Annotated in this window: 105 protein-coding genes, 1 pseudogene and 1 riboswitch (1 of these 107 only partly in view); of the genes and pseudogenes, 56 read left to right on the plus strand and 50 right to left on the minus strand. The window is 72.0% G+C overall.

Annotated elements, in window-relative coordinates:
• Positions 1-84: 84 nt before the first annotated feature.
• The 7 genes from IEZ11_RS03075 to IEZ11_RS03105 all read right to left on the minus strand — a co-directional run bounded on the left by IEZ11_RS03075 (position 85) and on the right by IEZ11_RS03105 (position 7,372).
• Positions 85-1,254: a TerD family protein gene (locus IEZ11_RS03075; RefSeq protein ID WP_189260946.1), complete on the minus strand. Its 1,170-nt coding sequence runs from the start codon at positions 1,252-1,254 to the stop codon at positions 85-87.
• Between the two features lie 52 nt (positions 1,255-1,306).
• On the minus strand, positions 1,307-2,296 hold the full coding sequence (locus IEZ11_RS03080) for a zinc-dependent alcohol dehydrogenase family protein (protein ID WP_189260947.1): 990 nt from the start codon (positions 2,294-2,296) through the stop codon (positions 1,307-1,309).
• Entirely contained in the window at positions 2,293-3,120 is an 828-nt protein-coding gene (locus IEZ11_RS03085; protein WP_189260948.1) for a carbohydrate ABC transporter permease, read from the minus strand. Before IEZ11_RS03085 ends, IEZ11_RS03080 begins: the two co-directional genes overlap by 4 nt.
• Complete coding sequence (locus IEZ11_RS03090; protein ID WP_189260949.1) at positions 3,117-4,058, minus strand: carbohydrate ABC transporter permease; 942 nt, start codon at positions 4,056-4,058, stop codon at positions 3,117-3,119. Before IEZ11_RS03090 ends, IEZ11_RS03085 begins: the two co-directional genes overlap by 4 nt.
• On the minus strand, positions 4,055-5,425 hold the full coding sequence (locus tag IEZ11_RS03095; protein ID WP_189260950.1) for an ABC transporter substrate-binding protein: 1,371 nt from the start codon (positions 5,423-5,425) through the stop codon (positions 4,055-4,057). The genes IEZ11_RS03090 and IEZ11_RS03095 overlap by 4 nt, the downstream gene beginning before the upstream one ends.
• Positions 5,426-5,530: 105 nt before the next feature.
• Positions 5,531-6,301: a DeoR/GlpR family DNA-binding transcription regulator gene (locus tag IEZ11_RS03100; RefSeq protein WP_189260951.1), complete on the minus strand. Its 771-nt coding sequence runs from the start codon at positions 6,299-6,301 to the stop codon at positions 5,531-5,533.
• Positions 6,302-6,547: 246 nt separating this feature from the next.
• A complete protein-coding gene (locus IEZ11_RS03105) occupies positions 6,548-7,372 on the minus strand; it encodes an NAD-dependent epimerase/dehydratase family protein (protein ID WP_189260952.1) in 825 nt (274 codons plus the stop codon).
• A gap of 224 nt (positions 7,373-7,596) precedes the next feature.
• Between IEZ11_RS03105 and IEZ11_RS03110 the strand changes: the two genes are divergently transcribed.
• Both IEZ11_RS03110 and IEZ11_RS03115 read left to right on the plus strand, forming a co-directional pair.
• Positions 7,597-8,538, plus strand: coding sequence for a 5-dehydro-4-deoxyglucarate dehydratase (locus IEZ11_RS03110; protein ID WP_189260953.1), 942 nt, complete (start codon positions 7,597-7,599; stop codon positions 8,536-8,538).
• A gap of 68 nt (positions 8,539-8,606) precedes the next feature.
• On the plus strand, positions 8,607-9,764 hold the full coding sequence (locus IEZ11_RS03115) for a hypothetical protein (RefSeq protein WP_189261114.1): 1,158 nt from the start codon (positions 8,607-8,609) through the stop codon (positions 9,762-9,764).
• On the opposite strand, the gene IEZ11_RS03120 is transcribed toward IEZ11_RS03115, so the two are convergent.
• Entirely contained in the window at positions 9,707-10,936 is a 1,230-nt protein-coding gene (locus IEZ11_RS03120; RefSeq protein ID WP_189260954.1) for an MFS transporter, read from the minus strand. The two genes, IEZ11_RS03115 and IEZ11_RS03120, sit on opposite strands and share 58 nt — an antisense overlap.
• Before the next feature lie 241 nt (positions 10,937-11,177).
• Between IEZ11_RS03120 and IEZ11_RS03125 the strand changes: the two genes are divergently transcribed.
• The 16 genes from IEZ11_RS03125 to IEZ11_RS03200 all read left to right on the plus strand — a co-directional run bounded on the left by IEZ11_RS03125 (position 11,178) and on the right by IEZ11_RS03200 (position 29,263).
• Positions 11,178-11,930 (plus strand): MBL fold metallo-hydrolase, encoded by a 753-nt coding sequence (locus IEZ11_RS03125; protein ID WP_189260955.1) that lies wholly within the window; start codon positions 11,178-11,180, stop codon positions 11,928-11,930.
• A gap of 170 nt (positions 11,931-12,100) precedes the next feature.
• Positions 12,101-12,757 carry a GntR family transcriptional regulator gene (locus IEZ11_RS03130; protein WP_189260956.1) on the plus strand — a complete coding sequence of 219 codons (657 nt, stop codon included), beginning with the start codon at positions 12,101-12,103 and terminating at the stop codon, positions 12,755-12,757.
• The gene (locus IEZ11_RS03135) at positions 12,754-13,665 is read left to right on the plus strand and encodes a dihydrodipicolinate synthase family protein (protein ID WP_189260957.1); all 912 of its coding nucleotides are present in this window, start codon (positions 12,754-12,756) and stop codon (positions 13,663-13,665) included. The genes IEZ11_RS03130 and IEZ11_RS03135 overlap by 4 nt, the downstream gene beginning before the upstream one ends.
• Positions 13,662-15,407: an L-arabinonate dehydratase gene (gene araD / locus IEZ11_RS03140; RefSeq protein ID WP_189260958.1), complete on the plus strand. Its 1,746-nt coding sequence runs from the start codon at positions 13,662-13,664 to the stop codon at positions 15,405-15,407. Before IEZ11_RS03135 ends, araD begins: the two co-directional genes overlap by 4 nt.
• Positions 15,408-15,510: 103 nt before the next feature.
• Positions 15,511-16,446 (plus strand): carbohydrate ABC transporter permease, encoded by a 936-nt coding sequence (locus IEZ11_RS03145; protein WP_189260959.1) that lies wholly within the window; start codon positions 15,511-15,513, stop codon positions 16,444-16,446.
• On the plus strand, positions 16,443-17,327 hold the full coding sequence (locus IEZ11_RS03150) for a carbohydrate ABC transporter permease (protein WP_189260960.1): 885 nt from the start codon (positions 16,443-16,445) through the stop codon (positions 17,325-17,327). Before IEZ11_RS03145 ends, IEZ11_RS03150 begins: the two co-directional genes overlap by 4 nt.
• 70 nt (positions 17,328-17,397) lie before the next feature.
• Positions 17,398-18,546 (plus strand): Gfo/Idh/MocA family protein, encoded by a 1,149-nt coding sequence (locus IEZ11_RS03155; RefSeq protein ID WP_189260961.1) that lies wholly within the window; start codon positions 17,398-17,400, stop codon positions 18,544-18,546.
• Positions 18,543-20,057: a glycoside hydrolase family 43 protein gene (locus IEZ11_RS03160; RefSeq protein WP_189260962.1), complete on the plus strand. Its 1,515-nt coding sequence runs from the start codon at positions 18,543-18,545 to the stop codon at positions 20,055-20,057. Before IEZ11_RS03155 ends, IEZ11_RS03160 begins: the two co-directional genes overlap by 4 nt.
• 24 nt (positions 20,058-20,081) lie before the next feature.
• Positions 20,082-21,428: an ABC transporter substrate-binding protein gene (locus IEZ11_RS03165; protein WP_189260963.1), complete on the plus strand. Its 1,347-nt coding sequence runs from the start codon at positions 20,082-20,084 to the stop codon at positions 21,426-21,428.
• A 112-nt stretch (positions 21,429-21,540) separates the two neighbouring features.
• Complete coding sequence (locus tag IEZ11_RS03170; protein WP_189260964.1) at positions 21,541-22,314, plus strand: rhamnogalacturonan acetylesterase; 774 nt, start codon at positions 21,541-21,543, stop codon at positions 22,312-22,314.
• A 17-nt stretch (positions 22,315-22,331) separates the two neighbouring features.
• On the plus strand, positions 22,332-23,648 hold the full coding sequence (locus tag IEZ11_RS03175) for a pectate lyase family protein (RefSeq protein WP_189260965.1): 1,317 nt from the start codon (positions 22,332-22,334) through the stop codon (positions 23,646-23,648).
• 101 nt (positions 23,649-23,749) lie between these two features.
• A complete protein-coding gene (locus IEZ11_RS03180; RefSeq protein WP_189260966.1) occupies positions 23,750-24,865 on the plus strand; it encodes a pectinesterase family protein in 1,116 nt (371 codons plus the stop codon).
• A gap of 46 nt (positions 24,866-24,911) precedes the next feature.
• Positions 24,912-25,895, plus strand: a complete 984-nt coding sequence (locus IEZ11_RS03185) for a pectinesterase family protein (protein ID WP_189261115.1) — start codon at positions 24,912-24,914, stop codon at positions 25,893-25,895.
• Positions 25,896-25,926: 31 nt separating this feature from the next.
• A complete protein-coding gene (locus IEZ11_RS03190; RefSeq protein ID WP_444544929.1) occupies positions 25,927-27,030 on the plus strand; it encodes a right-handed parallel beta-helix repeat-containing protein in 1,104 nt (367 codons plus the stop codon).
• A 123-nt stretch (positions 27,031-27,153) separates the two neighbouring features.
• Positions 27,154-27,951: an HAD family acid phosphatase gene (locus IEZ11_RS03195; RefSeq protein ID WP_189260968.1), complete on the plus strand. Its 798-nt coding sequence runs from the start codon at positions 27,154-27,156 to the stop codon at positions 27,949-27,951.
• Between the two features lie 157 nt (positions 27,952-28,108).
• Positions 28,109-29,263: a right-handed parallel beta-helix repeat-containing protein gene (locus IEZ11_RS03200; RefSeq protein ID WP_189260969.1), complete on the plus strand. Its 1,155-nt coding sequence runs from the start codon at positions 28,109-28,111 to the stop codon at positions 29,261-29,263.
• Positions 29,264-29,503: 240 nt separating this feature from the next.
• Here IEZ11_RS03200 and IEZ11_RS03205 read toward each other — a convergent pair whose 3' ends face one another.
• The gene (locus tag IEZ11_RS03205) at positions 29,504-30,355 is read right to left on the minus strand and encodes a hypothetical protein (protein WP_189260970.1); all 852 of its coding nucleotides are present in this window, start codon (positions 30,353-30,355) and stop codon (positions 29,504-29,506) included.
• The gene (locus IEZ11_RS03210) at positions 30,352-30,924 is read right to left on the minus strand and encodes a SigE family RNA polymerase sigma factor (protein ID WP_189260971.1); all 573 of its coding nucleotides are present in this window, start codon (positions 30,922-30,924) and stop codon (positions 30,352-30,354) included. Before IEZ11_RS03210 ends, IEZ11_RS03205 begins: the two co-directional genes overlap by 4 nt.
• Positions 30,925-31,207: 283 nt before the next feature.
• On the opposite strand from IEZ11_RS03210, the gene IEZ11_RS03215 reads away from it, so the two are divergent.
• Positions 31,208-32,659 (plus strand): NCS2 family permease, encoded by a 1,452-nt coding sequence (locus IEZ11_RS03215; protein WP_189260972.1) that lies wholly within the window; start codon positions 31,208-31,210, stop codon positions 32,657-32,659.
• A gap of 75 nt (positions 32,660-32,734) precedes the next feature.
• Here the strand turns inward: IEZ11_RS03215 and IEZ11_RS03220 are convergent, their stop codons facing one another.
• Both IEZ11_RS03220 and IEZ11_RS03225 read right to left on the minus strand, forming a co-directional pair.
• Positions 32,735-34,195: a peptidoglycan D,D-transpeptidase FtsI family protein gene (locus IEZ11_RS03220; RefSeq protein WP_189260973.1), complete on the minus strand. Its 1,461-nt coding sequence runs from the start codon at positions 34,193-34,195 to the stop codon at positions 32,735-32,737.
• Positions 34,196-34,279: 84 nt separating this feature from the next.
• Positions 34,280-35,053, minus strand: a complete 774-nt coding sequence (locus IEZ11_RS03225) for an IclR family transcriptional regulator (RefSeq protein ID WP_189260974.1) — start codon at positions 35,051-35,053, stop codon at positions 34,280-34,282.
• A 156-nt stretch (positions 35,054-35,209) separates the two neighbouring features.
• Between IEZ11_RS03225 and IEZ11_RS03230 the strand changes: the two genes are divergently transcribed.
• The 5 genes from IEZ11_RS03230 (at position 35,210) to IEZ11_RS03250 (ending at position 39,984) form a co-directional block, all read left to right on the plus strand.
• Positions 35,210-36,739 (plus strand): aldehyde dehydrogenase (NADP(+)), encoded by a 1,530-nt coding sequence (locus tag IEZ11_RS03230; RefSeq protein ID WP_189260975.1) that lies wholly within the window; start codon positions 35,210-35,212, stop codon positions 36,737-36,739.
• 126 nt (positions 36,740-36,865) lie between these two features.
• Positions 36,866-37,474 (plus strand): DUF1349 domain-containing protein, encoded by a 609-nt coding sequence (locus IEZ11_RS03235; protein ID WP_189260976.1) that lies wholly within the window; start codon positions 36,866-36,868, stop codon positions 37,472-37,474.
• A gap of 57 nt (positions 37,475-37,531) precedes the next feature.
• Entirely contained in the window at positions 37,532-38,044 is a 513-nt protein-coding gene (locus IEZ11_RS03240; protein ID WP_189260977.1) for a GNAT family N-acetyltransferase, read from the plus strand.
• Positions 38,045-38,108: 64 nt separating this feature from the next.
• Positions 38,109-38,825 carry a DsbA family oxidoreductase gene (locus IEZ11_RS03245; RefSeq protein WP_189260978.1) on the plus strand — a complete coding sequence of 239 codons (717 nt, stop codon included), beginning with the start codon at positions 38,109-38,111 and terminating at the stop codon, positions 38,823-38,825.
• A 97-nt stretch (positions 38,826-38,922) separates the two neighbouring features.
• Entirely contained in the window at positions 38,923-39,984 is a 1,062-nt protein-coding gene (locus IEZ11_RS03250) for an aminotransferase class V-fold PLP-dependent enzyme (protein WP_189260979.1), read from the plus strand.
• A 71-nt stretch (positions 39,985-40,055) separates the two neighbouring features.
• Here the strand turns inward: IEZ11_RS03250 and thpD are convergent, their stop codons facing one another.
• From thpD to IEZ11_RS03275, 5 genes are all read right to left on the minus strand, one after another.
• A complete protein-coding gene (gene thpD, locus IEZ11_RS03255) occupies positions 40,056-40,943 on the minus strand; it encodes an ectoine hydroxylase (RefSeq protein WP_189260980.1) in 888 nt (295 codons plus the stop codon).
• A 2-nt stretch (positions 40,944-40,945) separates the two neighbouring features.
• Positions 40,946-41,344, minus strand: a complete 399-nt coding sequence (locus IEZ11_RS03260; RefSeq protein WP_189260981.1) for an ectoine synthase — start codon at positions 41,342-41,344, stop codon at positions 40,946-40,948.
• 28 nt (positions 41,345-41,372) lie between these two features.
• On the minus strand, positions 41,373-42,644 hold the full coding sequence (gene ectB / locus IEZ11_RS03265; protein ID WP_189260982.1) for a diaminobutyrate--2-oxoglutarate transaminase: 1,272 nt from the start codon (positions 42,642-42,644) through the stop codon (positions 41,373-41,375).
• 11 nt (positions 42,645-42,655) lie between these two features.
• Positions 42,656-43,171 carry a diaminobutyrate acetyltransferase gene (gene ectA, locus IEZ11_RS03270; protein ID WP_189260983.1) on the minus strand — a complete coding sequence of 172 codons (516 nt, stop codon included), beginning with the start codon at positions 43,169-43,171 and terminating at the stop codon, positions 42,656-42,658.
• Positions 43,172-43,475: 304 nt separating this feature from the next.
• On the minus strand, positions 43,476-44,576 hold the full coding sequence (locus IEZ11_RS03275; RefSeq protein ID WP_189261116.1) for a pyridoxal-phosphate-dependent aminotransferase family protein: 1,101 nt from the start codon (positions 44,574-44,576) through the stop codon (positions 43,476-43,478).
• Between the two features lie 198 nt (positions 44,577-44,774).
• Here IEZ11_RS03275 and IEZ11_RS03280 point away from each other — a divergent pair, with 198 nt between their 5' ends.
• From IEZ11_RS03280 to IEZ11_RS03305, 6 genes are all read left to right on the plus strand, one after another.
• Positions 44,775-45,629, plus strand: coding sequence for a transporter substrate-binding domain-containing protein (locus IEZ11_RS03280; protein WP_189260984.1), 855 nt, complete (start codon positions 44,775-44,777; stop codon positions 45,627-45,629).
• Positions 45,626-46,459 (plus strand): amino acid ABC transporter permease, encoded by an 834-nt coding sequence (locus IEZ11_RS03285; RefSeq protein WP_189260985.1) that lies wholly within the window; start codon positions 45,626-45,628, stop codon positions 46,457-46,459. Before IEZ11_RS03280 ends, IEZ11_RS03285 begins: the two co-directional genes overlap by 4 nt.
• On the plus strand, positions 46,456-47,229 hold the full coding sequence (locus IEZ11_RS03290; RefSeq protein WP_189260986.1) for an amino acid ABC transporter ATP-binding protein: 774 nt from the start codon (positions 46,456-46,458) through the stop codon (positions 47,227-47,229). Before IEZ11_RS03285 ends, IEZ11_RS03290 begins: the two co-directional genes overlap by 4 nt.
• Positions 47,230-47,276: 47 nt before the next feature.
• Positions 47,277-47,909 carry a hypothetical protein gene (locus tag IEZ11_RS03295; RefSeq protein WP_189260987.1) on the plus strand — a complete coding sequence of 211 codons (633 nt, stop codon included), beginning with the start codon at positions 47,277-47,279 and terminating at the stop codon, positions 47,907-47,909.
• A 5-nt stretch (positions 47,910-47,914) separates the two neighbouring features.
• A complete protein-coding gene (locus IEZ11_RS03300; protein WP_189260988.1) occupies positions 47,915-49,006 on the plus strand; it encodes an amidohydrolase family protein in 1,092 nt (363 codons plus the stop codon).
• A 143-nt stretch (positions 49,007-49,149) separates the two neighbouring features.
• The gene (locus tag IEZ11_RS03305) at positions 49,150-50,097 is read left to right on the plus strand and encodes an SCO1860 family LAETG-anchored protein (protein ID WP_189260989.1); all 948 of its coding nucleotides are present in this window, start codon (positions 49,150-49,152) and stop codon (positions 50,095-50,097) included.
• Positions 50,098-50,226: 129 nt separating this feature from the next.
• Here IEZ11_RS03305 and cobC read toward each other — a convergent pair whose 3' ends face one another.
• Genes cobC through cobM form a run of 6 tightly spaced genes read right to left on the minus strand, consistent with a single transcriptional unit; the run spans position 50,227 to position 56,625 of the window.
• A complete protein-coding gene (cobC, locus tag IEZ11_RS03310; RefSeq protein WP_189260990.1) occupies positions 50,227-51,339 on the minus strand; it encodes an Rv2231c family histidinol phosphate aminotransferase CobC in 1,113 nt (370 codons plus the stop codon).
• Entirely contained in the window at positions 51,329-52,258 is a 930-nt protein-coding gene (locus IEZ11_RS03315) for a sirohydrochlorin chelatase (protein ID WP_189260991.1), read from the minus strand. The genes cobC and IEZ11_RS03315 overlap by 11 nt, the downstream gene beginning before the upstream one ends.
• On the minus strand, positions 52,255-52,839 hold the full coding sequence (locus IEZ11_RS03320) for a precorrin-8X methylmutase (RefSeq protein ID WP_189260992.1): 585 nt from the start codon (positions 52,837-52,839) through the stop codon (positions 52,255-52,257). Before IEZ11_RS03320 ends, IEZ11_RS03315 begins: the two co-directional genes overlap by 4 nt.
• Entirely contained in the window at positions 52,836-54,539 is a 1,704-nt protein-coding gene (cobJ, locus tag IEZ11_RS03325) for a precorrin-3B C(17)-methyltransferase (protein WP_189260993.1), read from the minus strand. The genes IEZ11_RS03320 and cobJ overlap by 4 nt, the downstream gene beginning before the upstream one ends.
• Positions 54,536-55,780: a precorrin-6y C5,15-methyltransferase (decarboxylating) subunit CbiE gene (cbiE, locus tag IEZ11_RS03330; RefSeq protein ID WP_189260994.1), complete on the minus strand. Its 1,245-nt coding sequence runs from the start codon at positions 55,778-55,780 to the stop codon at positions 54,536-54,538. The genes cobJ and cbiE overlap by 4 nt, the downstream gene beginning before the upstream one ends.
• Positions 55,777-56,625, minus strand: a complete 849-nt coding sequence (gene cobM, locus IEZ11_RS03335; protein ID WP_189260995.1) for a precorrin-4 C(11)-methyltransferase — start codon at positions 56,623-56,625, stop codon at positions 55,777-55,779. The genes cbiE and cobM overlap by 4 nt, the downstream gene beginning before the upstream one ends.
• An 84-nt stretch (positions 56,626-56,709) precedes the next feature.
• Between cobM and IEZ11_RS03340 the strand changes: the two genes are divergently transcribed.
• Complete coding sequence (locus IEZ11_RS03340; protein ID WP_189260996.1) at positions 56,710-57,438, plus strand: ZIP family metal transporter; 729 nt, start codon at positions 56,710-56,712, stop codon at positions 57,436-57,438.
• 11 nt (positions 57,439-57,449) lie between these two features.
• Here IEZ11_RS03340 and cobI read toward each other — a convergent pair whose 3' ends face one another.
• From cobI to IEZ11_RS03390, 10 genes are all read right to left on the minus strand, one after another.
• Positions 57,450-58,196, minus strand: coding sequence for a precorrin-2 C(20)-methyltransferase (gene cobI / locus IEZ11_RS03345; RefSeq protein ID WP_189260997.1), 747 nt, complete (start codon positions 58,194-58,196; stop codon positions 57,450-57,452).
• Complete coding sequence (locus IEZ11_RS03350; RefSeq protein WP_189260998.1) at positions 58,181-59,668, minus strand: cobyrinic acid a,c-diamide synthase CobB; 1,488 nt, start codon at positions 59,666-59,668, stop codon at positions 58,181-58,183. The genes cobI and IEZ11_RS03350 overlap by 16 nt, the downstream gene beginning before the upstream one ends.
• Positions 59,668-60,267, minus strand: coding sequence for a cob(I)yrinic acid a,c-diamide adenosyltransferase (cobO, locus tag IEZ11_RS03355; RefSeq protein ID WP_189260999.1), 600 nt, complete (start codon positions 60,265-60,267; stop codon positions 59,668-59,670). Before cobO ends, IEZ11_RS03350 begins: the two co-directional genes overlap by 1 nt.
• Positions 60,267-62,267, minus strand: coding sequence for a putative cobaltochelatase (locus tag IEZ11_RS03360; protein ID WP_189261000.1), 2,001 nt, complete (start codon positions 62,265-62,267; stop codon positions 60,267-60,269). Before IEZ11_RS03360 ends, cobO begins: the two co-directional genes overlap by 1 nt.
• Positions 62,264-65,920 carry a cobaltochelatase subunit CobN gene (gene cobN, locus IEZ11_RS03365; protein WP_189261001.1) on the minus strand — a complete coding sequence of 1,219 codons (3,657 nt, stop codon included), beginning with the start codon at positions 65,918-65,920 and terminating at the stop codon, positions 62,264-62,266. The genes IEZ11_RS03360 and cobN overlap by 4 nt, the downstream gene beginning before the upstream one ends.
• On the minus strand, positions 65,917-67,428 hold the full coding sequence (locus IEZ11_RS03370) for a cobyric acid synthase (RefSeq protein ID WP_189261002.1): 1,512 nt from the start codon (positions 67,426-67,428) through the stop codon (positions 65,917-65,919). Before IEZ11_RS03370 ends, cobN begins: the two co-directional genes overlap by 4 nt.
• Positions 67,425-68,375: a cobalamin biosynthesis protein gene (locus IEZ11_RS03375; protein ID WP_189261003.1), complete on the minus strand. Its 951-nt coding sequence runs from the start codon at positions 68,373-68,375 to the stop codon at positions 67,425-67,427. Before IEZ11_RS03375 ends, IEZ11_RS03370 begins: the two co-directional genes overlap by 4 nt.
• Before the next feature lie 107 nt (positions 68,376-68,482).
• A riboswitch (cobalamin riboswitch) is annotated at positions 68,483-68,621 on the minus strand.
• Positions 68,622-68,761: 140 nt separating this feature from the next.
• Positions 68,762-68,989: a hypothetical protein gene (locus IEZ11_RS03380; protein WP_189261004.1), complete on the minus strand. Its 228-nt coding sequence runs from the start codon at positions 68,987-68,989 to the stop codon at positions 68,762-68,764.
• An 18-nt stretch (positions 68,990-69,007) separates the two neighbouring features.
• Complete coding sequence (locus tag IEZ11_RS03385) at positions 69,008-70,249, minus strand: inorganic phosphate transporter (RefSeq protein WP_189261005.1); 1,242 nt, start codon at positions 70,247-70,249, stop codon at positions 69,008-69,010.
• A 153-nt stretch (positions 70,250-70,402) separates the two neighbouring features.
• Entirely contained in the window at positions 70,403-71,140 is a 738-nt protein-coding gene (locus tag IEZ11_RS03390) for a lysozyme (RefSeq protein WP_189261006.1), read from the minus strand.
• 196 nt (positions 71,141-71,336) lie between these two features.
• Here IEZ11_RS03390 and IEZ11_RS03395 point away from each other — a divergent pair, with 196 nt between their 5' ends.
• The 3 genes from IEZ11_RS03395 (at position 71,337) to IEZ11_RS03405 (ending at position 75,019) form a co-directional block, all read left to right on the plus strand.
• Complete coding sequence (locus IEZ11_RS03395; protein ID WP_189261007.1) at positions 71,337-72,071, plus strand: class II aldolase/adducin family protein; 735 nt, start codon at positions 71,337-71,339, stop codon at positions 72,069-72,071.
• Positions 72,072-72,174: 103 nt separating this feature from the next.
• On the plus strand, positions 72,175-73,302 hold the full coding sequence (locus IEZ11_RS03400) for an alpha/beta hydrolase (protein WP_189261008.1): 1,128 nt from the start codon (positions 72,175-72,177) through the stop codon (positions 73,300-73,302).
• Positions 73,303-73,630: 328 nt separating this feature from the next.
• On the plus strand, positions 73,631-75,019 hold the full coding sequence (locus tag IEZ11_RS03405) for a hypothetical protein (protein ID WP_229712779.1): 1,389 nt from the start codon (positions 73,631-73,633) through the stop codon (positions 75,017-75,019).
• A gap of 21 nt (positions 75,020-75,040) precedes the next feature.
• Here the strand turns inward: IEZ11_RS03405 and IEZ11_RS03410 are convergent, their stop codons facing one another.
• Positions 75,041-75,454: a VOC family protein gene (locus IEZ11_RS03410; protein ID WP_189261010.1), complete on the minus strand. Its 414-nt coding sequence runs from the start codon at positions 75,452-75,454 to the stop codon at positions 75,041-75,043.
• A 116-nt stretch (positions 75,455-75,570) separates the two neighbouring features.
• Complete coding sequence (gene ypfJ / locus IEZ11_RS03415; RefSeq protein WP_189261011.1) at positions 75,571-76,461, minus strand: KPN_02809 family neutral zinc metallopeptidase; 891 nt, start codon at positions 76,459-76,461, stop codon at positions 75,571-75,573.
• Positions 76,462-76,667: 206 nt separating this feature from the next.
• Between ypfJ and IEZ11_RS50535 the strand changes: the two genes are divergently transcribed.
• The 4 genes from IEZ11_RS50535 (at position 76,668) to IEZ11_RS03435 (ending at position 81,053) form a co-directional block, all read left to right on the plus strand.
• Entirely contained in the window at positions 76,668-77,876 is a 1,209-nt protein-coding gene (locus IEZ11_RS50535; RefSeq protein WP_229712780.1) for a hypothetical protein, read from the plus strand.
• A gap of 92 nt (positions 77,877-77,968) precedes the next feature.
• Positions 77,969-79,567: an ABC-F family ATP-binding cassette domain-containing protein gene (locus IEZ11_RS03425; RefSeq protein WP_189261012.1), complete on the plus strand. Its 1,599-nt coding sequence runs from the start codon at positions 77,969-77,971 to the stop codon at positions 79,565-79,567.
• 335 nt (positions 79,568-79,902) lie between these two features.
• Positions 79,903-80,121, plus strand: coding sequence for a helix-turn-helix domain-containing protein (locus IEZ11_RS03430; RefSeq protein WP_189261013.1), 219 nt, complete (start codon positions 79,903-79,905; stop codon positions 80,119-80,121).
• A gap of 128 nt (positions 80,122-80,249) precedes the next feature.
• Positions 80,250-81,053: an enoyl-CoA hydratase/isomerase family protein gene (locus IEZ11_RS03435; RefSeq protein ID WP_189261014.1), complete on the plus strand. Its 804-nt coding sequence runs from the start codon at positions 80,250-80,252 to the stop codon at positions 81,051-81,053.
• 71 nt (positions 81,054-81,124) lie between these two features.
• On the opposite strand, the gene IEZ11_RS03440 is transcribed toward IEZ11_RS03435, so the two are convergent.
• A complete protein-coding gene (locus IEZ11_RS03440) occupies positions 81,125-81,820 on the minus strand; it encodes a nucleopolyhedrovirus P10 family protein (RefSeq protein WP_189261015.1) in 696 nt (231 codons plus the stop codon).
• 87 nt (positions 81,821-81,907) lie between these two features.
• Between IEZ11_RS03440 and IEZ11_RS03445 the strand changes: the two genes are divergently transcribed.
• From IEZ11_RS03445 to amaP, 5 genes are read left to right on the plus strand one after another with little or no spacing between them, the layout of a single operon-like run.
• Positions 81,908-82,372: an Asp23/Gls24 family envelope stress response protein gene (locus IEZ11_RS03445; RefSeq protein ID WP_189261016.1), complete on the plus strand. Its 465-nt coding sequence runs from the start codon at positions 81,908-81,910 to the stop codon at positions 82,370-82,372.
• Between the two features lie 19 nt (positions 82,373-82,391).
• The gene (locus IEZ11_RS03450; protein WP_189261017.1) at positions 82,392-82,586 is read left to right on the plus strand and encodes a hypothetical protein; all 195 of its coding nucleotides are present in this window, start codon (positions 82,392-82,394) and stop codon (positions 82,584-82,586) included.
• Complete coding sequence (locus IEZ11_RS03455; protein ID WP_189261018.1) at positions 82,583-82,942, plus strand: Asp23/Gls24 family envelope stress response protein; 360 nt, start codon at positions 82,583-82,585, stop codon at positions 82,940-82,942. Before IEZ11_RS03450 ends, IEZ11_RS03455 begins: the two co-directional genes overlap by 4 nt.
• Positions 82,942-83,550, plus strand: coding sequence for a DUF6286 domain-containing protein (locus IEZ11_RS03460; RefSeq protein ID WP_189261019.1), 609 nt, complete (start codon positions 82,942-82,944; stop codon positions 83,548-83,550). Before IEZ11_RS03455 ends, IEZ11_RS03460 begins: the two co-directional genes overlap by 1 nt.
• 4 nt (positions 83,551-83,554) lie before the next feature.
• The gene (amaP, locus tag IEZ11_RS03465) at positions 83,555-84,133 is read left to right on the plus strand and encodes an alkaline shock response membrane anchor protein AmaP (protein ID WP_189261020.1); all 579 of its coding nucleotides are present in this window, start codon (positions 83,555-83,557) and stop codon (positions 84,131-84,133) included.
• Between the two features lie 110 nt (positions 84,134-84,243).
• On the opposite strand, the gene IEZ11_RS03470 is transcribed toward amaP, so the two are convergent.
• From IEZ11_RS03470 to IEZ11_RS03490, 5 genes are all read right to left on the minus strand, one after another.
• A complete protein-coding gene (locus IEZ11_RS03470) occupies positions 84,244-84,999 on the minus strand; it encodes an SDR family oxidoreductase (protein ID WP_189261021.1) in 756 nt (251 codons plus the stop codon).
• 5 nt (positions 85,000-85,004) lie between these two features.
• The gene (locus IEZ11_RS03475; RefSeq protein WP_189261022.1) at positions 85,005-86,789 is read right to left on the minus strand and encodes a glycoside hydrolase family 15 protein; all 1,785 of its coding nucleotides are present in this window, start codon (positions 86,787-86,789) and stop codon (positions 85,005-85,007) included.
• A gap of 70 nt (positions 86,790-86,859) precedes the next feature.
• Positions 86,860-87,657, minus strand: coding sequence for an SURF1 family cytochrome oxidase biogenesis protein (locus IEZ11_RS03480; protein WP_189261023.1), 798 nt, complete (start codon positions 87,655-87,657; stop codon positions 86,860-86,862).
• A gap of 49 nt (positions 87,658-87,706) precedes the next feature.
• The gene (locus IEZ11_RS03485; RefSeq protein WP_046727968.1) at positions 87,707-87,940 is read right to left on the minus strand and encodes a metallothionein; all 234 of its coding nucleotides are present in this window, start codon (positions 87,938-87,940) and stop codon (positions 87,707-87,709) included.
• A 155-nt stretch (positions 87,941-88,095) separates the two neighbouring features.
• A complete protein-coding gene (locus IEZ11_RS03490; protein WP_189261024.1) occupies positions 88,096-89,085 on the minus strand; it encodes a DEDDh family exonuclease in 990 nt (329 codons plus the stop codon).
• Positions 89,086-89,287: 202 nt separating this feature from the next.
• Between IEZ11_RS03490 and IEZ11_RS03495 the strand changes: the two genes are divergently transcribed.
• From IEZ11_RS03495 to IEZ11_RS03530, 8 genes are all read left to right on the plus strand, one after another.
• Positions 89,288-90,091, plus strand: coding sequence for an acetoacetate decarboxylase family protein (locus tag IEZ11_RS03495; protein WP_189261025.1), 804 nt, complete (start codon positions 89,288-89,290; stop codon positions 90,089-90,091).
• A complete protein-coding gene (locus IEZ11_RS03500) occupies positions 90,091-90,975 on the plus strand; it encodes an SDR family NAD(P)-dependent oxidoreductase (protein WP_189261026.1) in 885 nt (294 codons plus the stop codon). Before IEZ11_RS03495 ends, IEZ11_RS03500 begins: the two co-directional genes overlap by 1 nt.
• A 25-nt stretch (positions 90,976-91,000) precedes the next feature.
• Complete coding sequence (locus IEZ11_RS03505; RefSeq protein WP_189261027.1) at positions 91,001-92,287, plus strand: amidohydrolase family protein; 1,287 nt, start codon at positions 91,001-91,003, stop codon at positions 92,285-92,287.
• Positions 92,284-93,510 carry an amidohydrolase family protein gene (locus IEZ11_RS03510; RefSeq protein WP_189261028.1) on the plus strand — a complete coding sequence of 409 codons (1,227 nt, stop codon included), beginning with the start codon at positions 92,284-92,286 and terminating at the stop codon, positions 93,508-93,510. The genes IEZ11_RS03505 and IEZ11_RS03510 overlap by 4 nt, the downstream gene beginning before the upstream one ends.
• A gap of 45 nt (positions 93,511-93,555) precedes the next feature.
• Positions 93,556-94,269: a VIT1/CCC1 transporter family protein gene (locus IEZ11_RS03515; protein ID WP_189261029.1), complete on the plus strand. Its 714-nt coding sequence runs from the start codon at positions 93,556-93,558 to the stop codon at positions 94,267-94,269.
• A 100-nt stretch (positions 94,270-94,369) separates the two neighbouring features.
• Positions 94,370-95,236 (plus strand): sterol desaturase family protein, encoded by an 867-nt coding sequence (locus IEZ11_RS03520; RefSeq protein ID WP_189261030.1) that lies wholly within the window; start codon positions 94,370-94,372, stop codon positions 95,234-95,236.
• On the plus strand, positions 95,233-95,907 hold the full coding sequence (locus tag IEZ11_RS03525) for a lysoplasmalogenase (protein ID WP_189261031.1): 675 nt from the start codon (positions 95,233-95,235) through the stop codon (positions 95,905-95,907). The genes IEZ11_RS03520 and IEZ11_RS03525 overlap by 4 nt, the downstream gene beginning before the upstream one ends.
• Positions 95,908-95,943: 36 nt before the next feature.
• A complete protein-coding gene (locus IEZ11_RS03530; RefSeq protein WP_189261032.1) occupies positions 95,944-96,990 on the plus strand; it encodes a zinc-dependent alcohol dehydrogenase family protein in 1,047 nt (348 codons plus the stop codon).
• A gap of 36 nt (positions 96,991-97,026) precedes the next feature.
• Here IEZ11_RS03530 and IEZ11_RS03535 read toward each other — a convergent pair whose 3' ends face one another.
• From IEZ11_RS03535 to IEZ11_RS03550, 4 genes and pseudogenes are all read right to left on the minus strand, one after another.
• Entirely contained in the window at positions 97,027-98,055 is a 1,029-nt protein-coding gene (locus IEZ11_RS03535) for a CopD family protein (protein WP_189261033.1), read from the minus strand.
• A 119-nt stretch (positions 98,056-98,174) separates the two neighbouring features.
• A complete protein-coding gene (locus IEZ11_RS03540) occupies positions 98,175-99,620 on the minus strand; it encodes a CoA transferase (RefSeq protein ID WP_189261034.1) in 1,446 nt (481 codons plus the stop codon).
• 55 nt (positions 99,621-99,675) lie between these two features.
• On the minus strand, positions 99,676-101,217 hold the full coding sequence (locus tag IEZ11_RS03545) for a S8 family peptidase (protein WP_189261035.1): 1,542 nt from the start codon (positions 101,215-101,217) through the stop codon (positions 99,676-99,678).
• Positions 101,218-101,280: 63 nt separating this feature from the next.
• A pseudogene (locus IEZ11_RS03550) lies at positions 101,281-101,541 on the minus strand (S8 family serine peptidase); the annotation flags it as partial.
• A gap of 432 nt (positions 101,542-101,973) precedes the next feature.
• On the opposite strand from IEZ11_RS03550, the gene IEZ11_RS03555 reads away from it, so the two are divergent.
• The 3 genes from IEZ11_RS03555 to moaA all read left to right on the plus strand — a co-directional run bounded on the left by IEZ11_RS03555 (position 101,974) and on the right by moaA (position 105,089).
• Positions 101,974-102,330, plus strand: a complete 357-nt coding sequence (locus IEZ11_RS03555; protein WP_189261036.1) for a DUF485 domain-containing protein — start codon at positions 101,974-101,976, stop codon at positions 102,328-102,330.
• Positions 102,327-103,946, plus strand: a complete 1,620-nt coding sequence (locus IEZ11_RS03560; RefSeq protein WP_189261037.1) for a monocarboxylic acid transporter — start codon at positions 102,327-102,329, stop codon at positions 103,944-103,946. The genes IEZ11_RS03555 and IEZ11_RS03560 overlap by 4 nt, the downstream gene beginning before the upstream one ends.
• Positions 103,947-104,099: 153 nt before the next feature.
• Positions 104,100-105,089, plus strand: a complete 990-nt coding sequence (moaA, locus tag IEZ11_RS03565; RefSeq protein WP_229712782.1) for a GTP 3',8-cyclase MoaA — start codon at positions 104,100-104,102, stop codon at positions 105,087-105,089.
• A 15-nt stretch (positions 105,090-105,104) separates the two neighbouring features.
• Here the strand turns inward: moaA and IEZ11_RS03570 are convergent, their stop codons facing one another.
• Both IEZ11_RS03570 and IEZ11_RS03575 read right to left on the minus strand, forming a co-directional pair.
• Complete coding sequence (locus IEZ11_RS03570) at positions 105,105-105,314, minus strand: hypothetical protein (RefSeq protein WP_189261039.1); 210 nt, start codon at positions 105,312-105,314, stop codon at positions 105,105-105,107.
• A 231-nt stretch (positions 105,315-105,545) separates the two neighbouring features.
• Positions 105,546-105,947 (minus strand): DUF3099 domain-containing protein, encoded by a 402-nt coding sequence (locus IEZ11_RS03575; RefSeq protein WP_189261040.1) that lies wholly within the window; start codon positions 105,945-105,947, stop codon positions 105,546-105,548.
• A gap of 245 nt (positions 105,948-106,192) precedes the next feature.
• Between IEZ11_RS03575 and IEZ11_RS03580 the strand changes: the two genes are divergently transcribed.
• Complete coding sequence (locus IEZ11_RS03580; RefSeq protein ID WP_189261041.1) at positions 106,193-106,471, plus strand: GlsB/YeaQ/YmgE family stress response membrane protein; 279 nt, start codon at positions 106,193-106,195, stop codon at positions 106,469-106,471.
• Between the two features lie 98 nt (positions 106,472-106,569).
• Here the strand turns inward: IEZ11_RS03580 and tyrS are convergent, their stop codons facing one another.
• The 3 genes from tyrS to IEZ11_RS03595 form a co-directional block, all read right to left on the minus strand.
• Positions 106,570-107,838 carry a tyrosine--tRNA ligase gene (gene tyrS, locus IEZ11_RS03585; protein ID WP_189261042.1) on the minus strand — a complete coding sequence of 423 codons (1,269 nt, stop codon included), beginning with the start codon at positions 107,836-107,838 and terminating at the stop codon, positions 106,570-106,572.
• Between the two features lie 79 nt (positions 107,839-107,917).
• Entirely contained in the window at positions 107,918-109,312 is a 1,395-nt protein-coding gene (locus IEZ11_RS03590) for a metallopeptidase TldD-related protein (protein WP_189261043.1), read from the minus strand.
• Positions 109,309-110,832: a TldD/PmbA family protein gene (locus tag IEZ11_RS03595; protein WP_189261044.1), complete on the minus strand. Its 1,524-nt coding sequence runs from the start codon at positions 110,830-110,832 to the stop codon at positions 109,309-109,311. Before IEZ11_RS03595 ends, IEZ11_RS03590 begins: the two co-directional genes overlap by 4 nt.
• 411 nt (positions 110,833-111,243) lie before the next feature.
• On the opposite strand from IEZ11_RS03595, the gene IEZ11_RS03600 reads away from it, so the two are divergent.
• Positions 111,244-114,386, plus strand: the 5' portion of a protein-coding gene (locus tag IEZ11_RS03600) for a hypothetical protein (protein WP_189261045.1). Its footprint extends 2,527 nt past the window's final position; the window shows 3,143 of its 5,670 coding nt (coding positions 1-3,143); it begins with the start codon at positions 111,244-111,246; its stop codon lies beyond the right edge, outside the window.

Genomic DNA, 114,386 nt, shown 5'->3' on the forward strand with positions numbered 1-114,386 from the left:
ACTGCGCGACCAGCCCCCACGCACCCGCAGCCGAAATCGATCGCCTGGGCCCCCTGCCGCCGCGCACCCGTCGCCGCACTCGCGTCAGAGGGCCTCCGCCCCCGGCTTCACCATGTTCCGTACCGTCCGGGCCTTCACGAACGAACCCAGCGCCGTCATGTCCCACTCCCCGGAGAACTGCCGGACGAGCTTCGCCATCATCACGCCGGTCTGCGCCTCGGCGCTGGTCAGGTCGAAGCGGACCAGCTCCTCGCCGGTCGCGGCGTCCAGGAGGCGGCAGTAGGCCTTGGCGACCTCGGTGAACTTCTGGCCGGAGAACGAGTTGACCGTGAAGACCAGGCCGGTGACCTCCTGCGGGATGCGGCCCAGGTCGACCACGATCACCTCGTCGTCACCGCCGCCCTCGCCGGTGAGGTTGTCGCCGGAGTGCTTGATCGCGCCGCCGAGGATGGACAGCTTGCCGAAGTAGCAGCTGTCGACATGGTTGCGCTGCGGACCGTACGCGATGACCGACGCGTCCAGGTCGATGTCCTTGCCGCGGAACGCCGGCTCCCAGCCCAGGCCCATCTTGACCTGGGAGAGCAGCGGGCGGCCGCCCTTGACCAGGGACACGGTCTGGTTCTTCTGGAGGCTGACCCGGCCCTTGTCGAGGTTGATCTTCCCGGTGCCGGGGGCGGGCGGCGCGGGGGCGGCCGGGGGAGCCGCGGGGGGTGCGGGCCGGGCGACCGGGGCCGCAGGCTGGGCCGCCGGCGCGGGCGTCGGTTCCTCCACCGACACGCCGAAGTCCGTCGCGATGCCGGCCAGTCCGTTCGCGTACCCCTGGCCCACCGCGCGGGCCTTCCACGCGCCGCCCCGCAGGTAGATCTCCACGACCACCAGGGCGGTCTCCGTGCCCAGCTGCGGCGGGGTGAAGGTGGCCAGCACCGAGCCGTCGTCCGCGTTGCGGATCGTCGCCGTCGGCTCGATGCCCTGGAAGGTCTGGCCCGCGGCGTCCGGGCTCGCGGTGACCACGATCTTCTCGATGCCCGGCGGCACGGCGGCGGTGTCGACGGTGATCGCGTCCGGGGACGTACCGCCGCCGGAGCGGTACGTCACACCCGGCCCGCTGGGCTGGTTGTAGAAGATGAAGTCGTCGTCCGAGCGCACCTTGCCGTCGCCCGTGAGCAGCAGGCCCGACACGTCCAGCCGCACCGGGGCGGAGACGTCCACCGCCACCCGGGTGACGGGGAGAGGGATGTTCGAGCCAGGGGTCATAGCTGTCATGCCGGGTGAACGAACGACCCCTCTTTACCGTTCCCTTAAACTTCTACGGCACCACCACGATCTTCCGCCCCACGCCCGCCGCGAACTGCTCCAGAGCCTGCGGATAGCTGTCCAGCGGGAGTCGGTCGCTGATGAAGACGTCCGGGTCCAGGACCCCGTTCGCGAACAGCTCCGCCGCCCGCTCGTAGCTGCGCAGCACCGCCATGGAGCCGGTGATGGTGATCTCCTGGTTGTAGATGCGGTACGGGTCGATCGTCACCCGTGTGGCGTAGTCGGCGACGCCGAACTGGAGGAAGGTGCCCGCCTTGGCGACCCGCTCCAGGCCGTCCTGGATCGCCGCCGCGTTGCCGGTCGCGTCGATCACCACGTCCCAGCCCAGCGGGCGGTCCAGTTCGTCGGCGCCGGCCGCGGAGCCGGAGACCCCGAGCCGGCGCGCGGTCTCCAGGCGGGCCGGGTTCAGGTCCACCACGTCCACGCTCGCCGCGCCGGTCCGCTTGGCGAGCTCCAGCATCATCAGGCCCATGGTCCCGGAGCCGTAGATCAGCACGTGCGCGCCGAGGCGGGACTGCAGGATGTCGTAGCCGCGCACCGCGCAGGACAGGGGCTCGATCAGGGCCGCGTCCTGGGTGCGGACGTGCTCGGGGAGCTTCACGCAGTTGGCGACCGGGGCCACCGCGTACTGCGCGGCCCCGCCCGGCACGGTCACGCCGATCGCGGCCCACCGCTCGCAGAGGTTGTTGTGGCCGCTGCGGCACTGCCGGCACTCGTGGCAGTACAGGGACGGGTCGACCGCGACCCGGTCGCCGATCGCCACCTCGGTCACCTGGGAGCCGACGCCGACCACCTCGCCGGCGAACTCGTGGCCCGGCACGATCGGCAGCTTGGGGGCGAACTCGCCCTGGAGGATGTGCAGGTCGGTGCCGCACAGGCCGCACGCGGCCACCTCCACGACGACCTCGCGGGGGCCCGGTGCCGGGTCGGGGACCTCGACGACGACGGCGCGGCCCACGGACTCGATGACGGCGGCCTTCATTTGACGGCTCCCAAGGACAGGCCCTGGACCAGTTTGTCCTGGGCGGCGAACCCCGCGGCGAGCACCGGCAGGGAGACGACGAGCGACGCGGCGCACACCTTCGCCAGGAACAGGCCCTGGCTCGTGATGAAACCGGTCAGGAAGACGGGGGCGGTCTCGGCGACCACGCCCGTCAGGACCCGGGCGAAGAGCAGTTCGTTCCAGCTGAAGATGAAGCAGATCAGCGCGGTCGCGGCGATGCCGGGCAGGGAGATCGGGGCGACCACGCGCGCGAGGATCGTCGGCAGCCGGGCGCCGTCAACCCGCGCGGCCTCGATGACCGCGACCGGGACCTCGGCGAGGAAGGACTGCATCATCCACACCGCGATCGGCAGGTTCATGGAGGTGTAGAGGATGACCAGGAGCCAGATGTTGTCGAGCAGCCCGGCGTTCTTCGCGAACAGGTAGACCGGCAGCAGGCCCGCCACGGCCGGCAGCATCTTCGTGGAGAGGAAGAAGAACAGGACGTCCGTCCACTTGCGCACCCGGCGGATCGACAGCGCGTAGGCCGCCGGGAAGGACAGCAGGAGGACGAGGAGCGTCGAGGCCACCGACGCCATGGTCGAGTTGATCAGCGCGGGCCATGGACTCGCCCCGCCGCCGACGCCGAAGAACTCGCGGTAGCCGTCCAGGGTGAGGGCGGCGGTGAAGGACGGCGGGTTGGTCGCCGCGTCCGACTCGGAGTGGAAGGACGTCAGCGCCATCCAGGCGATGGGCAGGAAGAACACGATCCCGGTCAGCCAGGCCAGCAGGCCGAGGCCGACGCCCTTGAACCGAACAGTCATGCGGGGGACACCTCCTCGCGGAACAGCGACGACACCACGCGCAGGGCGAAGGTCGCGATGATGATCGAGCCGATCACCACCACGACGCCCGCGGCCGAGGCGAGGCCGTTCTCGTGCGCCTGGTAGAAGCTCTGGTAGACGGTGTAGGGGAGGTTGGCGGTGCCCAGGCCGCCGGAGGTGATCGTGAAGACCGCGTCGAAGTTCTGCACGATGTAGATCGAGCCCAGCAGGCCGCCGAGTTCGAGGTACCGGCGCAGGTGCGGGAAGGTCAGGTAGCGGAAGATCTGCCAGTCGCTCGCCCCGTCCACCCGGGCCGCCTCCAGCTGCTGCTGGTCCCGGCTCTGCAGCCCGGCCAGCAGGATCAGCATCATGAACGGCGTCCACTGCCACACCAGGGCGGCCTCGACCGCGAGCAGCGGGTTGTCCGAGATCCAGTCCGGCTGCGGGCCGCCGACGTAGTGCAGCAGGCCGTTGAGCAGGCCGTACTCGGGGTTGTAGAGGACGTGCTTCCACAGCAGCGCCGCCGCCACCGGGACGATCAGGAACGGGGCGATCATCAGCGTGCGGACCACGCCGCGGCCCCGGAACCGCCGGTTGAGCAGCAGCGCCACCACCAGGCCCAGGACCAGGCTGACCAGTACCACGGTGACCGTCAGCAGGACCGTCGTCCACACCGAGTGGCGCAGGTCCGGATCGGTCAGGACCTGGCGGTAGTTGTCGACGCCGGTGAAGTGGCGGTCCTTCGGGTAGAGGGCGTTCCAGTCGAAGAACGAGATCACCACGGTCGCCACGAACGGCAGCTGGGTCACCACGATCATGAAGACCAGTGCGGGCAGCAGCGGGGCCCGGGTGGCCCAGGCCCGCAGCCGGTCGGAGGGCGGCCGGGGCGCCGGCCGCGCGGTGGCGGCGGCGACCCGGGGTGAGGCGGTGGCGGTCATGATCCCTCGTACTTCTTGCCGACGGCCTCGGCGAGCTTCTGGGCCTTCTTCAGCGCGTCGTCCACGGACTGCTGTCCGGCGACCGCGGAGCTGATCTCCTGGGAGACCTTGGTGCCCAGGTCGGTGAACTCGGGGATGTCGACGAACTGGATGCCGGGCGCGGGCCGCGGCTGCACACCCGGGTCGTTCGGCCTGGCACTGGCGATGGCGTCCCGGGTGACGTCCGCGAAGGCGGCCGCCTCCGTGCGGTACTGCGGGATGTCGTACGTGGAGGTGCGCTTGCCGGCCGGCACGTTGGCCCAGCCCGCCTTCTCGCCGACGAGCTTCTCGTAGTCCTTGCTGGACGCCCAGGAGATGAACTTCCAGGCGTCGTCGGGGTTCTTGGACGCCTTCTGGATGCCCCACGCCCAGGTGTAGAGCCAGCCGGAGCTGCTGGTCTTCTCGACCGGCGCCGGGACGTAGCCCATCTTGCCCTTGACCGGGGAGCCGGCGGCCTCCAGCGAACCCGCGCCGGAGGTGGCGTCGTACCACATCGCGGTCTTGCCCTGGGTCGTGTCGTTCAGGCACTCGGCGAAGCCGGACTGGGCGGCGCCGGCCTCGCCGTGCCTGCGGACCAGGTCGACGTAGAACTGCGTGGCCTTCTTGAACTCGGGGGCGTCCAGCCGGGCCTTCCAGTCCTTGTCGAACCAGGTGCCGCCGAAGGTGTTGACGACCGTGGTCAGCGGAGCCAGCATCTCGCCCCAGCCGGGCAGCCCGCGCAGACAGATGCCCTTCATGCCGGGTTCCGCGCCGTCCACCTCGGCGGCCAGGTCGGCGACCTGCTGCCAGGTGGGGTGGGCCGGCATGGTCAGCCCCTTCTTCTGGAAGACGTCCTTGCGGTACATCAGGAACGACGACTCGCCGTAGAAGGGCTCGCCGTAGAGCTTGCCGTCGGCCGCGGTGAGCGCCTCCCGCATCGGCTTGAGGATGTCCTGCTGGTCGAAGGCGGTGTCCTTCTTCACGTACGAGTCCATCGGCTCCAGCCAGTTGTTCTTGGCGTAGATCGGGATCTCGTAGTTCGAGAGGGTGGCGACGTCGTACTGGCCGGCCTGGTTGGCGAAGTCCTGGCTGATCTTGTCGCGGACGTCGTTCTCGGGCAGCACGGTGAAGTTCACCTTGATCCCGGTGTCCTTGGTGAAGTTGGATGCGGTGAGCTTCTGCAGCTCCACCATCTGCGGGTTGTTCACCATCAGGACGTTGACGGAGTGGGCGGAGGAACCGCCGCCCGCGCCGGCGCCCGAGCAGCCGGCGAGCAGCGAGGTGGTCAGCGTTCCTGCGGCGGCCACCGCGAACAGTGCGCGGGGCGTTCGTCGGCTCTGGGTTCGCATGGGGTGCTCCTGGAGAAACCGATGGGGAGATCTGGGGAACTTATGCGGATATAACGGGTCCACGCGGGCGTGGTGCGCCGCGGCTCGGTGACTGTCCTCGGTGGGTCAGACGCGGATGACCTGGGGGCCCTGGAGCGAGTAGCGGTGGGCCTCGGAGGCGGGCAGCAGGGTGCTGGTGACGATGGTCTCCAGCTCGCCGATCTCCGCGAACCGGCAGAAGCTGACCGCCCCGAACTTGGTGTGCACACCGGCGAACACGGTGCGGCGCGCGGCCCGGATCGCCTGCGCCTTCACCTCGCTGACCGCCGGGTCGGGCGTGGTCAGGCCGTGTTCGCGGGTGATGCCGTTGGCGCCGATGTAGGCGAGGTCGACGACGAAGCCGGCGAGCATCTTCGTCGTCCAGTGGTCGACGGTGGCCAGGGTGCCGGATCGGACCCGGCCGCCGAGCAGCAGGACGGAGACGTTCTCGGCCTCCGCGAGCGCGCCCGCCACCGGCAGGGACGCGGTGACCACGGTCAGCGGCCGGTCCCCGGGCAGCGCCTCGGCGATGAGCTGGGGGGTGAAGCCCTCGTCGACGAAGACGGTCTCGGCGTCCCCCAGCAGCTCGGCGGCGGCGGACGCGATCCGGCGCTTCTCGGGGACATGGCTGGTCGAGCGGAACGCGAGCGTGGTCTCGAAACCGGCGCTCTCCACCGGGTAGGCGCCGCCATGGGTGCGCCGCACCAGCCCGTGGTCCTCCAGGGCGCGCAGATCGCGCCGGATGGTCTCCTTGGCCACGCCGAGTTCGGCGGCGAGCGCGGTGACGTCCACGGAACCGGTGGTCCGGGCGGCCCGCACGATCTCGCGCTGGCGCTCTTCCGCCGTTCTGGCCGTCATGCCGTCACCCGCTTCCCTGTGGAGCTGCCCGTTCGGGCCATGGGGGAAGTTGTACCTCCGGCGCACGGCGCCGACCAGGCCTGTTGCCGACCCGATGCTGCCCGTATGCGCCCGGTTGTGCTCGGGTGTGCCCGTCTCGGACCTGGGGCGCTGCTGTGGGGCAGGTGAGAACGGGCATGATCCGTGCCCGAACGCCGGGGCGGGCGGGCCCGTTCGGTGCCCGCCCGCCGTCGTGAGCGCTCGTTCTCAGTACGGCCAGACGGGCGGGTCGTCGACGAAGCGGCCGCCGAGGTGGCTCTGGGCCGGCTTCTCCGGGTCCAGTTCGCCGTGCTCGGCGATCAGCTTCGCGGCGAACTGCTCGGAGTCGTCCCGCGGCGCGTAGCCGAGCGCCCGCGCGGTGGACAGGTCCCACCACAGCCGGGTGTTGGCGGAGGAGCCGTAGACGACCGTGTGGCCGACCTCCTCGGCGGTCAGGGCCGCGTGGAAGAGGCGGGCGCCGTCGGCGGGGCTCATCCACACCGAGAGCATCCGCACGTCGGTCGGCTCCGCGAAGCAGGAGCCGATGCGGACGGAGACCGTCTCCAGGCCGTGCTTGTCCCAGTACAGCTGGGCGAGGTCCTCGCCGAACGACTTGGACAGGCCGTAGAAGGTGTCCGGGCGGTGCGGAGTGTCGACGGGGATCAGGACTCTTGAATCAGGGGGTGTGTCCGCGCGGGGCGCCGGGGTGAAGCCGACGGCGTGGTTGGAGGAGGCGAACACGATCCGCGGCACCCCTGCCTCGCGGGCGGCCTCGTACAGGTTGTAGGTGCCCTCGATGTTCGAGCGGAGGATCTTCTCGAAGGGCGCCTCCAGGGAGATCCCCGCGAGGTGCAGGACCGCGTCCACACCCCGCACGGCCTCGCGCAGCGCGTCCTTGTCACCGAGGTCGGCGGTGATCGCGTCCGGTTCGCCCTCGACCGGGCGTACGTCGAACAGGCGCAGTTCGTAGCCGTACTCAGGGAGCAGGGACCGCATCAGGGTGCCGAGTCCGCCGGCGGCACCGGTGAGCAGTAGCGTGCGGGGCGTGGGCATGCACGGTCTCCTTGGATCGGTGCCGGTCGCGTCCGTGTATGGCATTCACATTCATGGACACGCTAGGGAGCTGTGCCGTGCCCAGTCAAGTGTGCCGTGGGGTGCGGGAATCCGCTCGACAGTTGGTCGTTTGTCGCCTTGACCGGCCCGGACGCGGCCTCGTAACGTGGTCACGTTCATGAATATAGACACCGATCAGAGACATGCATCGCCAGGGAGCGCCCGTGACGCCAGCCCCTCTCGCCGCCCGGCTCCGTGACCCGCGCGGGCCGCTCTTCTTCCCCGTCACCGCCTACGGCCCCGACGGCTCCCTCGACCTCGACGTCTACCGCGAGCACGTCCGCCGGGGCGTCGAGGCCGGCGCCGCCGCCGTCTTCGCCTGCTGCGGCACGGGGGAGTTCCACGCGCTGCTGCCGGAGGAGTTCGAGGCCTGTGTGGGCGCGGCCGTGGCGGCGGCCGACGGGCGGGTACCGGTGGTGGCCGGCGCCGGCTACGGCACCGCGCTCGCCGTGCGCTACGCGCGTCTCGCCGAGGCCGCCGGCGCCGACGGCCTGCTCGCGATGCCGCCCTACCTGGTGGTCGCCGGCCAGGAGGGCCTGCTGCGGCACTACCGGGAGGTGGCGGCGGCCACCGGCCTCCCCGTGATCGTCTACCAGCGGGACAACGCCGTGTTCACCCCGCCCGCGGTCGTCGCACTCGCCCGCACCGAGGGCGTCATCGGCTTCAAGGACGGCCTCGGCGACCTGGACCTCATGCAGCGCATCGTCAGCGCCGTGCGCACCGAGGTCCCCGGCGACTTCCTCTACTTCAACGGCCTGCCCACCGCCGAACAGACCCAGCTCGCCTACCGGGCCATCGGCATCGACCTCTACTCCTCCGCCGTCTTCTGCTTCGTCCCCGAGATCGCCCTCGCCTTCCACGCCGCCCTGCGCGACGGGGACCGGGCGACGGCGGAGCGCCTGCTGGACGGCTTCTACCGGCCGTTCGTCGAACTCCGGGCCCAGGGCCGGGGATACGCCGTCTCGCTCGTCAAGGCGGGGGTACGGCTGCGCGGCCTGGACGTCGGCGAGGTCCGTCCCCCGCTGCACGAACCCACCGAGGACCATGTGAAGCAGCTGGCCCAGCTGATCGAACGCGGGTACGCGCTGCTGGAGGGGGACGCGTGAGCGGGGCCGGAGCAGGCCGGTCACACGCGTCCGGAGCGGACCGGTCGCACGCGTCCGGAGCAGGCCCGCTGAAGGCGTCGGCGTTCGTCTACCCCTGGGACGTGACCGGCGACCCGGAGGCCGCGGACCGCATCGCCGCGCTCGGTGTGCGGCAGGCGACCCTGGCCGCCGCCTACCACTCCACCCGGGCGCTGACCCCCCGCCATCCCCGCCACCGCGTCGTCACCGCCGAACACGCCGCCGTCTACTACCCGTTGGACGACCGCTGGACGGGCCGGGAGCTGCGCCCCTGCCCGGCCGGCGACTGGGCCCCGGGCGACGCCTACGGCGAGGCCGCCGAAGCCCTGCGCGGCGCCGGTCTCGACGTCCACACCTGGGTGATCCTCGCCCACAACTCCCGCCTGGGCGCCGAACATCCGGACACCTCCGTCGTCAACGCCTACGGCGACCGCTACCCCTGGGCACCCTGCATCGCCCAGCCCGCCACGCGCGCGTACCTGACCGACCTGGCCGCCGAGGCCGCCGTACGCCCCGGCGCGGCCGGCACCGAACTGGAGTCCCTCGGCTGGTACGGCCTCCAGCACCTGCACGCCCACGACAAGACCGGCGGGGTGCGTCTCGGGGACGCGGGGCAGTACCTGATGGCGCTCTGCTTCTGCCCCGCCTGCCGGGCCGGGTACGGCACCGAGGGCCTGGACGCCGACGAACTGGCCGCCGCCGTACGGGAGGCCCTGGAGCCGCTCTGGCGGGGCACGGGCGACGACGCCGGCTGGCCGACGGTGGAGAGGCTGCTCGGCGAGCCGGTGGCGGCGGCCACCCGCGCGTGGCGCGACGGACAGGCCCGCACGCTCCAGGAGGCGGCCGTGGCCGCCGTACGCGCCGCGGCCCCCGCCGGCTTCCAGGTCCTCCTGCACGCGGACCCCGTGGCCTACCACTGCGGAGCCAACGCGGGGGTGGACCCGGCGTGGATCCTGTCCGTCGCGGACGGTGTCGTGGTGCCGTGCGCGGGCGGTACCGGCCTGCTGACGCCCTTCGCCGAGCACGCGCGGGACGACACCGTCCTGGCCGCCAACTTCACGGTGGTCTCCGGGATGGGCGGCAGCCCCGCGACCCTCGCGGCCGACGCGGCCCGGGCCCGCGAGCTCGGCGCCACCGAACTGCGGCTGTATCACGCCGGGTTGGCGTCCGACGGCGATCTGGCGGCGGTGCGCGAGGCGTTGCGCTGAGCCAGTGACGCGGCGGTGGCGAGCAGCCCGCCGCCGAAGACCAGCAACAGCAGCCGGTGGTCGACGAGTTCGACGAGGGCGGCGCCGACGGCCAGCCCGAGCACGTTCGGCGTGAACATCAGCGTGTCGGCCGTCGCGGTCGCCCGCCCCAGCGCGGCGGCCGGGACCTCGCGCGGTACGGCGGTGTAGGCGGCGATCAGCACGCAGGGCAGGCCGAGGCCGCCCGCGAGGCTGCACGCGAGCAGGGTCACGTCACTGTCCAGCGCCCGCCCGGCGACCGCCACCCCCGTCAGCGCGATCCCGTACGCCGCGAACCGCCGCTCACCGAGCCGCCGCAGCGCGGGCCCCGAGACCAGCCCGACGACGACCGAGCCGACGCCCTGGACGGCGTACATCACCCCCGTGTAGGCCGGGGAGTGGCCGACGGCGTCCACGACGGCGTAGTTCAGGCTGCTGCCGAGCGAGGCGAGGCACATGGTGGCGCCGCCGGCGCGGACCAGCGGCCGCAGGACCGGGTTCGACCAGAGCAGCCGGGCCCCTTCGGCGATCTCCCGCCGCCGGTTCGCGCGGCGTGGTCCGGGCCGTTCCTCCCGCACCCGGAGCGGTACCCACAGCCCGGCCGCCAGCACGAAGGTGCAGGCGTCCAGCAGCGCCACGCCCGGTCCGCCGTACGCCGTGTACAGCGCGGCGCCGGTCAGCGGGGCGACCAGCTTCATGCCCTCGCGGGCGGTCGTCCGCAGGCCGTTGAAGTCGCCGAGGAGGGCGGGATCGACGGCGGTCGCCACGAGGGCGGAGCCGGCCGCCTCCTCGACGACGCCCGCCGCGCCGTAGAGGAGGAGGACGGCGAACAGCAGGGGGACGGAGGCGGCCGAGCGGACCGTCCAGAGGGGCAGCAGGAGCAGGGCGAGGGCGAGGTTCGTGCGGATCGCCAGGGGCTTGCGACGGACGCGGTCGGCGACGGTGCCGAGGACGGGGCCGAGGAGGGTGGGGGCCCACAGGGCGGCGGTGCACAGGGCGGCGAGGCCGTCGGAGCCGGTGAGGTCCCTGACCCAGACGCCGGACACCAGCCAGAGCGCCGAGGTGCCGAAGCCGGACACCACGACGCCGGTGAGATAGAGCGCCGCGTTGCGGTCGCGGAGCAGCCGGGCCACGGCCCAGGAACTGGTCGTCATGCCTGGTCATCGTGGGTCTAAGGCAGGGGTGAGGGGATCGGGCAGGTGCCTTAGAACGGCGACGGCACGGCGACGGCACGGCGACGGCTCGGCACTCGCACGTAGTGCTTCCTCGGCAGGATGCCGGGACGCCGGAGGGCGCGCGGCCGCCGGACCGGACGGTGGACCGGTCCAGCGGGGCAGGCCGTAAATGGGCTCAAACCATGAGCGGGCGGGGACCCTGATCCGTACGCTCCTCGCCATGCCCTTGAGCCTCACCGTCCTCGGTACCGCCGCTCCCCACCCCCGGCCCGGCCGCCCGTGCTCCGGCTACCTGGTGCGCGGCGGTGGCGCCGAGGTGTGGGTGGACGCGGGCACGGGGACCTTCGCCGAGTTGCAGCGGCACACGGATCCGGCGCGGCTCACGGCGATCTGGATCTCGCACCTGCACGCGGACCACAGCGCGGACCTGCTGGCCGCCGCGTACGCCTACGCCTTCGGCGGACTGGCGCCGGCCGCACCGATCCCGCTCTACGCGCCGCAGGAGTGCGCACAGCGGCTGGCGGGCTTCTTCGGCCGGCCCGATCTGACCTTCCTGAACGGGGTGTTCGACTTCCGTCCGCTGTACGACGGCCACGCCGTCCAGCACTGGAACCTGCGGCTCGCCACCCGGGCGGTGGTCCATGACACGGAGGCCTACGGGCTGCGCGCCGAGTGCCAGGGGAGCGTGCTCGCGTACTCCGGGGACAGCGGGCCGTGTGCCGCCCTGACCGAGCTGGCCGTCCGCGCGGACGTCTTCCTGTGTGAGGCCGACCTCGACCGGCATCGCGATGGCGAACGGTTCCATCTGACCCCCGAGGACGCCGGGCGGATCGCCCGCGACGCCGGCGTGCGGGAGCTTCTCATCACCCACGTGGGGCCGACCCTGACCCGGGAGACGGCGGCGGCCCGGGCGGCGGCGGTGTCGGGCCGGCCGACCGACGTGGCACGGGAGGGTGAAGCAAGGGGTTTCTGAGGCGCCGCACCGCCTTTGTCAGAAGCATTGACGAAACGCGGCCGCCCTCCTAGCTTCATCCGCGTCGTACTTCGTACGTCATATATGAGACGCGATACGCGAGATCAGATACGTCAGATCAGATACGTCAGATCAGGTCCCGTACCTGGTTCGTGACCCGAGAGGCGCGCATGACCTCTGTGCCCATGCCGATTCCGTCCCGTACGCAGTTCGTGCTGGACGCGATCAAACACCGCATCCTCACCGGGCGGCTGACGCCCGGTCAGGCCCTGGTGGAGACCGAGCTCGCCGCGCAGTTCGGGGTGTCCAAGACGCCCGTGCGGGAGGCGCTCAAGACCCTCGCGGGGACCGGCCTGGTCGTGATGAGCCAGTACAAGGGCGTCACGGTGCGCATGGTGGACGCGGACATGGCACGCGAGGTCTACGACGTACGGCTGCTCCTCGAACCCGAGGCGCTCCGGCGGGCGGTGCGCCGCAACGCCTCCCTCGACGCCGCCCGCGACGCCCTCACCCGCGCCGACAACGCGACCGACACCGCCGAACGCTCCCTCGCCAACCGCGACTTCCACCGCGCCCTCTACCTCCCGTGCGGCAACCCGCTGCTCGGCCGGATGCTCGACGAGGTCCGCGACCAGGCCGCCCTCGTCTCCGCCGTCGCCTGGGCCGCCTCCCCCTCCTGGGAGCAGGAGGCCGGGGAGCACCGCGAGATCCTGCGGCTGGCGCTCGCGGGCGACGCCGACGGCGCCGCCCGAACCCTGCACGCGCACATCGCGTCCTTCGTCGACCGGGCGTTCCCCCGGGCGGCCGACCAGGAAGGCCAGGAATGAGCAGCGTGGCGTTCGAGACCCAACGGGCGGCCCTGGCCGACGTGGTGGCCATCCCGGTGACCCCCTTCGCCGCGGACGGCGACGTCGACCGGTCCGCCCACCGGGCCCTGCTGCGCCGGCTCCTGGACGGCGGCGTCCGCACCCTCACGCCCAACGGCAACACCGGTGAGTTCTACGCCCTCACCCCCGAGGAGCGGCGGTTCGTCACCGAGTCGACCCTCGACGAGGCGGGGGCGCGGGCCACGATCCTCGTCGGCGTCGGGCACGACGTCCCCACCGCGGTCGCCTCCGCCCGGCACGCCCGCGAGCACGGCGCGCACATGGTGATGGTCCATCAGCCCGTCCACCCGTACGTCTCGCAGACCGGCTGGGTCGACTACCACCGGGCCATCGCCGCGTCCGTCCCCGAACTCGGCGTCGTCCCGTACCTCCGCAACGCCCAGCTCCCCGGCGCCCGCCTCGCCGAGCTCGCCGACGCCTGCCCCAACGTGATCGGCGTCAAGTACGCCGTCCCGGACGCCGCCAAGTTCGCCGCCTTCGCCCGGGACGCGGGGCTGGACCGCTTCGTCTGGGTCGCCGGGCTCGCCGAGCCCTACGCGCCCTCCTACTTCTCGGCCGGCGCCACCGGCTTCACCTCCGGCCTCGTGAACGTCGCCCCGGCCGTTTCGCTGCAGATGATCGAAGCGCTTCGATCGGGTGACTACCCGGCCGCCATGAAGGTCTGGGAGCAGATCCGCCGCTTCGAGGAACTCCGGGCGGCAGGCGGCTCCGCCGACAACGTCAGCGTCGTCAAGGAGGCCCTGGCCTCCCTCGGCCTGTGCCGCCGCGACGTCCGCCCGCCCAGCAGGCAGCTGCCCGAGGAAGAGCGCGCCGAGGTCGCCGCCATCGCCTCCGGATGGTCCGTATGAGCCTCAGCGAGAACACCCCGCGCAAGCGGCCCGAGGAACTCCGCAGCCACCAGTGGTACGGCACCGAGGGCCTGCGCTCCTTCAGCCACCGCGCCCGCACCCGCCAGCTCGGCTACCTCCCCGAGGAGCACCTCGGCAAGCCGGTCATCGCGGTCCTCAACACCTGGTCGGACATCAATCCCTGTCATGTGCACCTCCGTGAGCGGGCGCAGGCGGTCAAGCGGGGCGTCTGGCAGGCGGGCGGGTTCCCGCTGGAGTTCCCGGTCTCCACCCTCTCGGAGACCTTCCAGAAGCCGACCCCGATGCTCTACCGCAACCTCCTCGCCATGGAGACCGAGGAACTGCTGCGGTCCTACCCGGTCGACGGGGCCGTGCTGATGGGCGGCTGCGACAAGTCCACCCCGGCCCTGCTCATGGGCGCCGCCTCCGTCGACCTGCCCGCCGTCTTCGTGCCCGCGGGCCCCATGCTCCCCGGGCACTGGCGGGGCGAGGTCCTCGGCTCCGGCACCGACATGTGGAAGTACTGGGACGACAAGCGTGCCGGCCTGATCGGCGACTGCGAGATGCAGGAGCTGGAGAGCGGGCTGGCCCGTTCGCCCGGTCACTGCATGACCATGGGTACCGCCTCCACCCTGACCGCCGCCGCCGAGGCGCTCGGTGTGACCGTCCCCGGCGCGTCCAGCATCCCGGCCGTGGACTCCGGGCACGACCGGATGGCGGCCCGCGCCGGGATGCGGATCGTCGAACTCGTCCACCGGGACCGGCGGCTCTCGCAGTTCCTCACCCCCGAGGCCTTCGAGGACGCCGTCACCACCGTCCTCGGGCTCGGCGGCTCCACCAACGCCGTCATCCACCTCATCGCCATGGCCGGACGCGCGGGGGTGCGGCTCACCCTCGACGACTTCGACCGCATCGCCCGCACCGTGCCCGTCCTCGCCAACGTCCGGCCCGGCGGCCAGAAGTACCTGATGGAGGACTTCCACTTCGCGGGCGGCCTGCCCGGCTTCCTCTCCCGCATCCCCGACCTGCTCCACCTGGACCGGCCCACGGTGTCCCACGACACCTACCGTGAACAGCTCGCCGGCGCCCGGGTGCACGACGACGACGTCATCCGGCCCCGCGACAACCCGGTGGCCGCCGAGGGCGGGGTCGCCGTGCTGCGCGGCAACCTCTGCCCGGACGGCGCGGTCATCAAGCACATCGCCGCCGAGCCGCGCCTGCTCAGGCACACCGGTCCCGCCGTCGTCTTCGACGACTACCGCACCATGCAGCGCACCATCGACGATCCCGCCCTCGGGATCACCGCCGAGACCGTGCTCGTGCTGCGCAACGCCGGGCCCAAGGGCGGTCCCGGCATGCCCGAGTACGGCATGCTGCCCATCCCCGAACACCTGCTCAAGCAGGGGGTGCGGGACATGGTGCGGATCTCCGACGCCCGGATGAGCGGCACCAGCTACGGCGCCTGCGTGCTGCACATCGCGCCCGAGTCGTACGTCGGCGGACCGCTCGCCCTGGTCCGCACCGGGGACTCCGTCACCCTCGACGTCGAGGCACGCGTCCTCCGGCTCGACGTGGACGAGGGGGAGCTGGCGAAGCGCCGGGCCGCGTGGACACCGCCGCCGGCGCGGTACGGGCGGGGTTACGGCGCGCTCTACGACCAGCAGATCACCCAGGCCGACACCGGCTGCGACTTCGAGTTCCTGGCCCGGCCGGGAGAAGTCCCGGACCCGTACGCGGGCTGACCGCCCCCCCCTCCCCCCCCGACGATCGTCGAAGCGCTTCAATCACGTGCATCAAGCAAGCGCTTCCTGTACTCGCTGTCACCGATGCGAACGGAGAACAGTCATGGCCCAAGCCGCAGCCGTGGCGGCACCGCCCGCGCCACCCCGGCGGCGCCGTGCCTCCGCGACGCCGCGCAGGCTGCCGTACCTGCTGATCGCCCCGGCGGCCCTGCTGATGCTGGGCTTCATCGCCTACCCGGTGCTCAGCGTCTTCTACTACAGCCTCCAGAACTACAACCCGACCAAGCCCTGGCGGAACGGCTTCGCGGGCCTCGGCAACTTCACGCAGGCCTTCGCCCACGACCCGCAGTTCTGGGACACGCTGACCTTCAGCGCCAAGTGGGTCGTGGTGGAGGTCGGGTTGCAGCTGCTCCTCGGGCTCGCGCTCGCGCTGATCGTCAACCAGACGTTCGCGGGACGCTCGCTCGGACGGGCACTGGTCTTCTCGCCGTGGGCCGTCTCCGGTGTGCTGACCTCCGCGATCTGGGTGCTGCTCTACAACTCCCAGACCGGCATCACGCGTTACCTCGCCGACGCGGGCATCGGGGCGTACGGCACCAGCTGGCTCTCCGACACCTCGACGGTCTTTCCGGCGGCCGTCGTCGCCGACCTGTGGCGGGGCGTGCCCTTCTTCGCGATCCTCATCCTCGCCGACCTGCAGTCCGTGTCCAAGGACCTGTACGAGGCCGCCGAGGTCGACGGGGCCGGCCGCCTCAAGCAGTTCTGGCACATCACGCTGCCGCACCTCAAGGACGCCATCGTGCTGTCCACCCTGCTGCGCGCGGTGTGGGAGTTCAACAACGTCGACCTGCTCTACACCCTGACCGGAGGCGGTCCGGCGGGGGAGACCACGACCCTGCCCCTCTACATCGCCAACACCAGCGTCGACGCCCACAACTTCGGCTACGCCTCGGCGCTGACCACGGTGGCCTTCGTGATCCTGCTCTTCTGCTCGATCGTCTACCTGCGGCTGAGCAAGTTCGGGGGCGAGGCCAGGTGATCACCGAGATCGCCCCCGACACCGCACCCGTGGTGTCCGGGCCCGCCCGGCCGGGGAAGCGGCGCCGCGCCTGGGACGAGGTCCCCCGCTGGCAGATCTACCTCCCTCTCGGGAGCTACCTCCTCTTCACCCTGATCCCCTTCTACTGGATCCTGCTCTTCGCCCTGCGCCCGGCCGGCTCCACCTCGCTGGTCCCCTGGCCGGTCACCTTCGACCACTTCCGGAAGGTGTGGACCGAGCGCAGCTTCGCCACCTACTTCACCAACAGCGTCTACGTCGGAGTCGCCACCCTGGTGCTGACCACGGTGGTCGCGCTGGCCGGCGGCTACGCCCTGGCCCGCTTCGACTTCCGGCTCAAGCGCGGCTTCCTGCTGGCCCTGCTCTGCTCCCAGTTCGTGCCGGGCGCGCTGCTCCTCGTCCCGCTCTTCCAGATCTTCGCCAGGCTCCAGATGATCAACTCCCTGGGCAGTGTGATCATCGCCGAGACGGTCTTCCAGCTTCCGCTGTCGATGATCCTGATCAGCGGCTTCATCAGGAACGTGCCGTACTCCCTGGAGGAGGCCGCCTGGGTCGACGGCTGCAACCGGCTCACCGCCTTCCGGATCGTCGTCCTGCCGCTGCTGCGGCCCGGCCTGATCGCGGTCGGCTCCTTCGCCTTCGTGCACGCCTGGAACCACTTCCTGTTCGCCCTGATGTTCCTCTCCGACCAGAGCAAGCAGACCATCCCGGTCGGCCTCAACACCCTGATGAGCGCCGACAGCGTGGACCTGGGCGCGCTGGCCGCGGGCGGGATCATCGCCGCGGTACCCGTCGTGATCGTCTTCGCCTTCATCCAGAAGTGGCTGATCACCGGCTTCAGCGCGGGGGCGGTGAAGGGATGAGACACCTTTCGGACTGCTCGGGGCAAACGCTTACCCTGCACCCAAAGATCCACTGCGCAGGGAGGATGCTGTGAACTCTTCGACCATCGACCTCGTCCTGGCGGGCGCACGCGGCCACGGCCGCTGGCACCTGGAGAACATCCGCCGGCTCCAGGACAAGGGCGTGGTACGGCTCGCCGGGATCTGCGAGCTGACCCCGCTGGGCGCGGACGAGTTGCCGGAGGGGCTCGGCGAGCCCGCCCAGTCCGCCGACTTCGGCGCGCTGCTCGACGCGACCGGGGCCCGGATCGCCGTGATCTGCACGCCGATCCCCACCCACACGGACCTGGCCCTGGCGGCCGCCGAGCGGGGCGTGCACGTGCTCCTGGAGAAGCCGCCGGCGCCGTCGTACGCCGAGTTCCGGCGGATGGCCGACGGGGTCGCCAAGGCGGGCGTGGCCTGCCAGATCGGCTTCCAGTCGCTGGGCTCGCACGCCGTCCCCGCGATCCGGCGGCTGATCGCGGAGGGCGCGGTCGGAGACGTGGTGGGGGTGGGCGGCGCGGGTGCCTGGGCCCGTCCCGAGTCCTACTACCGGCGGGCGCCCTGGGCCGGCAAGCGGCGGCTGAACGGCGTCGACGTCGTCGACGGGGTCCTCACCAACCCCCTCGCGCACGCCGTCGCCACCGGCCTCGCCCTGCTCGGCACCGACCGCGCCGAGGACGTCACCGGCATCGAGACCGAGCTGCTGCGCGCCAACGACATCGAGTCCGACGACACCTCCTGCGTCCGCGTCAGCACCCCGCGCGGCCCGGTCACGGTCGCCGCCACCCTCTGCGCCGAGGAACCCGGGGACCCGTACGTCGTGGTGCACGGCACCACCGGCCGGATCACCCACTGGTACAAGCAGGACCGGGTGCTGGTGCAGCGGGCGGGCCACGGCCCGGAGGAGACCGAGTACGGCAGCACGGACCTGCTGGAGAACCTCGCCGACCATCTCACCACCGGCGCCGACCTGCTGGTGGAGCCGGACGCGACCGGCGCCTTCATGAAGGTCGTTGAAGCGATTCGACTGGCCGGCGACCCGGCCGCGCTGCCCGCCGACGCCTGGCACTACCTGCCCGAGGCGGAGCGCCGGGTGGTGACCGGCATCGACGCACTGGTCACGGCCAGTGCCGACACCCTCTCCCTCTACTCCGAACTGGGCGTCCCCTGGGCCCCGCCGAACGGGGTGCGCACATGACCGAAGACGGCCCGACGTACACCAACCCCGTCCTGAACGCCGACTGGTCCGACCCGGACGTCGTCTGCGTCGGCGACGACTTCTACCTCACCGCCTCCAGCTTCGGCCGCGCCCCCGGCCTGCCGCTGCTGCACTCCCGCGACCTGGTCGGCTGGACCCTGGTCGGTCACGCCCTCGAACGCCTCGAACCCGAGGAGGAGTTCGCCGCCCCGCGCCATGACCGCGGGGTCTGGGCACCCTCCTTACGCCACCACGACGACCGCTTCTGGATCTTCTGGGGCGACCCCGACCAGGGCATCTTCCAGGTCAACGCCCCCGAGATCAGGGGCCCCTGGAGCGCTCCGCACCTGGTGAAGGAGGGCCGGGGACTCATCGACCCCTGCCCGCTGTGGGACGACGAGACCGGCGAGGCGTACCTCGTCCACGCCTGGGCGAAGTCCCGCTCCGGCGTCGACAACCGCCTGACCGGCCACCGGATGCACCCCGACGGCACCTCGCTGCTCGACGCCGGCAAGGTGATCGTGGACGGGGACCGGATACCGGGGTGGTTCACCCTGGAGGGCCCCAAGCTGCACCGGCACGACGGCTGGTTCTGGATCCTCGCCCCCGCCGGGGGAGTGGCCACCGGCTGGCAGGGCGCCCTGCGCTCCCGCGGCTTCTTCGGGCCGTACGAGGAGCGGATCGTCCTGGAGCAGCGGGACACCGACGTCAACGGACCCCACCAGGGCGGCTGGGTGCGGACCCGGGCCGGCGAGGACTGGTTCCTGCACTTCCAGCAGCGCGGGGCGTACGGCAGGGTCGTCCACCTCCAGCCGATGCGGTGGGGCGCGGACGGCTGGCCGGTGATCGGGGACGGCGGCGCGCCCGTCGCCGTCCACCCGAAGCCCGCTCTGCCGCGGCAGCCGCCCGCCGCGCCCGCCACCGACGACGCCTTCCCCGGCGGGCGGTTCGGCCGGCAGTGGCAGTGGACGGCCAACCCGGGTACGGGCTGGGCCACCCAGCACTCCGGGGACGGCCTGCGGCTCGCGTGCGTGCGCTCGGGGGATGCGCACGACCTGCGACGGCTGCCGCACGTACTGACCCAGCGGCTGCCCGGGACGCCATGCCTGGTCGAGGTCGGTCTGCGGCTGGACAGCGCCGAGCCGGGAGCGCGGGCGGGGCTCGCGGTGCTCGGGGACGCGTTCGGCTGGATCGGGCTGGAACGCGGGCCGGGCGGGGGCGTGCGGCTCGTGCACCGGTTCGCGGAGGCCGCCGCCGACCGGGAACGGGACGCGGGCCCCGCGCGGCCCGCGCCCGGGGGACAGGCCCGGCTGCGGATCGAGATCGGCGCGGGCGCGCGCTGCCGGTTCGCGTACGACGCCGGGGCGGGCCCCGTGCCGTCCGGACCGGTGTTCGCCGCCACGCCCTGGCGCTGGGTCGGCGCCCTGCTCGGGCTCTTCGCCGCCGCGCCCGAGGGACCGGGCGCCGCCGGGGCCGCCACCTTCACACACTTCCGCGTCACTCCCTGCTGACATCCGACAGAAGAGAGCCGATCGATGAAGAGCAGCATCCGCAGAAGCACCCGCAGAAGCAGGCGCGCGGCCGTCGCCGTCGCCCTGGGCTCCGTGCTCGCGCTGACCGCCACCGCCTGCGGTGACAACGGCAGCGGCAGCGCGGGGGGCAAGGGCGGCGAGGGCTCGGGGAAGGGCACGATCACCTTCTGGGACAACAACGGCGGTGTCCGCACCGACGTCTGGAAGGAGATCATCGCCGACTTCGAGAAGGCCAACCCGGACATCAAGGTGAAGTACGTGGGTGTGCCGGCCGCCAGTGTCCAGTCCAAGTACGACACCGCGATCCAGGGCGGCGGACTGCCCGACGTCGGCGGGGTCGGCACCGCGATGCTCGCGGAGATCGCCGCGCAGGGCGCGCTGGAGCCGCTGGACAGCCGGCTCGCGAAGAGCACGCTGAACGGCAAGCTCAACGAGAAGTTCCTGGACAGCGTGAAGTCCGCGGGCGGCGACGGGAAGACGTACTCCGTGCCGACCTCCGCGAACAACGGCACGCTCTGGTACCGGACCGACCTGTTCAGCGCGGCCCAGCTGGACCCGCCGACCACCTGGACGAAGTTCTACGCGGCCGCCGGCAAGCTCACCGACCAGGCGAAGAACAGGTTCGGGTACACCATCCGGGGCGGCGAGGGATCCATCGCCCAGGCACTGGACGCCATGTACGGGCAGAGCGGGATCACCTCCTTCTGGAACGGTGACAAGACCACCGTCGACGACCCGAAGAACGTCGCCGCCCTGGAGAAGTACGTCGGGCTGTACAAGAAGGACACCCCGTCCGCCGACGTCAACAACGACTTCACCAAGATGGTCGCGCAGTGGGATTCCGGCACGATCGGGATGCTGAGCCACAACCTCGGTTCCTACGCGGACCACGAGAAGGCGCTGAGCGGGAAGTTCAAGGGAATCCCGAATCCGACGCTGGACGACGGGACCCGGGTTCAGGTGTCCAATCCGGTGGACGGTCTCGGGCTCTTCAAGGTCGGCAAGAACAAGGCCGCCGCCTGGAAGTTCATCGAGTTCGCCGCTTCCCACGAGGCCAACAGCAAGTGGAACGAGTCGGCGGGGCAGGTGCCGGCGAACAACGAGGCCGCGCAGGACGCGTGGGTGCAGGCGTCGGAGCCGACGAAGCTGGCCGCCGAGGCGCTCAACGGGGCCACGACGAAGATCGTGCAGCTTCCCTACTACCTGCCGGACTGGAACACCATTTCCAAGGCCGACAACGAGCCGAACTTCCAGAAGGTGCTGCTCGGGAAGACGACCGCGAAGGAGTTCCTGGGCACGCTGGCCGACCAGCTCGACAAGGCCCAGGCGGACTGGAAGGCACATCACTGAGATCGGTTGCGGGGAGCTGCGGGTCCGTCGTGGCTGGTCGCGCCCACGCGGCGGACCCGCAAATCGATACAGCCCCGCGCCCCCAGGACAGAGACCTGAAAGGTGCACCCTCGTGTCCCTTACGCGCAGGCAGGTGACTTCCGCGGCCTTGGCCGCCGTTCCTCTCGCCGGACGGTCGCCGGGGAGGAAACCGAGAACCCTCTACATCGCCGGTGATTCCACCGCCGCCCAGAAATACGCCGACGCGGCTCCGGAGACCGGGTGGGGAATGGCGCTCCCCTTCTTCCTCCGGAACGAGACAACCGTCTCCAACCAGGCCGTGAACGGCCGGAGTTCCAAGAGCTTCGTCGACGAGGGACGGCTGGACGCCATCCTCGCCGCCATCCGGCCGCACGATCTGCTCCTCGTCCAGTTCGCGCACAACGACGAGAAGAGCACCGATCCCACCCGGTACACCGAGCCCTGGAGCACCTACCAGGACTATCTGCGGCTCTACATCGAAGGCGCCCGCGCGCACGGGGCCCGGCCGGTCCTCGCCACCCCCGTCGAGCGGCGGCGGTTCGACGCCGACGGCAACGCCGTGCCGACCCATGGCGACTACCCGGCGGCGATGCGTGCGCTGGCCGGGCAGGAGCACGTGGCGCTGCTCGACATAGAGGCGCTGTCGCTCGCGCTGTGGCAGTCGCTCGGGGTCGAGGCGACCAAGACGTACTTCAACTGGACCGACACCGAGCAGGACAACACGCACTTCAACCCGCCGGGGGCCATCGCCGTGGCCCGGCTCGTGGCGCAGGAGCTGCTGCGCACCCGGGTGCTGGCCCGGCACGACGTCGTCCGGCTGCACGAGGACATACCGACGTCCTGGATCACCTGGCCACCCGCATAGCCGAGGAGAACCGCACAGTGCGTACACAGATATGTCATGGACGCGTCATAGGCGCGCTGGCCGGCTGCACGGCTCTCGTCCTGGCCGTGACCGGGACCGCCCAGGCCGCCGCCCCGCACCGGACCGCGCTCGACCGCCAGGTGCTCGCCGCCAACGACGGCTGGGGCTCGGCCGGCACCGGGACCACCGGCGGGGCCGCCGCCGACGCCGCGCACGTCTACACCGTCACCACCTGGGACGATTTCAAGGCCGCCCTCGCCGACGGCGGCAGCGCGCCGAAGATCGTCAGGGTCGTGGGGACCATCGACGCGGACGGGCCGAGCTGCGACTCGTTCGCCGTGCCCGGCTACGACTTCGCCGCCTACCTCGCCACGTACTCACCCGAGGCCTGGGGCCACTCCACCAACCTCGACAACGAGCCCGACGACAGCCCGGAGGGGCTGCGCCGCGCCTCCCAGGCCCAGCAGGACGCCTACATCAAGGCCTACGTCCCGGCCAACACCACCATCGTCGGCATCGGCAAGGACGCCGGCTTCAAGGGCGCCAGCCTGCAGATCAAGGCCGTCGACAACGTCATCGTCCGCAACCTGGCGTTCGAGAGCCCCCTCGACTGCTTCCCGCAGTGGGACCCGACCGACACCGCCGACGGCAACTGGAACTCCGAGTACGACAGCGCGGTGATCTACGGGGCGACCCATGTCTGGATGGACCACGACACGTTCACCGACGGGGACCACCCGGACAGCACGCTGCCGTACTACTTCGGGCGGATCTACGAGCAGCACGACGGCGAACTGGACATCGTCAAGGGCGCCGACTACGTCACCGCCTCCTGGAACGTCTTCGAGGACCACGACAAGACGATCCTGATCGGCAACAGCGACAGCGCGTCCACGGCGGCCGTCGACCGGGGGCACCTCAAGGTCACCTTCCACCACAACCTGTTCGCCAACCTGGTGGAGCGGGCCCCGCGGGTGCGGTTCGGGCAGGTCGACTCCTACAACAACCACTTCGTCGCCGAGGACGGCTACGGCTACAGCTACGGCATCGGCATGGAGTCCCAACTCGTCGCCGAGCACAACGCGTTCACCCTCGCGGACGGGATCGGCGCAGGCACGATCCTGAAGAAGTGGAAGGAGGCGCCGCTCACCGCCGACGACAACTACGTCAACGGTGCACCGACGGACCTCATCGCCGTCCACAACACCGAGGTGCCCGGCGAGATCCTCCAGTCCGGCGCCGGCTGGACCCCGACCCTGCGCACGAGGATCGACCCGGCACAGGCCGTGCCGCGCATCGTCGACTGCGGCGCGGGCGCCGGCCGCCTGCGCTGACACCTCCCGGGGCCGGGGCGGCGCGCGCCCCGGCCCCCACCCCCCACGGCAAAGGACGTACCGCCACCTCCCTTTCCCCGCCACCGTCAAGGAGCACCCGCATGTCCTGGCCCCACCTTCCCCTGTCCAGACGGGGTTTCCTGCTCGCGGGCGCCGGGGCGGGCGCCGCGCTCGGCCTGGCCGCCCTCCCCGCGCACGCCTCGGGCCGCCCCTTCGGCCGCTACGGCTCCCCGGAGCGCCGCCTCACCCCGCAGACCCTCTACGTCGACCCGTACGGGCGCGGCGACTTCACCACCGTCCAGGCCGCCGTCACCGCCGCCACCGGCAGCGGACGGACCCTGGTCCTCGCCCCGGGCGTCTACCGGGAGACGGTGGCCGCCGACACCACCCGTACCGAGGCCACCTGGATCGGCGCCGCCGAGAACCCGCGTGACGTCGTCATCGTCTACGACAAGGCGGCCGGCACCCCCAGGCCGGGCGGCGGGACGTACGGCACCACCGGGTCCGCCACCGTCACCGTGCAGGGCGACGGCTTCACCGCCCGCTGGATCACCTTCGCCAACGACTGGCTGCGCGCCGACCACCCCGACATCAGCGGGACGCAGGCCGTGGCCGTCAAGGTGCAGGGCGACCGCAGCGCCTTCCACCACTGCCGCTTCCTCGGCCACCAGGACACCCTGTACGCCGACTCGACGGCCCTCGGCGTCCTCGCCCGGCAGTACTTCGCGCACTGCTACGTCGAGGGCGACGTCGACTTCGTCTTCGGGCGGGCCACGGCGGTGTACGAGGGCTGCCACTTCCGCACCCTGGACCGCGCCGACCTCGCCGCCGCCCCGTACGGGTTCGTCCTCGCGCCCTCGACGGCGGGCGCCAACCCGCGCGGCTACCTGGTGACCCGCGGCCGGGTGAGCAGTGCGGCCCCGGACGCCTTCTACAAGCTGGCCCGGCCCTGGGTGCCCAGCTCCGACACCACCGCCCGGCCCTCCCTCGTCGTCCGGGACACCGTCCTCGGTCCCGGGATCGACGCCGTCGCCCCCTACACCGACATGTCGGCGAGCTTCCCCTGGCAGTCCATGCGGTTCGCCGAGTACCGCAACACCGGACCGGGCGCGGTCGTCTCCGTCCCCGAGAACCGGCCCCAACTCACCGACGAGCAGGCCGGGTCGGCGACCCGGGAGACCTACCTCGGCGACTGGACCCCGTGGCAGGGGTGCTGACGTGGCGACCCGACGCGCACTCCTCGCCGCCACTGCCGCGCTGGCCATGGGCTCGGCCACCGGCTTCACCCGCGACCGCCGTGTCCTGCACGTCCGCCCCGGTGACTCCGTGCAGGCCGCCGTGGACGCGGTGGCCGGGCCCGGGTGGACGATCGTCGTGCACCCGGGGACGTACCGCGAGGTCGTCGATGTGCCCGCCGAGAAGGCCGAGTTGACGATCCGGGGGGCCGGCCGTGAGCCGCGGGCCGCCGTCATCGTCTTCGACAACGCCAACGGGACGCAGCGGCCCGACGGTTCGGGGACCTACGGCACGGCCGGCTCGGCCACCTTCAGCTCGGCGGCACCCGGGCTCGTCGTCCGCGACCTCACCCTGGCCAACGACTGGCTGCGCGCCGACCACCCGGAGATCACCGGCACCCAGGCCGTCGCCGCCTGCCTGACCGGGGACCGTACGCACGTCGAGAACGTGCGGCTGCTCGCGCACCAGGACACCCTGTTCGCCGACACCACCGAACTCGGCTCCTTCGACCGGCAGTTCTTCCGCCGCTGCCACATCGAGGGCGATGTCGACTTCGTCTTCGGGCGGGCGAGGGCGGTGTACGAGCACTGCCACTTCCGCACCCTGCAACGGGACGTGGCCTTCACCCCCAAGGGCATGGTGTTCGCCCCCTCGACCGCCCGTGCGAACCCGTACGGGTTCCTCGCCGTCCGCTGCCGGTTCTCCTCCGGCGCGGAGGACGGGGCGTACAAGCTGGCGCGGCCCTGGGTGCCGTCCTACGAGACCACCGCCTGGCCCTCGCTGGTCGTGCGGGACAGTCTCATCGGTCCCGGGATCGACCCGGTCGCGCCCTACACGAACATGCGGGACGCCTATCCCTGGCAGTCCATGCGGTTCGCCGAGTACCGCAACTCCGGGCCGGGCGCGGTGATCACCGTCCCCGAGAACCGGCCCCAGCTCACCGACGCCGAGGCCGCGTCGCACACCCCCGCGGCCTACCTCGGCGACTGGAAACCCGTCCGCTCATCCTGATCGACGAAAGGACCCGCACGTCATGCGTCGAATCAGCACCTTCACCGCGCTGGCCGTGACCACGGCATCGCTCGGACTCGCCGTGATCGCCACCCCGGCACACGCGGCCACCGTCGTGGTCAGCACCTCCACCGACCTGTCCAACGCCATCAAGAACGCCACCGCCGGCGAGGTCATCCAGGTCCGCGGCGGCACCTACTACCCGACCGCCACCCTCCAGTCCACGGTCAACGGCACCTCCGCCGCGCCGGTCACGCTCACCGCCTACGGCTCGGAGACGGTCAAGATCGACGGCTCCTCGCTGCCCTCCGGCCAGTGGATCTTCAAGCTGACCGCGGACTACTGGAACGTCTCCGACATCACCTTCCAGAACTCCCCGGACAGCGCGGTCGTCTGCCAGTCCTGCACCGGCACCAACTGGAGCAACATCAAGACCATCGACGGCGGCGACTCCGGCTTCACGCTGACCGGCGACGGCACGGTCAACAACACCGTGAAGAACCTGGACAGTTACGGCAACTACGACGCCGCCACGCACGGCCAGAACGCGGACGGCGTCGCCATCAAGTTCGGCTCCGGCACCGGCAACCTCGTCACCGGCGCCCGGCTGTACAACAACTCGGACGACGGGATCGACCTCTGGTCCTTCTCCTCGCCCGTCACCATCGAGCACACCTGGTCCTTCGGCAACGGCGTCAACCGCTGGGGCGACTCCGCCTTCGAGGGCAACGGCAACGGCTTCAAGCTGGGCGGCAACGGCGTCACCGTCGCGCACGTCGTCAACAACTCGGCCGCCTGGGGCAACTCGGGCAACGGGTTCACGGAGAACTCCAACACCGGCGCGATCGTCATCAACCGCACCACCGCCTACGCCAACAGCGGCTGGGGCTACTACTTCGCCACCAGCGCGGCCCGGCTCGGCAAGAACCTCGCGGTGGGCAACGGCAGCGGGTCGGTCAGCAAGGGCTCCTCGGTGGTGTCCGCCGGCAACAACTGGGACAGCGGCATCAGCACCCCCGCCTTCAGGTCGACGGACGCGACCACCACGTACAACGCCCGCCAGTCGGACGGCTCACTGCCGGCGACCACCTTCCTGACGACGGGGAGCACGACCATCGGGGCCACCATGAACTGAACGACGGAAGGCAACCGGAAGGATTCCCTCCAGGGCGCTTGACCCGCTTTTTGCCCGCCGATGAGATATCGATCAGGCAACGGGTCTCGCGCCCACCCCGGTGACGCGCGTAGAACTCCTGACATGCATAAGTCACTTCGTCTCGCCGCGATCGCCACCGTGTGTGCGGTCGCCGGCGGTGCCCTCTACGGCGCCGGTGCCGCCACGGCCGGCCAGTCGACCGCGAACTCCACCCACGAGCCGTACAACATCGGGCTCCTGGTGAAGGACATCGACACCTACTACGGCACCGCCGCCGACGCCAACGGCGTCTACCAGGCCTCGCCGACCAGCCCCTACGCCAAGGACCTGGCGCGCATCGACGCGGATGCCAAGCGCTACATCGACCGGGCCGCGCGCAAGGCGCACCGCCACGGCAAGAAGCCCGCGGTCGTCTTCGACATCGACGACACGCTGCTGCTCAGCCTCGACTACGAGAAGCGCTACAACTACACGTACAACTCCACCACCTGGGCCGACTACGTCAACAAGGCCGACCGGCCGGGCGTGTTCGGCAGCGCCGAGCTCGTCCAGTACGCGCAGAGCGAGGGCGTCGAGGTCTTCTACAACTCCGGGCTCAGCGAGGCGCAGCGCACCGCCGCCGTGGAGAACCTGAAGAAGATCGGCGCCGACGTCAACCTCGACGCCGCCCACATGTTCCTCAAGGACAAGGCCAACCCGCCGTCCTACCTGAGCTCCTGCGCCACCGCGGGCACCTGGAACTGCACCACCGTGCAGTACAAGTCCGGCACCCGCAAGCACATCGAGCAGGACCTCGGCTACGACGTCGTCGCCAACTTCGGCGACCAGTACTCGGACCTGGACGGCGGTTACGCGGACCGCACGTACAAGCTGCCGAACCCGACGTACTTCGTGTCGTAGTCGAGAAGGACGGCAACCCTTTCCGGCCACTGCGGCGACTGGGAGACAGAAACGGGCCGGGGCGGCCCCTCCGGCCCGTTTCGCTCCCCCTCGTCGAACACGTCCGGCACGTCTAGCTCGTCTAGCACGTCGAGGACGTCAAGGAAAGGAACGGCCAGTGCGCTTCAGCACCGGACGCCACCGCAGGACGCGTACCCTCTCGATCGCCGCGGCGGTGGCCGTCGCCGCGGGAGCGGGCGGCGTCTACCTCGGCCTGTCGAACGGCGGTGCCCAGGCCGCCACCAGCACGGTCACCGTCTCCACCACCGCACAGCTGGAGTCGGCCGTCGCGGGCGCCGCCGCCGGTACCGTCATCGAGGTGCGCGCGGGCACCTACTACCCGACCGCCACCCTCAAGTCGACCGCGAGCGGCACCGCGTCGAACCGCATCACGCTCCAGGCCCGCAGCGGCGAGAAGGTCAGGATCGACGGCTCCAAGCTCCCCGCCGGCCAGTGGCTCACCGGGATCTACGGCAGCTACTGGACCGTCCAGGACCTCACCTTCCAGAACTCCCCGGCCCAGGGCTTCGTCGCCACCTCGTCCACGGGCGGGATCTTCAAGAACCTCGTCACCGCGGACAACGGCGATTCCGGGTTCACCCTGCGCGGCGACAACACGGTGAACAACCTCGTCCAGAACCTGGACAGTTACGGCAACTACGACAAGGCCGGGCACGGCCAGAACGCCGACGGCATCGCCATCAAGTTCGGCTCGGGCACCGGCAACAAGGTGACCGGCGCGCGCCTCTACAACAACTCGGACGACGGGCTGGACCTGTGGCAGTTCTCGTCCCCCGTCCGGATCGAGCACAGCTGGGCCTTCGGCAACGGCAAGAACCGCTGGAACGACTCCGCGTTCGAGGGCAACGGCAACGGGTTCAAGCTGGGCGGCGGGGGCGTCGCCGTCGCGCATGTCGTCAACGACGACGCGGCCTGGGACAACACGCTGAACGGGTTCACCGAGAACTCCAACACCGGGGCGATCGTGCTGAACCGCAACACGGCGTACTCGAACGGCGAGGCCGGGTTCTTCTTCGCGACGAGCAGGTCGCGGCTGGCCCGGAACCTCTCCGTGGCCGACAAGGGCGGACTGGTCACGCGCGGCTCCGCCACCGTCTCCGCCGCGAACAGCTGGGACAGCGGGGTGACCGCGCCGGCCTTCAGGTCGACGGACGCGACGACCGCGTACGGGGCCCGTGCCGCCAACGGCTCCTTGCCCGCGACGACCTTCCTGACCACGGGGTCGAGCACCATCGGGGCGACCATGGACTGAGGCGGCGGCCGCCGCGCGTCGATGCGGTCCCGCGCCCCTGCCGCTTCTTCTGGGGGCGCGGGACCGCATCTGTGCGGACGGCCGTCAGGGCGGCATGTTCCCGGACCTCACCACCGGGGGTCTTGCCGCCGCCCTCGCGGACGCCGGGGCCGAGCCGGTTTCCCGCCGTGCGGCCGGGCTCGCCCGTCGGTTCCTGGTCGCCGCCGACGGGCAAAGGGTTGCCGTGTTCCCGGAACTTCTCTACGAGTCTCCGTCGGATGTCGTGTGGGCGGCGAAGCCGCCGGTCACCGCGTACTGCCCGCCGCCCGCGCCGCCCGTGATCGTGTAGCTGTCGTCCTTGGCGTCGCGGCCGCCGCGCTCGTGGTTGTACTGGCCCGCGAACACCCACTCGCCGACCGCGACCTTGCTGCCCGGCTTGAGCGTCCACGTGTAGACCAGGAAGCCGTCCTGCTCGGTCACGGTCTGCGTGAAGTCGCTCTCCGGCAGCGAGCGCCAGGCCCCGGCGTTGGACACCCCGCCGGTCTGGGCCACCTTCAGCCGCACCGTCAGCGCCGTCAGCTGCCCGGAGACCTTCAGGGTCACGTCGGACTGCGCCCAGAAGTCGTTGCTGTGCGGGTCCACCGAGCCGTCCGACCAGAGCGGGCCGTCCGTCTCGCCCTGTGCGACGGGTGCCGTGGGGGTGGCGGAGGCCCGGGGGGTCGACGAGGGCGCCGTACTCGTCCTGGGGGAGGCGTTCTGCGAGGGCGCGCCGGAGGCCGGCGGGGTGGCCGTGCGGGACGGCGGGCGGCTGGTCGCCTCCGGGGACGACAAGGGCGTCGGCGACACCGCGACCGTCTTCTCGGTGGGCGGGCCCTTGACGGCCGAGGCGACCGCGTAGCCGCCGACCCCGAGGACTGCGGCGACCGCGGCGGTGGCGCTGACCACCCGGACCCAGCCGAACAGGGGCGGAAGGGTGGCGCGATGGTTCGGGCGGTCCTGCGCGGCCATGCCCCGCTCGACCCGGGCCAGGATCCGGGCACGGTCGGGTTCGTGCGCCTCGGCCGCCTCGTGCAGCCGGGCGCGCAGCTCGTCGTGCACGTCCTGCTGCCTCATCGGTTCCTTCCTCCGCTCTCACCCGTCCGCGGCACCATCGCCGCGTGCACCTTCTGCGGAACACCCTGGGACTCGCCGAGCAGCCGCTGCAACTCCGCCATGCCCTTGGACGTCTGGCTCTTAACGGTACCCACCGAGATCCCCAGGGCGAGCGCGGTGTCCTTCTCCGACAGGTCGAACGCGTGCCGCAGCACCACGCACGCCCGCTTGCGGAACGGCAGGCGGCGCAGCGCGCCCTGCACGTCGACCACGCCGGCGACGTCCGGGTTCTCGGCGGTCTCCTCGCGGTGCGACCAGAACAGGGCGATCCGGCGCCGCTCGCGCACGGCGCTGCGGATACGGGTGCGGGCCAGGTTGGCGACGACCCCCCGGGCGTAGGCGACCGGGTGGTCGGCGGCCCGCACCCGGTCCCAGCGGTGCCACAGCGCCAGCAGGGCGTCGGCGGCCAGATCGTCGGCGGCGTCCGCCTCACCGGTCAGCAGCTGGGCGAGACGGGCGAGTTCGGCGTAGTGGCGCTCGAAGAAGGCATGGAACTCCACGGAGGCGGCGTCGTCGACGACTGAGCCCACGGGTGACCTCTTCTGTCAGGGATTCTGTGTCATGTAGATGACATGCGGTGACTTGTGAACATCCGGAGGAACGTTCCGGCGAGATCCGGAGCGTAGCAGTGATCATTTCGTGTGTGCCGTACGGGGGTTCGATGTGCTTTGTGCGAGGGGCCGGACGCGGTGTGGTCCACCGAACCACACCGAGCCTGATTCCGTAACACGGGGAAAACCTGAAACCGGTGTCGCGCGGGAACAATCCAGCCAGCATCCGCGCACGCACGCCCAGGGGACGAGGAGTCCGACCATGTCCGAGACGCAGAAGGTGGACCGGCCGCAGGGGGCCGCGCCACCTGCCGGGAACGGCGTCGACCGGTTCTTCAAGATATCCGAGCGAGGTTCCACCTTCGGCCGGGAGATACGCGGCGGCTTCGCCACGTTCTTCACCATGGCCTACATCCTTGTCCTGAACCCCATCATCCTCGGCAGCGCCAAGGACAAGTTCGGTCACACCCTCGACACCGGCCAACTCGTCACCGCCACCGCGCTGGTGGCCTGCGTCATGACGGTCGTCATGGGCGTGGGCGGCAATCTGCCCCTCGCCATCGCCGCCGGACTCGGCCTCAACGCCGTCGTGGCCTTCCAGCTGGCGCCGCTGATGAGCTGGCCCGACGCGATGGGCCTGGTGGTCCTCGAAGGCCTGCTGATCTGTCTGCTGGTCGTGACCGGGCTGCGCGAGGCGATCATGAACGCCATCCCGCAGCAGCTGAAGCAGGCCATCGGCGTCGGCATCGGCCTGTTCATCGCCTTCATCGGCTTCGTGGACGCCGGCTTCGTCAGCCGCATCCCGGACGCCGCGGAGACCACCGTGCCGGTGCAGCTGGGCGCCGTCGGACGGCTCACCGGCTGGCCCGTGCTCGTCTTCTGTATCGGCGTGCTCCTGACCATCGCGCTGGTCGCGCGGAAGGTGAAGGGCGCGATCCTGATCAGCATCGTCACGATGACGCTGGTGGCGATCGTCATCAACTCGGCCGCCGACATCAAGAGCTGGGGCCTGACCACGCCGAAGGTCCCCGACAAGATCGTGGAAGCGCCCGACTTCGGGCTCATCGGTCACTTCAGCCTGTTCGGCGGCTTCGCCAAGGCCGGTGTCCTCACCGCCGTACTGCTGGTCTTCACCCTGATCCTGTCCGACTTCTTCGACGCCATGGGCACGATCGTCGGCATCAGCGCGGAGGCCGGACTGCTCGACGAGCGGGGGCAGGTGCCGGGCATCGGGCGGGTGCTGTTCATCGACGGCGCGGCGGCGGTGGCCGGCGGCATCGGCTCGGCCTCCTCCAGCACGGCGTACATCGAGTCGGCGGCGGGGGTGGGGGAGGGGGCGCGCACCGGCTTCGCCAACCTGGTCACCGGCGGCCTGTTCGGACTGGCGCTCTTCCTCACGCCGGTGCTGACCATCGTCCCGCTCCAGGCGGCGGCGCCCGCGCTGATCGCCGTGGGCTTCCTGATGATGACCCACGTCAAGCACATCGACTGGGACAAGTACGAGATCGCGATCCCGGCGTTCCTCACCATCGCCGCGATGCCGTTCACGTACTCCATCACGGACGGCATCGGGGCGGGCTTCCTGGCGTACGTCGTGATCAAGGCGGTGCTGGGGAAGGCGAAGGAGGTCAACTGGCTGTTGTGGGCCGTGTCGGCCTTGTTCCTGGTGTACTTCGCGATCGATCCGGTGGAACAGGTGCTGGGCGTGAAGTAGAGCGCCCCGTAAGGGGCGCGGGGAACTGCGCGACCAGCCACGGCGAGACCCGCAGTTGATCGCGCAGAGAACCCTTCAGTTCTTCAGCGCCGCTTCCATCATGGCCTTCGCCACCGGCGCCGCCAGACCGTTGCCGCTGACCTCCGACCTCGCGGCGTCGGACTGTTCGACCATCACCGCCACGGCGACCTCCTTCCCCGTGCTGTCCGACTTGCCGTACGACGTGAACCAGGCGTACGGCGTCTTGCTGTTGTTCTCGCCGTGCTGGGCCGTGCCCGTCTTGCCGCCCACCGTGACGCCGGAGATCCGCGCGTTCGTGCCCGTGCCCTGCTCGATGACCGTCTGCATCGCGGACTGGAGCTGCTCGGCGGTGGAGGAGCTGACGATCTCCTTGGTGCTCGTGTCGTCGTCGTAGTTCTTGAGCACATCGCCGCCGCTGTCGGTGATCTGGGAGACCATGTGCGGGGAGACCAGCTTGCCGCCGTTGGCGATGGCGGCCGACACCAGGGCCATCTGGAGCGGGGTCGCCGTGACGTCGAACTGGCCGATGCCGGAGAGGCCGGTCTGGGCCTTGTCCATGTCCTTCGGGTAGACGCTGGCGTAGGCCCGTACCGGCACGTCCTGCTTGTCGTCGTTGAAGCCGAACTTCTCGGCCATCGCCCGCACCTTGTCCTGGCCCAGGTCGACGGCCATCTTCCCGAAGACGTTGTTGCAGGAGTACTGGAGAGCCACCCGGATCGAGGCGTTCTCGCAGGGTGCCGAGGTGCTCTCGTTCTTCAGCGGGGTCACCGTGCCCGGCAGCGTGTAGGGGATGGGGCTCACGGTCCGGTCGTCGACGTTCTTGTAGAGCCCGTCCTCCAGCGCCGCCGCCGCGACCACCAGCTTGAACGTCGAGCCCGGCGGCAGCGGCTGGCGCAGCGCCCGGTTGGTGAGCGGCTTGTCCGGGTCGGCGTTGAGCTTCTTCCAGGCCGCACCGGCGGTGTTGGCGTCGGTGAGCGAGGAGGGGTCGTACGACGGGGTCGACACCACGGCCAGGATCTTGCCGGTCTTCGGGTCGATCGCGACCGCCGCGCCCTTGTTGCCGCCGAGCGCCTTGTAGGCGGCCTTCTGGACGTCCGGGTCGATCGTCGTGATCACGTTGCCCGGCTCGGCACGCTCGCCGGTGACCGTGTCCATGACCGTCTTCAGCCGGCTGTCGGTGCCGTTGAGCAGGTCCTGGTAGATGCCCTCCAACTGGGTCGGGGCATAACTCTGTGAGGCGTAGCCCGTCACTGCGGCGTACAGCTTGCCGTTCGTGTAGGTGCGTTTGTACTTGAGGTCGCTGTTTCCCCCGGTCTGTGCCGAGCCGGTGATCGAGTCACCGGCCACGACGATGTTCCCGAGCGGCTGCGAGTACGTCTCTATCGCGTTGCGCCGGTTGGCCGTGTCGTCCGCGAGGGCCTGACCGTCGTAGAACTGCACCCATGTCGCCCTGGCCAGCAGGGCGAGCACGAGCAGCAGTGTGAAGACGGACACCCGCCTGATCGTCTTGTTCATTCCGCTCAGACAGACGAGTGAATGGGGGGTGCGCGTTCCCTGCGGACGGATTTCTCATGGCCCGCTCATGCGGATCCCGCCCGGTCAGAGCCTGCGCGTCGCCAGGGTCAGCCGGTCCCGGGCGTCGAACAGGGCGTCCTTGATCATCTGTTCGTGGGCGGGGGTGAGCCGGGCCACCGGGACCGAGCAGCTGATCGCGTCGCGGGCCGGGGTGCGGTAGGGGACCGCCACACCGAAGCAGCGCAGCCCGAGCGTGTTCTCCTCGCGGTCGATCGCGAAGCCCTGCTCGCGGATCTGGTGGAGCTCCTCGATGAGCTTCTCGCGGTCGGTGAGGGTGTGCTCGGTCAGCGCGGGGAGGGTCTCCGGCAGCAGCTTGCGGACCTGCTCGTCGGTGTGGGTGGCGAGCAGTGCCTTGCCGAGCGAGGTGGAGTGCGCGGGGAGGCGGCGGCCCACCCGGGTGAAGGGGCGCAGGTAGTGCTGGGACTGGCGGGTGGCCAGGTAGACCACGTTGGTGCCGTCGAGACGCGCGAGGTGGATGGTCTCCGTGGTGTCGTCGGAGAGCCGGTCCAGGGTCGGGCGGGCGGCCGCGACCACCTCGTCGCCGTCGATGTACGACGTGCCGACCAGCAGGGCCCGCACCCCGATGCCGTACCGGGTGCCGGTCGCGTCCGTCTCCACCCAGCCCAGCTCCACCAGGGTGCGCAGCAGCATGTAGAGGCTGGACTTGGGATATCCGACGGCCTCCTGGACGGCCGCGAGGGAGTGCATACCGGGCCGGCCGGCGAAGTACTCGAGCAATTCCACGGTCCGTACCGCGGACTTGACCTGTGCCCCGCCGCCTGTCTCGCCTGCCGACATCGCCCTTGACCCCTTCGTTGGACGAGAAACCGAGGTTATAGTCTCCAACAGCATATTCATCATCAGAGACAGCGTTCAGTATATCGAACATCCCTGGTGAATGACCCGGATATGACCCGGATATCGCGGCAGGACGTGATCATGGAGGGACCCGCGGTGGCAGCAGCACCAGTCTGGAGTGTCGACCCGCGCACCGGGAAGCAGCGTGAACAGGTTGCGGTGGAGGCCACAGCCGAGGAGGTCGACGCCGTCGTCAAGGCCGCGCACGCCGCCCGGGCCTCGCTCGCCGACCGTACGGTCCGTGCCGCCTTCCTGCGCTCGGCCGCCGCCGGACTCGCCGCGGCCAAGGAGCAGCTGGTCGAGGCCGCCGATGCGGAGACCGCGCTCGGCCCGGTCCGGCTCACCGGTGAACTCGCCCGCACCGGCTACCAGCTGCGGGCCTTCGCCGACATCGTCGACGAGGGCGCCTTCCTCGACGTCATCATCAACCACCCCGACGCCACCGCCACCCCGCCGATCCCGGACCTGCGCCGCTACAAGGTCCCGCTGGGTGTCGTCGCCGTCTACTCGGCCTCCAACTTCCCCTTCGCCTTCTCGGTCGCCGGCGGCGACACCGCGAGCGCGCTGGCCGCCGGCAACCCGGTCGTCGTCAAGGCCCACCCCGACCACCCGGCCCTGTCCGAGCTGGTCGCCAAGGTGCTGCGGCGGGCCGCGGCCGAGCACGGCATCCCGGAGGCCGTCGTCGGTCTCCTGCACGGCTTCCAGGCCGGCATCGAGCTGATCGGGCACCCGCTGGTCGCCGCCGCGGGCTTCACCGGTTCCGTCCGGGGCGGGCGCGCGCTCTTCGACGCGGCCGCCGCACGTCCGGTGCCGATCCCCTTCCACGGCGAACTGGGCTCGCTGAACCCGGTCCTCGTCACCGAGGCCGCGGCCGCCGAGCGGGCCGAGGAGATCGGCAGCGGCCTCGCCGGGTCGATGACGCTGGGCGTCGGGCAGTTCTGCGTGAAGCCGGGCCTGGTGCTGGTGCCGGCCGGTTCCGCCGGTGACGGCCTGGTCAAGTCCCTCACGGACGCGGTCAGCGACACCGACGCGGGTGTGCTGCTCGACCACCGGATGCGGGACAACTTCGTCGCCGGGGTCGCCGAGCGGGCCGGACTGCCCGACGTGGAGAGCCCGGTGACGCCCGGGTCGGGCGGCGAGCACACCGTGAGCGCCGGGTTCCTGACGGTGCCGGCGGCCCGGCTGGCCGAGGAGGGGGTCCATGACCTGCTCATCGAGGAGTGCTTCGGGCCGGTGACCGTGGTGGTCCGCTACGAGGACCGGGCGGAGGCGACGGCGGTGCTGTCGCGGCTGCCGGGGAACCTCACGGCGACGGTGCACGTCTCCGACGCGGAGGCCGCGGGGGAGGGGCTCGGGGCGGAGATCCTCGCGGAGCTGACGCCGCTGGCCGGGCGCGTGCTCGTGAACGGGTGGCCGACCGGGGTCGCGGTGGCCCCGGCCCAGCACCATGGCGGGCCCTACCCGGCCACCACCTCCACGTCGACGTCCGTGGGCGGTACGGCCATCGAGCGGTGGCTGCGGCCGGTGGCGTACCAGGGGGCGCCCGCCGCCCTGTTGCCCGCAGAGCTGCGGGACGAGAATCCGCTGGGGCTTCCTCGCCGGTTCAACGGGGTGCTGGAGCGGTAGCGCCGTCGGGGCGGGGGAGGCGTCGGCGGCTGCGGGTGGTCCGTGACCGCCCGCGCAGTTCCCCGCGCCCCCCTCAGGTCGGCCGCCCGTGCGTACGTCGAATGGTTCTGCTGACACAATCTGCCCATGGACCTGGAACTTCCCGAACTTCCTTTCTCCCTCCGCACCTACGGGCCCGACGGGCACTGGTCCCATGAGGACGGGGTGCTCACCGCGTGGGCCGGGGCCCGGCAGGACCGGTTCGTGTCGCCCACCGGGGAGGCGCTGGATCCCGCTTCGGACGCACCCCGGCTGCTGGGGGCGCCCGAGGGGGACTTCCAGCTGATCGCCCGGGTCACCGTCGGGTTCGGTGCCGCCTTCGACGCCGGTGTGCTGTACGTCCACGTCGGCGACCGGGCCTGGGCCAAGCTCTGCCTGGAGAACTCCCCGGACGTGCCCACCGTCTGCACCGTGGTCACGCGGGGACACTCCGACGACGCCAACTCCTTCACGGTGGAGGGAAGTTCGGTCTGGCTGCGGATCAGCAGGACCGGGCGGGCGTTCGCCTTCCACGCCTCCCGCGACGGCAAGAAGTGGGTCTTCGTACGGCTGTTCACCCTGGGCGGCGAGAAGGAGACGGAGGGCGCCCTGGTCGGTTTCATGACCCAGTCGCCGATGGGGGAGGGGTGCGTGGTGACGTACGACCACATCGAGTTCAGGCCCGACTGGCCGGCCGACCTGCGTGACGGAAGCTGAGTACGCCCGGTCCGGCCGGCACGGAACCGGCGGGGACGCGGTCACGTCCTCCGTTGCATGATCCGTGACAGTGTGAAGGGGCTCCGCGTGATCCGCACGGCCCTGTCGGCCGAGGCGGAGACGATCGCCGCGCTGCACCTCAGGGCCCGGTCGACGTACTACCCGGGCGGTCTCCCGGACGACGGCATCGACTGGACGGCCGCCTGGCGCGGAGCCGTCGAGCGGCCCGACGGACAGGTGCTGTGCGTGGTGGAGGCGGGCGCGGTCATCGGGGTCGCCTCCTTCCGTACCCCGGACGGCGCCGCCGCTGACACGGTCAAGCTGTTCCAGTTCCATGTCGACCCCGGTCACTGGCGTGCCGGTGTCGGCACCGCCCTGCACACCGCCTGTCTGGAGCAGTGGCGGGCCGACGGCAGGCGGACCGCCGTGCTGGACGTGCACGTCGAAAACCTCCGGGCGCGGGCCTTCTACCTCCGCCAGGGCTGGGTGCCGGACCCGGAGAACCCGCCCGCCGACGGCGCCGACCACCTGTACCTGCGGTACGCGGTGACCGGGGAACGAGGGGAATGAAGCGGGCTGGTTGAAGGTTCAGGTAGTTGAGAGTCGTCTTATCACTACCTGGAGAGCCGAAGACATGCGCGTCGAGATCTGGAGCGACATCGCCTGCCCCTGGTGCTACGTGGGCAAGGCCCGCTTCGAGAAGGCCCTGGCGGCCTTCCCGCACCGCGACGACGTCGAGGTCGTGCACCGCTCCTTCGAGCTGGACCCCGGCCGCGCCAAGGACGACGTCCAGCCGGTGCTCGCCATGCTCAGCAAGAAGTACGGCATGAGCGAGGCGCAGGCCCAGGCGGGCGAGGACAACCTGGGCGCGCAGGCCGCCGCCGAGGGACTGGCGTACCGCACCCGGGACCGCGACCACGGCAACACCTTCGACCTGCACCGGCTGCTGCACCTCGCCAAGGAGCAGGGCCGCCAGGACGAGCTGATCCAGATCCTGTACCGGGCGAACTTCGCCGAGGAGCGGTCCCTGTTCAGCGAGGGCACCGAGCGCCTCGTCGAGCTGGCCGTGGAGGCCGGGCTGGACGCGGCGGCCGTGCGCGAGGTGCTCGCCGACCCCGCCCGCTACGCCGACGAGGTCCGCGCCGACGAGCGCGAGGCCGCCGAGCTCGGTGCCAACGGGGTGCCGTTCTTCGTCCTCGACCGGAAGTACGGGGTCTCGGGGGCCCAGCCCGCCGAGGTGTTCACGCAGGCGCTCAGCCAGGCCTGGGGCGCGCGGTCGCCGCTGAAGCTCATCGACGAGGGTGGCGCGCAGGCCTGCGGCCCGGACGGGTGCGCGGTCCCGCAGCACTGAGAAGGGCCAGGTCAGGGCCGTCTTATAAGCGTCGCTTCGGGGATCCGGGTAGAAATGCGCAATGGACGGGGGATTCCCCGGGCCGCAGAGTGGACGCATGGAGACCACGGAGACGTTCGAGAGCCTCGTCCGCGCCGAGTTCACCCCGAAGAGCACCTACCTGAACACCGCCAGCAACGGCCTGCTGCCGGCCCGTACCGTGGCCGCCCTGCACGAGGCGGCGCTGCTGCGGGCCGAGGGCCGGCCCCTGACCTCGCTGTACGAGGACGTGGAGGCGTGCCGGGCGGGCTATGCCCGGCTCGCCGGTGTCCCGGCGAGCCGGGTGGCGGCGGGTGCCTCGGTCGCCGCGCACTCCGGCGTGATCGCCGCCTCGCTGCCGGCCGGCGCCGAAGTCCTCACCGCCGAGGACGACTTCACCTCCGTGCTGAACCCCTTCCACGTCCGCGGCGACCTCAAGGTCCGCGCGGTCCCGCTGGAGCGCGTCGCGGAGTCCGTCCGCCCGGACACCGCCCTCGTCGCGATCAGCGCGGCCCAGTCGGCGGACGGCCGGATCGCCGACCTGCCCGCGCTGCGCGAGGCCGCCCGCGCCCACGGGGCCCGCACCTACGTCGACTTCTCGCAGGCCGCCGGCTGGCTGCCGATGGACGCCGACGCGTACGACTTCACCGCGTCCGTCTCCTTCAAGTGGCTGCTCGGCCCGCACGGCGCGGCCTTCCTGGTGGTCCCCGAGGACTTCGGCGGGCTCACCCCGGTGCTCGCGGGCTGGGTCGCGGGCGAGGCACCCTCGAACAGCTGCTATGGCCCGGTCGCCGAACTCGCGCACTCCGCCCGGCGGTTCGACCTCACGCACGCCCTGTTCACGTTCGCGGGCCTGCGCCGCTCGCTCGACCTGATCGAGGAACTCGGCGTGGCCGCCGTGCACGCCCACGACGTGGGCCTCGCCGACCGGTTCCGCGCCGGGCTCGCGGACCTCGGGCATCAGGCGGTGCCCGCCCCCGGCTCGGCGATCGTCTCGGTCCCCGGGCTCGGCGGCCGGCAGCCCGAGCTGAGCCGGGCCGGCATCGAGGTCTCCGACCGCGCGGGCAACCTGCGCGCGGCCTTCCACCTCTTCAACACACCCGCCGACGTGGACCACCTGCTCGACACCCTGGCCGGCTGACCGACGGCACGGCCGGGCCGGGATCCCTCGTCCCACCCGAGGAGATCCCGGCCCGGCGGCTCACCGCACGGTCACCTCACCGGGGCGAAGTCCCGGGCCCCGATGAACTCCGGTCGGCGTACCGGCGCGGCGAACGGTTCCACCGCCGTGTTCTCCACGCTGTTGAACACGATGAAGACGTTGCTGCGCGGGAACGGTGTGATGTTGTCGCCCGAACCGTGCATGCAGTTGCAGTCGAACCAGGTCGCCGACCCCGGCCTGCCGGTGAACAGCCTGATGCCGTGACGCGAGGCCAGTTCGGTCAGGGCCTCGTCGGAGGGCGTGCCCGCGTCCTGCATCTGCAACGACTTCTTGTAGTTGTCCTCCGGCGTGGCCCCGGCGCAGCCCAGGAACGTCCGGTGCGAGCCCGGCATGATCATCAGGCCGCCGTTGGTGTCGTGGTTCTCGGTCAGGGCGATCGAGACGGACACCGTGCGCATGTTCGGCAGCCCGTCCTCGGCGTGCCAGGTCTCGAAGTCCGAGTGCCAGTAGAAGCCGCCGGCCCCGAACCCCGGCTTGACGTTGATCCTGGACTGGTGGACGTACACGTCCGAGCCGAGGATCTGCCGGGCCCGGCCGACCACCCGCTCGTCGCGCACCAGGTTCGCGAACACCTCGCTGATCCGGTGCACTTCGAAGACGGACCGGATCTCCTCGGACCTCGGCTCCACGACGGAGCGTTCGTCGGCCCGGATCGCCGGATCGGTGATCAGCCGCTCCAGTTCCCGCCGGTAGCCGGCCACCTCGTCCTCGCCGATGAGCTGCTCGACGGTCAGGAAGCCGTCGCGCTCGAAGGCCTCGAGCCGGTCCGTGGCGATCGGGCCGGCCGCGCCGGGCGCCGACCAGACGACCGGGTCCTTGCGGGGGACGGCGACCTCGACGGGGCCGCGGCTCGGGTAGAGGTCAGTGATCGTGGTCATGGTCAGCCCTCCTCCGTCAGCAGGGGATAGACGCCGTTCTCGTCGTGGTCCTCCCGGCCGGTGACCGGCGGGTTGAACACGCAGACACAGCGGAAGTCCTCCTTGACACGCAGCGAGTGCCGCTCGTGCCCGTCGAGGAGGTACATGGTCCCGGGCGTGATCGTGTACGAGGTCCCGGTCTCGTGGTCGGTCAGCTCGGCCTCGCCCTCGACGCAGACGACGGCCTCGATGTGGTTGGCGTACCACATGGACGTCTCGGTGCCCGCGTACAGGACCGTCTCGTGCAGCGAGAAGCCGACCCGCTCCTCGGCGAGGACGATGCGTTTGCTCTCCCAGGTGCCGGACGCGGCCTTCACATGGCGGTCGGTGCCTTCGATCTCCTTGAACGAACGGACGATCACGGTTCTGCGATGCCTCCTAGCTGGTGTTTCAGATGGTTTCCCGGACGGCCCGGGCGAGGACGCTGAGTCCCTCGTCCAGCTCCTCCGGGGTGACGGTCAGGGCGGGCAGCAGTTTCACGACCTCGCTCTGAGGCCCCGACGTCTCGATGAGCAGGCCGAGTTCGAAGGCGCGCGCGGCGATCCGCCCGGCCCGCTCCTTGTCGTGGAACTCCAGGCCCCACACCAGGCCCCGCCCCCGGTACTCGCGGACGTCGGCCAGGTTCTCCTCGACGATCGCGATGAGCCCCTGCTCGATCTGCTCGCCCTTGGTCCGGGTCTGCTTCTCCATCGCCGGGCCGTCGCTCCAGTAGCTCTCCAGGGCGGCGGCCGCGGTGACGAAGGCGGGGTTGTTGCCGCGGAAGGTGCCGTTGTGCTCGCCCGGCTCCCACACGTCCAGCTCGGGCCGGAACAGGCACAGCGACATCGGCAGCCCGTACCCGCTGATGGACTTGGACACGGTGACGATGTCCGGGACGATCCCCGACTCCTCGAAGGAGAAGAAGGTACCGGTGCGTCCGCAGCCCATCTGGATGTCGTCGACGATCAGCAGCATGTCCTGCCGCTCGCAGAGCGCCTTGAGGGCGCGCAGCCACTCGGGCCGGGCGACGTTGATGCCGCCCTCGCCCTGCACGGTCTCCACGATCACCGCGGCCGGCTTGTTGAGCCCCGATCCCTGGTCCTCCAACAGCCGCTCGAACCACAGGAAGTCCGGCACGGTCCCGTCGAAGTAGTTGTCGAAGGGCATCGGTGTCCCGTGCACCAGCGGGACCCCGGCCCCGGCCCGCTTGAACGCGTTCCCGGTGACCGCGAGGGACCCGAGGGACATCCCGTGGAAGGCGTTGGTGAACGACACGATCGCCTCGCGCCCCTTCACCTTCCGGGCGAGCTTGAGGGCCGACTCGACGGCGTTGGTCCCCGTCGGACCCGGGAACATGACCTTGTACGGCAGCCCGCGCGGCCGCAGCACCAGGTCCCGGAACGTCTGGAGGAACGACCGCTTGGCCGCCGTCGACATGTCGAGGCCGTGGGTGACGCCGTCCCGTTCCAGGTAGTCGAGCAGTGCCCGTTTCAGCACGGGGTTGTTGTGGCCGTAGTTGAGCGACCCGGCGCCGGCGAAGAAGTCCAGGTACTCGTGGCCGTCCTCGTCGTACATCCGGCTGCCCCGGGCCCGGTCGAAGACGGTCGGCCAGGCTCGGCAGTAGCTGCGGACCTCGGACTCCAGGGTCTCGAAGACGCCGAGGTCGGGCTGGGTGATGGTCACGGCGGGGCTCCTCAGTGCGATGTGGGGGTCAAGGGGCCGATGCGGTACAGGACTTCGGGGTGGTGCGGACCGTCGGGGAACTCACCGGCCTCGAACAGCACCGAGCGTTCGACGGCGGCGCCGTGCCGGTCGGCGTACGAGGCGAACAGGCGCTCGGAGGCCGTGTTGCCGGGCGTGATGGTGGTCTCGACGGCGGTGACCGGCTGTTCGGCGGCCACCCGGGCGGTGAGGCCGTCCAGCAGTCGCGCCGCGATGCCGCGTCCGCGCTCGGCGGCGTCCACGGCCACCTGCCAGACGAGCAGCGTGTCCGGCCGGTCCGGCCGGATGTATCCGGTCACGAACCCGACGGGCTCGCCGGCCGCGCCGCGCGCCACCGCCGAGGTGCCGGCGAAATCCCGGCACCACAGCAGATAGCTGTACGAGGAGTTCAGATCGAGGCTTCCGGAATTCTTGGCGATTCGCCAGAGAGCGGCACCATCGGTCACCAGCGGGCGGTCGACGATCAGGTCTGCTTGTGGGGCAGTCATGCGGACCGAATTTAGCGAGGCAAATGCAAAAATGCACGGCGAGGGTCGTTGTCGACCGAGCTCGCCATGCACTTATGTACCTATTTGTTCTGCCATAAAGCGGACAATTAACCCTGTTATGTGGGGTGCGTCACAGGGTTGAAACCCGGACGAAATTCCACCCGTTTAGCACTGCAAAAAGCGGGCAGGAGAACTCGGGAAAGCCATCTACGGAAGGGGAATCGGAAATTACCGTGAATTCGGGTTCCGATAACGCCGTCGATACGCGCCCGCAGGATGCCGGCGCGGTCGCGGTGCCGGTCGGCTACCGCCAGAAGGACTCCACCGTCCGCCGGGCCCCCTCCGGGTCCACCGGCAGGCCCTTCTTCGCCAGCCCCGTGCCGAGCGCCGCCAGGCTCGACCGGACGGCGTCGGCCGTCGCGTTTGCCCCGTAGTGGTTGACCCGGATCATCTCCCCGGCCAGCGCGCCCCCGCCCGCGGCCAGCGGCAGCGTGCCGTCGCCGGCCAGCGCCTCGGCGACCAGCTCCGAGGCCACCACGCCCGACGGCACCCGCAGCGTCGTGGCGACCGGCGCCGCGTCGGACTCCGCGTACACGTACGGCTCCAGGCCGCCGCCCAGGGCCACCGCGCCGGCCCGGGTGGCCAGCGCGGCCGTGCGATGCCGGGCCATCACCGCCTCCAGGCCGTCCGCCTCGATCCGCGCCACGCACGCCTCCAGTGCCAGCATCTCCAGCTGGGCCGGAGCGTGCAGCAGTGCCTTGCGGCCGCCGTCGATCCAGCGTTCCTTCCAGTCCGGCAGGGAGAGGTAGGAGTGGCGCGGGGCGCGCGGGTTCGCGGCCATCCGGGCCCATGCCCGCGCGCTCACCGACACCGCGGAGACGCCCGCCGGACCGCCCATCGCCTTCTGCGCCCCGATCACGCACAGGTCCACCCCCCACGCGTCCGGCAGCACCGGCTCGGCCCCGACCGAGGCCACCGCGTCCAGGTAGAAGAGGGCGCCGTGGGCCCGTACCGCCTCGCCGATCTCCGCGACCGGGTTGGTGTTGCCGGTCGCCGCCTCCGCGTGCACCAGGGAGACGAAGTCGATCTCCGGGTGGGCGGCGAAGGCCTCGCGGATCTGCTCGGCCGTGACGGCGGTGTGGAACGGCACGGCGAGGTCGATCACGGTCGCGCCGCAGTCCCGCAGCCAGTTCCCGAAGGTCTGCCCGTACGGGCCGGTGATCACGTTCAGTGCGACCGTTTCCGGCCCCGCCGTGGCCCTGATCGCGCCCTCCAGCGGCAGCAGCGCCTCGCCCTGCATGATCACGACGTCCTGGCGGGTATCCAGCAGGCGGGCCACCCGGTCCTCGATCGCGGCGAAGTGCGCGGCGCTCAGCGGGGGCAGGTCGAGGAAGGGGTGGGTCACGGCGGTGCTCTCTTCGCTCACGGAGGGGTGGATCAGGACGAGCGTAACCGGCACACCCCCGACGCCTCTGACCGGCGACTTCTTAGGCCGGACGGCCGCCCGACCATCGGTTTGATTTGAGGAACCCAAACATCTCCTTATAATCGGAACCCGCAGAAACGGAATCCACAGCTCCATCACAGACTCACGGGAGGTCTCGTGACCACGCTCCTCGGGCGCCGCCGGGCTCGTGCCCTGGCCGCCGTCACCGTCGCGGCCGGGCTGGCCCTCGTGGCCGGCTGCACGTCGAGCGGCAACGGCTCCAGCGCCTCCAGAACGGCCGCCGGCGGTGTCGTACTCGTCAAGGCCGGTCAGCTCACCACCTGCACCCACCTGCCGTACCCGCCGTTCCAGTCGGAGATCGACGGCAGGGTGCAGGGCTTCGACGTGTCGATGATCGACCTGGTCGCCAAGGACCTCGGCGTGAAGCAGCAGATCCTCGACACGCCCTTCGAGAACTTCAAGACCGGCGCCTTCCTCAACTCCGGCGAGTGCGACCTGGCCGCGGCCGGCATGACCATCACCGCCGAGCGCAAGAAGAACGTCGACTTCTCCGCCCCCTACTTCGACGCCACCCAGGCGCTCCTCGTCGGCAAGGACAGCGGCATCACCTCGCTCGCCGACGCCAAGGCCAAGAAGGTCCGGCTGGGCGCCCAGGCGCAGACCACCGGCGAGGACTACGCCAGGAAGCAGGGCTTCGACCCGGTCTCCTTCGAGTCCTCCGACGCCGTCCTCAACGGTCTGCGCACCGGTCAGGTCAAGGCCGTCATCATCGACTACCCGGTGGTCCAGGGCTGGCTGAAGGACAAGGCCAACGCGAACGCCTTCCAGATCGCGGGCAACATCAACACCGGTGAGCAGTACGGCTTCACGGTGAAGAAGGGCAACACCAAGCTGCTCGCCGCGATCAACAAGGCCATCGCCGACGCCAAGGCCGACGGCACGTACGAGAAGCTGTACGAGAAGTGGATCGGCCCCTACGAGCAGTCCGCGGCCTCTCCCTCCGCGTCATGACCGCGGCGGAGACCGAACTCCAGCCTCGCAAGAAGGGCCTGACCCGGCGTCAGAAGCGCAGGCTGTCACGCGGTGTGCAGTACGTCGTCTTCGTCGCCGCGGTGATCGCCTTCGCCGTCGGCGCCGACTGGGGGCGGCTGCGGAACCAGTTCGCCCAGTGGGACATCGCCAGGCAGATGTTCCCGGACGTCATCACGCTGGCCCTGAAGAACACCGTGCTCTACACGCTGTCCGGCTTCGTCGTCGGACTGGCCCTCGGCATGGTGATCGCGCTGATGCGGCTGTCCTCGGTGGGCCCCTACCGCTGGCTGGCCGGCGTCTACATCGAGATCTTCCGCGGCCTGCCCGCCCTGCTGATCTTCATCTTCATCGGCGTCGCCGTCCCGCTCGCCTTCCCCGGCACGGAGATCGTCGGCGGCACCTACGGCAAGGTGGCCCTCGCGCTCGGCCTGGTCGCCGCCGCCTACATGGCCGAGACCATCCGTGCGGGCATCCAGGCGGTCCCCAAGGGCCAGCTGGAGGCGGCCCGTTCGCTGGGCTTCTCACCCGCCCGCGCGATGATCTCGATCGTCATCCCGCAGGCGTTCCGCATCATCCTCCCGCCGCTGACCAACGAGTTGGTGCTCCTCTTCAAGGACTCCTCCCTCGTCCTGTTCCTCGGTGTCACCCTGGAGGAGCGCGAACTGTCCAAGTACGGCCGCGATTTGGCCAGTACGACCGCCAACTCCACGCCCATCCTCGTCGCCGGCCTGTGCTACCTGCTGGTCACGATCCCGCTCGGTTTCGTCGTGCGCCGCATGGAGGCGAAGGCCCAGGAGGCCGTGAAATGAGCCGACCCGAGATCCAGGTGAAGGGCCTGCACAAGTCCTTCGGCGACAACGAGGTGCTGCGCGGTATCGACCTGGAGATCGGCCAGGGCGAGGTCACTTGCGTCATCGGCCCGTCCGGCTCCGGCAAGTCGACGCTGCTGAGGTGCGTCAACCTCCTCGAAGAACCCACCCGGGGGCAGGTGTTCGTCGGCGGCACCGAGCTGACGGACCCGGACGTCGACATCGACGCCGTGCGCCGCCGGATCGGCATGGTCTTCCAGCAGTTCAACCTGTTCCCGCACCTCACCGTCACCGAGAACCTCACCCTGCCGCAGCGCCGGGTGCTCCGCCGGGACAGGGCGCGGGCCGCCCGCGTGGCCGCCGAGAACCTCGCCCGCGTGGGCCTCTCGGAGAAGGCGGACGCCTACCCCGCCGCCCTCTCCGGCGGCCAGCAGCAGCGGGTGGCGATCGCCCGCTCGCTGTCCATGGGCCCCGAGGTGATGCTCTTCGACGAACCGACCTCGGCCCTCGACCCGGAACTGGTCGGGGACGTCCTGGCGGTGATGCGGATGCTGGCGCAGGAGGGCATGACCATGATGGTGGTCACCCACGAGATGACCTTCGCCCGCGAGGTCGCCGACCGGGTGGTCTTCATGGACGGCGGGGTGATCGTCGAGGACGGCACCCCGGACCGGGTGATCGGCGACCCCGCCCACGAGCGCACCCGCCACTTCCTCTCCCGGCTCCTGGACCCGGCCATGGCCCAGGTGGAGGAGGAGACGCCGGACTAGCCGGCCGGCGCGGCCCCGCTGTCAGTGCCGTGTGCGAGGGTTCCGTCATGAACACAGAGCACCTGGAGCGGGGTTGGGAAGAGACCGTCGCCCTGTTCGAGCGGCGCGGGCTGCCCGAGTCGTCGTACGAGAACCTCTACGAGGAGTCCTACGACGTGCACCCCGGGCCGGTCACGATCGCGGGCGATCTCGATCTGGACCTGGAGGACACGGCACCCTCCGGCGCCGGCCTCGTCGTCGACGGTGACCTGACCGTCGAGGGCAGCATCGTCAACGTCGACGACGGCTGCCCGGCGGTGGTCGTCCTCGGCGGTCTGCGGGCGGCGAACGTCTATCTCGAAGGCGACGCCAAGCTGCTGGTGCTGGGCAGCGTCACCGTGGACGCCTTCATAGGCAACATGACCGACAAGCTCGTGATGATCCACGGAGACCTGCGCGCGAAGGTGACCGTCCTGTCCGGCGAGTTCAGCCCCGACCTGGTCGGCGGCACCCTGCACGGCGCCGTCGTCGCGCCCCGCTACCTCGACCTCGCCCAGGACGTCGACCCGGCCTCGGTCCTCGTCCCCGAGGTGCTGCGCGCCGACGGCGAGGACGACTGGTGCTCCTTCGACGCCCCGCGGGTACACGGCGGCCGGCTGCTGAGCCGTATCGATGAGGGACTCCCGGTAGTCCTAGGCTGAGGCCCATGAGCGATCAAGCGGTGCTGCATGTGACGGGCCGGGTTCTCGTGGGACCCGAGGACGTCCGCGACGAACTGTGGGTGGTGGGCGGTCGCGTCTCCTACGACCGTCCCGCCGGCGCCCGTGACATCCGGACCGTCGACGGCTGGACGCTCCCCGGCCTGGTCGACGCCCACTGCCACGTCGGCCTCGGCCCGCACGGCCCGGTCGACGCGGCGACCGCCGAGAAGCAGGCCCTCACCGACCGCGAGGCCGGCACCCTGCTCATCCGGGACGCCGGTTCCCCCTCCGACACCCGCTGGGTCGACGACCGCGACGACCTCCCGAAGATCGTCCGGGCCGGCCGGCACATCGCGCGGACCCGCCGCTACATAAGGAACTTCGCCCACGAGATCGAGCCGGCGGACCTCGTCGCGTACGTCGCCCAGGAGGCCCGGCGCGGCGACGGCTGGGTCAAACTGGTCGGCGACTGGATCGACCGGGATCTGGGCGACCTGGCGCCGAGCTGGCCACGGGACGCCGTCGAGGCGGCGATCACCGAGGCCCACCGGCTCGGCGCCCGGGTCACCGCCCACTGCTTCGCCGAGAACTCGCTCCAGGACCTGGTCGAGGCCGGCATCGACTGCATCGAGCACGCGACGGGGCTGACGGAGGACCTGATCCCGCTCTTCGCCTCGCGCGGCGTCGCGATCGTCCCGACCCTCGTCAACATCGCCACCTTCCCGCAGCTCGCGGCGGGCGGCGAGAGCAGGTTCCCGCAGTGGTCCGCTCATATGCGCCGGCTCCACGAGCGCCGCTACGACACCGTGCGCAGCGCCTACGACGCAGGCATCCCGGTCTACGTCGGCACCGACGCCGGCGGCTCCCTCGCCCACGGCCTGGTCGCCGACGAGGTCGCCGAACTGGTCACCGCCGGGATCCCGCCCCTCGACGCGCTCGCGGCGACCAGCTGGGCGGCCCGCGCCTGGCTCGGCAGGCCCGGCCTGGAGGAGGGCGCACCCGCGGACCTGGTGGTGTACGAGAGCGACCCGCGCGCCGACGTACGCGTCCTCGCGTCCCCCCGTCGGGTGGTGCTGAACGGGCAGGTCGTCGAGTAAAGGAACGTCTGTGCCGACAGACTCGAATACGTGCGCGGAAAAGTCCACTATTGAGTGAAGTAACGTGGGATTGCCGTCCGTTCACCCACAGTGCGTAATTCTTGGCGGGTCCCGAGCAAGTTTTTCTGGGGGGTCCCACCACCTTGAACAGCGACACCTTCCGCATGCCCGCACGCCGTCTCGCGACCTTCGCGACGGCCACCGCCCTGGCCGCAGGTCCCGCGGTCCTGGCCGGCGCGGGCACCGCACACGCGACCACCGGCCACGGTCGCGCGAGCGCCGTCGTCCTCCGCACCGGCCTGCGCGTCTCCCTCCTCGACAAGACCGTGAACGTCCCGCTCGCGGTCTCCCTGAACGAGGTCACGGCACCGCAGAGCTCCGACCGGACCGCGCTGACCGCCACGCTCGGCGGAGTGGACGGCGGCAGGCCGTTCCACGTCCTCGGCGCGGACGTCGCGGCGGCCAAGGCGACGGTCTCCGCCGACCGCGCCGAGGCCTCCGTCCACCTCGCCCACACCCGGCTGCACGTGCCGGGCCTGCCCCTGCTGTCCCTCGTCGAACTCGACACGGTCAGGTCCAGGGCCACCTGCGAGACCGGCAGGCGTCCGGAGGCGGACGCCGACGTGGCCGGCGCCGTCACCGTGCTCGGCAAACGCGTGACGCTGAGCGCGGGCGGGCCCACCGATGTCAGGGTCCCCGGCGTCGGCGAGGTCCGCCTCGATCTGTCCAGGCGCGAGACGACGTCGACCTCGGCGGCGGCCAGCGCCCTCGAACTCAAGGTCTCCGTCAACCCGCTGAAGCTCAACGTGGCCGGGGTGGAGGGAACGCTGACCCTGGCGAAGGTGACGTGCGAGACGCCGCCGGACCCCGCAGCCGCACCGGCCGACCCCACGGACCCGGCCGACCCCACGGACCCGGCCGGTTCCGCCGATCCGGTGACCGACGTGAAGGTCCAGGGCGCCCCGGCGAAGGAGACGAAGCTGGCGGAGACGGGCGGGAGTTCGGTGATGCCGTACATGGTGGCGGGTGCGCTCGCGCTCGTGGTCGCCGGAGGAGGGGTGTTCCTTCTGGTGCGTCGCAGGAGTTCTTGAGAGCACGCGCTGAAGGCGCCCCTTCAGGGGCGCGGGGCGGTAGTCGATGTGCGGCTACCGCCCCGCGGGAGGCGGGCCGGCCACGACGCACCCGTACGCGCGAACGGTCCGCAGTTCCCCCCCCGCTCTTCACGCCCGTATCAACATCAACGCCTGATCCAGCGCCTGCAGGAACCGGTTCACCGTCACCCGGTCCCGTACCGCGATCCGCACCCAGTCCTCGTCCAGCCCGGGGAACGTGTCCCCCCGCCGCACGGCGTACCCCAGCACCCGCAGCTGTCGGCGCACCGCCGCCGCCTGCGCCATCCGGACGAGCACGAACGGCCCCTCCGCCGGCCCCGCCACCCGTACCCCCTCCGGCGCGAACTCCTCCAGCCCCGCCACCAGATGGGCCCGGTCGGCGGCGACCCGGTGCGCCGCGTGCGCCGCCTCCGCCAGCGCGCGCGGCGCCACACACGCCTCGGCCGCCGCCAGCGCCAGCGTCGACACCGGCCACAACGGCTGCGCCCGCGCCAGCTCGGCGATGACCTCCGGCGCCGCCAGCACGTACCCGATCCGCAGCCCGGCCAGCCCCCACGTCTTCGTCAGACTCCGCAGCACCACCAGACCCGGTACATCGGTCCGCGCGGCCAGCGCCTCCCGCTCACCGGGCACCGCGTCCATGAACGCCTCGTCGACCACCAGCGTCCGCCCGGGACGGGCCAGCCGGGCGATCGCGTCCGCGGGATGCAGCACCGACGTCGGGTTCGTCGGATTGCCGATCACCACCAGGTCGGCGTCCTCCGGGACGGCCGCCGGATCGAGCCGGAACCCGTCCGCCGCCCGCAGCAGCACCCGGTCCACGGTGTGCCCGGCATCCCGCAGCGCCGCCTCCGGCTCGGTGAACTGCGGGTGCACCACCACCGGTTGACGTACCTTCAGCGCCCGCGCCAACAGCACGAACGCCTCCGCGGCACCCGCCGTCAGCAGCACCCGTTCCACCGGCAGCCCGTGCCGCGCCGCGACGGCCGCCCGTGCCGCCCGTCCGTCCGGGTAGGCCGCGAGCCCGCCCAGCGACTCGGTGATCCGCTCCCGCAGCCAGGGCGGGGGAGTGCCGGTGCGCACGTTGACCGCGAGGTCGACGAGCGCCGCACCGCCGTCCCGGACCTCGGCGTCCCCGTGGTGCCGCAGGTCGTGCCCGCCTCCGGCACCCGCGGAGCCTCTGTCGTCTCCGGGGTCGCCGGAACCGTCCTCAGTGCGCATGCGCGTGTCCGCCATGGTGATGGTGTCCGTGTCCGTGGTGGTGGTGTCCGTCGTCGTCCGGGTGGAAGTGCGGCTGCTGCGGCAGCCCGACCTTGTCCTCGAAGCCGGGCAGCGCGATCCGGTACACGCACGAGTCGCAGTTCATCCGCAGATCACCCTCGACCGCCTCCCGGTACCGCTCCATCACCAGGTCGAGCAGTTCCGGCTCGGGCCCGACGACGTCCGCCGAACGCACCTCGACCTCCGGGTGCGCGGCCGCCCAGCCCTCGGTCTGCTGCCGCACCCGGTCCGGCAGGATCCCGGTGAAGAGAAAGTACGGCAGGACCACGATCCGGCGCGCCCCCAGTTTCAGACACCGGTCGAGCCCGCTCGGCACGTCCGGCGCCGCCAGCGACACGAACGCTGTCTCCACGCCGGCGTATCCGCGCCCCTCCCACAGCAGCCGGGCCGCCTTGTACACCTCGGCGTTGGCGTCGGGGTCCGTCGAACCGCGGCCCACCAGCAGCACGGTCACGTCCGCGCGGTCCAGCGCGGCCCGCGAGGAACCGCCCATCGCCTCGTCGAGACGGCGTTCGAGGACCGCCAGCAGGGCGGGGTGCGGCCCGAGCGGACGGCCGTAGGTGTACGAGATCCCCGGGTGCCGCTCCTTCTCCCGGGCCAGCGCGGCCGGGATGTCGCCCTTGGCGTGCCCGGCGGAGACCAGCATCAGAGGTACCGCGGCGAACCGCCGCACGCCCTTGTCGACCAACTCCGCGACGGCATCGCCGAGCGGCGGCGGGGACAGCTCGATGAAGCCGCCCGCGACGGGCAGTTCGGGGTGGCGGCGCCCCAGCTCCCGTACGAAGTCGCGGAACGCCTCGGCCCCGGCGTCGTCCCGGGTGCCGTGGCCGGCGATGAGCAGGGCGGGCGGGGTGGTCACAGCGTCTCCTCGGAAGTGGGGTGGTACAGCAGGGCGTTCAGCGCGGCGGCGGCGACCGCCGAACCGCCCTTCTCGGACACGTTGCTGACGGCGGGCAGGCCGCTCTCCCGCAACGCGGCCTTGGACTCGACGGCGCCGACGAAACCGACGGGCAGGCCGATCACGAGCACGGGGGCGGCGTCCAGCGTCAGCAGTTCCTCCAGGGCGGTCGGCGCGTTGCCGATCACCCACAGGGCGCCGGGCCCGACCTGTTCGTAGGCGAGCCGGATCGCGTGTGCCGAACGGGTCAGGCCCGGCCCGGCCACGGCGTCCCGCAGCCGGCACACCGTCTCCCGGCGGGTGATCCCGGCGCCGACCATCTCGACGTCCACGACGACCGGCGCACCGGCGTGCAGCGCCGCATGCGCCTTCGCCAGCTGCCCCTCGTCGGTCACCAGGTCGGCCGCGTACTCCAGGTCGGCGGCGGAGTGGACGACCCGCTCCACCACCGCCCGGGTCAGCGGCGGGAAGTGCGTGGTGTCCAGGCGGGCGCGCAGCCGCCGGTAGGACTCCTGCTCGATGGGATGGACGACCCGGTTCACCTGACCTCCTCCTGAGCGCTCTCCTGCCAGCGGTAGCCGCGCGGGGTGACCATGCGCCCGGCGATGTCGCGGGTCGCCGTGTTGCCCACGGTCACGACGGTCATCATGTCGACCCACGCCGGGTCCAGCGCACCCAGGGTGGTCAGCCGGCTCGACTCGTCGGGGCGCGAGGCGTTGCGTACGACACCGACGGGCGTGGTCGGCTCGCGGTGCTCCGCCAGGATCGCGAGCGCCTTGGGCAGCTGCCAGTCGCGGCCCCGGGAGCGCGGGTTGTAGAACGTCACGACGATGTCCGCCGAGGCCGCCGCGCGCACCCGGCGCTCGATGACCTCCCACGGCGTGTGCAGGTCGGACAGGCTGATGGAGACATGGTCGTGGCCGAGCGGCGCGCCCAGGATCGCCGCGGCCGCGAGCGCCGCGGTGACGCCCGGGACGCCGATCACGTCGATGTCGTCGGAGGCCTCGGCGAGCGCGGGGGAGGCCATCGCGTACACGCCGGCGTCCCCGCTGCCGATCAGCGCGACGGCGTGCCCGGCACGCGCCTCGGCGACCGCGGTACGCGCCCGCTCCTCCTCGGCGCCGAGCCCCGACTCCAGGATCCGGGTGCCGGGCCGGAGCAGGTCCCGGATCTGGTCGACGTACTGGTCGAGCCCGACGAGCACGGCGGCACGGCGGAGTTCGGCCCTGGCCCGCGGGGTGAGCAGGTCCCGGGCACCCGGGCCGAGTCCGACGACCGCGAGCCGCCCGCGCGCCGGACGCCGTACGACGGCACAGGTCGCCATGGCGGGCCGGCCGTCCTCGCGGACCGACTTCCGCTTGGGCACGAGGAGTTCACCGCCCCGCGCGAGAGCCGCCGCCTCGGCGACGGAGGGGGTGCCGACGGCGGCGAGGGGAGCGTCCGAGGGGTTGGGGACCTGGATCCCGGCCAGCTCCCCGGCGGAGTAGGTCACCAGCGGGACCCCGAGCCGCGCGGCCGCCGCGACGATCCCGGGCTCCGCGGCCTTGGCGTCCACGGTGGCGAGTTCGGCGATGCTGCGCGGCGACAGCCCCGCGTCCCGCAGGGCCGCTTCGACGAGGCCGAGCACCTCGTCGACGGGGGCGTCCTTGGCGGCGCCGACCCCGACGACCAGGGACGGCGGCCGCAACAGCACCTCGTTCGGGGCGGGTTCGGCCGCACGGTCGGTCAGCCGGACGGAGCAGACGCCCTCCTCCGCCAGCGGCAGCGGCGGCAGCGGCCATGCCAACTCGGCGTGCAGCGCCACCGGTTCGCCGTCCAGCAGGGCCCGTGACACGGTGGCCACCGAGCCCTCGACCGGGAAGCCGAGGGTGTCGAGTCCGGGCAGTCCGACGGCGTCGGTCGCGGTGGTCACCACCGGCTGCGCGGCCAGCGACTCGGCCACCTCCGCGGCGAGTTCGTTCGCACCGCCGCCGTGCCCCCCGACCAGCGACACCGCGAACCGGCCGCCCTCGTCGACGCACACCACCCCCGGGTCGGTCGCCTTCCCGCCCAGCAGCGGGGCGATCAGCCGTACCACCGCACCGGTGGCCAGGAAACACACCAGCTGCTCGCACTCCGCGAACGCGGACCGGACGGCGTCCTTGACGGGACCGTCGTACACCCGCGTGCGGTCCGGCCACGCCGCGGCCAGCCGGTCGCGTGCCGCCGCCCCCGCCGCGGTGGCGGAAATCAGGCCGATCACTGAGCAACTCCTTCTTCGGGTCCATCTTCGGAGACGGGGATCCTGGACCCCCACAGCAGGAACACGGGATTGGTCGCCGCCAGCCGGGTCACCTCGCCCGGCAGCGGCGCGAGACGGGAGGACTGCAGCAGCACCCCGTCGCAGGAGAACCCGGCACCGGTGAGCGCCGCCCGCGCCGCCGGTACCCGGTCCAGGGCGGCCATCGCGACCACCACGGTCCGCCGGGCGCGCCGCGCGCAGGCGTCGACGACGGCCGGCAGTTCACGGCCCCCGCCGCCGACGAACACGGCGTCGGGATCGGGCAGCTGGGCCAGCGCCTCCGGCGCCGTGCCGTGCACCACGTCCACGTACACGCCGTGCGCCAGGGCGTTGGCGGCGATCCGCCCGACCCCGTCCGCCGTCTTCTCCACGGCGACGGCGGCGGCACCGAGGCGGGCGCACTCCACGGCCACCGATCCGGACCCCGCGCCGACGTCCCAGACCAGGTCGCCCAGCCGGGGCCCGAGCCGGGCCAGGGCCAGCGCCCGTACCTCGAACTTGGTGATCATCGAGTCGCGGTGCGCGAACGCGTCCTCGCCGAGGGCCCAGCCGCCGGGTTCCGCCCGGCCGCCCGCCACCGTCCGCACGGCACCGAGCGCCCGTGACTCGTCGAGGCAGAGCACCACGCTGACGTCCGTCCCCCAGTCCCGGCCGGCCGCCTCGTCGGGCGTGACCCGTTCGACGCGCTCCCGTACGGAGCCCAGGGCCGAGGCGACGACGAGGACCCGCGGGGCGTGCCGCAGGGCCGCGCCGAGTTCGGCCGGGCCCGCTCCCGGCCCGGTCAGCACCGCGACCTTGGGATGCGCCCGGCACACGTTGACCGCCGTACGCGGCTCCCGGCCGTGCGCGCTCACCACCACGGCGTCGTCCCAGGGCAGCCCGACCCGCGCGAAGGCGGCGGCGACGGAGGACACCCCGGGGCGTACGTCCAGCGCCGCGGCCCCGAACCGCTCGGCCAGCACCCGCACGATGCCGAAGAACCCGGGGTCCCCGGAGGCCAGCACGGTCACGGGCCGGTCCTTGCCGACGTACTCCTCGATGGTGTCCAGGGCGGGCGCCAGCGGCCCGAGGACGATCCGCTCGGCCCCCTCCGGCAGCCGTACGGCGTCCAGGTGCCGCCGCCCGCCGACGACCAGCTCGGCCCCGGCCAGCGTCTCCGGCGCCGGGGCCGCTCCCGTCCCCGTACCGACGACCGTGATCATGTACTGGCCCCCCGCTCGCGCAGCGCCCGCCGGGCCTCGGGGTCGGCCTTGCGGAAGCCGTGGAAGTGGCCGGGATGGTAGAGGTGGGAGCGGGTGCCCCGGGCGTCCAGGGCCGGGCCGACCAGGAAGAGGGTGTGCTTCCAGAGCCTGTGCTCCTTGACCGTCTCCTCCAGCGTCTCGATCGTGCACTTCACGATCAGCTCCTCCGGCCAGGTCGCCTGATAGGCGACGACGACCGGGGTGGTGGTCGGGTAGCCGCCCTCCAGCAGCTCCCGCACCAGCTGCCCGCTGCGCGCGGCGGAGAGGAAGATCGCCATGGTGGTCCCGTGCCGGGCGAACTCCCGTACCTCCTCGCCCGGCGGCATCGGCGTCTTGCCGCCGCCGAGCCGGGTGAGCACGACGGACTGCGCCACCTCGGGAATGGTCAGCTCGCGCCGGGCCAGCGCGGCCACGGCCGAGAAGGCGGAGACGCCCGGCACGATCTCGACCTCGATGCCGAGCCCGGCACACCGGTCGACCTGCTCCTGGGTACCGCCCCACAGGGCCGGGTCCCCGGAGTGGATCCGGGCCACCCGCAGCCCCTCGGCACGGGCCCGCTCGTACACGGCCACGACGTCCTCGAGGGACATCGTCGCGGAGTCGAGAACCTCCGCGTCCTCGCGCGCGTGCTGGAGGACCTCCGCCTGGACCAGGCTCGCGGCCCAGATCACGACGTCGGCCTCGGCGATCGCGCGCGCGGCCCGGAACGTCAGCAGATCGGCGGCGCCGGGGCCGGCGCCGACGAAGGTCACCTTGCCGGTGGGAGCGTCGCCGGGGACAGGGGCGGCGGCAGCGGCATCGGCCATGGAAAATCGGTCCTCTCTGGACAAAGGGTGTTACGGGTGCTGCTGGATGTGCGCTGAGGCGGGTCGATCGGATAGCAAGGGCACATGGCGGTCTTCGTCGCGCTCGGCGCGTTCCTGATGACGCTGGCCGGCGGCTGGACGGCACAGCGTGTGACCGACCGTCGCCACCTGGTCCTGGGTCTGGCCGGCGGTCTGATGCTCGGGGTGGTCGGCCTCGACCTGCTGCCGGAGGCGCTGCGCGCGGCCGGCCGCGAGATCTACGGCGTACCGGCCGCCCTGCTGCTGTTCGTGGCCGGTTTCCTGCTGGCCCATCTGGTGGAACGCACCCTGGCCCTGCGCCAGGCCGCGCACGGCGGTGACGAGCACGGTCACCGGGCGCCCGAGGTGGGCCTGACGGCGGCCGGGGCGATGGTCGGCCACAGCGCGATGGACGGCGTGGCGATCGGCGCGGCCTTCCAGGTGGGCGGCGGCATGGGCACGGCGGTCGCGCTCGCGGTCATCGCGCACGACTTCGCGGACGGCTTCAACACGTTCACGATCACGAGCCTGTACGGCAACGCGCGCCGCCGGGCGATAGCGATGCTGATCGCCGACGCCTGCGCACCGGTCCTCGGCGCGCTCTCCACGGTCTTCGTCACCATCCCGGAGGCCCTGCTCGGCGGCTATCTCGGCCTCTTCGGCGGCGTGCTGCTCTATCTGGCCGCCGCGGAGATCCTGCCCGAGGCCCACCACGAGCACCCGGCCCGCTCGACGCTGCTGTGCACCGTGGCGGGCGCGGCGTTCATCTGGCTGGTGGTGGGCATTTCCGGCTGACGCCCGACCGCTCACAGCTTCCCGCCTCTGCCGCCGTCCCGGCGCGGGGGTGCGATGAGCGTGGAGAGGTACGGCAGCGGGGTGCCGTCCAGTTCGGCGGCGGGCCGGATCGACTCCTCGTCCAGTCCCAGCGCCGACCCCCACACGGCGTCCTCGATCCGCCCGGTCTCCCGCAGCGCCGCCACGACCGCCTCGGCCTGCCGCCCGAACTTGTACGCCACGACCGTCCCCGGCCCGCTCAGCGCGTCCTTGAGCGCCTCCGCCCCCGCGGTCACCGGCACCAGCGTCAGCGGTTCGGTCCCCTCGGTGAGCACCGCCCCGGAGCGGGCGGCGAGGTCCTGCATGGCGGTGATCCCGGGCACCGTCTCCACGGCCGCCTCCGGCACCAGCTCGGCGATGGTCTGCGCGAGATACGTGAACGTCGAATAGACATTCGGATCCCCGATGGTGGCGAAGGCGACCGTCCCGTGCCCGCGCAGCAACTCGGCCACCCTGGCGCCGGCCGCGTCCCAGGCGGCCTCCCGCCGCCCCCGGTCACTGCGCTCGTTCAGCGCGAAGACGACCCGTACGACCTTCTCCGCGCCGACGTAGTGCAGCACGGTGGCCTCGGCCCGCCCGCGCTCACCGCTGTCCATGACGGGGACCACGACGACATCGGCCGCGCGCAGGGCGTTGACCCCCTTGACGGTCACCAGCTCGGGATCGCCGGGCCCGACACCGACTCCGATCAACCTGCTGCTGCTCATGACGTCCGGCACCTCTCCACGAACCTCCGGGCCACACCGGGCTCGGACGCCCAGTGCGTGTGCAGATAACTGGCGTGCACACCCCGCTGTACAAATCCTTCGACACGCGGCCGGGGCGTACGCACACCCCACGCGGGAGCCGCCCCCGCGCCCGGCTCCACCACGGTCCGGTGGAACTCGTGCCCCCGCATGCGGGTACCGGCGACGGCCAGCACACTGTCGCTCACGGCGACGGCATCCCGGTAGCCGAGAGTGAGCCGCTCCGACATCCGCGCGGTGGCGTCCAGCACGCCGCACATGGGCAGCCCGTCCAGCTCACGGCAGAGATAGAGCAGCCCGGCGCACTCGGCGGCGACGGGGGATCCGCCGACGGCGAGCTCACCGACGGCCTTGCGCAGCGGCTCGTTGGCGGCCAACTCGACGGCGTACACCTCCGGAAACCCGCCCCCGATGACCAACCCGGCTGTCCCCTGCGGCAGTTGCTCGTCCCGCAACGGATCGAACACGACCACCTCGGCCCCGGCGGCGGCCAGCAACTCGGCCTGCTCCGCATAGGAAAAACTGAACGCGGCCCCACCGGCCAGAGCAACAACCGGCCGCGGACCCCGACCAGCCACCCTCTCCGACGCACCCCCCTCCGGCCGGCCCGGTACCCCATCCGGCCCGTCCGGCGTTTGAGGACAAGGCCCTTCGGGCCGGTGCGGGGGTGCGGGGGCGGCAGCCCGCGAAGGCGGGGGCGAGGACACCAAGGCCGCGGCCGCATCCCACGCCGCACCCCCCGGCACCGCCCCGGCCCCCCTCGCCAACCCCATCAGCGCCTCCAGGTCACACCCGTCGGAGACCTGCGCGGCCATCGCCGCGACCGCGTCCACGGCCGCGGCCCGCCGCTCGGCGACCGGCACCAGCCCCAGATGCCGGGACGGAGTGTCCACCTGCGCCACCCGCCGCAGCACCCCGAACACCGGCACCCCCGCCGAGTCCAGCGCCTCCCGCAGCAGCTCCTCGTGCCGGTCCGACCCCACCTTGTTCAGGATCACACCCCCGACCCGCACCTCCGGATCCCACGACACGAACCCGTGCACCAGCGCCGCCACCGACCGCGACTGCGACGACGCGTCCACCACCAGCACCACCGGCGCCCGCAGCAGCTTCGCCACCTGAGCCGTGGACGCCAGTTCCCCTTCCCCCGCGGCCCCGTCGTACAGCCCCATCACGCCCTCGACGACGGCCAGGTCACAGCCCTGCGCCCCGTGCGCGAACAGCGGACCGACCAGCTCCGGCCCGCACAGGTACGCGTCGAGGTTCCGCCCCACCCGCCCGGTCGCGAGCGCGTGGTACCCGGGGTCGATGTAGTCCGGCCCGACCTTGTGCGGGGACACGGCGAGCCCCCGCGCGGCGAACGCGGCCATCAGCCCGGTGGCGACGGTGGTCTTGCCGCTGCCCGAGGAGGGCGCGGCGACGACCAGCCGTGGGACGCAGGACATCACCACTCGATGCCCCTCTGTCCCTTCTGCCCCGCGTCCATCGGGTGCTTGACCTTGGACATGTCGGTGACGAGATCGGCGAGACCGACCAGCTGCTCCGGCGCGTTCCGCCCGGTGATCACGACATGCTGGGTCCCCGGCCGGTTCCGCAGCACCTCGACCACCTCGTCGGTGTCCACCCACCCCCAGTGCATCGGGTACGCGAACTCGTCCAGCACGTACAGCCGGTACGTCTCGGCGGCGAGGTCCCGCTTGACCTGCTCCCAGCCCTCCCGGGCCTTCTCCTCGTTGTCCATCTGCGCGTCCCGCTGCACCCAGGACCAGCCCTCGCCCATCTTGTGCCAGTCGACGGTGCCGCCCTCGCCGGAGGCGCCCAGCACCCGCAGCGCGTTCTCCTCGCCGACCTTCCACTTCGCCGACTTGACGAACTGGAACACCCCGATCGGCCACCCCTGGTTCCAGGCCCGCAGCGCGAGCCCGAACGCGGCGGTGGACTTGCCCTTGCCGACGCCCGTGTGCACCACGACCAGCGGCCGGTTACGACGCTGACGGGTCGTCAGTCCGTCGTCCGGTACGACACTCGGCTGCCCCTGCGGCATTACGCGGCCCTCCTCGAACGACCCTGAACATCCTTGACCAGCCCGGCGATCGAGTCCGCCCGCAGTTCGTCGAGCGTCACCGCGGCACCACCCAGTTCACCCGCCAACCGACCGGCGAGCCCCAGCCGCACCGGCCCCGACTCGCAGTCCACGACGACCGAGGCGACCCCGTCGGCCGCGAACAGCCGGGCCGCCCGGTCCGCGAGGGCGACCGGCTCGGGACCGCCGGTGGCCCGCCCGTCGGTCACGACCACGACCAGCGCCCGCCGTGCCGGATCCCGCAGCCGCTCCACCCGCAGCACGTCATGCGCCTTGAGCAGTCCGGCCGCGAGCGGTGTACGGCCGCCGGTCGGCAGCGACTCCAGCCGGGCCGCCGCCGCGTCCACGGAGGAGGTCGGCGGCAACGCGACATCGGCGGCCGAGCCCCGGAACGTCACCAGCCCCACCTTGTCCCGCCGCTGGTAGGCGTCGAGCAGCAGCGACAGCACGGCCCCCTTCACCGCGCCCATCCGCTGCCGGGCCGCCATCGACCCGGACGCGTCGACCACGAACAGCACGAGGTTGCCCTCGCGGCCCTCCCGGGCCGCCTGCCGCAGGTCGTCCCGCCGGATCACCAGCCCGGGACCGGACCGGCCGCGGGCCCGCTGGTGCGGGGCGGCGGCCTGCACGGTCGCCGCCAGATGCAGCTTGGTCAGGGCACCGCGCGGCCGGCGCGCACCCGTGGTCCGCCCGTGCTCGGTCCGGGCCCGGGACCGCCGTCCGGCGGCCCCCTCACCGATCCCCGGCACGCTCAGCACCTTGGTGCGAAAGGGCTCGGCCGCCTGCACGGGGGACTGCTCGCCCGCGCCGGAGGCCTGCGGCTCACCGCCCTCGTCCTCCTCGGGCCGCGCGCCGCTGTCCCCGCCCCGCGGGCCGCCGTCCTCGGGTGCCGGCTGCCCGCCACCGCCGCCGGGGCCGCCGGGATCCGGGTCGTCGTCGCCCTCGTCCTCCCCGGCGAACTCCTCCAGCGTCCGGTCCAGCCTGTCCTCGTCGAGGCCCGGCGCGTCGAAGGGGTTACGGCGCCTGCGGTGCGGCAGCGCGAGCAGCGCGGCCTGCCGTACGTCCTCGGCCAGCACCACGGTCCGCCCGGCCCACGCGGCCAGCGCGGTCGCCGTCCGCGCCATCACGATGTCGGCGCGCATCCCGTCGACCTCGAAGGCCGCGCAGGTCGCCGCTATCTGCCGCAGCGCCCCGTCGCCCAGCCGCACCGACGGCAGCAACGCGCGGGCCGCCACGATCCGTTGCCGGACATCCGCCTCCTCACCGGCCCAACGCGCGCCGAAACCGACCGGATCGTCGTCGTAGGCGAGCCGCCGCCGCACCACCTCGACCCGCTGGTCGGGCTCGCGCGAGGCGGCCACCTCCACCGTCAGACCGAACCGGTCGAGCAACTGCGGGCGCAGCTCGCCCTCTTCGGGGTTCATGGTGCCGACCAGCAGGAAGCGCGCCGCGTGCCGGACCGACACCCCCTCGCGCTCCACGTACGACGCGCCCATCGCCGCCGCGTCCAGCAGCAGGTCGACCAGGTGGTCGTGGAGGAGGTTGACCTCGTCGACGTAGAGGATGCCCCGGTGCGCGTCGGCCAGCAGGCCCGGCTCGAAGGCCTTCACGCCCTCCGCCAGGGCCCGCTCGATGTCCAGCGCGCCCACCAGCCGGTCCTCCGACGCGCCCACCGGCAGCTCGACCATGCGCGCCGGGCGGGACTCGAAGGCGCCGGGCTCGTGCGGACCGTCCGGGCAGGCCGGGTCCGGGGCGGCGGGGTCGCAGGAGAACCGGCAGCCGGCGACCACGTCCACGGCCGGCAGCAGCGCCGAGAGGGCGCGTACCGCCGTGGACTTGGCGGTGCCCTTCTCACCGCGCACCAGCACGCCGCCGACCGCCGGGGAGACGGCGTTCAGCAGCAGCGCGAGCCGCAGGTCGTCCTGGCCGACGACGGCCGTAAAGGGGAAGGGGGTGCTCACTGGTCGTCGCCCTCCAAGTCGCCTTCCAGCTCCAGATAGGTGGCCCGCAGCCGCTCCAGGGTGTCCGCGTCCGGCTCGGCCCACAGGCCCCGGTCGGCGGCCTCCAGGAGCCGTTCGGTGATGCCGCGCAGCGCCCACGGGTTGGACTTCTTCATGAAGTCCCGGTTCTCGGCGTCGAAGACGTACTCCGCGCTGAGCTTCTCGTACATCCAGTCGTCGACCACGCCCGCCGTGGCGTCGTAGCCGAAGAGGTAGTCGACGGTCGCCGCCATCTCGAAGGCGCCCTTGTAGCCGTGCCGGCGCATGGCCGCCATCCAGCGGGGGTTGACCACCCGCGCCCGGAAGACGCGGTGCGTCTCCTCGCCGAGCGTGCGGGTCCTCACCTGGTCCGGCGTGGCCGAATCACCCACGTACGCCTCGGGGTTGGCACCGGTCAGGTGGCGCACCATGGCGACCATGCCGCCGTGGTACTGGAAGTAGTCGTCGGCGTCCACCAGGTCGTGTTCCCGGGTGTCGACGTTCTTCGCGGCGACGGCGATCCGCCTGAACGCGGTCTCCATGTCCCCGCGCGCCGCCCGCCCGTCGAGCCCGCGGCCGTAGGCGTAACCGCCCCACACCGCGTACACCTCGGCGAGGTCGGCGTCCGAGCGCCAGTTCCGGGCGTCGATCAGCGGCAGCAGGCCGGCGCCGTAGGCCCCCGGCTTGGAGCCGAAGACCCGGGCGGTCGCGCGCCGCCGGTCGCCGTGCTCGGCGGTGTCCTCGTCGGCGTGGGCCTTCACGTAGTTGGACTCCGCCGGCTCGGCCAGCTCGGCGACCGCGCGCACCGCGTCGTCGATCAGCCCGACCACGTGCGGGAACGCGTCCCGGAAGAACCCGGAGATCCGGACCGTGACGTCGATGCGCGGCCGGCCCAGCTCGTCGAGCGGGACCACCTCGAAGCCGGTCACCCGCCGCGAGGCCTCGTCCCACACCGGACGGCAGCCCAGCAGCGCCAGGATCTCGGCGATGTCGTCGCCCTGGGTGCGCATCGCGGAGGTGCCCCACACCGTCAGGCCGACGGACTCCGGGTACCCGCCGGTGTCCTGGAGGTACCGCTGCACCAGGGAGTCCGCGAGCGACTGGCCCACCTCCCAACTCAGCCGGGACGGGATGGCCTTGGGGTCCACCGAGTAGAAGTTCCGGCCGGTGGGCAGGACGTTGACCAGACCGCGGGTGGGGGAGCCGGACGGACCGGCCGGGACGTAACCGCCGTCCAGGGCCTTCAGGATGTGCCCGATCTCGTCCGTGGTCCGGGCGAGGCGCGGTACGACCTCGGTGCACGCGAACTCCAGCACCGCGACACCGTCCGGGAGTTCGGTGCCGAGCACCTCCCGTACGAGCCCGCGGCTCTCGGCGGCGGCCCAGTCCCGTCGCTCCATGCCCTCCGCGACCCGGCGGCACAGCTGCTCCAGCAGGTCGATCGCGTCGGCGGCGGTGCGCGAAGGGCCCTCGACGAGATCCGTCAGCTCCACCGGCGCCTTCACCGGCGCACCGGGCTCGGCCAGCAACTCCTTCTCCACCAGCCCGAAATGGGCGGCGAAGCAGGCCCTGAGACCGGGCAGCGCGTTGGCCTGCCCGCCCCAGACCTGGGAGGCGCGCAGCACCGCCAGCACCAGGTTCACGCGTGCCTCGCCGACCGGGCCGCCGCCGAGGATGTGCAGGCCGTCGCGGATCTGCACGTCCTTGATCTCGCACAGATAGCCGTCGATGTGCATGACGAACTCGTCGAAGTCGCCGTCGTCCGGCTGCTCGTCCACGTGCAGGTCGTGGTGGAGTTCGGCCGCCTTCACCAGCGTCCAGATCTGCGCCCGCACGGCCGGTGCCTTCGCCGGGTCCAGGTCGGAGACGAGCGCGTACTCGTCGAGCAGCTGCTCCAGCTTGGCCAGGTCGCCGTAGGTGTCGGCACGGGCCATCGGCGGCACCAGGTGGTCCACGACGGTGGCGTGCCCGCGCCGCTTGGCCTGGGTGCCCTCGCCGGGGTCGTTGACGATGAACGGGTAGATCAGCGGCAGCTCGCCGAGGACCGCGTCCGGCGCGCAGCCGGCGCTCAGCCCGAGGCCCTTGCCCGGCAGCCACTCCATCGTGCCGTGCTTGCCCATGTGGACGATCGCGTCGGCGCCGAACGAGTTGTCCAGCCACCGGTACGCCGCCATGTAGTGGTGCGAGGGCGCCATGTCGGGGTCGTGGTAGATCGCGATCGGGTTCTCGCCGAAGCCGCGCGGCGGCTGGATCATGACGACCACGTTCCCGAACTGCAGGGAGGCCAGCACGACGTCGTCGCCGTCGACGTACAGCGAGCCCGGTGGTTCGCCCCACGCCTCGGTCATCGCGTCCCGGAGCTCCGGGTCGAGCTTCTCGAACCACGCCCGGTAGTCCGCGAGCGGCACCCGCGCGGGCGCGGCGGCCAGCTGCTCCTCGGTGAGCCACTCGACGTCGTGGCCACCGGCGTTGATGAGCCGGTGGATCAACTCGTCGCCGTTGTCCGGGTACCCCTCGACGACGTACCCGGCATCCCGCAGCGCGTCCAGCACCCGTACCGCCGAGGCGGGCGTGTCGAGCCCCACCGCGTTGCCGACCCGGGAGTGCTTGGTCGGGTACGCGGTGAAGACCAGCGCGACCTTCTTCTCGGCGTTCGGCCTGTGCCGCAACCGGGCGTGCCGCACGGCGATTCCGGCGACGCGTCCGGCCCGCTCCGGGTCGGCGACGTACACCGGGACGTCGTCGGGGCCCTGCTCCTTGAAGGAGAACGGGACCGTGATCAGCCGTCCGTCGAACTCGGGGATCGCGACCTGCATCGCCGCGTCCATGGGGGAGAGGGCGGCGTCGGAGTCGTCCCAGGCCTGCCGCGAGGAGGTCAGGCAGAGGCCCTGCAGCACCGGCACGTCGAGGTCGGCGAGCGCCCCGATGTCCCAGGCCTCCTCGTCGCCGCCGGCCGAGGCCTGCGAGGCGTGCGTGCCGCCGGCCGCCAGGACGGTCGCGACCAGCGCGTCGGCCCCGGCGAGGATCTCGTACAGCCCGGCGTCCGCCCCGCGCAGCGAACCGCAGTACACCGGAAGGGCGTTGGCGCCGTGCGCCTCGATCGCGTCGCACAGGGTGTCCACGAAGGCGGTGTTGCCGCTCAGTTCGTGGGCCCGGTAGAAGAGCACCCCGACGGTCGGCCGGCCGCTCTCCCGGCCACGGGTGCCGTGGACGCCGAACTCGGGCATCTTCCGCGGCTCGTCGAACCCCTCGCCGGTCAGCAGCACGGTGTCGGACAGGAACCGGGCCAGCTCGGTGAGGTTGGCGGGGCCGCCCTCGACGAGGTACCTGAGGGCCTCGGCGACCACCCCCGCCGGCACCGACGACTCGGCCATCAGCTCGGCGTCCGGCACCGTCTCGCCGCCGAGCAGCACGGTCGGGATCCCGGCGGCCCGCAGCGTGGCGAGCCCGTCCTCCCAGGCCCGCTTGCCGCCGAGCAGCCGTACGACGGCGATGTCCGCGCCCGCGACGAGCGCGGGCAGCTCCGCCGTGACGTCGACGCGCGTCGGATTGCCGATCCGGTAGTCGGCACCGGAGGCGGCCCGGGCCGCCAGCAGATCGGTGTCGGCGGTCGACAACAACAACACAGTGCTCATGCGGGCGCTCCCGGTGGAATGAAAGGCAGTCCTTGCGGCGCGCCCGACTCGATGAGCCGCCGGAGCGCGTCCGTGTCCGCGTGCTGTTCGATCAGGTCGCCGAGCCGGTCGAGCTGCTCCTCGCGCAGCGCGGCGAACGAGGTGTCGGGGGCCGGCACGAACCGGCGGCCCGCGGCGGCCGCCACCTCGCGCAGGAAGGCCCGGCGGAAACCGTCCGACTCCAGGGAGCCGTGCCAGTGCGTGCCCCAGGTCTGCCCGACCCGGCACCCGTCCAGGAAGGCCTCCCCGCCGGTCACCTCGGCGACCCCGTGATGGATCTCGTACCCCTCGACGTGCTCGCCGAGGGCTTCGCCGACGGGCCGGGCGAGGGTCTTCTCCCGGGCGAACCGGACGCGTACGGGCAGCACACCGAGCCCGTCGACGGAGCCCCTGCGGCTCTCGACCTCGTCCTCGATGTGTTCGCCGAGGATCTGGAAGCCGCCGCAGATGCCGAGGACGGGCCGTCGCTCGGCGACCCTGCGCCGCAGCGCGTCCGCGAGACCGCGTTCCCGGAGCCACTCCAGGGCCCGGACCGTCCCCCGGGTCCCCGGGATCACGACGAGATCGGCGTCGGCCAACTCCTCCGGCCGGTCCACGAACCGCACCACGACGCCGGGTTCGGCGGCCAGCGCGTCCACGTCCGTGAAGTTGGACATCAGCGGGACGGCGCAGACGGCGACCCGCAGCACGTCCTCGCCGACGGGCGGGGCGGTGTTCGACTCGCGGACGGTCCCGCGCAGGGAGACCCGGAGTCCGTCCTCCTCGTCGATCCCGAGGCCGTGCCGGAAGGGGAGGACGCCGTAGGTGTGCCGCCCGGTGAGCCCGTGCAGCATGTCGAGGCCGGGCTCCAGCAGGGAGACGTCGCCCCGGAACTTGTTGACGAGGAACCCGGCGACGAGGGCCTGGTCCTCCGGCGAGAGCAGGGCGACGGTCCCGAAGAAGGAGGCGAAGACGCCGCCGCGGTCGATGTCACCGACGACGAGCACGGGCAGCCCGGCATTCCGGGCGATCCCCATGTTCACGATGTCGGTCCGCCGCAGGTTGATCTCCGCCGGACTGCCGGCCCCCTCACAGATCACCGCGTCATACGTGCCCCGCAACTCGGCGAGACAGTCGAGCACGGTCCCGAGCAGCTTCTGCTGCCGTCCGCCGTGGTAGCCGCGCGCGCTCAGCTCGCCGACCGGTTTGCCGAGCAGCACGACCTGACTGCTCTGCTCGCCACCGGGCTTGAGCAGCACCGGGTTCATCAGCGCGGTCGGCTCCACCCGGCAGGCCTGCGCCTGCATGGCCTGGGCCCGTCCGATCTCGGCACCTTCGCGCGTGACGAAGGAGTTGAGCGACATGTTCTGCGCCTTGAACGGCGCGACCTTCACACCCTGCCGCACCAGCCACCGGCAGATACCGGCGGTGACGACACTCTTGCCGGCATCGGAGGTGGTACCGGCGACGAGGAGGCCTCCGTTGTTCATGACGCCCTTCCCCGCAGCGATCCGCGCAGCAGCGCCCCGGCCGCGCCCACCCCCAACGCCAGCCACCCCACCCGCCGTGACAACCGCACGGTCCGGTCGATGTCCGCGACCTGCACAGCCCGCCCCTCCCCGTTCAGCACCGGCCGGTGCTCGACTCGCCCGCCATACGACAGCGTCCCCCCGAGCCGCACCCCCAACGCCCCCGCGAACGAAGCCTCCACGGGCCCGGCGTTGGGGCTCGGGTGCTTCGCCGCGTCGGCCCGCCAGGCCCGTACCGCTCCCGCGGTGTCGGGTCCGGCCACCGCGGCCAGTACGGCGGTGAGCCGCGCCCCCGGCCACCCGGCCACGTCGTCCAGCCGCGCGGAGGCCCACCCGTACCGCCGGTACCGGGCCGACCTGTGACCCACCATGGCGTCCAGGGTGTTGACGGCCCGGAACCCCACCAGACCGGGCACGCCCCCCACGGCCCCCCACACCAGCGCCCCGACGACGGCGTCGCTCGTGTTCTCGGCGACGGACTCCACGACCGCACGGGCGATCCCGTCGGCGTCCAGGGCCTGCGGATCCCGTCCGCACAGATGCGGCAGCCGGGCACGGGCCGCCTCGACGTCCCCCGCCGCCAGGGCCCGCCCGATGACGCGGGCCTCGCGGGCGAGCGAAGTCCCCCCGACGACGGCCCAGGTGGCGGTGGCGGTGAGCGCGACGGACGCGGCGGTGGACGGCCGTACGGCCCGCTGGGCCAGCGCACCCAGCGCCACGGTGCCGCCGGCGCAGACGGCGGTGTGCAGTGCGCCCCACCCGCGGTGGTCCCGCCACAGCATCCGCTCCACGGCCCCGGCCGCCCGCCCGAACACGGCGACCGGATGCCCCCGGCGCGGATCGCCGAGCAGCAGATCACCGAGTAGGCCGGCGGCGGCACCGTACGCGAAGACGCGATCGGTACCCATCGGCTCAGCCGGCCGCGGGGTCGGGTACGGGGACGAGCCGGGTACTGAACCTCGATCGGCAGCCGCGCATGGCTTTATGTCCTCACTCAGGGTGTCCGCGCCCTGGTTCGACGAGACCGGCGGTGGGAGTTCCTGGCTTCCGGGGGCTGTTACCCCGGTGACAGTGGCGGGACCGCGCCGGATTCACACCGGCTTCCTCCCTTGCCGCCGTACATGGCTCCGGAAGTCCACCACGCCCTGGAAGGCCCGTCAACTTGCCGTTGACCTGGGAGGGGAGTGTGTGGGAAGGCCCACACCGGTTGCTTTTCGGGACCTGTGGGACATGTCGAAGGCTCCTCTCCGCACGGACGGAGAGGAGCCTTCTCGGTGCTGGTCGGGCGCGTGTGTCAGGCCTTCGCCACGATCAGGTGGATGCCCCATGCCACGGCGGCCGCGCAGCCGGCGAAGCAGAGGTAGGCGGCCGTCACGGCCAGGGCCGCGGAGTTGCCCTGGGCGGTGGCGCGTTCGCGGGCGGAGAGGCCCTTGATGCCCAGGGTGAAGAGGGCCACCAGGCCCACCGTGACCACGAGGCTGACGCCGAAGACGGAGCCGATGGCTGCCCAGTCGATGCTCATGTTGGTTCTTCCTCGGGGTCAGACGGTGGTGGCCGGGCCGGTCGCGGGAGCGGCGGGAGCGGCGGGGGAGGGGATGGTTGCCGTCAGGCCGTCGGTGACCGGGCCGGCCGGCGGCGGGGTCACGGCGGCGATCGCGGTGGTCACCACGCCGGCCGGCTCCTCGGTGCCGACGACGTTGCTGCTGTCCACGACCTCGCGGCGGGACAGCTTCCAGATCGTGGCGCTGGCGGCCACCAGGAAGACGGCGACGAGCGCCGTGCCCCAGTCGCCGAGGTCCGTCACGGACTCGGCGAGCGCGCCGACCAGCGCGGCGGCCGGGAGCGTGAGCACCCAGGCGATCATCATGCGGGTCGCGGTGGACCAGCGGACCGTGCCGCCCTTGCGGCCGAGGCCCGCGCCCATCACGGAACCGGAGACGACATGCGTGGTGGAGAGGGAGAAACCGAGGTGGGAGGAGGCCAGGATGGCGGTGGCCGCGCTGGTCTGGGCGGCGAAGCCCTGCTGCGGCTGGAGGTCGGTCAGGCCCTTGCCCATGGTGCGGATGATCCGCCAGCCGCCGATGTAGGTGCCGAGCGCGATGGCGAGGCCGGCGGAGAGGATGACCCAGGTGGGAGGGTTCGAGCCGGGGGCGATGGAGCCGCCCGCGATCAGCGCGAGGGTGATGATGCCCATCGTCTTCTGCGCGTCGTTGGTGCCGTGGGCGAGCGAGACCAGGCCGGCGGAGGCGATCTGGCCGGCCCGGAAGCCCTTGCGGGTGGCGTTGTCGTCGGCGTTCTTGCCGATCCCGTAGGACAGCCGGGTGGCGAGCATCGCCGCGAGGCCCGCGACCACGGGGGCGGCGACCGCCGGGAGCAGGACCTTGGTGACGAGCACGTCGCCGTGGACCGCGCCGAAGCCGGCGGAGGCGACGGTGGCGCCGATCAGACCGCCCATGAGGGCGTGCGAGGAACTGGAGGGCAGGCCCACCAGCCAGGTCACGAGGTTCCAGAGGATGGCGCCGACGAGGGCGGCGAAGATGACCTCGGGACGAATGCCGTTCTCGTCGACGAGACCCTTGGAGATCGTGTTGGCGACCTCCACCGAGAGGAAGGCGCCCACCAGGTTGAGCGCGGCGGACATGGTCACCGCGATCTTGGGCTTGAGTGCGCCGGTCGAGATGGTCGTGGCCATCGCGTTGGCGGTGTCGTGGAAACCGTTCGTGAAATCAAACGCGAGTGCGGTGACTACCACAATCGCCAAGATCAGCGAGAAGTTTTCCATTTACCCAGGCAATCTTTCGAGGTCATTGGTTGTTGGACCGTAGGCAACCTGGATGAACGGAAGGTGAACTGGGGTGGGCTTCGGGGTGTCTGTGAACGGGTGTAGTGGAGGCCGCCGTTCCGGTTCCGGTTCGGCGGCCCGGTCGCCGCTTGGCTAGCGGCCCATGGCGAACGACTTCAGCCTGTCCGCCGATCCGTTGAAGAGATTCTGGTCACCCGGCAGGCTGCCGCTGTCGTCGTACTGCCAGAAGGTCCAGGACGGCCATCCGGCCGGCAGCGTTCCCGCGTCCGCCGAGCCGTGGCGGGCGATCCACAGCGCATGGTCGGCGGCGAACGCGCTGCTGCCGCCGGTGCACCGGTTCCACCAGTCGGTGGTCGTGTAGATCACCGGCCGGCGGCCGGTCTCGCGCCGCGTCTCGTCGCTGAAGGACCTGATCCAGCCGATCATCGCCGCCCTGCTCAGTCCGTAGCACCTGTGCTTCCTGTCGTACGGGTCGTACTCGACGTCGAGCGCGGGCGGCAGCGTCCAGCCGTCCGCCGTCCAGGCGCCGCCGTGGCTCACGAAGTACGCGGCCTGCCGGGCGCCCGACGACTGGTCCGGCAGGGCGAAGTGGTACGCGCCCCGGATGATTCCCGCCTGCCGCGAGCCGCTGTACTGCCGGCCGAAGTACGGGTTGCTGTAGGTGGTGGACTCGGTCGCCTTGATGTATACGAACCTGGCGCCTTTCGCCCTCGCGCTCGGCCAGTCGACGTCCTTCTGGTGCGCGGAGACGTCGTGCCCCTTCGGCGGGCTCGCCGCGGACGCCGGTGTCCCTGTCAGGGCGAGCGCCGCCACGGCCGCCGCCAGGACGCGGACGCGGTGGCGGAACGGTGGAATACGGTCACAGGCCATGTTTCCCCCCGGAATGGCGACGTGTGCGAAAAATCGTCCAGAGATTATGGGAAGATCGGCGTGCCCTCGGCGATCTTCGGCCAAGCTCGGAAATAGAACTCTTTGTGATGGTTTGCGCTCTACTGGATACGTGACGCCCGGCCTAAAGTGCCCTGCCGCGCGGGCCGGTCGGGGCATCGCCTGACAGGATCGGGCCATGGCTGAGCAGCGGCGGGGCGAGCGTGGCGGACGGGACGGCCGGACCGGCGCACACGAGGTGTCGGAGCCGCGCAGAAGAGATGCACGCGCGGAGGAGACGAGCGCCTGGCGCGAACTCGTCGCCACGGCCCGCCGCACGCTGTCCGACGGGCTCGTCGTCGGCACCTCCGGCAACGTCTCGGTCCGCGTCGGCGACACCGTGCTGGTCACGCCGTCGGGCGTGCCCTACGACCGGCTCACCCCGGACGACGTGACCGGCGTGGACCTCACCGGCCGCCAGGTCCTCGGCACCCTGGTCCCGACCAGTGAACTGCCGATGCATCTCGCGATCTACGGCAGCACCGGCGCCCTGGCCGTCGTCCACACCCACGCCGTCCACGCGACGGCCGTCTCGACGCTCGTCCCCGAGCTGCCGGCGGTCCACTACATGTCCGCGGCCCTCGGTGGCCCGGTCCGGGTTGCCCCGTATGCGACGTACGGCACCGACGAGTTGGCCGAGAACATGCTCCGCGCCCTGACCGACCGCCGCGGCTGCCTCCTCCAGAACCACGGCACGATCACCTACGGCACCACCCTGGCCCAGGCCTACGACCGCACCGCCCAGCTGGAGTGGATGTGCCGGCTGTGGCTGACCGCGTCCTCGGTGCCCGGCCTGGCCCCGAGCCTGCTGACCCCGGAACAGCTCACGGAGGCCGCAGAGCGACTGCGGGGATACGGACAGCGCCGGAGCTGAACCCGCCCGGACCACCCCTCGCCCCGGCCCGGAGACCGGCCCCGCGCGCAGGCCCCACCGCGCTCCGCTGGCCCCCGCCGATGTCCGCCCCGACACTGGACAGGTGCGCCCAGTCAAAGTCACGGCCGCCGCCGTCGGTGCCGTACTCGCCGCCGGTGCGGCCGGTGTGGTCGCGGGACGGTTCGCCAGTGACGCCGCGCTGAAGGCACCGCCCGGCCGGCCGCTGCCCACCGAACCCCGGCTCACCGTGCACAGCACCGCGGCCGGCCGCATCACCCTCACCCGGGACCTCGCCTCGCTGCGCCCCGGCACCTACGGCCTGGCCGGCGACGGATCGCACGCGGTCGTCGGCGCCGTCCTGGAATCCGCCGCGGACACCGCCGACACTGTCGTACGGCGGCTGGAGCGCGTGACCCACGGCACCTTCGAGACCGGCGACCGGGCCTGGCTCACCGCCAACGTCCACATCGGCAACCCGGGCACCGCCCTGGGCCTGGAGTACGCCGACATCGACCTGCCCGGCGAACTCGGCCCGCTGCCCGCCTGGTTCGTGCCCGGCCACCGCGACACCTGGGTGATCGCGGTGCACGGCCTCGGCACCACCCGCGAGCACCCCATGAACGTCATGGCGTTCCTGCACGCCCGGCGCCTGCCGGTGCTCGCCCTCGCCTACCGCGGCGACCTCGGCGCGCCACGCCCCCCGGACGGCCTGAACCACCTCGGCGAGAGCGAGTGGCGCGACCTGGACGCGGCGATCCGCTACGCGGTCCGCTACGGCGCCCGCCGGGTGGTCCTGTACGGCTGGTCCACCGGCGCCACCATGGCGCTGCGCGCCGCCGCCCACTCGGCCCTGCGCGAGCGGGTCTGCGGCCTGGTCCTGGACTCCCCGGTGCTCAGCTGGGAGGCCACCCTGCGCGCCCTCGCCCAGGCCCGGCACGTCCCCGAGCACCTGCTGCCGCTCGCGGTGCGTGCCGCCCAGGGCCGCGTCGGCCTGCACGCCGACCATGGCGCCGACCCCGTCGACCCGGAACACCTCACCGTGCCCACCCTGATCGCGCACGGCCCGGACGACACCGTGGCCCCCTGGGTGTACTCCCGCCGGTTCGCCGGGCGCCGCCCCGACCTGGTCGCCCTGCACACCGTCCCGGACGCCCCGCACGGCGCGATGTGGAACGCCGACCCGCAGGAGTACGAGGAACGGCTGCGCCGGTTCCTCACGCCCCTGATGTGATGCGCGCCGGCGCGTGCGCCCCCGATGTGATTCTTCCCGCACCCTCCGGGCCTTCCCGTCCACCTCCCCGACTCCTCCGTGCTCCGAGCCGGAGACCCCGATCCCGGCCGGTTCCGGAGGTTCCGTTTAAGGCCGTACCACTGGCCTGAACATGTCTCCCCGCCTCTCCTCGCGCCCCGTGCGTTGGCCAGCCCCGTCGCCCGCCGTGACATTCCGTTTGGGTTTTCGGACCGTCAACCGGAAGACTGCACCCGTGACGTCCCGTATCCCGCGCGACTCAAGGCTTCGACTCGTCCGAACGCGACCCCTGGCCGCCGCCCCCCGAGCGATGAACCAGCGGCCCGCGCGCCGCCCCGCACCCCGCCCGCCGGAGGGCACCCCGGCCCCCGCCGAGCTGGCCAGAATGGCACGCTCCGGCCTGGCCGGCGCGGCCCGCGTCGCCCACTGGGCCGACGCCGCCCTCGGGCCCGGCAGCGACGGCGCGACCGCCGACGGCAAGGCCACGCTCTCCGACGCGTCCGCCGAACGCGCGTCCGGCGACCTGGGCCTGACCGCCGCTCAGGTCCGCGCCGACTGGGACACCGCCCGCCTCGCCGGCCTGGTCGAGGTGCACGGCGACAGCGCACGCCCCGGCTGGCGCCTGCGCGCCTGGGACCGCGACGACAGCGCCGTGCTGCGCGGCTGGGTCGCCCTCTTCGACGCCTGGTCGCTCGCGCATCCGGAGTCCGCGGAGTTCGAGCCCGCCGCCGTCGCCGAGGTCGTCTCGGCCATGCCCCAGGTGCTCTCCTTCCTCCAGCTGTCCGCCGGTCCCGTCCCGGTCGAGCAGCTCCTGGACCTGCTGGCGCAGCGGGTCACCGAACTGCGCACCGAGCGCTGCGAGGTCCCCTACGACACGGAGACCGGGACCGGGACCGCCCGGCCGCTCGCCGCCGTGCGCTCCGCCGACGCCGACCCGGCGGAGCACGCCCCGTCCGAGGACCCGGCCCCCGCCGACGAGGCCGAACTCGCCCCCCTCCTCGACTGGGCCCTGTACGCCCTCGCCTCGGTCGGCGCGCTGACCTACGGCGACGGCCAGGCCACCCTCACCCCGCTGGGCAGCTGGGCGGTCTGGGTCAAGCTGGAGCAGATCTGCGTCGCCGCGCAGAGCCCCGCCGGCAACATCGAGGTCGCCGCCGAGGAGATGCTGCGCGGCTGCGCCCAGCTGCGCCCCAACGCGGCCCGCGCCGAGTACCGCGCCTGGCTCGCCGCCCGCCCGGTCGGCGGCGCCGTCACCGAACTCGTGGACGCCGCCCGCGGCGAGGACGCCCTGCTGCGCGGCCTCGCCTTCGAGGCGCTGCGCGTCGTCGGCGCCCCCGCCGAACCCGACGTCCGCGCGGTCGCCGACGAGCCGACCCTGCGGCCCTACGCCCTGCTCTGGCTGGCCGAGCACGACGGGGTCGACCCCGAGGACGCCCACGAGGTGCTCACCCGGGAAGAGGCGACCTGGCTCTGGGTCGACACGGCCGCCGCGGTCGCCGACCACGGCGAGGCGCCGCTGCTCGTCCGCCACCTGGAGTCAGCGCTCCAGCCGACCGTCCCCGCGCTGCTCGACGAGGTGCGCGCGGTCGGTCACCCGCGCACCGTGCAGGTCCTGGTCGCGCTCGCCGCCGCCCACCCCGACCCCGCGCTGGCCAAGGCCGTCCGCCGGGCCGCCTTCCAGGTGCACACCGGCGGCTAGCGGCTCAGCCCCCTTGGCGGCTCAGACCCCTATCTCCGGGGCGTACGTGCCGAAGCTCCAGATGTTGCCCTCGACGTCCCGGGCCATGTAGTCCCGCGAACCGTAGTCCTGGTCGGTCGGGGGCATCAGGATCTCGGCGCCGTGGTCCACGGCGCGCTGATGGTGTGCGTCGACGTCGTCCACGACGAGGTACACGCCGGTCGGGCCCGCGCCGTCCATCGCCGCGTCGAACCGGCCGCCGCGGCCCTTGGAGCCGAGCATGATCGCGCCGTTGCCCTGCACCAGCTCGGCGTGCAGCACCATGCCGTCCTCGCCCTCGTACACCGACAGCTCGGTGAAGCCGAAGGCCTCAGTCAGCTGCTTGATCGCCGCCTTCGCGTCGGTGTACAGCAGCGACGGATAGATGCTCGGCCGCCCACCACTCGTGCCCGCCATCCCGATCACTCCCTCGTGTACCGGTCCCCCGAAAGCCGTCGTTCCGGCCTGGTCCCCAGTCTTGCACCCGGCACTGACAACGTCCCCGGTCCGTAACGTCGTTGCAGGTCAGCGGCTCACCGGAAGGTGTTGCAGCGGGCCATGTCCCCGCTCCGGTAGCCCTGGTAGAACCACTGCTGCCGCTGCCGCGCCGACCCGTGCGTCCAGGTCTCCGGCGTCACCCGCCCCTGGAACCTCTCCTGGATCCGGTCGTCGCCCACGGCGGCCGCCGCGTCCAGCCCGTCCTGGATGTCCGCGGCCGTCAGGCTGGTGATCAGCGGCCGGCCGGTCGACTCGTCCTTCGTCGTGGTGGCGTGGTGCGCCCACACCCCGGCGTAGCAGTCGGCCTGCAGCTCCACCCGTACCGCATTGCTGTTCACACCGGTCAGGTTGTCCCGCGACCTGCTCAACGTGCCCATCAGGTCCTGCACATGGTGCCCGTACTCGTGTGCCACGACGTACGCCTGGGCGAACGGCCCGCCGCTCGCCCCGAACTTGGACCGCAGCTCGTCGAAGAAGCCGAGGTCCAGATAGACCTTCCGGTCGCCCGGACAGTAGAACGGCCCCACCGCCGAGGTGGCCGTCCCGCACGCGGTGCCGACCCGCCCGCTGAAGAAGACCGTGGGGGCGGCCGTGTAGGTGCCCCGGCGGCGCTGGAACTCCTGCGTCCAGAAGTCCTGCACGCTGTTGACCACCGCCACGATCCGGCAGTCCTCCTTGCTGTTGGCGTCCAGCCCGGTACGGCAGTTCTGCTGCACCTGCGCCAGCGAGGAGGAGGCGGGCGCGGGCGAGCTGTCCCCGGAGGAGAGGCCCAGCTGGTCCGGGCCGACACCGAGGAACAGGCCGAGGAGGAGCGCGATCAGGCCGACCAGGCCACCGCCCACGGTCGCCTTCCCGCCCGGGATCCGGCTGCCTCGCACATCCTGCACCTCGGAGGTGTCCAGGTTCGCGTCGTCGTCGAACTGCATGGGGCACCGCCTTCTGCTCGCACCGTCCCCTGCAACCACCTTGCGCCATCGGCGCCGCCACTTCGCGCCGATGCCCGGAGCGACGCCCGAACGGGCGACGTCCCGCCCCGCCCCCGCGTCACGCCCACGGGCCCGCCGCGGGCGTGGCTACGCTCTGCGCCTGACTTCATGGCACAGGGCGCCCGCGGGCGCCGAAGGGGGGAAGGGTGGCCGTCCTGCACCAGGGGAGCACCGATCCCCCCGCCACCGAATCCCACCCCGAACCCTCCCCGCCGCCCCAGGCGAACCAGCCCCCACCCGCCGGCCGACACCACCCTCCGACCCCCCACCCGAACCACTCCCCGCCTGCCGTCCCCCACCAGTCCCCGACGGCACACCCGCAACAGCCTCCGGCGGCACACCCGCCGCACTGTCCGCCCGGCCGCCCGGAGCAGTCCTCGACGGCGCACCCGCAGCAGTCCCTGGCGGCGCACCCGCAGCAGTCCCCGACGGCACCCCCGCCGCACTGTCCGCCCGGCTCCCCGGAGCAGTCCCCGTCGGCCCGTCCGCAGCAGCCTCGGAGTGCCCGCCCGGAGCAGTCCTCGGCGGTCTGTCTGCCGCACTCTCTGTCCGGCCGCCCGGAGCAGACCCCGTCGGCCCGTCCGCAGCAGCCTCTGGTCGGCCGCCCGCAGTCGGCCGCGGCCGGTCGGCCGCGGCCCGCTCCGGTCCGTCGGTCGTCGGCGGTTCTCTCCCGCCTCTCCGGCGCCTTCCTCAAGAGGCTTCTCGGTGCCGCTCTCGGTGTTCTCCTCGCGGGCGCGTTCCTCGTCGTCGGGTACCAGGTCCGGCCCGCCCCCTACGGCGATCACCTCACCCCCGGTCCGCCCGCGCACACCGCACGCGCGCGTGGCGATGTCGTCGAGGCCTACGACGGGCGGGTCCTGCGGTGGCGGTACGCGCGTGCGGGCCGCCGTCCGGTCGGCGTGCTGCCCGCGCGCGGGGAGGCGATCGCCCTCTGGGACGACGGACTCGTCACCGACACGGACGGCCGCTCCGTACGCTGGCACCGTGCCCTGCCCGCGGCCACCGCATGGCTGCGGGCCCGGGGCGGCGCCGGCGTCCTGCGCCCCCTGGGCCACGGCATCCTCGCGGTCGTCACTCCGGCCCGCATCGCCGCGTACCGCACCGCCGACGGCGACCTGCGCTGGGTGCTGCCCGCCCGGCAGGGCTGCGCGTTCCGCCCCGAGCGTGCCGTACGTCACGGTGCCGTCCTGCTCGTCGCCCAGCCCTGCGTCCACGGCGCCTGGACCGCGCAGCTGGTCGCCGTGGACGACCTGGGCGGAGTCGCTCCGCACCGCACGCCGCTGGGCAACGACAGGCCCCGCGCGGGCCGCCCCGAACACCCGCGCACCGAAAAAGCGCTTGCGTCGCCCCGTTAGACTTGGCCCATGGCCATTCTCCTCGCGCATTAGACGGCGGGAACGTCCTCAGTCGCCCACCCGTCACTATCCGTACGCTCTGGAGTCTGTCCGTGATCTCCGCCTCCGGTATCGAGCTGCGCGCCGGTGCCCGCATCCTCATCGAGAACGCCACCTTCCGTGTCGCCAAGGGTGACCGCATCGGCCTGGTCGGCCGCAACGGCGCCGGCAAGACCACCCTCACCAAGGTCCTGGCCGGTGACGGCATCCCCGCCGCGGGCACCGTCACCCGCTCCGGCGAGGTCGGCTACCTCCCGCAGGACCCCCGCACCGGCGACCTCGACGTCCTCGCCCGTGACCGTGTCCTGTCCGCGCGAGGCCTGGACGTACTGATCCGCAAGATGCGCGAGAACGAGCAGCGCATCGCCAACGGCCAGGGCGCCACCCGCGAGAAGGCGCTCAAGCAGTACGAGCGCCAGGAGACCGAGTTCCTCACCAAGGGCGGGTACTCCGCCGAGGCCGAGGCCGCCACCATCGCCGCCGCGCTCAACCTGCCCGACCGGGTGCTCGGCCAGCCCCTGCACACGCTCTCCGGCGGTCAGCGCCGCCGTATCGAGCTGGCCCGCATCCTCTTCTCCGACGCGGACACGCTCCTGCTCGACGAGCCGACCAACCACCTCGACGCGGACTCGATCGTCTGGCTGCGGGACTACCTGAAGACCTACCGCGGCGGCTTCATCGTGATCTCCCACGACGTCGACCTGGTCGAGACGGTCGTCAACAAGGTCTTCTACCTGGACGCGAACCGCTCCCAGATCGACGTCTACAACATGGGCTGGAAGCTCTACCAGCAGCAGCGCGAGGCCGACGAGAAGCGCCGCAAGCGGGAGCGGGCCAACGCCGAGAAGAAGGCCGCGGCACTGCACTCGCAGGCCGACAAGATGCGGGCCAAGGCCACCAAGACGGTCGCCGCGCAGAACATGGCCCGCCGCGCCGACAAGCTGCTGGCCGGCCTGGACGCCGTCCGCGTCTCCGACAAGGTCGCCAAGCTCCGTTTCCCGGACCCCGCGCCCTGCGGCAAGACCCCGCTGACCGCCGAGGGCCTGTCGAAGTCGTACGGCTCGCTGGAGATCTTCACCGACGTCGACCTGGCCATCGACAAGGGGTCGAGGGTCGTCATCCTCGGGCTCAACGGTGCCGGCAAGACCACCCTGCTGCGGCTGCTCGGCGGGGTCGAGCGGCCCGACACCGGCGAGGTGATCGAGGGCCACGGCCTCAAGCTCGGCTACTACGCCCAGGAGCACGAGACCCTGGACCCGGAGCGCACGGTCCTGGAGAACATGCGCTCGTCGGCGCCCGACATGGACCTCGTCGAGGTCCGCAAGGTGCTGGGCTCGTTCCTGTTCTCCGGCGACGACGTGGACAAGCCGGCCGGGGTCCTCTCCGGCGGTGAGAAGACCCGCCTCGCCCTCGCCACCCTGGTCGTCTCCGCCGCGAACGTCCTGCTCCTGGACGAACCGACCAACAACCTCGACCCCGCCAGCCGTGAGGAGATCCTCGGCGCCCTGCGCACCTACAAGGGCGCGGTCGTCCTCGTCACCCACGACGAGGGTGCCGTGGAGGCGCTCCAGCCCGAGCGGATCATCCTGCTGCCCGACGGCGTCGAGGACCTGTGGGGTGCCGACTACGCGGATCTGGTCGCCCTCGCTTGATCGAATGCCTGATCCACTGGCTATGGATCATTCGGCCTATCGGTGATCCATCATCTGTGTGAGATCTCCTCGTATCGAGGTGTGTCCTACATCGAATTTCCGGCCGATCCCTTTGTCGACAAGGGATCGGCCGCTTTCCGCTCCTGACCTGCTATTTCGCGGGAGAACCCGTTCGGAATCATGGACGGCTCTCGGCGGAATGACAGATTCCGCATGTGGGGACGCGCTCCTGTCGTCACAACGATGTCTCACGGACCTTGCCGAATGGGTGGCCATCACGCCCCGGAGGGGTGATCATGAGGGGACCAGAGCGCACTTCCCATGAGGAGGCACGGGTGGCCGAGACTCTGAAGAAGGGCAGCCGGGTAACCGGCGCCGCGCGCGACAAGCTCGCGGCAGACCTGAAGAAGAAGTACGACTCCGGTGCGAGCATTCGGGCACTGGCCGAGGAAACCGGCCGCTCGTATGGCTTCGTCCACCGGATGCTCAGCGAGTCGGGTGTCACGCTGCGTGGGCGTGGCGGGGCGACGCGGGGCAAGAAAGCCTCGTCCTGACCCCGGGCGGCCCATCGGCTTCGATGGTGGCCACCCGGTCGGTCGACTGATCGACCGGGTGGTTACTGTGCAGTCACTTAGCATGCCGTACGGCAATGCGTGATGACCGCACACATCGGAGGCGCCCCATGGCTTCGCCCGACCAGGACCTCGCTCCTGTTCTCGACAAGGACGGCGTACGGCTCACCGTCGACGACGCGCTCGCCACGGTGACGCTGACCAATCCGGCCAAGCGCAACGCCCAGAGCCCCGCACTGTGGCGGGCGTTGGCCGAGGCCGGGCGGTCGCTGCCGGGGTCGGTCCGGGTCGTCGTGCTGCGCGGTGAGGGCCAGTCCTTCTCCGCGGGTCTCGACCGGCAGATGTTCACGCCGGAAGGGATCCCGGGCGAGCCGACCTTCATCGAGCTCGCGCGTCGCGACGACGCCGAGCTCGACGCGAGCATCGCCGAGTACCAGGAGGCGTTCACCTGGTGGCGGCGCAACGACGTCGTGTCGATCGCCGCCGTGCAGGGACACGCCATCGGGGCCGGCTTCCAGCTGGCCCTCGCGTGTGACCTGCGCGTCGTCGCGGACGACGTGCAGTTCGCCATGCGCGAGACGAGCCTGGGCCTGGTGCCGGACCTGACCGGCACGCACCCGCTCGTCTCCCTGGTGGGCTACGCCCGCGCGCTGGAGATCTGCGCGACCGGACGCTCCGTCCAGGCCGAGGAGGCGGTCGCGTCCGGGCTGGCGAGCGTCGCCGTGCCGGTGGGCGAACTCGACGCGGCGGTACGGGACCTGGCCGGCGCGCTGCTGGCCGCGCCGCGTGATGCGGTGGTGGAGACGAAGGCCTTGCTGCGTGGTGCGGGTGGTCGTACGTATGACGAGCAGCGGGCTGCTGAGCGGCAGGCGCAGGCTCGGCGGCTGCGTGACCTGGCGGGGGTGGGCGAGTAGCGACCCCGCAAGGGGCGCGGGGAACTGCGCGACCAGCCCCCACCGGCCCGCATGTCTGGCACAACCGGCAGTCAACCGACAGCTGTCACCACCAGCGTCACCGTCGGCTGATCGTCCACCACCTCGCCGACCGCCGTACGGACCCGCCGGGCCACCTCCACGGCCCGCGGGCCGTCCGTCACCGCCACCTCCACCCGCACATGCCGGCGCGGCAGCGCGGTCTCGAAGTGCACCTCGCGGCTCAGTGCCCCCGTCACCCGCGCCACCCCCGGCACCGCCAGCGCCGCCGCCGTCACCCGGGCCCCCTCGGGATCCGTCCCCTCCCGGACCGACGGCGGCCGGGGCGCCCGTACGGCCGCTGCCGCCCCCGGCTCCTCCGTCAGCAGGTCGGTCACCCGCAGGTCCACCTCGGTGACCGCCAGTCCGAGCCCCGCCGTGGCTGCCGCCAGTGCCCGGCGCAGCCGGGACGCCGTCGTCGGCAGGGGCTCGGCGGCCGTCGCCGCGAAGTCCGCGGACAGCCGCAGCGGCCCCGGCGGTACCGCGCCGGGCGGTGCCGGTACGACCGCCTCCGCCACGTCCGTTGGATCGGCCAGGGCGATCCGTACCGCCCCCAGCCGTACCCCTGCTACCCCGGCCGCCGCCCGCCGCAGGACGGCGTCCGCCGCCGCCTCCGTGAGCCATGCCCCGTCCTGCGCCCCGCCCAGCGGCAGGAGCCTCCCGGAGCCCAGCAGGTGCCGTACCGTGTCTGTCCGTCGGTCCGCCGTCATTGCTCCAGCCTGCCGCATCTTCGGGGCACGACAGGACATCCGCACGTACCGTGGTCGCAGGACGACCACGGGAAGGGACGCACGGCGATGACCGAGATGGCGGCGGAGCCCGAGAAGGACCCGACGGCGCAGACCCGGAAGACCGTCAGACGCGGCGGCGGCGACCCGTCGACCCGGGGGCGGACGACGATCGCCGACGGCGTCGTGGAGAAGATCGCCGGACTGGCGGCCCGGGACGTGGTCGGCGTGCACGCCATGGGCAGCGGCCTCGCCCGTACCTTCGGCGTGGTCCGCGACCGGGTGCCCGGCGGCTCCAAGTCCGTGACCCGGGGTGTGAAGGCCGAGGTCGGCGAGGTGCAGACCGCGCTCGACCTGGAGATCGTCGTGGACTACGGCGTGTCGATCGCCGACGTGGCCCGCGCGGTCCGGGAGAACGTGATCGCGGCCGTCGAGCGCATGACCGGGCTCGAAGTGGTCGAGGTCAACATCGCGGTGAGTGATGTGAAGCTTCCGGAGGAAGAGGAAGAGGAGCCGGAGTCCCGGCTCCAGTGACCGCTGAGGGGAGCGCACCATGAGCATGGCCGTCGTCGGCATGATCGCCGGCATGGCGCTGGGCTTCGCCGGGTACTTCGGCGGGTTCGGTGCCTTTCTGCTGGTGGCGGCGCTCGGAGCCGTCGGGTTCGTCGTGGGCCGGTTCGCGGAGGGGGACCTCGAACTCGGCGACTTCTTCCGCAACCGCGACGACCGGCGTGACCGCCGCCGATGAGCTCCGCGAGCGGTGGGACACGCGGCACCCCGACGGCGGTGGCGCCGGGCGAGCGCGGCGCCGTCCGGATCGCCGACCGGGTCGTGGCGAAGATCGCCGCACAGGCCGCCCGCGAGGCGCTCGGCCCCCTCCCGAAGGACGCCGTGCCGCCGCACGCCACCGTGGTCACGCACCATGACACGGCCCGCGTCCGGGTCCACCTCGAACTGGACTACCCGTCCGACATCGGCGCCCGGTGCGCGGCCGTGCGTCGACATGTGGTCGAGCGGGTAGGCGCGTTGGTGGACATGGAGGTACCGGAGGTCGCCGTCCACGTCGAACGGCTGCATCCGGTCCAGACCCAGGGGAGGGCGTGATGAGCACCGAACAGACGCCGGTCGTCGAGACGCCGCCACCACCGGCGGCCGCGCCCCCGGCCGGCCACGAGCCCCGCTTCTGGTCCCCGCGCCGCGCCCCCGCGGCCCTGGTCGCGGTGTGCGTCCTGGTGACCGCGGGCGCCTTCCTCTACGACATCGCGGCCGTACGGGCCCACCACCCCGCCATGCGCTGGCGCCGCGCCCTGGCCCGCCGGCTCGCGGAGCAGCCCCTCGACGACACCTGGGTCCTGGTCGGCGCGGGCATCGTCGCCGCCCTCGGCCTGTGGCTGCTGATCCTGGCCGCCACCCCGGGCCTGCGGAGCCTGCTGCCCATGCGCCGCACCCGGCCCGACGTCCGCGCCGGACTGCGCCGTGACGCGGCCGCCCTGCTGCTGCGCGACCGGGCCATGGAGATCTCGGGCGTGCGCCGGGTACGGGTACGGCTGCGCCGCTCCCGCGCCCACGTCCTCGCCGTCTCCCACTTCCGCGAACTCGACGAGGTGCGGGGCGACCTGGAGGCGGCCCTGACCGACGCGATCCGCGCCATGGGGCTGTCCCGCCCGCCCGTCCTGACCCTGCACGTGATCCGCCCCGGCCGAAGGGGGTGACGCCGTGCTCGGCACGGTCAACCGCGTACTGATCGCCCTCGCGGGCCTGCTGCTCCTCGCCCTCGGCGGCTCGGTCCTGGCCGTCGGCCTCGGCGCGCCGTCCCCGTCCTGGTGGATCCACCAGGGCCGGCACGACGTCCTGCTCAGCACGGCCGAGCGCACCCACTGGCGTGCCGCGCACTGGTGGTGGCCGTCGGTCCTGGCCGCACTGGCCGTCCTGGTCCTGCTCGCCCTCTGGTGGCTGACCGCGCAGGTGCGCCGACGCCGCCTGACCGAGGTCCTGGTGGACACCGGAGACGGCGAGGGCGCCCTGCTGCGCGGCAGGGCCCTGGAGACGGTCCTGGCCACGGACGCCGCCCACCAGTACGGCGTGGCCCACGCCCAGGCGGTCCTGAAGGGCACCCGCACGGCTCCGCAGGTACGGGTGTGGCTCCAACTGGAGCCGGACGTGGCCCCGGAGGACGCTCTGAACGACCTGACGGCTCAGGCCCTGGCACATGCCCGGGACTCGGCGGCCTTGGCGAAGCTCCCCGCGGAGGTCCGGCTGACGTCGGTGAAACACCGCGCGGAGAGGGTCACTTGAAATCGCCGTCCAGGAAGGCTCCCCGTGCGGGGCGCGGGGCTGTGTCGATGTGCGGCTGCGGCAGCGTGGGCGCGACCAGCCCCCATGCACCCGCACTGACGACTCGACCGTCAGAAGCCGTGCCGAGCCCCGCCGTCCACCGGCACCATGATCCCCGTCAGATAGGACGCGGCCGGCGACATCAGGAACGCCGCCACCCGCCCGAACTCCTCCGGCGCCCCGTACCGCCGCAACGGAATCCGGAACTCGTGCCCGGCGCGCGTCGCCTCCGGGTCCGCCGACATGGTGTCCAGCTCCCGCACCCGGTCGGTGTCGATCCGGGACGGCAGCAACCCCACCACCCGGATCCCGCGCGGACCGAGTTCGTCCGCCAGCGACTTGGCGAACCCGGCAAGACCCGGCCGCAGCCCGTTGGAGATCGTCAGCCCCGGGATCGGCTCGTACACCGACGCGGACAGCACGAACCCGATGACCCCGCCGTCCCCCAACTCGGCCGCGGCCGCGCGGGCGAGCCGTACGGCGCCCAGGAACACCGACTCGAACGCGCCCTGCCACTGCTCGTCCGTGTTGTCGGCGACGAACCCGGCCGGCGGCCCGCCCACGCTCACGAGGATGCCGTCGAACCCGCCGAAACGCTCCCGCGCGACCGCGATCAGCCGCTCCGGCGCCGCCGGATCCGCGTTGTCGACGCCCACGCCCACGGCGTCCGGTCCCAGCTCGGCCGCCACGCCGGCGGCCCGCTCCTCGTCCCGTCCGGTCACCACGACCTTCGCCCCGTCGGCGACCAGCTCGCGCGCGGCCGCGTGGCCCAGCCCGCGGGTGGCTCCGGTGACGACGTACACCCGGTCCTTCAGTCCAAGATCCATGGCCCCTATCCTGCCTTCTCGCCGTCGAAGAGCGTGAGGGCGGTGTTCACCAGTCCGATGTGACTGAACGCCTGCGGGAAGTTGCCCAGCTGACGGCCGGTCTCCGGGTCGTACTCCTCGGACAGCAGCCCCACGTCGTTGACCAGGCCCACCAGCCGTTCGAACAGTTCCTTCGCCTCGTCGGTGCGGCCCGTCATGTGCAGCGCGTCGGCGAGCCAGAACGAGCAGGCCAGGAAGGCGCCCTCGCCGCCCGGCATCCCGTCGACGCCGATCGCGTCGGTGTCGTAGCGGCGCAGGAACCCGCTCCGGCCCAGGTCGTCGCGGATCGCGTCGACCGTGCCGATCACCCGCGGGTCGTCCGGCGGCAGGAAGCCGACGCGCGGGATCAGCAGCAGGGAGGCGTCGAGTTCGCGGGAGCCGTAGTACTGCGTGAAGGTGTTGCGCTTCGGGTCGAACCCCCTCTCGCACACCTCCCGGTGCACCTCGTCGCGCAGTGCGCGCCAGCCCTGCAGATCGCCCTTGAGCTCCGCGTAGTCCTCCATGGTCCGCACCGCGCGGTCCGCGGCCACCCACACCAGCACCTTGGAGTGCACGAAGTGGCGGCGGCCGCCGCGTACCTCCCACAGGCCCTCGTCCGGCTGCCGCCAGGCCTTCTCCAGGAACTTCATCAGCGCGCACTGGATGGCCCACATGTGCGGCTTGGTGGGCAGGCCGGCGGTGCGGGCCAGCGACAGCGAGTCCATGACCTCGCCGTACACGTCCAGCTGGAGCTGGTCGACGGCGCCGTTGCCGACGCGTACCGGGCTGGAGCCCGCGAAGCCGGGCAGCCAGGGCAGTTCGAACTCGGGCAGCCGGCGCTCGCCCGCGAGGCCGTACATGATCTGCAGGTCGGCGGGGTCGCCGGCGACCGCGCGGACCAGCCAGTCACGCCAGTGCTCGGCTTCCTTGTGGTAGCCGGCGGCGAGCAGCGCGCCGAGGGTGAGGGTGGAGTCGCGCAGCCAGCAGAAGCGGTAGTCCCAGTTGCGCACCCCGCCCAGCTCCTCGGGCAGTGAGCTGGTGGCCGCGGCGACGATGCCGCCGGTCGGCGCGTAGCTGAGCGCCTTGAGGGTGATCAGGGAGCGCACGACCGTCTCCCGGTGCGGGCCGGCGTAGGTGCAGCGGGCGGTCCAGCGCCGCCAGTCGGTGACGCTCGCGCGCAGCGCCTCGTACGGGTCCACCAGAGCCGGGCGCGGCTCGTGCGAGGGGTGCCAGGTGAGCACGAACGCGACCCGCTCGCCCTCGGCGACGGTGAACTCCGAATGCGTGCCGAAGTCCTCGCCCCAGGTGCGTACGGACGGATCGCTGCGCAGCCACACCGAGTCGGGCCCGGCGACGGCGACCCGGTGCCCGCCGGAGCGGCGCATCCACGGGATGACCGAGCCGTAGTCGAAGCGCAGGCGGAGCGTGCTGTGCACGGTGACACGGCCGCTGACGCCCTCGACGATGCGTACGACGTCGGGCGCGCGGTCGCGCTGGGGCATCAGGTCGGTGACACGGACCGTGCCCTGGTCGGTCTCCCACTCGGTGTCCAGGACCAGGGTGTCCGGCCGGTAGCCGCGCCGGGTGCAGGTCGTGGCGCCCTGCGGGGCGATCCGCCAGTGGCCGTGGTCCTCGTCGCCCAGGAGCCGGGCGAAGCAGGCCGCCGAGTCGAAGCGGGGCAGGCACAGCCAGTCGATGGAGCCGTCCCGGCCGACCAGGGCCGCGGTCTGCTCGTCGCCGATGAGCGCGTAGTCCTCGATGCGTCGGTCCACGGGAGCCGGTTTCCCTCCCGGCCGGAGGGCCAATCAGGGGGTGGGCCGGGGGAGTGACGCGGCACCGCTCTCAGACGGCGGCCGGTTCCGCCTCCGCGGCCGTCTCCTGCTCCGCCGCCGCCTCCGCACGCGCGCGTGCCTCACGGCGGACCAGTACGAAGAAGCCGTAGGGGACGCCCGCGGCGAACAGCCACCACTGGATCATGTACGCGTAGTTCAGCGGGGCGTCCTCCTTGCCCGGATCGGAGATCTGTTCCGGGGTGTCGCCCTTGGGCTCCGGCGCCGTCTGCTCGATGTAGCCGCCGAGCACCTGCTTGCCGAGCCGGCGTGCCTGCTCCTCGCTGTTGATCAGCATGACCTGCCGGTCGGGCAGGCCCTTGAGATCCTTGATGCCGCTCGCCGCGGTGGTCTCGTCGGGCATCAGCCGGCCCTGGACGGTGACCTTGCCGGCCGGCGGCGCGGGGATCTTCGGGAACGCGGTCTGGCTCGGGCCGTCCGACGGGATCCAGCCCCGGTTGACCAGCAGCACCTTGCCGTCGGTCAGCACGAAGGGGGTCAGCACGTGGTAGCCGACCTCGTCGTCGGAGTTGGTACGACGGCGGACGACGACCTCGTCGGCGGTGTCGAAGGTCCCGGTCGCGGAGACGGTGTGGTACCGCTCCTTGCGGGTCACGGCGTGCCCCGGCACGGTCACCTGCTCGACCGGCACCGGCTTGGCGCCGAGCGCCTGGGCGACCAGCTCGTTGCGGGCGCTGCGCTCCTCGTAACGGTGCTTCTGCCAGATCCCCAGGCGGATCATCGTGGGGATGAGAAGCAGCGAGATGAGGGCGAGGATCACCCACTGCCGGGTGAACAGGAAGCGGTACACCCCACGACCGTACAACTCGGTCGTGGGGCGCGAACGGGCGGGTACCGGGTCACACGCGGTCGACGATGCCCGCCTTCCCGGCCTCGCGGGCACAGTGGGCACCGCAGAACCACTGGTTCTCGGCCTCGACGCCCTGGCCGATGATCGAGACCTTGCAGTGCTCGCAGACGGGGGCCATCCGGTGGATCGCGCAGGAGAAGCAGTCGAAGACATGGACCGCGCCCTGCGCGTGCACCTCGAAGGTCATTCCGTAGTCATTGCCGCAGACTTCGCATTTCGCCATGCGCCACAGGGTGTGCTGTCGGCCGCGCGGGGGCGAGCGGGCGCCGGGCGAGTCGTACGCCAATCACCCGTCCGTACGGCCCGCGCGGACGGGCGACCGACCGCGCGGACGGACGTACGGCCCGCGTGGACGGGTGCACGGCCCGCCGGGTGCGCTCACGTCCCGGTGGCCGGCGCCACGTCTCGCAGCAGCTGCCCGAAGGCCGCCTCGTCGACGACCGGTGTCCCGAACTGACGGGCCTTGAGGACCTTCGACGTGCCCGAGTCGGGGTCGTTGGTGACGAGCAGACTGGTGAGCCGCGAGATGCTCGTGGAGACGTGCAGACCGGCCTCGGCGGCCCGGTCCTCCAGCAGCTCGCGGTCGATCGAGGTGTCCCCGGAGAACGCCACCCGCATGCCCTGCCGCAGCGGCTTGCCGTCCTCGTACCGTCCCGGGTTCGGGTGCGGGCACGCCGGCCGCTTGCGGGACGGCCGCCAGCTGCTGGGCCGGTAGCCGCCTTGGCCGCCGCTCGCCTGGGGCCCGATCCGGGGCGTGTCCGACCACTCCGTCAGCGGCCGGCACTCCAGCAGCGGCAGCCGGACGTTGCCCGCCGCCGCGGCCCGCAGACTGGGCCGGAACGCCTCCGCGAGCACCCGCGCGTCGTCCAGCGCGTGGTGGGCCCGCCGCTGTACGACACCGAAGTGCGCCGCCAGGGTCTCCAGTTTGTGGTTGGACAGCGGCAGGCCCAGCTCCTTGGAGAGCGCGATGGTGCACAGCCGCTGCCGCACCGGCGCCTCGGCCTTCGCGCGCGCGTACTCCCGCGCGATCATCTGCCAGTCGAAGACCGCGTTGTGCGCGACCAGCACCCGGCCGTCCAGCCGGGCCGAGAACTCCTCGGCGATGTCGGTGAAGAGCGGCGCGCCTTCGAGCGTCTCGCTGGTCAGACCGTGGATCCACACCGGACCCGGATCGCGCTCGGGGTTGACCAGGGTGTACCAGTGGTCCTCGACCTCGCCGCGCTCGTCCAGCCGGTAGACGGCCGCGCTGATTATCCGGTCGTCCCGGGCCAGACCGGTGGTCTCCACGTCCACGACGGCGTACCCCTTGGGATACGCGGCCGGCCACGGGGTGCCGGGGGACACTGCGGTCGTACGGTCTTCGAGCATGGTCATTGAGGATACGGGCCCGTACCGACAGCCCTGTCCGTCAGGTCGCCTGCCGCAGCCGTCCGTTCGAATGTCCTGATTCCTCGTCCGCCGCGAGCACCCGGCTGATTGCCCTTCGCGCGGCTATGGACCTTTTCGCCGCCCGGTGCAAGCGTGCACCCCGCCCGGCGCGCAGACGGTCGACGGAAGGGCGGTACGGCGGATGGCACGCGTACGGTACGGCGCTCGGACCGAGGCGGAGATCGCGGCCGCCCGCACCGCGAAGCTCCCGGACGTCTGGTCCACCGGGGTGGTGGCCGTCTGGGAGACCGACCCGGACGCGGTCGCGGCCGTCCTGCCGCCACCGCTCAAGCCCACCGGCCGGCCCCTGGCCCGCGTCAACATCAGCAAGGTCGAACTGCCCGGATACCCGCTCGGCGCGGGCTCGTTCGCGGTCGCCGCCGCACACGGCACGGTCGAGGGCTGGTACCCGCTGGTCATGCCGATGACCCACGAGCGCGCCCTCACCGGCGGCCGCGAGGTCTTCGGCGAGCCCAAGAAACTCGGCGAGGTGACCGTCGAACGCGACGGCGACCTGGTCCGTGCGGTCCTCGCCCGGCACGGCGTCGCCTTCGTGGAGGTGCGCGGCACGGTCGACGGTCCGCTGCCGCTGCCCGAGCCCGCCCCGAAGACCGACTTCTACTTCAAGTTCCTTCCGGCGGTGGACGGTTCGGGCTTCGACGGCGACCCGCTGCTGGTGCACTGCGTACGCGAGGAGAAGGTCCGCCGGCTGGAGCGCGTCACCGGTGAGGTGATCCTCCGAGAGTCGGCGTACGACCCGGTGGCCGACCTCCCGGTGCTGCGCCTGCTGGACCTCACCCTCGGCGAGAAGACCAGCGACCAGCGTGGCCGGGTCGCCGAACGGGTCGACGCCCAGGCCCTGTTGCCGTACGTCCACCAGCGCTACGACGACCCGCGCCAGATCCACGACGCGCCGCCGCAGGACAGCGAAGGGAGCGGGGCCTGATGGAACTGCGCGAAGGGCAGGTCGCCGTCGTCACGGGCGCGGCGAGCGGGATCGGGCTCGCGATGGCCCGGCGGTTCGCCGACGAGGGGCTCAAGGTGGTCCTCGCCGACGTCGAGGCCGCCGCCCTGGAGAAGGCCGCCGACGGCCTGCGCGCGGAGGGCGCCGACGTGCACGCGCGCGTGGTCGACGTCGGCGTCCGCGAACAGGTCCTGGAACTCGCCGAGTCGGCCTACGACACCTACGGCGCGGTGCACGTCCTGTGCAACAACGCGGGGGTCGGCTCGGGCGCCGAGGGCCGGATGTGGGAGCACGAACCCAACGACTGGAAGTGGGCGTTCGAGGTCAACGTGTGGGGCGTGTTCCACGGCGTCCAGGCTTTCGTGCCGAGGATGATCAAGTCGGGTCAACCCGGTCATGTGGTCAACACGTCCTCCGGTGACGGCGGTATCGCGCCGCTGCCCACGGCTTCCGTGTACGCGGTCACGAAAGCGGCCGTCGTCACGCTCACCGAGTCCCTGTACGCCCATCTGCGGGCCGAGCACGCGCGCGTGGGTGCCTCGGTGCTCTTCCCGGGGCCGCACATGCTGCGCACCGGCCTGTGGGAGTCGCACCGCAACCGCCCGGACCGCTACGCCAAGGAACGGCCGCGCAGGACCCCGTACCGCAGCCTCGGCCAGTGGGAGACGGCGATGCGCGAGGCGGGCGAGGAGGTCCGCTTCACGCCCGTCGAGGAGGTCGCGGAGTTCGTCGTGGCGGGCATCCGCGCGGACCGCTTCTGGCTGCTGCCGCCGAGCGAGCACAGCGACGCCCAGATCCGGGCGCGGTCACGGTCGATGCTGGACCGCGCGAACCCGTCGTACCTCGAAAGCTTCATCCTGGACTGAGCACCTGGACCGACAGGGGGCTGTCGTGACGTCGTCCGACGATCCGTATCTGATCATCTCCTCCGACTGCCACGCCGGGCTGCCCACCGAGGAGTACCGGCCCTATCTGGACGCCCGGTTCCACCGGGACTTCGACGAGTTCCTCGCCGGGCGCGACCGCCGCCGGGAGGAGATGACCCGGCTCGGCATCCGCAACGAGGCGTTCGCGGCCAAGTGGTTCCAGGACAACGAGGAGGGGCTGCGCGGCGGCTGGGACAGCGCGCAGCGCCTGAAGGAGCTGGACGGCGACGGGGTGGCCGCCGAGGTGGTCTTCCCGGACGCCGACGCGGTCGACAGCCGGACCGCGGCGCCGTTCGGGGTCGGCCTCGGCCTGTCCGGGGACCACGACCCCGAGCTCGGCATGGCAGGGGCGCGGGCCCACAACCGCTGGCTGGCCGACTTCGTCTCCGAGCACCCCGAACGGCACTGCGGGGTGGCCCTGCTGCCGGTCACGGCCCCGGCGGACCGGGTCGTGGCCGAGGTGCACCGCGCGAAGGAGTCCGGTCTCGGCGCCCTGATGATCCCCTCCATGTGGGTCGACAAGGAGCCCTACCACGACCGCCGTTACGACCCCGTCTGGGCGGCCGCCGCCGAGTGCGGGATGCCGGTCCTCACCCACTCCGGCGCGGCCCCGCGCGACGAGTACGGCGACCATCTCGGCATCTACGTCAGCGAGGTGACGTGGTGGCCGGCCCGCCCGCTGTGGTTCCTGCTCTGGTCCGGCGTCTTCGAACGCCACCCCGGACTGCGCTTCGGCGTCGCCGAGTCGGGCTGCTGGTGGCTGCCGAACCTGCTGTGGTTCATGGACCGCCTCTACCTCGGCGCGCACGGCGGCAAGAAACTCTCCCCCTTCGCGGAGATGAAACGCCCGCCGCACGAGTACCTGGACCGCCAAGTGTTCGTCTGCGCCACCAACACCAAGCGCCGGGAACTCGCCCAGCGCTACGAGATCGGCGTCGACAACATCCTCTGGGGCAGCGACTTCCCGCACCCCGAGGGCACCTGGCCCGACACGCGCGCGTGGCTGCGCCGCACCTTCCACGACATCCCGGTGACCGAGACCCGCCGGATGCTGGGCCTGGCGGCGGCCGAGGCCTTCGGCTTCGACGTGGCCCGCCTGACCCCGCTGGCCCGGCGCATCGGCCCCACCCCGTCCGACCTCGGCCAGCCGGCCGACCAGGCGGCGGTGGAGGCCTCCTGGGCCCGCTCGCGCGAGGTGGGCCGGCACTGGCTGACCGACAACGACTTCCCGGCTCTGGGGGTGACGTCGTGAACGACGACCGCTACACGGTGATCTCGGCCGACTGCCACGCGGGGGCGGACCTCCTCGACTACCGCCCCTACCTGGAGAAGCGATACCTCGACGACTTCGACATGTGGGCGGCCACCTACGTCAACCCGTACGAGGACCTGCTCGCCGACTCGGCGGACCGGAACTGGAACTCCGCGCGGCGGCTCGCGGAGCTGGAGGAGGACGGCATCGTCGCGGAGGTGATCTTCCCGAACACCATCCCGCCGTTCTTCCCGTCCGGCTCGCTCATGGCCCCCGCGCCGACGCCGGGGGAGTTCGAGCGGCGCTGGGCTGGCCTGCGTGCCCACAACCGCTGGCTGGCCGACTTCTGCGCCGCCGCACCGGGCCGCCGGGCGGGCGTCTTCCAGATCCTCCTCAACGATGTCGAGCAGGCCGTGCAGGAGATCCGCTGGGCGGCCGGGGCGGGCCTGAAGGGCGGCCTGATGCTCCCCGGCACCCCACCCGGCTCGGGCCTGCCGGAACTGCACGCGCGCGTGTACGACCCGATCTGGGCCGTCTGCGCGGAACTCGGCGTCCTCGTCAACCACCACGCGGGCTCGGCCTCCCCGCCGCTCGGCGACGAACCGGCCGCCCGCGCGGTCTTCATGGTCGAGACGACCTGGTTCTCGCACCGCGCGCTGTGGCACCTGGTCTTCGGCGGCGCCTTCCGCCGCCACCCGGACCTCAGACTGGTCCTGACCGAACAGGGCTCCGGCTGGATCCCCGGGGTCCTGGCCATGCTGGACTACTACCACGGCCGCCTGCTGGCCGCGGCGAAGGCGACGACGGCCGAGGCGAAGTTCGGCGTGGGACTGGCGGAGTCGATGGGGGAGTCCCCGTCGGCGGTCTGGCGCGAGAACTGCTTCGTCGGCGCCAGCTTCATGCGCCCCCACGAAGTCCCGCTGCGCGACCGCATCGGCCTGGACAAGATCATGTGGGGCAGCGACTACCCGCACGACGAGGGGACGTACCCGTACACGCGGGAGGGCCTGCGCTTCGCCTTCGCCGGCGTCCCGCGGGGCGAGCTCGCGGCGATGCTCGGCGGCAACGCGGCCCGCGTGTACGGCTTCGACCTGGACCTCCTGGACCCGATCGCGGCGAAGGTGGGACCGACGGTGGCGGAGATCGCCGAGCCGCTGCCGGAGCCGCCCGCGGACGCGACGAGCCCGGTGTTCGCGCGGGGGGCGTCGGTACGGGTCTGGTGACGTCGGTACGGCGCCCACGGGCCCCGGGGTGCGATCCTCCCTGCTGTGACGGAACCTACGCACGACGACGAGGCCCACGGCGGAGCCCTCGGCTCCCGGCTGAACTGGCTGCGGGCGGCCGTTCTGGGCGCGAACGACGGCATCGTGTCGACGGCGGGCATCGTCGTCGGCGTCGCGGGCGCCACGGCCGACCGCAATGCCCTGCTGACGGCGGGCCTGGCGGGCCTGCTCGCCGGATCCATGTCGATGGCGGCGGGGGAGTACGTGTCGGTCTCCACCCAGCGCGACTCCGAACTCGCCGCCCTGGCGCAGGAGAAGCGGGAGCTGAAGGAGCAGCCCGAGGCCGAGCTGGAGGAACTGACCGAACTGCTGGAGCGCCGCGGCCTGTCCCGGGACGTGGCCCGTGAGGCGGCCGTCCAGCTGACGGAACGCGACGCCCTGAAGGCGCACGCGCGCGTGGAACTGGGCATCGACCCCGACGAGCTGACCAACCCCTGGCACGCGGCCCTCGCCAGCTTCCTCGCCTTCACGGTGGGGGCGCTGCTCCCGCTGCTCGCGATGGTCCTGCCGCCCTCCGGCTGGCGGCTGCCGGTGACGGTGGGTTCGGTGCTGGCGGCGCTGGTCCTGACCGGCTGGGCCAGCGCCCGCCTGGGAGCGGCCGCGGCGGGTCCGGCGGTGCTGCGCAACGTCCTGGGCGGGGCGCTGGCCATGGGGGTCACCTACGCGGCGGGGACCCTGCTGGGAGCGGCCGGGGTCTAGCTCATTGGCGGAGATCGCCAACGGGCAAGCGCATACCATCCCCAATACTTGTGGGTAACAACGTCTAGCCGCGGCCGACCAGCGGTTCTACGGTGCCCCCATGCCGAACCTGCCCGATGTCGTGCTGTGGTCGATACCCGCCTTCGTGCTGCTCACCGTGATCGAAGTGATCAGCTACCGCGTCCATCCCGACGACGATGCCGCCGGGTACCAGGCCAAGGACGCGGCCACCAGCATCGGCATGGGGCTCGGGTCGCTCGTCTTCGACTTCCTGTGGAAGATCCCGATCGTCGCGATCTACACCGCGGTGTACGAACTGACCCCGCTGCGCGTTCCCGTCCTGTGGTGGACGATCCCCCTGATGCTGCTCGCGCAGGACTTCTTCTACTACTGGTCCCACCGCGGCCACCATGTCATCCGCATCCTGTGGGCCTGTCACGTCGTCCACCACTCCAGCAGGAACTTCAACCTCTCCACCGCGCTGCGCCAGCCCTGGACCTCGCTGACCGTCTGGCCGTTCTACGTCCCGCTCGTGGCCGTCGGGGTGCACCCGGCCGCGCTCGCCTTCTGCTCCTCGGCGAACCTCGTCTACCAGTTCTGGATCCACACCGAGCGCATCGACAAGATGCCCCGGTGGTTCGAGTTCGTGTTCAACACGCCGTCCCACCACCGGGTCCACCACGCCTCCCAGGGCGGCTACCTGGACCGCAACTTCGGCGGGATCCTGATCGTCTGGGACCGGCTGTTCGGGTCCTGGGTGCCGGAGACCGAGCGTCCTGTGTACGGGTTGACCAAGAACATCAACACGTTCAACCCCGTCAAGGTGGCCACCCACGAGTACGTCGCCATCGCCCGGGACATCAGGGCCGCGCACGGCTGGCGGGAGCGGGCCGGGCGGGTGTTCCGGGGACCCGGCTGGGCTCCGGCGCCCGCCGTGGAGCAGGCCGAGGAGTCCGTGGCCGCGTGAGAGCGCCCCGGGCGCTGCTCGCCGCCTTCGCCCTTGCCGTCGTCCTCGACCTCGCCTGCCTGGCGGCCGGCCTCCACACCGGACATGCCGCCGCCAAGGTGCTCCTGATGCCCCTGCTCGCCGCGTCCGCCGCCCGCGCGGGTGCCCCGCGGCTCCTCGTCGCAGCCCTGCTGTGCGGCTGGGGCGGCGACGTCCTGCTCCTCTCCGACGCCGGCCCCGCCTTCATGGCGGGCATGGCCTCCTTCGCCGCCGGGCACGTCTGCTACCTCGTCCTCTTCCACCGCGTCCGCCGTCAGGGCCCGCCACGCGCGCGTGCCCGCCTCCTCGCCCTCGCCTACGCGGCCGCCCTCGTCACCCTGGTCCTCCTGCTGTGGCCGGACCTGCCCGCAGGGCTGCGCGTCCCCGTGGCCGGCTACAGCACCCTGCTCACCGCCATGGCGTACACCGCCGCCGGCCGGCTCGGCCCGGTCGCCGGCTTCGGCGGCGCGCTCTTCATGCTCTCCGACACCCTGATCGCGACCGGCGTCGCCGACTGGCCGCAGCTGCCCCGCCCCGACTTCTGGATCATGCTCACCTATGCCGCGGCACAGTTCCTGCTGGTCCGGGGCACCCTCGACGCGCGGCGCGCCCCGGCCACGGCGTACCGTGAAGTGCGCTCGACCACCCCCTGAGCGCACCCACGACACCGCACGAGAAGGACCCTCGCCATGCGCGCCACCACCATCCACGCCCCGTTCGACATGCGCGTGGAGGACGTCCCCGAGCCCGTGGTGCAGCTGCCCACCGACGCCGTCGTACGGGTGCTGCGCGCCTGCATCTGCGGCAGCGACCTGTGGGCGTACCGGGGCGAGGCGGCCCGGCAGCCGGGGCAGCGCATCGGGCACGAGTTCCTCGGCGTGGTCGAGGAGACCGGTTCCGAGGTGGGCACCGTGCGGCGCGGCGACCTCGTCGTGGCGCCCTTCATGTGGTCCGACGGCGTCTGCGGCTACTGCCGCGAGGGCCTGACCACCTCCTGCGAGCACGGCGGCTTCTGGGGCTCCGTGGGGTACGACGGCGGGCAGGGCGAGGCCGTCCGCGTCCCGTTCGCCGACGGCACCCTCGTCCGGCTCCCCGAGGAGGCGGCCTCCGACGACCACCTGCTGACCGCCCTGCTGACCCTCTCCGACGTGCTCGGCACCGGCCACCACGCGGCCCTCGGCGCGGGTGCCCGGCCCGGTGCCACGGTCGCCGTCGTCGGCGACGGCGCGGTCGGCCTGTGCGCCGTGCTGGCCGCGAAGCGGCTGGGCGCCGAGCGGATCATCGCGCTGGGCCGGCACGAGGTCCGTACCGACATCGCGCGCCGCTTCGGCGCCACCGACGTCGTCGCCGAACGCGGGGACGCGGCCGTGGCGGCCGTCCGTGAACTCACCCGGGGCCAGGGCGCGCACGCGGTCGTCGAGGCCGTGGGCACCGAGCAGTCCATGCGGACGGCCGTCGGCATCACCCGGGACGGCGGCGCGATCGGCTTCGTCGGCGTCCCGCACGGCAGCGGCACCGGCCTGGACCTCAGCGTCATGTTCGACCGGAACATCGCCCTGCGCGGTGGTGTCGCCCCGGTCCGGACCTACATCCCCGACCTGCTGCCCGACATCCTCGACGGCACGATCGACCCGTCGCCGGTCTTCGACCTGACCGTCGGCATCGAGGGCGTGCCCGACGGCTACAAGGCGATGGACGAGCGCACCGCCCTGAAGGTGCTCGTCACGAACGGCTGAATCAACGTGCCGATCAACGCGCTGATCAACACGTGATCAAGTCCACCTGATCGGCAACGGCAGCGCCGTCAGGACCCCCGACACCGCGACCACCACCCCCAGCACGGCCACCTCGGCCCGCGCGGGCACGTACGCGGTCAGCGGGTCGGCCGCCCGGCGCAGCCGGAACCGCGCCCACAGCGCCAGCACGGCGACGGCGGCGACGAGGATCACCTTGGCCAGCAGGGTGCGCCCGTACGCCGTCGTCGTGAGCTGGTCCAGGATCGTGTCCGCGGGCATCCGGCGCAGCGAACTCCACACACCCGTCGCGGTGATGACCGCGAGCAGTACGGCCGCCACGCGCGCGTACAGCCCGAGCAGCGCCGCCCCGGCCTCCTGGCCGCGCCACCGGCGCAGCAGGCGCAACACGTGCAGCAGACCGCCCACCCACAGCATCGCGCACGTCAGATGCACCAGGGTCAGCGCGGAGCCGAGCAACGGGCCGTGCTCGGGCGCCGGATGGGCACGCAGCGCCTCGGCGGCGGCCACCGCGGCCAGTGGCCACACCTGGATCGCCGGACGGCGCGCGCGGGCGCACAGACCGGCCAGCGCAAAGGCGTTGACCTCGATCAGCGCCAGCCGGCCGTCGCGCGACCGGTACAGACCGCCCACATCGATGTCGGCGAGCGAGTGCGGCACCAGGTTGCCCGTCGACACGACCGAGGCGAGTCCCAGCGCGGCGACGAAACCGGCGACGGCCGCGCACACCGCCCGGTTCGACGGCTGTTCGGGCGGCGTATTCGGCAGCCGGCGGGCCAGCCGGTCCACGAGCAGTTCGCCCGACGGCACGCACAGGGCGGCGAACACCACCCCGCGCAGCAGCGCGATACCGCCCACTCCCGGTGCCGCGGCCTCCCCGGTGCCCCGCAGCGCCACGGACGGCCCCAGCAGCGGCACCAGCGCGGCCAGCGCCGGCAGCGCCAGGACGGCGACGGCCCGCCAGGTCCCCAGGCGTCTCGCGGGGCCGCTCGCGGCCACCTCGGCGGTCGGTCGTGTCAACGGCCCCCCCTGAGCTCCACCAGTCATGACAGAAGTGGGCAAGTACAGGAAAACAGCTGACGGAACGGCATACCACCTATTCGTACGTTTCCGGCCGCCCGGGGCCGCCCGGGGCCGCCCGTCCACGTCCTGCGAGCCGCGTCCGGTCATGCCTTCGGGCCGGGCGGCGCCGCCCAACGGGCCGGATCCGAACCCCACGGCACCGGCGGACGCGCCCAGTCGGCCGGGCCGCCCGCGAAGGACACCGGCGGACGCGCGTACCGCAGCCGCCCCAGCGGGCTGTCCCGCTCGGCGAGCCAGGCGCCCGCCCCCTCGTCCGGCCCACCGCCCTCCGACCCAGGCCCGACCTCCCCCGCCGCCTTCTGGTCCGCCTCCTCGTCCGTCTTGTCGTCCGTCATCTCCGCCATGAGCCACCGCGCGGTCCGTGCCAGCGCCAGTCGTACGAACCTGCTGCCGCCGTCGTACGACTGCTCGGTCAGCGCCCGCAGCACCCCGGCCGCCAGCAGGTAACCGGTGCCGTGGTCCAGCGCCTGCGCGGGCAGCGCACCCGGCCGGTCCGCCTGCCCCTCGATCTCCGCGATGCCCGTGGCGACCTGGACCAGGCTGTCGAAGCCGCGCCGCCCGCCCCACGGCCCGTACCCGCCCCATGCCGACACCTGGGCCACGACCACCCCGGGCCGCCGCTCGGCCAGCGCCTCGGGGGAGAGCCCGAACCGGTCCAGGGCGCCCGGCCGGTAGCCGGTGACCACGACGTCCGCCGCGGCCAGCAGCTCCTCGAAGGCCGCCCGGTCCGTCGCCAGGCCGAGCGTCGCCGAGCGCTTCCCGAAGCCCGTGTCGGCGTGCTGGTCGGGGAGTTCGGGCAGCCACGGCGCGTCCAGGCGCAGGACGTCGGCGCCCAGCAGCCCGAGGGTGCGGGTGGCGACCGGACCGGCCAGCACCCGGGTCAGGTCCAGGACGCGCAGGCCGGCGGCGGGCAGCAGGGGAGCGGCGGCGTCGAGCGGCGGGAGCACGCGCGCGTGCGCCGTGTCCGGGCGGCCGCGCTCGACCAGGGGGCGTGCGGCCACCGCGGTGGCCTGTTCGTGCGCGGCCCACTCCCCGGGCGAGCGCAGTGCCACGGCGAGCCCGCCGGCGGCGTGGACGGCCTCCTCCAGCTCCAGTGCGGGCCGCCCGGTGATCCGGGTCGCGACCTCCTCCGGGTCGGCGCTCCCGGGCAGGCCGAGCGCGTCCAGCAACCGGGCTCTGTGATGCGGGTAGTTGGCATGGGTGCGCACCCACCCGTCGGCCGTGCGCCAGAACCGGGACAGCGGGGCGAACTGCACGGGCGCCCGCCCGCCGACCAGCAGCTGCCGCTCGCTGGTGAAGGCCGTCGCCACGGCCCCGTCGTCCACCCGGACCCCGGGCACCTCCGCGGCCCCGGTCCGGCGTGCCGCCAGCTCGGCGGCGGCCAGCGCGCACGCGCCGACGCAGGCGCGGGCGAGCCGGCGCACCGGAAGGCGTGCCGGAAGCGTGTCCGCGCGCGTCACGGTCGTGACCCGCGCGGGCAGTGACGGATCGCCGCCCAGCGCGGACCACGCGTACTTGATTCCAGTCATGACTGCACTATGCATTATTGACTGGATCAATATGTGTCGGGATCGGTCCGTGTGGCTACCTGGTCACCGCCGCCAGCGCGTCGGCCGTGCCCCAGCCGTAGAAGCCGTTGTGGTTCCTGGAGCCCTCGCACACCGCGTCGATCTTGCCGTCGCCGTTGATGTCGTACGGGTCGGTGCACGGCGTGGCGCTCGCCTCGGCGTACAGCAGGGCCTTCACCAGGGCGGCGGAGGCGTGCGGATGGGTTGACTTGATCAATGCGGCGACGCCGACCACATGCGGGGTCGCCATCGACGTACCCGCCATGTAGCCCCACCTGCCGCCCGGCAGCGGGCCCAGGATCAGGCCGCTGGTGGCCGGGGGCTCCGGTGCCTGGTAGGCCGTCGCGTCGCCGCCGGGCGCGGCGATGTCGATGACTCCGAGGCCGTAGTTGGAGAACGACGACTTGAGACCCTTCGCGCCGGTCGCCGCGACCGTGACGACACCCGGCAGCTGGGTCGGTATGTCGAAGCACCGGTGCGGGTCGATCACCCGGTCGGTGGGCGTGCCGTCGTTGGGCGAGACCGGGTCGGTGATCGAGTGGGAGGCCAGGTCGTAGCTCTCGTTGCCGGCCGCCGCCACGTTGACCGTGCCCTTGCGCTCGGCGAACTGCGAGGCCCGGGTGATGGCGTCGACGAGCGCCTTCTGGTTCGGGTCGTCGGTGCAGTTGAAGTACCAGGGGTCGGTGTAATAGCTGTTGTTGGTGACGTCTACGTGGTGCTCGGCCGCCCACACGAAGCCGCAGACCACGGCCTCCGTGTAGAAGTACCCGGCGGTGGTGGCGACCTTGATGCCGGCCACCTTGACGCCCGGCGCCACACCGGTGATGCCGATCCCGTTCTTCGCGCCCGCGATCTCGCCCGCCACGTGCGTGCCGTGCGGGCTCTCCGCCGCGGTGGGCCGCCAGGCGCCGTACGTCGTGTCCGGCTTGCCCGTGACGCAGTTGGTGGACTGCGCGGCGGAGAAGTTGGGGGCGATGTCCGGGTGGGTGTCGTCGACGCCGGTGTCGATGACGGCGACGGTGACCTTCGGGCTGCCCAGGGTCCTCTCGTGCGCCTTGTCGGCCTTGATGGCGGGCAGGTCCCACTGCAGCGGCTCCAGCGGGTCCTGGCCGTCGGTCGCCTGCGCGTCCGCCGCCGCGACCTGCTCGGAGCTGAGCACCTCCGGTGTGCCGACGTCGGTCGTCGACTGGGCGGGCAGCGGCGCGTTGCGGGTGTTCCCGGCCGAGTCCACGCCGGGCACCTTTCGGATGATCATGGCGAAGTCCGGGTTCGAGGAGTGCACGACGATCACACCGATCTCGTCGTACGCGATCACCACCGAACCGCCGGCCCGCTCGATCGCCCTCTGGACGCGTTCGGAAGTGCCGTGTCCGGGACGGACGTTGACGACATAGCTGAGGGACGTCGGGTCACCGGCGGCGGCCGAGGAAATGGCCGCGGAGGCAGCGGTGTCGGCGGCGGACGCCGAGACGTTGGGCAGGAAGGCGAGGGCCGTGGCCATGGCCATGCCGAGCGGGAGGGCGAGGACGCGACGGTGGCGCGGCTGGGGCGCGGTCATCTGAGATCTCCAGTTCGTTCGCGGAAGCGGGCGTGCCGTGCGGGAAGTCCTGCTCGCCGGTGACTACTCGACGGCGCGGAGCGCGTCGACGACACCGGAGCCGTAGAAGCCGTTGACGTGCCTGCCGCCCACGCAGGTGGCGTCGACGACACCGTCGCCGTCCCCGTCGTACGGGCCGGCCGGGCAGCCCGGGTTGTCCGCCTCGGCCTTCAGGAGGGCCGGCAACCGGGCCGGAGTGGCATGCGGATGGGTCGACTTCAGCAGCGCGGCCACCGCGGCCACGTGCGGGGACGCCATCGACGTGCCCTGGAGGAAGCCGTACCGGCCGGCGGTCGGCGACAGGACGACCGGGACGGCGAGCGCCGGCCCGCGTCTGGAACGCAGATGAGTCATGGGGTCTCCACATCATCCGGAACATCGGCCGAGAGACATCAACCGAGAGACATCAGCCGAAAACGGGACCGCCCAAGACGCGAGTGGCGCTTGGGCAGGTACATGACGGGTGGTGCAGGGCCGAAGTTATCTCCCGCACTCGCCGGCCAGCAATGACCGGAGGGGAGTCGCGCCGAGGACTTCGGAAAGAACCCGGGCGGGTTGAACCCGTCCACGCGCGGCGCCGTGAGCCTGAGGAGGGAGCCTCAGCAGGATCGAGGCCTCCTGTCGGGATCACTCGAAGGAGTTGTCTCATCACTCCGAGTGAGCGATCCGTGTGTCTGTGAGGTCAGAATCCGTATGTCCGTATCGCGAGGAGACTCCGTGGCTACCGAGACACCACCGCCCTCGAACACGCAGACCCGGTTCCCCTCCGGCGAGGAGTTCGCCGAGGTGCAGCAGAGTCCGGAGTTCGCCGAACTGCGGCACTCCTACCGCTCCTTCGCCTTTCCGCTGACGGTCGGCTTCATCGCCTGGTACCTGCTGTACGTCCTGCTCTCCAGCTACGCGGACGGCTTCATGGGCACCAAGGTCGTCGGCAACATCAACGTGGCCCTGGTCCTCGGCCTCGCCCAGTTCCTCACCACGTTCCTCATCGCCTGGTGGTACGCCCGGCACGCCGCCGCCCAGCTCGACCCCAAGGCCGACGCCATCAAGTCCCGGATGGAGGGCGACGCATGAGCCCCGCGATCACGCTGGCGGCCGGCGAGGCCGGCGAGCACCGGACCCTGATCATCACCCTGTTCGCGGTGTTCGTCGCCGCGACCCTCGTCATCACCGTGTGGGCGGGCCGCCAGACCAAGGACGCCGCCGACTTCTACGCGGGCGGCCGCCAGTTCACCGGCTTCCAGAACGGCCTGGCCGTCTCCGGCGACTACATGTCCGCCGCGTCCTTCCTCGGTATCGCCGGCGCCATCGCCCTCTTCGGCTACGACGGCTTCCTGTACTCCATCGGCTTCCTCGTCGCCTGGCTCGTCGCCCTGCTCCTGGTCGCCGAACCGCTGCGCAACTCCGGCCGCTACACCATGGGCGACGTGCTGGCCTACCGCATGCGCCAGCGCCCCGTCCGGACCGCCGCCGGCGCCTCCACCATCGTCGTCTCGATCTTCTACCTGCTCGCCCAGATGGCCGGAGCGGGCGTCCTCGTCTCCCTCCTCCTCGGCATCACCAGCGACGGCGGCAAGATCGGCATCGTCGCCCTGGTCGGCGTCCTGATGATCGTCTACGTCACCATCGGCGGCATGAAGGGCACCACCTGGGTCCAGATGGTCAAGGCCGTGCTGCTCATCGCGGGTGCCCTGCTGCTGACCCTCATGGTGCTGGCCAAGTTCCACTTCAACGTCTCCGACCTGCTCGGCAAGGCCGCCGACAACAGCGGCAAGGGCTCCGCCTTCCTGGAGCCCGGCCTCAAGTACGGCGCCACCGGCACCAGCAAGCTGGACTTCATCTCCCTCGGCATCGCCCTGGTCCTCGGCACCGCCGGCCTGCCGCACATCCTGATCCGCTTCTACACCGTGCCCAGCGCCAAGGCGGCCAGGAAGTCCGTCCTCTGGGCGATCGGCCTGATCGGCACCTTCTACCTGATGACCCTCGCCCTCGGCTTCGGCGCGGCCGCGCTGATCAAACCGGACGAGATCATCGCGTCCAACAAGTCCGGCAACACCGCGGCCCCCCTCCTCGCCCTCCACCTGGGCGGCGTCGACTCCAACTGGGGCGCGATCCTGCTGGCCACGATCTCGGCGGTCGCCTTCGCGACGATCCTCGCGGTGGTCGCCGGCCTCACCCTGGCGTCCTCGTCGTCCTTCGCGCACGACATCTATGCCAACGTCATCAAGAAGGGCCAGGCCACCGAGAAGCAGGAGATCAACGCGGCCCGGTACGCCACGGTCGGCATCGGCGCCGTCTCCATCCTCCTCGGCGCCCTCGCCCGCGACCTGAACGTCGCCGGACTGGTCGCCCTCGCCTTCGCGGTCGCCGCCTCCGCCAACCTGCCGACCATCCTCTACAGCCTCTTCTGGAAGCGGTTCACCACCGCCGGAGCCCTCTGGTCGATCTACGGCGGCCTGGTCACCGCGGTCGGCCTGGTGCTGTTCTCACCGGTGGTGTCCGGCAAGGAGACGTCGATGTTCCCGGGCGTCGACTTCCACTGGTTCCCGCTGGAGAATCCGGGCATCATCTCGATCCCGGTCGGTTTCCTCCTCGGCGTGGTGGGCACCCTGCTGTCCAAGGAGGCCCCGGACGCCGCGAAGTACGCGGAACTGGAGGTGCGGTCCCTGACCGGCACCGGAGCGCACTGAGCTTCGTACGACTGGCCGCGTCGACGGGATCATAGGATCCCACGACGCGGCCGCGTCGTACCTCGTGGCATCGGGCCCCTCGCGATGTCAGTGGTGTCACGTAGGCTCGCAGGTGACGGAGAAGAACCGGTTCGGACGCGGGAGGGGGCCCACGTGCTCATCGACACCTATGGCCGGGTGGCCACTGACCTGAGGGTCTCGCTGACCGACCGGTGCAATCTGCGCTGCACGTACTGCATGCCCGAGGAGGGACTGCAGTGGCTGGCCAAGCCCGACCTGCTCACGGACGACGAGATCGTCCGGCTGATCGACATCGCCGTCCGCCTGCTGGGCGTCGAGGAGGTCCGCTTCACCGGCGGTGAGCCGCTGCTGAGACCCGGCCTGGTCGGGATCGTGCAGCGGGTGGCGGCCCTGGCCGCCCGCCCCCGGATGTCCCTGACGACCAACGGCATCGGCCTGCGCCGCACCGCGACGGCCCTGAAGGCGGCCGGCCTGGACCGGGTCAACGTCTCCCTGGACACCCTCCGCCCGGCCGTCTTCCGGACCCTCACCCGCCGCGACCGGCACCAGGACGTCCTGGACGGCCTCCGCGCCGCCCACGACGCCGGCCTCACCCCGGTCAAGGTCAACACGGTCCTGATGCCCGGGCTGAACGAGGACGAGGCCCCCGACCTCCTCGCCTGGGCGCTGGCCCACGGCTACGAACTGCGCTTCATCGAACAGATGCCCCTGGACGCCCAGCACGGCTGGAAGCGCGACAGCATGGTGACGGCCGGGGACATCCTCGCCTCGCTGAGCACCCGCTTCGACCTCACCCCCGAGGGCACCGACGACCGCGGCTCGGCCCCGGCGGAGCGCTGGCTGGTCGACGGCGGCCCGCACCGCGTCGGCGTCATCGCCTCGGTCACCCGTCCGTTCTGCGCCGCCTGCGACCGCACCCGCCTCACGGCCGACGGCCAGATACGGACCTGCCTGTTCGCCCGTGAGGAGACCGATCTGCGCGGCGCGCTCCGCTCGGGCGCACCGGACGAGGAGATCGCCCGCATCTGGCGGCTGGCGATGTGGGGCAAGAAGGCGGGGGCGGGACTGGACGACCCGGCGTTCGTGCAGCCGGACCGCCCGATGTCCGCGATCGGCGGCTGACCCGGCCCGCCCCGTCTACTCGGCGGGAGGCTCCCACTCCTGGAACAGCACGACGTCCTTCAGGAACCCCCGCACCCCCAGGAACTGCGAGAGATGCTCCCGGTGCTCCTCACAGGCGAGCCAGGTCTTGCGCCGTTCCGGCGTGTGGATCTTCGGGTTGTTCCACGCCAGCACCCACACCGCGTCGGCGCGACAGCCCTTCGCCGAACAGATAGCGTCACTCATCGCTTCGTCTCGCACCGCGTCGTCTCGCAAAAAGGCCCCGCAAACAAGGCGACGCCGAGCAGCCACGGGGGGAGCTGCCCGGCGTCGGTCCGTCGCTCCGACGGGGGATGCGGAGCGCGTACGCAGTATGTCATGGGTCACCCTTGGCCCGGCACTGGAACAGCGCGATTGATCTGAGCATTTCTTGAGCTTCGCGCGGGGCCGCCGGCCGTCCGCGACGGGTCCCGATACTCACGCCGACTCCGGCCGCTCACCCCGCACCGCCCCCGCCGCCGGGTCCGCCACCACGTCCTCCGGGACGGATTCCGCATGCGTCGTCCCCGCCCGCGGCGGCGTGATCATCAGCCGGGTCGGCGCGACCCCGAAGGCCGACGGAAGGGAGGGCGGCCGTTCCCGTCCGGCGTTGGCGATGACGACGGCGACATAGGGGAGCAGCGCCCCGAGCACCAGAGCCACGACGGCGACGTACCGTTCGACGTTCCACAACGTCACCGCGAGGATCACCGCCATGGTCCGCAGGGCCATCGAGATGACGTACCGCCGCTGCCGGCCGCGCACGTCCTCGGCCAGGCCGGTGCGGGCTCCGGTGATCCGGAACACCTGGACGTTTCCGTCGCCGCGCTGCTTCCGCATCACATTCCACCATCCGCCCGCATCGGACTCTCCCCGGCCCCTACCCGGTCCGCACCCGCTCGGGGAACCGGGCCAGGACACTCTCCACGTTACGCCGCGCCTGCGCCGCCTTCGAGACCGGGTCGCCCTCCCGCCTGCGCGAACGACCTGCGCCGTAGCGCGTACGGCGGTACCGACATGCGCCGTACGGCGTACGGGCCGAGACTTGGCGTAATGCTCACGTCGAGCCGTACGAGGAGGCAGTCATGGGCTGGTTGTGGGCGATCATCGTGGGTTTCGTGCTGGGCCTGATCGCGAAGGCGATCATCCCGGGCAAGCAGCACAGCCCGCTCTGGCTGACGACCATCTTCGGCATCCTGGGCGCCGTCGCCGGCAACGCGATCGCCCGCGCGGTGGGCGTGGCCGAGACGAGAGGCATCGACTGGACCCGTCACCTGTTCCAGCTGGTGGCCGCGATCATCATCGTCTTCCTGGGCGACATGGCGTACACGGCGACCATCGGCAAGCGAAAGCAGCACATCTGAAGCGCCCGGATCTCAAGCGCCCCGAAGGGGGCGCGGGGAACTGCGCGACCAGCCACCACGAACCGGCAGTCCGCAACGCACCCGCACCCCCAAGGAGCCTACGAACCGACGACCTCCACGGCCGCCAGGTTCTTCTTCCCCCGCCGCAGCACCAGCCACCGCCCGTGCAGCAGCTCCGCGGGATCCGGCACCGCGTCCTCGGCGGTCACCTTCACGTTGTTCACGTAGGCCCCGCCCTCCTTCACGGTCCGCCGCGCGGCGGACTTGCTGGCCACCAGCCCGACCTCGGCGAACAGGTCGACCACCGGACCCAGCTCGGCGACCTGTACGTGCGGCACCTCGGACAGCGCGGCGGCCAGCGTCCCACCGTCCAGCTCCGCCAGCTCGCCCTGCCCGAACAGCGCCCTGGACGCGGCGATCACCGCGGCGGTCTGGCCCGCCCCATGGACGAGCGTGGTCAGCTCCTCGGCCAGCGCCCGCTGAGCGGCCCGCGCCTGGGGACGCTCCTCGGTCTGCTTCTCCAGTTCCTCGAGCTCCGCACGGGACCTGAAGGACAGGATCCGCAGGTAGGTCGAGATGTCCCGGTCGTCCACGTTCAGCCAGAACTGGTAGAACGCGTACGGCGTCGTCATCTCGGCGTCGAGCCAGATGGCCCCGCCCTCGGTCTTGCCGAACTTCGTGCCGTCCGCCTTGGTCATCAGCGGCGTCGCCAGCGCGTGCACACTGGCGTGCGGCTCCAGGCGGTGGATCAGGTCCAGGCCCGCCGTGAGGTTGCCCCACTGGTCGCTGCCGCCCTGCTGGAGCGTGCAGCCGTACCTCCGGAAGAGCTGGAGGAAGTCCATGCCCTGGAGGATCTGGTAGCTGAACTCCGTGTAGCTGATGCCCTGGTCGGACTCCAGGCGGCGGGCCACGGAGTCCTTGGTCAGCATCTTGTTGACGCGGAAGTGCTTGCCGATGTCCCGCAGGAACTCGATCGCGGACAGACCCTCGGTCCAGTCGAGGTTGTTGACCATGACGGCTGCGTTCTCGCCCTCGAAGGACAGGAACGGCTCGATCTGGGCGCGCAGCCTGTCCACCCAGCCGGCGACCGTCCCGGGGTCGTTGAGCGTGCGCTCGGCCGTCGGGCGCGGGTCACCGATCAGACCCGTCGCACCGCCCACCAGCGCCAGCGGCCGGTGCCCGGCCTGCTGGAGCCGGCGCACGGTGAGCACCTGCACCAGGTGTCCGACGTGCAGGGACGGCGCCGTCGGGTCGAAACCGCAATAGAACGTGACGGGACCGTCCGCGAGCGCCTTGCGCAAAGCGTCCTCGTCGGTGGACAGGGCGAACAGCCCCCGCCACTTCAGCTCGTCGACGATGTCCGTCACGGTTCTCGTATCTCCTTGAGCGATCTTCGACAGATCTCTGGATGATCTTCGGGCAGTCGTGCGACCACCGGCTACGAGGTTATACGCCCTGACTGACAGAGCTCATATTGAAGTCGGGCACGCGCAGCGCGGGCATCGCAGCCCTAGTGAACCAGTCGCTCCACTCCCTCGGCAGGGTCTTTTCCGTGCGCCCGGCCTCGGTCGCCCGCCCCAGCAGGTCCACCGGCGACTCGTTGAACCGGAAGTTGTTCACCTGCCCGGTGACCTGGCCGTTCTCCACCAGGTACACGCCGTCCCGGGTCAGGCCCGTGAGCAGCAGCGTCGCCGGGTCGACCTCGCGGATGTACCAGAGGCAGGTCAGCAGCAGCCCGCGCCCGGTCGAGGCGACCATCTCGTCCAGGGAGCGGTCCTGACCGCCGTCGAGGATCAGGTTGCCGCCCGACGGGGCGACCGGCAGCCCGGTGAGGCCCGCGGTGTGCCGGGTGGTGGTCAGGTGCTTCAGCGCGCCGCCCGCGACCCACTCGGTGGGGGCGACCGGCAGCCCGTTGTCGAAGACCGACTGGTCCCCGCCGGAGGAGTGCGCGACGACGAACGGCGCCGACTCCAGGCCCGGCTCGTTCGGGTCGCTGCGCAGGGTCAGCGGCAGGTCGGTCAGCTTCTCGCCGACGCGGGTGCCGCCGCCCGGCTTGGAGAACACCGTCCGGCCCTCGGCCGCGTCCCGCCCGGACGCCGACCACAGCTGGTAGATCAGCAGGTCGGCGACGGCGGTCGGCGGCAGCAGCGTCTCGTACCGGCCGGCCGGGAGGTCCACCCGCCGCTCGGCCCAGCCGAGCCGTACGGCGAGCTCGGCGTCGAGCGCGCCGGGGTCGACGTCCTTGAAGTCCCGCGTGGACCGCCCGGCCCAGGCGGAGCGGGTACGGTCCGGCGACTTGGCGTTCAGCTCCAGCGTGCCGGTGGGCTGGTCGTGCCGCAGGCGCAGCCCGGTCGAGGTGCCCAGGTACGTCGACACGAGCTCGTGGTTGGCGAAGCCGTACAGCTCACGGCCACCGGCACGCGCGCGTGCGAAGGCCTCGCCGAGCGCCGGGGCGAAGTCGGCGAACACGGCGGAGGAGGTCTCGGCCGGCGCGTCGGTGAAGTCCGGCGCCTGCGCTACGCCGGTGACCAGCGGCTGGGCGTCCTCGGCGGGTCCGGCACCGCGCGCGGCGGCCTCGGCGGCCCGCACCAGCGGCTCCAGGTCGTCGGCGGTCACGGCCGACCGGGACACGACTCCCGAGGCCGTGCCCTCCTTGCCGTCCACGGTCGCGACGACGGTGAGCGAACGGCCGCGCGTGACGCCGTTGGTGGTGAGCGTGTTGCCGGCCCAGCGCAGGTTGGCGGTGGAGTGCTCGTCGGCGATGACCACGCAGCCGTCGGCCCGGGACAGTTCCAGAGCGCGCTCGACGATCTCGTGCGGCTTGCTGCTACGGGCGCTCATCGACCGGCCTCCTGCGTGGTGTTGAGGATGTTGACGCCCTTGAAGAGGGCCGAGGGGCAGCCGTGGGACACCGCGGCGACCTGTCCCGGCTGGGCCTTGCCGCAGTTGAAGGCGCCGCCGAGGACGTACGTCCGGGGGCCGCCGACGGCCGCCATGGAGCCCCAGAAGTCGGTGGTCGTCGCCTGGTAGGCGACATCGCGCAGCTGTCCGGTGATCCGGCCGTTCTCGATCCGGAAGAACCGCTGACCGGTGAATTGAAAGTTGTACCTCTGCATGTCGATCGACCAGGAGCGGTCGCCGACCACATAGATCCCGCGGTCGACCCCGCCGATCAGATCCTCCGTCGACAGCCCGCCCGGATCCGGTTGCAGGGACACGTTGGCCATCCGCTGCACCGGGACGTGCCCGGGGGAGTCGGCGTACGCGCACCCGTTGGAGCGGTCGAAGCCGGTCAGCCGCGCGATCCTGCGGTCCAGCTGGTACCCGACGAGCGTGCCGCCCCTGACCAGGTCCCAGGACTGGGCCGCGACGCCCTCGTCGTCGTACCCGATGGTCGCCAGGCCGTGCTCGGCGGTGCGGTCGCCGGTGACGTTCATCAGGTCGGAGCCGTACCTGAGCTTGCCGAGCTGGTCGAAGGTGGCGAAGGAGGTACCGGCGTAGGCGGCCTCGTAGCCGAGTGCGCGGTCCAGCTCGGTGGCGTGGCCGATGGACTCGTGGATGGTCAGCCACAGGTTGGAGGGATCGACCACCAGGTCGTACAGCCCCGCCTCGACGCTCGGCGCCCGCATCTTCTCGGCCAGCAGCTCCGGGATCTGCTCCAGCTCCGCGTCCCAGTCCCAGCCGGTGCCGGTGAGGTACTCCCAGCCGCGGCCGGCCGGCGGCGCGATGGTCCGCATCGAGTCGAACTCGCCGCTCGACTCGTCGACCGACACGGCCGTCAGCTGCGGATGCAGCCGCACCCGCTGCTGGGTCGTCACGGTCCCTGCGGTGTCGGCGTAGAACTTGTTCTCGTGCACGGTGAGCAGCGACGCGTCGACGTGGTTGACGTTGTCCGCCGCCAGCAGCCGCGCGCTCCACCCGGCGAGCAGTGCCGCCTTCTCCTCGTCCGGCACGCCGAACGGATCGATCTCGTACGACGAGATCCACGTCTTGTCCGCGTGCACCGGCTCGCCGGCCAGCTCGACCCGCTCGTCGGACCCGGCGGCCTTGATGACCTGCGCCGAGAGCTTCGCCATCGCCACCGCCTGGGAGGCGACCTTGGCGGCCGCGTCGAGGCTCAGGTCCACCCCCGACGCGAAGCCCCAGGTGCCGCCGTGCACGACCCGGACCGCGTACCCGAGGTCGGTGGTGTCCGAGGACCCGGCGGGCTTGGCGTCCCGGAGCCGCCAGGAGGCGCTGCGCACCCGCTCGAACCGGAAGTCCGCGTGCTCGGCCCCCAGCGCACGCGCACGTGCCAGCGCGGCGTCGGCCAGAGCCCGTAGGGGCAACGCGAGAAAGGTTGGATCGATTCCGTGGGCCACAGGAGGCTCTCCCCTATTGACGTTTTCGTTGCGAGGCCGGACAAGCCGCAGTCAAGCACGTGCGCGGCGGATCGTGCGGTGTCCACAGGCCTCGAACCGGCGGTGAACGCGGCGCCAGGAAGTTCGTCGGGCACGTGCCACGAGGTGAACACCGAGTGGCATGATGACGCCATGTTGGGGTGGGGGACCGATTTTCGCACGTGGCTCGCGACGCTTGAAGAACCAGGTATCCGAAGCCTGTTGACGCAACATCACTGTCTACGTCACCAGTCCTGTGGCCGTCGCCATGACGCCGGCGGCCGCGCACCGGTCACGCGGCGCGATGTGAACGCCTTCCGGGTCTGGGTCGCCAGGGTGAGACAGCCGCAGCTCCAGTCGGCGGCCGCTTGCGGGTTGACCTGGGCTCGCCGTGTGCTCGTGGAAGAGCACGGCTGCTCCGCGGACGTGCTCGAGGAACCGGACCTCGAGCAGGTCGAGGCCGCGCTCCGGGTCCTGGAAGCGCCGCTGGCACGCTGCGCGCTGTACGGAATGCTGTCCCCCGACATGAGGAAGACGCCGATCGCCCCCTTGGTCGTCGGCCATACGGACAGGTTGCGCAAGGCAGCCGACCAGCAGCCTCCGTCCAACCCCGCCGAGATTCTCGGGAGAGTCGTGCCAGCAACAGGGCAGCCGGTGCCGGACGCTTCGGCCGGCGAGTCGTCGCACTCCGAGGACGAGCGGCCCGGCGGAGGCGAGAATCCGGTTCCGGTCCCGGGCGGGGTCCGGGACCTGACGCTCGACGGCGTTCTGGCCGAACTGGCGGCTTCCGGAGGGCAGTTGTCCGCCTCGCTGCGCAGCGTCGCCGACGCGGTGGAGTCGGGCCGTCGCCCCGGGGCGACGCGCGAGCTGGCGGACGCGATGACGGCCTGGCTCGGTCTGCGTGACCGTGCCGCCGACCTGTGCGCCGACGCAGGCGTCGACTGGTCGCACGAGTCGGACCACGCATGGCTGACCGCCGAGCGCGCGCGGCTGGAGAAGTCCCGTGCCGAACTCGCCGCCCTGCGGGTGAGAGCCGAGTCGTACAACACCTTGATCGACGCTGCCATGGACCCCGACGAGGGGGCGACCCTCACCATGTTGCGCGATCGCCTGCGGGCGCAGATCGCTGAACTGGAGAGCACGCTCGGAGTCGGCACGGCACCGGGTGCGACCGCTTCCGGCAGTGGCCCCGTCGACGACATGAGCAAGCCGTCGGCAACCCCGCCGCCCGAGGTCTCGCACACCGACGGCGGCAGGAGCCCGGCCCGCGACCGTGCCCCGGAGCCCGCCTCCGGCACCGGGACGACGGTCGCGCAGACCGTCCGGGGCGCCGCCGAACCCGGGGCCGGGCCGGTCGAGCAGGCACCACCGGCATCACCGCTCGTCGTCGCCGCGGAGGCGGACGAACCGGAGGCCGCCACCCCGCACCCTGCCGTGCACGACGGGGAGGTGCCGGAGCCGTACGAGGATCTCGGCGGCCCGTCCCCGGCCGTGGAGATCCTCTCCGCGGAGCCGGTCGTCGTGGACACCGCGTACGAGGCCCCCGCCGGGCGCGAGGACACGGCCTCCGGCGCCCTGGCAGAGGCTCTCCCGGACGACGCCTCCCAGCCGGAGACGATCGCGGAGCAGGAGCCATGGCCGCCGTCGGTCGCGGACGCGGACTGGGACGTGCGTGCGCCGTGGGAGACCGGGAAGGAACCGCCGGTCACCGTCCTGGTGAGGTCGGGGCGTCTGGCCGAGGCCTACTGGCTGACCGAGGCATCCGCCGAGCCCGACATCCGTGCCAGGGCACTCGCGTTCGCCGCGGCGGCCTTCGACTGCGTCACCGAGTCGGAGGCCACGGCAGTACAGATCACCCACGACATCGACGAAGCACCGCTCTCCCGGGACCGGGACGCATACCTCGTGGCCTTCACCGCGGCCCTGCGCGCGGGCCTCACCGCCTGCTGGCCGCACGCGCTCGTCAGCGACTTCTCACCGCCCGCCGGGCTGGCCGAGCCCTGGCAGGAGCTGCTCGCCGCCCTGGTGGCCGCGGTGCGCAACGGCCGCTCCTTCGACCCCGGCGCGCAGCAGTCGGACGACACCCCGCAGGGTCACGACCTGCGGGAAGAGCTCGGCACCCAGGCGCGGCAACTGCTCGAGAGCCTCTCCCGGCGCAAGACGAAGTACCAGCGTGCCACCCGGGTACTGCAGGATCTGGTCGGACCGAGCGGGGAACTCGGCCTGGCGTTGGGCGACATCATCCGGTGGGTCGAGGGCGGTCCGCTGCCCACGACCTCGTTCCGGGACCGGGCCGAGCAACTGCGCAGTGCCGATGACGTCGATCGGCTGATCGAGCAGACGGACAGTCGGTTCCGCACTCCCAAGCAGGCGAAAGAGCCCATCACCGCGGGCGCCCTGCGGCAGCTGCACACCGCCTGCCGATCGGTCGCGGACGTCCTGACCAAGGCGGACGCGGTGGCGGCCAATCTGCTGCGGCCGGTCGGCCCCTCCCAGTCGGGCATTCCCGAACTGGCGGCCGTACGGCGCGGGCTTCGGGACGTGCCACCGCCGCCCGGCGTGGGCGGCGCGGCCCTGGACCTGCTGCACCGCTGGCTCGACGGCGAGGTGGGCCGTCCGGGCGGCGAGAACCGGCCGGTCAGGGAGGAGGGAAGCCCCCGCCCCACCACCGACTGCCTGCTCACCTTGCCCGACCTGCCACGCGACAGCGTCGGCATGCCTGATCTGCATGATCCACGTACCGCTCGCCGGATGGCGGCGCTCATGGCACCCGCGGACGCCGAACACGCGCTGCGGCGCTACCTCAGCCGGGGTGACCTGCACTTGGCGCGAGCACTCGTGGACGCCGTACGACAGGACGCCATCGGTCACGGCGCGACGGACCCCGAATGGGCGGAGGGCGCGGAGCGGCGCGTCCAGCAGGCACAGGAGAACTGGCGGGAGAGCGTGCGCCGCCGCCACGCGGAGGCGGCAGGTCTGCTCGCCCAGATGCGTACGCTCAATCTGCTGGCGCCCGATCAGGAGCGCGAGTTCACCGGACGGCTGCAGGAATTCGCGGACGGCGAGTCGTCCGGCCGCTACCGTCACGCGGTGGGCCGCCTCGAAGCGCTGCAGCAGGAGCTGTCGCAGCTGGTGGAGAGGTCCACCCGCCGTCAGCGCCAGGAACTGGAGCAGTTGCGCCTTGCGTCGGGTGCCCTGCTCACCTCCTCCGACTACGACCGGATCGCCCAGCTCATCACCGACGGCGACACGGTGACCGCGGAGGAGTTCCTCGCTCTTGCGCGCGGCGGCAAGCAACTGCCCGAGCGGCCCGAGGACGACGGTGCGGAACTCGGCACGTTTCTCGCCGGACTGACCGGCCCGGGGGTGCCCCTGCCCGGCGGTGACGGGGTCGACGCCGACTGGTGGGCGGCCCACTACGGATCCGGTGCCCAGCTCACGGCGGCGGCCGATCTCGGACTGCGGTCCTGGAAGGCGTTGTGCACCCGGCACGGGCGCAACAGCGAGTGGCAACAGCACCTGCCGAGGGTGCTGAG

This window comes from Streptomyces fuscichromogenes, from assembly GCF_014645815.1.
GTDB lineage: Bacteria > Actinomycetota > Actinomycetes > Streptomycetales > Streptomycetaceae > Streptomyces > Streptomyces fuscichromogenes.

Bases quoted from the DNA above. Each gene is read 5' to 3' on its own strand.
- IEZ11_RS03225 (WP_189260974.1), bottom strand. From the start codon at position 35,053: ATGTCGGCAGGCGAGACAGGCGGCGGGGCACAGGTCAAGTCCGCGGTA.
- IEZ11_RS03500 (WP_189261026.1), top strand. From the start codon at position 90,091: ATGGAACTGCGCGAAGGGCAGGTCGCCGTCGTCACGGGCGCGGCGAGC.
- IEZ11_RS03440 (WP_189261015.1), bottom strand. From the start codon at position 81,820: ATGACGGCGGACCGACGGACAGACACGGTACGGCACCTGCTGGGCTCC.
- IEZ11_RS03220 (WP_189260973.1), bottom strand. From the start codon at position 34,195: ATGAACAAGACGATCAGGCGGGTGTCCGTCTTCACACTGCTGCTCGTG.
- thpD (WP_189260980.1), bottom strand. From the start codon at position 40,943: ATGACCACGATCACTGACCTCTACCCGAGCCGCGGCCCCGTCGAGGTC.
- IEZ11_RS03385 (WP_189261005.1), bottom strand. From the start codon at position 70,249: ATGGAAAACTTCTCGCTGATCTTGGCGATTGTGGTAGTCACCGCACTC.
- IEZ11_RS03160 (WP_189260962.1), top strand. From the start codon at position 18,543: ATGACCGAAGACGGCCCGACGTACACCAACCCCGTCCTGAACGCCGAC.
- IEZ11_RS03125 (WP_189260955.1), top strand. From the start codon at position 11,178: ATGCCCTTGAGCCTCACCGTCCTCGGTACCGCCGCTCCCCACCCCCGG.
- IEZ11_RS03490 (WP_189261024.1), bottom strand. From the start codon at position 89,085: ATGCTCGAAGACCGTACGACCGCAGTGTCCCCCGGCACCCCGTGGCCG.
- IEZ11_RS03530 (WP_189261032.1), top strand. From the start codon at position 95,944: ATGCGCGCCACCACCATCCACGCCCCGTTCGACATGCGCGTGGAGGAC.
- IEZ11_RS03240 (WP_189260977.1), top strand. From the start codon at position 37,532: ATGATCCGTGACAGTGTGAAGGGGCTCCGCGTGATCCGCACGGCCCTG.
- IEZ11_RS03460 (WP_189261019.1), top strand. From the start codon at position 82,942: ATGAGCACCGAACAGACGCCGGTCGTCGAGACGCCGCCACCACCGGCG.
- IEZ11_RS03250 (WP_189260979.1), top strand. From the start codon at position 38,923: ATGGAGACCACGGAGACGTTCGAGAGCCTCGTCCGCGCCGAGTTCACC.
- IEZ11_RS03080 (WP_189260947.1), bottom strand. From the start codon at position 2,296: ATGAAGGCCGCCGTCATCGAGTCCGTGGGCCGCGCCGTCGTCGTCGAG.
- IEZ11_RS03410 (WP_189261010.1), bottom strand. From the start codon at position 75,454: ATGGCGGGCACGAGTGGTGGGCGGCCGAGCATCTATCCGTCGCTGCTG.
- cobO (WP_189260999.1), bottom strand. From the start codon at position 60,267: ATGCCGCAGGGGCAGCCGAGTGTCGTACCGGACGACGGACTGACGACC.
- IEZ11_RS03165 (WP_189260963.1), top strand. From the start codon at position 20,082: ATGAAGAGCAGCATCCGCAGAAGCACCCGCAGAAGCAGGCGCGCGGCC.
- IEZ11_RS03535 (WP_189261033.1), bottom strand. From the start codon at position 98,055: ATGACTGGTGGAGCTCAGGGGGGGCCGTTGACACGACCGACCGCCGAG.
- IEZ11_RS03300 (WP_189260988.1), top strand. From the start codon at position 47,915: ATGAGCGATCAAGCGGTGCTGCATGTGACGGGCCGGGTTCTCGTGGGA.
- IEZ11_RS03295 (WP_189260987.1), top strand. From the start codon at position 47,277: ATGAACACAGAGCACCTGGAGCGGGGTTGGGAAGAGACCGTCGCCCTG.
- IEZ11_RS03395 (WP_189261007.1), top strand. From the start codon at position 71,337: ATGGCTGAGCAGCGGCGGGGCGAGCGTGGCGGACGGGACGGCCGGACC.
- IEZ11_RS03590 (WP_189261043.1), bottom strand. From the start codon at position 109,312: ATGAGCGCCCGTAGCAGCAAGCCGCACGAGATCGTCGAGCGCGCTCTG.
- IEZ11_RS03580 (WP_189261041.1), top strand. From the start codon at position 106,193: ATGGGCTGGTTGTGGGCGATCATCGTGGGTTTCGTGCTGGGCCTGATC.
- IEZ11_RS03120 (WP_189260954.1), bottom strand. From the start codon at position 10,936: ATGACGACCAGTTCCTGGGCCGTGGCCCGGCTGCTCCGCGACCGCAAC.
- IEZ11_RS03215 (WP_189260972.1), top strand. From the start codon at position 31,208: ATGTCCGAGACGCAGAAGGTGGACCGGCCGCAGGGGGCCGCGCCACCT.
- IEZ11_RS03495 (WP_189261025.1), top strand. From the start codon at position 89,288: ATGGCACGCGTACGGTACGGCGCTCGGACCGAGGCGGAGATCGCGGCC.
- IEZ11_RS03180 (WP_189260966.1), top strand. From the start codon at position 23,750: ATGTCCTGGCCCCACCTTCCCCTGTCCAGACGGGGTTTCCTGCTCGCG.
- IEZ11_RS03340 (WP_189260996.1), top strand. From the start codon at position 56,710: ATGGCGGTCTTCGTCGCGCTCGGCGCGTTCCTGATGACGCTGGCCGGC.
- cobC (WP_189260990.1), bottom strand. From the start codon at position 51,339: ATGCGCACTGAGGACGGTTCCGGCGACCCCGGAGACGACAGAGGCTCC.
- IEZ11_RS03405 (WP_229712779.1), top strand. From the start codon at position 73,631: ATGAACCAGCGGCCCGCGCGCCGCCCCGCACCCCGCCCGCCGGAGGGC.
- IEZ11_RS03075 (WP_189260946.1), bottom strand. From the start codon at position 1,254: ATGACCCCTGGCTCGAACATCCCTCTCCCCGTCACCCGGGTGGCGGTG.
- ectA (WP_189260983.1), bottom strand. From the start codon at position 43,171: ATGACTGCCCCACAAGCAGACCTGATCGTCGACCGCCCGCTGGTGACC.
- IEZ11_RS03560 (WP_189261037.1), top strand. From the start codon at position 102,327: ATGAGCCCCGCGATCACGCTGGCGGCCGGCGAGGCCGGCGAGCACCGG.
- IEZ11_RS03540 (WP_189261034.1), bottom strand. From the start codon at position 99,620: ATGACTGGAATCAAGTACGCGTGGTCCGCGCTGGGCGGCGATCCGTCA.
- IEZ11_RS03290 (WP_189260986.1), top strand. From the start codon at position 46,456: ATGAGCCGACCCGAGATCCAGGTGAAGGGCCTGCACAAGTCCTTCGGC.
- IEZ11_RS03135 (WP_189260957.1), top strand. From the start codon at position 12,754: ATGAGCAGCGTGGCGTTCGAGACCCAACGGGCGGCCCTGGCCGACGTG.
- IEZ11_RS03470 (WP_189261021.1), bottom strand. From the start codon at position 84,999: ATGGATCTTGGACTGAAGGACCGGGTGTACGTCGTCACCGGAGCCACC.
- IEZ11_RS03380 (WP_189261004.1), bottom strand. From the start codon at position 68,989: ATGAGCATCGACTGGGCAGCCATCGGCTCCGTCTTCGGCGTCAGCCTC.
- IEZ11_RS03435 (WP_189261014.1), top strand. From the start codon at position 80,250: ATGGCTTCGCCCGACCAGGACCTCGCTCCTGTTCTCGACAAGGACGGC.
- IEZ11_RS03095 (WP_189260950.1), bottom strand. From the start codon at position 5,425: ATGCGAACCCAGAGCCGACGAACGCCCCGCGCACTGTTCGCGGTGGCC.
- IEZ11_RS03130 (WP_189260956.1), top strand. From the start codon at position 12,101: ATGACCTCTGTGCCCATGCCGATTCCGTCCCGTACGCAGTTCGTGCTG.
- IEZ11_RS03085 (WP_189260948.1), bottom strand. From the start codon at position 3,120: ATGACTGTTCGGTTCAAGGGCGTCGGCCTCGGCCTGCTGGCCTGGCTG.
- IEZ11_RS03205 (WP_189260970.1), bottom strand. From the start codon at position 30,355: ATGAGGCAGCAGGACGTGCACGACGAGCTGCGCGCCCGGCTGCACGAG.
- IEZ11_RS03100 (WP_189260951.1), bottom strand. From the start codon at position 6,301: ATGACGGCCAGAACGGCGGAAGAGCGCCAGCGCGAGATCGTGCGGGCC.
- IEZ11_RS03145 (WP_189260959.1), top strand. From the start codon at position 15,511: ATGGCCCAAGCCGCAGCCGTGGCGGCACCGCCCGCGCCACCCCGGCGG.
- IEZ11_RS03520 (WP_189261030.1), top strand. From the start codon at position 94,370: ATGCCGAACCTGCCCGATGTCGTGCTGTGGTCGATACCCGCCTTCGTG.
- IEZ11_RS03575 (WP_189261040.1), bottom strand. From the start codon at position 105,947: ATGCGGAAGCAGCGCGGCGACGGAAACGTCCAGGTGTTCCGGATCACC.
- IEZ11_RS03285 (WP_189260985.1), top strand. From the start codon at position 45,626: ATGACCGCGGCGGAGACCGAACTCCAGCCTCGCAAGAAGGGCCTGACC.
- IEZ11_RS03245 (WP_189260978.1), top strand. From the start codon at position 38,109: ATGCGCGTCGAGATCTGGAGCGACATCGCCTGCCCCTGGTGCTACGTG.
- IEZ11_RS03445 (WP_189261016.1), top strand. From the start codon at position 81,908: ATGACCGAGATGGCGGCGGAGCCCGAGAAGGACCCGACGGCGCAGACC.
- IEZ11_RS03105 (WP_189260952.1), bottom strand. From the start codon at position 7,372: ATGCCCACGCCCCGCACGCTACTGCTCACCGGTGCCGCCGGCGGACTC.
- cbiE (WP_189260994.1), bottom strand. From the start codon at position 55,780: ATGATCACGGTCGTCGGTACGGGGACGGGAGCGGCCCCGGCGCCGGAG.
- cobN (WP_189261001.1), bottom strand. From the start codon at position 65,920: ATGAGCACTGTGTTGTTGTTGTCGACCGCCGACACCGATCTGCTGGCG.
- IEZ11_RS03455 (WP_189261018.1), top strand. From the start codon at position 82,583: ATGAGCTCCGCGAGCGGTGGGACACGCGGCACCCCGACGGCGGTGGCG.
- araD (WP_189260958.1), top strand. From the start codon at position 13,662: ATGAGCCTCAGCGAGAACACCCCGCGCAAGCGGCCCGAGGAACTCCGC.
- IEZ11_RS03390 (WP_189261006.1), bottom strand. From the start codon at position 71,140: ATGGCCTGTGACCGTATTCCACCGTTCCGCCACCGCGTCCGCGTCCTG.
- IEZ11_RS03185 (WP_189261115.1), top strand. From the start codon at position 24,912: ATGGGCTCGGCCACCGGCTTCACCCGCGACCGCCGTGTCCTGCACGTC.
- IEZ11_RS03450 (WP_189261017.1), top strand. From the start codon at position 82,392: ATGAGCATGGCCGTCGTCGGCATGATCGCCGGCATGGCGCTGGGCTTC.
- IEZ11_RS03090 (WP_189260949.1), bottom strand. From the start codon at position 4,058: ATGACCGCCACCGCCTCACCCCGGGTCGCCGCCGCCACCGCGCGGCCG.
- IEZ11_RS03485 (WP_046727968.1), bottom strand. From the start codon at position 87,940: ATGGCGAAATGCGAAGTCTGCGGCAATGACTACGGAATGACCTTCGAG.
- IEZ11_RS03195 (WP_189260968.1), top strand. From the start codon at position 27,154: ATGCATAAGTCACTTCGTCTCGCCGCGATCGCCACCGTGTGTGCGGTC.
- cobM (WP_189260995.1), bottom strand. From the start codon at position 56,625: ATGGCCGATGCCGCTGCCGCCGCCCCTGTCCCCGGCGACGCTCCCACC.
- IEZ11_RS03350 (WP_189260998.1), bottom strand. From the start codon at position 59,668: ATGTCCTGCGTCCCACGGCTGGTCGTCGCCGCGCCCTCCTCGGGCAGC.
- IEZ11_RS03545 (WP_189261035.1), bottom strand. From the start codon at position 101,217: ATGACCGCGCCCCAGCCGCGCCACCGTCGCGTCCTCGCCCTCCCGCTC.
- IEZ11_RS03235 (WP_189260976.1), top strand. From the start codon at position 36,866: ATGGACCTGGAACTTCCCGAACTTCCTTTCTCCCTCCGCACCTACGGG.
- IEZ11_RS03370 (WP_189261002.1), bottom strand. From the start codon at position 67,428: ATGAACAACGGAGGCCTCCTCGTCGCCGGTACCACCTCCGATGCCGGC.
- IEZ11_RS03375 (WP_189261003.1), bottom strand. From the start codon at position 68,375: ATGGGTACCGATCGCGTCTTCGCGTACGGTGCCGCCGCCGGCCTACTC.
- IEZ11_RS03570 (WP_189261039.1), bottom strand. From the start codon at position 105,314: ATGAGTGACGCTATCTGTTCGGCGAAGGGCTGTCGCGCCGACGCGGTG.
- ypfJ (WP_189261011.1), bottom strand. From the start codon at position 76,461: ATGCAGTTCGACGACGACGCGAACCTGGACACCTCCGAGGTGCAGGAT.